We start from the raw sequence: 115343 nt of genomic DNA, 5'->3' as shown, positions 1-115343 counted from the left end.
GAGAGAGCGCGTGGCAGGCGGCCGGCCGAAGCCACCGTAAACATCGAGCGATGAACCAGGGCCAGCCTCAAAGGCCAGGCGTCGCCACGGAGTTTCGGCTCCATACCCTGGGCCAGGTAGGGAACATTCGGATTCGAAAAGCGGGCGACGAGTGGAGGGCGGAGACGCCGGAAGTGGGGATCTCGTTGGACGCCGCGCGCGGCGCTCGCGTACACTTGAAACCGAATATGCACCCGTCACCCGGCCGGCGTGCCGCTGCTGTCCGCGGGGTCCGATCCCTGACGGAGCGGCCCTGTCGAGGGCGGGTCGAAGGTTCCCGATCGCAATCATATAGCTGCCGGCCCCAAGGGTCCGGTGGCATGGCTCTAGACCATCCGGAGGTCCCCCGTGTCCGCGCCTGCTCTGCTCGTCCTGGAAGATGGCACTGTGTTTCATGGTCAGGCGATTGGCGCCCTGGGCCAGACGGTTGGCGAGGTGGTCTTCAACACTGCGATGACCGGCTACCAGGAGATCCTGACGGATCCGTCCTATCATCGGCAGATGGTCACGCTGACCTATCCCCATATCGGCAACACCGGGACCACACCGGAAGATGACGAGTCCGCGCGAGCCTACGCCGCGGGGCTGATCATCCGCGATCTCCCGCCATTGGTGTCGAACTGGCGCTCGCGCGAGTCCTTGCCAGACTACCTCCTGCGCCACGGCATCGTGGCGATCTCCGCGATCGATACCCGCAAGCTGACCCGGATTTTGCGCGAGAAGGGCGCGCTGAACGGTTGCATCCAGGCCGGCGATGTCGACGAGGCATCGGCGCTCGCGGCTGCACGCGAGTTCCCCGGGATCAAGGGGATGGACCTGGCGCGCGAGGTGACCACGCGGAACCGCTACGAGTGGCTGGAAGGGACCTGGCAGCTCGGCGAGGAGCCGAAGCAAGTAGACCCGGATACTGCCGACTACCATGTGGTGGCCTACGACTTCGGCATGAAACAGAACATCCTGCGGATGCTAGCGGATCGTGGCTGTCGCGTGACCGTGGTCCCGGCCGAGACGACAGTCGACGAGGTGATGGAGCTCAAGCCAGACGGCATCTTCCTGTCCAATGGACCGGGCGATCCCGAACCTTGCACCTACGCGATCGAGACGATTCGCGATTTCTGCGAACGCAAGGTCCCGTTGTTCGGGATTTGCCTGGGGCACCAGTTGCTGGGGATCGCCAGTGGCGGCAAGAGCGTGAAGATGAAGTTCGGCCACCACGGGGCGAACCATCCGATCCGCCACGAGGCCAGCAAGCGGGTCATGATCTCGTCGCAGAACCACGGCTTTGCGGTTGACGAGGACAGCCTGCCCGAGACGCTGACACCGACTTACCGATCGCTGTTCGACGGCACGCTGCAGGGCATCGCCCGTACCGACTGCCCGGCGTTCAGCCTGCAGGGTCACCCCGAGGCCAGCCCGGGGCCACATGACGTGTCTCCGGCATTCGACGACTTCGTCGAGATGATGCGCACCGCGCGCGGCTAGGCCGTTCCCCGATTTTCCGATTTTGACAGCCTGCGAGAGCTGCTCCATGCCCAAGCGTAACGATATCCAGAGCATCCTGATCCTCGGGGCCGGCCCGATCGTGATTGGTCAGGCCTGCGAGTTCGACTACTCCGGCGCCCAGGCCTGCAAGGCCCTGCGCGAGGAGGGTTACCGGGTGATCCTGGTGAACTCCAATCCGGCGACCATCATGACGGACCCGGAGATGGCGGATGCCACCTATATCGAGCCGGTCGACTGGCAGACGGTCGCCAAGATCATCGAGAAGGAGAAGCCGGACGCGATCCTGCCGACCATGGGTGGCCAGACCGCACTGAATTGCGCGTTGGACCTGTCCCGGGAAGGCGTGCTCGAGAAGCACGGGGTGGAGATGATCGGCGCCAATGAGGCGGCGATCGATATGGCCGAGGACCGCGATCACTTCAAGGCCGCGATGGCCGACATCGGCCTGGATACACCGACCGCGATGCTCGCGCACTCCTGGGAGGAGGCGCAGGAGATCCAGCCGAAGATCGGCTTCCCGGTGATTATCCGGCCGTCGTTCACCCTCGGCGGTTCGGGTGGCGGGATCGCGTACAACCGCGAAGAGTTCGAGTACATCGTCAAGAACGGGATCGACCTCTCGCCGGTCAACCAGGTGCTGCTGGAAGAGTCGGCGCTTGGCTGGAAGGAGTTCGAGATGGAGGTGGTCCGCGACAAGGCGGACAACTGCATCATCATCTGCTCCATCGAGAACCTGGACCCGATGGGCATCCACACCGGGGACTCGATCACCGTGGCCCCGGCGCAGACGCTGACCGACAAGGAATACCAGATCATGCGTGACGCCTCGCTGGCGGTGCTGCGCAAGATCGGCGTGGAGACCGGTGGCTCCAACGTGCAGTTCGCGATCAACCCGGAGAACGGGCGCATGATCGTGATCGAGATGAACCCGCGGGTGTCGCGCTCCTCCGCGCTGGCCTCCAAGGCAACCGGTTTCCCGATCGCCAAGGTCGCAGCCAAACTGGCGGTCGGATATACCCTCGATGAGCTGAAGAACGACATTACCGGCGGACTAACCCCGGCCTCGTTCGAGCCGTCCATCGACTACGTGGTCACCAAGATCCCGCGCTTTACCTTCGAGAAATTTCCGCAGGCAGACGCGCGTCTGACCACACAGATGAAGGCGGTGGGTGAGGCGATGGCCATTGGCCGCACCTTCCAGGAGTCGTTCCAGAAGGCACTGCGCAGCATGGAGACCGGCATGGACGGGCTCGACGAGCGGATCGACCTGACCGCTGACGACGTCACCGACCAGTTGCGTACGAAGCTCGCGAACCCGACGCCCGAGCAGGTCCTGTATGTGGCCGATGCCTTCCGTGCTGGGTTCTCGATCAAGGACGTCTTTGATCTGACGGCCATCGACCCCTGGTTCTTGGCGCAGATCCAGGAATTGGTGGATATCGAAAAGGGCCTGCGCGATCGCATCCTGGGCGAGATTGGTGCCGAGGAGATGTTCCGCCTGAAGCAGCGCGGCTTCTCCGACCTTCGTTTGGCGAAGTTGCTGAACGAGACTGAGAAGGCCGTGCGCAAGCACCGCCACGGCTTGGGCGTACGCCCGGTCTACAAGCGGGTGGATACCTGTGCGGCCGAGTTTGCGACGACCACTGCCTACATGTACTCCTCGTACGAAGAGGAGAACGAGGCGGAGCCAACCGACAAGCAGAAGATTATGGTCCTGGGGGGCGGGCCCAACCGCATTGGCCAGGGGATCGAGTTCGACTACTGCTGCGTGCATGCCGCCCTCGCGATGCGCGAGGACGGGTACGAGACCATCATGGTCAACTGCAACCCGGAGACCGTCTCCACCGACTACGACACCTCGGATCGGCTGTACTTCGAGCCGCTGACCCTGGAGGACGTGCTTGAAGTCGTCGAGACCGAACAGCCGGCCGGCGTGATCGTACAGTACGGCGGGCAGACCCCGCTGAAGCTCGCGCGGGATCTCGAGGCGGCCGGCGTGCCGATCATCGGCACCAGCCCGGACTCCATCGACCTGGCCGAGGACCGCGAACGCTTCCAGGCCCTGCTGAACAAGCTGGGGCTCAAACAGCCGCCGAACCGCACCGCGCGCAGCGAGGAAGAGGCCGAGAAGCTGGCCGACGAGATCGGCTACCCGCTGGTGGTGCGCCCGTCCTACGTGCTCGGTGGCCGGGCGATGGAGATCGTGCGTGACCGTGAGGATCTGCGCAGTTACATGAAAAATGCGGTGTCCGTCTCCAATGACGCACCGGTGTTGCTGGACCGTTTCCTGGACGACGCCATCGAGGTCGACGTCGACGCGATCTCGGATGGCGAGAACGTGATCATCGGCGGGATCATGGAGCACATCGAGCAGGCCGGCGTGCACTCGGGCGACTCCGCCTGCTCGATGCCGCCGTTCTCGCTGTCGATGGAGCTACAGGACGAGATGGTCGAGCAGGTGCGCAAGATGGCGCTGGGGCTGAAGGTCGTGGGCCTGATGAACACCCAATTCGCGATCAAGGGCGACGATATCTACGTGCTGGAGGTGAACCCGCGCGCTTCGCGCACCGTTCCGTATGTCTCCAAGAGCGTCGGGCGGCCGCTGGCGAAGATCGCGGCGCGTTGCATGGCCGGTCAGACCCTGCCGGAACAGGGCGTGGGTGACGCGGTGTATCCGGACTACTATTCGGTGAAGGAGTCGGTCTTCCCGTTCGCCAAATTCCAGGGCGTGGACCCGATCTTGGGGCCGGAGATGAAGTCCACCGGCGAGGTGATGGGGGTCGGCCGCAGTTTCGCCGAGGCCTTCGCCAAGAGCCAGCTGGGGGCGGGCGTACTGTTGCCGTCCACCGGCAAGGCCTTCGTGTCGGTGCGCGAGATCGACAAGCCGCATGTGGCCGAGGTCGCCCGGCGTCTGGTCGAGCTGGGCTTCGAGGTCCTCGCGACCCGCGGTACGGCGAAGATTCTGGAGGAGGCCGACATCGCGGTGACGCGCGTGAACAAGGTGACCGAAGGCCGCCCGCATATTGTCGACATGATCAAGAACGACGAGATCAGCTTCATCATCAACACCGTGGAGGGCAAGCAGTCGACCTCCGACTCCTACACCATTCGCCGCGAGGCGTTGATGCACAAGGTGGGTTATACGACCACCATCGCCGGGGCCAAGGCCACCGTGCAGGCCCTGGATCATCTGGGGTCGAATGACGTCTTCCGGCTGCAGGACCTCCACCAGGAAAATCTCGGGGGGAAAAGCGCATGAACAAGACGCCCTTGACCGTGACCGGCGCGGAAAAGATGAAGGAAGAGCTGAAAAAGCTAAAGGGTGAGGATCGCCCGCGCGTTGTAAACGCGATCTCCGAGGCGCGCGAGCATGGTGACCTTAAGGAGAATGCGGAGTATCACGCTGCGCGCGAGCAGCAGAGCTTTATTGAAGGCCGTATCCGCGAGCTGGAGTCCAAGCTTTCCAACGCCCAGATCATCGACGTGACGACCCTGCCGCAGACCGGCAAGGTCGTGTTCGGCACGACCGTAGTGTTAGAGGCGACCGAGGACGGGCGTCAGGTGACCTACAAGATCGTGGGCGAGGACGAAGCCGACATCAAGAACAACATGATCTCGGTGTCTTCGCCCATCGCAAGGGCGCTGATCGGGAAGGAAGAGGGTGATGTCGTGACCGTCCAGGCCCCGGGCGGGGAGACGGAATACGAGATCCTGGAGGTTCGTTACGTCAACTGACGCAGCCTGGGCTCGCGTCAGGCCGGGGCCAGGGCGACCTTCGGGTCGTCCGGGTTGCGACGGAACAAGGTGGCGATGTACCCAATGCGTTGCACCCGCTCGGCGCCGGTGCGTTCGCACAGTTCGTGCACGGCCCCGTTGCGGGCATCGCGGTCGCCGATGTTCACCTTGATCTTTACCAGTTCGTGGTGGGTCAGCGCCTGATCCAGCTCCGCGAGCACGGCATCGGTCAGCCCATTGCGGCCGATGGTCACGATGGGCTTGCGCGGATGGGCGAGGCTGCGCAGATGGCGGCGTTGCGCGTCGGTCAGATTCACAGGAGGCCGTTTTTCGGTGTTGAAACGACGGAATGATAGCACGCCGCTAACCAGTGAAAGGAGCGGGCATGTCCAAGCGTAGCCGCTCCAGCCAACGCTGGTTGAAGGAGCATTTCGACGACCCCTATGTGCAGCGCGCGCAGCAAGAGGGGTACCGTGGGCGTGCGGTTTACAAGTTGCAGGAGATTGACGAACGCGATCGGCTGTTGAAGCCCAGGATGCGGGTGGTCGATCTCGGTGCTGCCCCTGGGGGGTGGAGCCAGTACGCCGCCCAGAAGATCGGGCGCAAGGGCGTGTTGGTGGCCACTGACATCCTGCCGATGGATCTGATCCCCGGTGCCGAGCTTGTGATCGGCGACTTTCGTGAGGATGCGGTGCTGCAGGAGATCCTGGCCCGGCTGGGTGATGAGCCGGCCGATCTTGTGCTTTCCGACATGGCCCCCAACCTTACAGGTACGGATGCCGTGGACCAGCCGCGGTCCATCCATCTTTGTGAACTGGCGCTGGAGTTGGCGACCGAGATTCTGAACCCCCGGGGGGCGTTTCTGGTCAAGCTGTTTCAGGGTGAAGGATCCGATGCCTACCTGGCCGCGGTCCGGGCAAGGTTCGGATCGGTCAAGGTGCGCAAGCCGAAGGCTTCGCGCCCACGGTCACGTGAAGTGTATGTATTGGCGCGCGAGCCCAGGGATGTGTAAAGCTCCCTGTAATTGACGATTGATGTTTTTCGAGGTGTCGTTTTGAACGGTCTGGCCAAGAATTTGATCATCTGGGCGGTGATTGCCGTCGTCCTGATGTCGGTTTTCAACAACTTCGGCCCGCAGCAGCAGACGCAGGATGTGCGGAGTATTACCTACTCCGAATTCATCCGCGACGTGCAGGGCGGTCGTGTCGACAACGTGACCATCAAGGGCGACAAGATCGAGGGTACCTCTCTGGAGGGGCAGAAGTTCACTACGGTGAACCCCAATGATCCGGGCCTGATCGGTGACCTGTTGCAGAACAATGTAGAGGTCAATGCCCACGAGGAGGCCGAGCGTTCTCTGCTCATGAGCATCCTCATCAGCTGGTTCCCGATCCTGCTGCTGATTGCCGTGTGGATTTACTTCATGCGTCAGATGCAAGGTGGCGGCGCCGGTGGCAAGGGCGCAATGTCTTTCGGCAAGTCCAAGGCCAAGCTGATGTCCGAGGACCAGGTCAAGGTCGGCTTTGGCGACGTGGCCGGCTGTGACGAGGCCAAGGAGGAGGTCACCGAACTGGTGGACTTCCTGCGCGACCCCTCAAAGTTCCAGAAACTCGGTGGTCAGATCCCTCGCGGGGTGCTGATGGTGGGGTCTCCAGGTACTGGTAAGACGCTGCTGGCCAAGGCGATCGCCGGCGAGGCCAAGGTGCCGTTCTTCAGTATTTCGGGTTCCGACTTCGTCGAGATGTTCGTCGGTGTGGGCGCCTCGCGCGTCCGCGACATGTTCTCCGAGGCCAAGAAGCATGCCCCCTGCATTATCTTCATTGACGAGATCGATGCGGTCGGTCGTCAGCGCGGCGCCGGTATGGGCGGTGGTCACGATGAACGAGAGCAGACCCTTAACCAGCTGCTGGTCGAGATGGACGGCTTCGAGGGCACCGAAGGGATCATCGTGATTGCCGCGACCAACCGTCCCGACGTGCTCGACCCGGCGTTGTTGCGTCCAGGCCGCTTCGACCGCCAGGTCGTGGTGCCGCCGCCGGATGTACGTGGCCGCGAGCAGATCCTCAAGGTCCATATGAAGAAGACGCCGATCGCCGACGACGTGCGCCCGGACTTGATTGCGCGTGGCACGCCCGGTTTTTCCGGTGCGGATTTGGCAAACTTGGTCAACGAAGCGGCGTTGTTCGCGGCGCGCTCCAACAAGCGCCTGGTGGACATGTCCGACTTCGAGCGCGCCAAGGACAAGATCATGATGGGCGCCGAGCGCAAGTCCATGGTGATGTCCGAGGACGAGAAGAAGCTGACCGCCTATCACGAGGCTGGGCACGCGATCGTCGGCCTGACCGTGCCCGAGCATGACCCGGTCTACAAGGTCAGCATCATCCCGCGTGGTCGTGCCTTGGGTGTGACCATGTTCCTGCCCGAGGAAGACCGGTACAGCCACTCCAGGACCCGTCTGGAAAGCCAGTTGGCGAGCCTGTTCGGTGGGCGCCTGGCCGAGGAGATTATCTTCGGTAGCGAGAAGGTGACCACCGGCGCCTCCAATGACATCGAGCGCGCGACCCAGATCGCTCGCAACATGGTCACCAAATGGGGCCTGTCGGAGAAGTTGGGTCCGCTGGATTATGGTGAGGAAGAGGGCCATCCGTTCCTCGGCGGGCAGATGGGCAAGTCCAAGCCGATGTCCGACGACACCGCGCGTCAGATCGACGCCGAGGTGCGGCAGGTCATTGACGTGAACTACCAGAACGCGAAGCAGATTCTTGTCGATAACATCGACAAGCTGCACGCGATGGCGCGGGCGTTGATGAAGTACGAGACTATCGACGACAAGCAGATCGAGGACATCATGGCCGGGCGCGAACCCCGCGAACCGGCCGACTGGGATAGCAATAGCGGTTCCGGTGGGTCGGCTCAGGCGTCGGATGATGCTGTGGACGGCGAAGGGGCCGACGACAGCCATAAGGGCCAGGATGACGACGACAAGGGCGTTGTTGGCGGCCCTGCGCCGCAGTCCTGATCGTTTGCTGACCGGATTGACCGGGGCTCCGGCCCCGGTCTTGGCCAAAGGCCGCCAGGCCCGGTTCCTGGCGGCTTTTTTGTTTTCATCTGGGGGATCCCGCCGTGCCCGTCGATTCGCTAGCGCTCCAATGTGGACGACATACCCTTGATCTAGGTCGTGTCCGGATCATGGGGATCCTCAATGTGACCCCCGACTCGTTCTCCGATGGCGGTCAGTACGACCGTGTCGAGGCCGCCCTGGTGCGTGCCCGCACCATGGTGGCGGAGGGTGCGGAGATCCTTGATATCGGAGGCGAATCCACCCGCCCAGGCGCCGAGGCGGTCCCGCTGGGGGAGGAACGCCGGCGGGTTCTCCCGGTGATTGAGGCCCTGCGCGCGGAGCTCGACGTACCGATCTCGGTGGATACGATGAAGCCGGAGTTGATGCGCGAGGCGGTCGCGGCGGGTGCCGGTTTGCTCAATGATGTGAATGGTTTCCGCGCGGACGGGGCGCTGGCGGTGGCAACGGAGGCGGCGTGTGAGCATGGAGTCGCGCTGTGCGCGATGCATATGCAGGGTGAGCCGCAGTCCATGCAGCACGCACCCCGGTATGCCGATGTGATCGCCGAGGTCCGTGACTTCCTCGACCGGCGTGTCGCCGAACTGACGCAGGCCGGCGTGCCCCGCGGGCAGATCCTGCTGGACCCCGGGTTTGGTTTTGGCAAGACGCTGGAACACAACATCACGCTGTTCCGGGGTCTGCCACAGCTGACGACGGCCGGCTTGCCGCTGCTGGTGGGGGTGTCGCGCAAGTCGATGATCGGTCAGTTGTTGGGCGATCGTCCGGTCGCTGAAAGGGGACCCGGAAGCGCCATCGCCGCCCTTTTGGCGACGCAGGCTGGGGCGCGTGTCCTGCGTGTGCACGACGTCGCGGCGACGCGCGATGCCCTGACGCTATACTCGGAGCTTGGAGCCGCCGTAGACGATCGCCAGGGAGCACGAGGGAGCTGATGGGCAAATATTTCGGAACCGACGGGATTCGCGGGCGTACCGGCGAGTGGCCGATGACCCCCGAGTTTGCATTGCGCCTGGGCTATGCCGTGGGCGAGGTATTGGGTGAAAACGGCCAGCGTCAGGGGCCGGTCCTGGTGGGCAAGGACACGCGCGTGTCAGGTTATATGTTCGAGTCGGCGCTAGAGGCCGGCCTGTCCGCCGCCGGTCTGGATGTCGCCCTGCTGGGGCCGATGCCGACCCCGGCCATTGCCTACCTCACGCATACCTTCCGCGCGACTGCGGGTGTGGTGATCAGTGCCTCGCATAACCCGTTTCACGACAACGGGTTCAAGTTTTTCACGCCCGAAGGCGACAAGCTCCCGGATGCCGCCGAGGCCGCCATCGAGGCCCGCTTGGACCAGCCGGCACAGGCAATCGATGGCGCCCGTCTTGGCAAGGCCGTGCGTATCGCCGATGCCGCCGGGCGCTACATCGAGTTCTGCAAGAGCGCGATCCCGTCCCGCTCCGAGCTGCGGGGCATGAAGATTGTGATTGATTGCGCCCACGGCGCGACCTATAACGTCTCGCCGCATGTGTTTGAGGAGCTGGGGGCGCGCGTCGAGATCCTTGGGGCGCGTCCGGATGGCTATAACATCAATGCTGGTGTGGGGGCGTTGCACCCGGAGAATGTTGCCGAGCAGGTGCGCGCCACGGGCGCGGATCTGGGGATTGCCCTCGACGGCGATGGTGATCGCGTCATTCTGGCCGATGCCGACGGAAACGTTGTCGACGGCGACCAGATTCTGGGCATCCTTGCGCTGGCGCACCAGGCGAATGGGGGCTTTGACGGTGGCGTGGTCGGAACCCTGATGACCAACCTCGGGCTCGAGCAGGCGCTGGCGGGTGTCGGCATCCCGTTTGTCCGCGCCAGGGTGGGGGATCGCTATGTGCTGGAAGAGCTCCGCCGCCGCGAGTGGACGCTGGGGGGGGAAGGTTCGGGCCATATCGTCTGCCTGGAGCACACCACGACTGGGGACGGCACCGTGGCCGCACTGCAGGTGGCCCATCTGATGCATCGCACCGGGCAACCCCTGTCGGCGCTCGCCGCGGCCATACCCAAACTACCGCAATGCCTCATCAACGTCCCCGTCACAGGGGGCGCCGCCGGTTGTCTGGAAGCCGATCCGGTGCGCGCCGAGGTCGCCGCGATCGAACGTCAGCTCGGCCGGCGGGGGCGTGTCCTGCTGCGGCCCTCCGGCACCGAGCCGCTGGTGCGGGTGATGGTCGAGGGCGAGGATGCTGACGAGACCCGTACGGCCGCCGAGCGCATTGCGGACAGTATCCGCGCCGCTATCTGACCTACCGTGTCGCGCTCAGCCGTCCGCCGCGGGTCGGCTTGGTTGATTTGCTCTCGGTGCGCCGGTAACATCCCGCCGCTCTAACCATCATGATCGGACCCCGTGTATCTGCGTCGGGTCCGACCGCTCGCAGGAGGAAGATCCGCATGCGCACGCCGCTGGTCGCCGGTAACTGGAAGATGAACGGTTCGCGAGACGCGAACCGCGCGCTCCTGTCCTCCCTGAAGGACCGTCTGGGTGCGATCCAGGGCGTGGACGTGGCGGTATGCCCGCCTGCGGTCTATCTGCCCGAGATTGCCGAGTCGCTTTCGGGTTCGGCGATTGCCGTGGGCGCGCAGGACTGCTCCGATGAGGCCTCCGGTGCCTTCACCGGTGAGCTTGCGGGCAGCATGCTGGCCGAGGTCGGCTGCCGCTACGTGATTGTCGGCCATTCCGAGCGCCGCGAGCGCCAGAACGAATCCAGCGCTTGGGTGGCCTCGAAGTTTGTCGCCGCCCAGGCCGCCGGCCTGACCCCGATCCTCTGTGTGGGTGAACAAAAGGCCGACCGCGAGTCCGGGCGCACCGAGTTGGTGGTGTCCGAGCAGCTGGACGCGGTGCTCGATGCGGCGGGTGTCGAGGCATTTGACCGCGCCGTGATCGCCTACGAACCGGTCTGGGCGATTGGTACCGGTTTGACCGCCACACCGGAGCAAGCCCAGGAAGTGCACGCCTTTATCCGTAATCGGGTCGCCGGGCGTGATCCGCGGGTGGCGGCCGAGCTCCGAATTCTGTACGGCGGCAGCATGAAGGCTGATAACGCGGCCGGGTTGCTGGCACTGGACGATATCGACGGCGGCCTGATCGGTGGAGCCTCGCTGGACGCCGAGGCCTTTACCGCAATCGTCCGCGCCGCGGGCGAGCGGGTCGGGGCATGATTTACGGCCTGCTATTGGTCGTCCAGGTGGCGGTGTCGATCGGCTTGATTGCACTGATCCTGATGCAGCACGGCAAGGGTGCCGATGCCGGTGCAGCCTTTGGTAGCGGTGCCTCGGCCACGGTCTTCGGGGCCGCCGGTTCGGCCAACTTCCTGAGCCGTTCGACGGCGTTCCTGGCCGTGGTGTTCTTCCTCAACAGCCTGACCCTGGCCTATCTGGCCGCCTCCAGCCCGGAGGCCGAAAGCCTGATGGATCAGATGGAAGAGGCGATGGAGGAAGAAGGCGATGGCCCGCCGGATCTCCCGGCCGAGGTGGTCCCGGGGCAGGAACCGGCGGACCAGGGTGCGCCGTCAGGTCGCCCGGACGATGTGCCTGACTGAGTACCGACATCCGTACGAATCGGCAGATGTGGTGGAATTGGTAGACACGCTATCTTGAGGGGGTAGTGGCGAAAGCCGTGTGGGTTCGAGTCCCACCATCTGCACCAAATTTCCGTAGGCACCGGTGTTAGGTATTCCTCTCCCATCGGGCCAAATAATAATAAAATCATTAAGTTACGAAATAACCAATACTTGACACCGTTTTTGGGCATCACCTAGACTCCGTGCCCGGTGTACGGTCCTGCCTCGCCTCGGCGAGATCGACCTGTACCCGCGCTTTCAACCAGCAACGCTGAACGGCTCGCCGGCGCGCTCGATCCACGCGACGCCTCGCGAACCTGCCCGCCCGAGGCGGCGTACGGGAGAGAGAAATGCTGGAAGGTTATCTACCCATCCTGCTGTTCATTGCAGTGGGCATCGTGATCGGCATCGTGCCGTTGGTCGTCGGTATGGCGGTGGGGCCGCGCAAGCCGGATGCCGCGAAGAATTCCCCGTACGAGTGCGGCTTCGAGGCCTTCGAGGATTCGCGCCTGAAGTTCGACGTGCGCTTCTACCTGGTCGCGATCCTGTTCATCATCTTCGATCTCGAGATTGCATTTCTCTTCCCGTGGGCGGTGTCGCTAGACACCATTGGCCTGTTCGGGCTTCTTGCGATGGCCCTGTTTCTTGTCATTCTGGTCGTCGGATTCATTTACGAGTGGAAGAAGGGGGCGCTGGAATGGGAATAGAAGGCGTTCTTGAGAAGGGCTTCGTCACCACCTCGGCGGACAAGCTCATCAACTGGGCCCGCACCGGCTCCCTGTGGCCGATGACCTTTGGTCTCGCCTGCTGCGCGGTCGAGATGATGCACGCGGGCGCGGCCCGCTATGACCTGGACCGTTTCGGGATCATCTTCCGACCCAGCCCGCGCCAGTCCGACGTGATGATTGTGGCCGGTACGCTGGTCAACAAGATGGCGCCGGCCCTGCGCAAGGTCTACGACCAGATGCCCGAGCCGCGCTGGGTGATCTCCATGGGCTCCTGCGCCAATGGCGGGGGCTACTACCACTACTCCTACGCCGTTGTACGAGGCTGTGACCGCATCGTGCCGGTCGATGTCTACGTGCCGGGCTGCCCGCCGACGGCGGAGGCGCTGCTCTACGGCATTATCCAGCTGCAGAACAAGATCCGGCGCACGAACACCATCGCGCGCTGACGCACCCGGGATTTCAGATGGCTGAACAAGACAACTGGATCGACGCCCTGCGGGCGGAACTGGGCGATGCCCTGGAGAGCCTGCACGAGGCGAACGACGAGATTACCGTCGATATCGTGCCTGGATCCTGGCGCGAGGCCGGCGAGAAGCTCCGGGATGCCCTCGGCTTCGAGATCCTGATCGACCTGTGCGGGGTGGACTACCTCGAGTACGGGCAGGATGAATGGGGCACAGACTCGGCGACGAATACCGGTTTCTCACGTGGTGTCGAGGCGGCGACGTCGGGCCGCTTCACGTTTGACGACGCACCGGGTGAGTCCAACTGGGACGGTCCGCGCTTCACTGTGGTGGCGCACCTGCTGTCGGTCGAGCACAACCGCCGAGTGCGCATGCGCGCCTGGTTGGATGACGAGGAATTTCCCGAGGTCGAATCGCTGGTGGAGGTCTGGGCCTCGGCCAACTGGTTCGAGCGCGAGGCATTCGACCTGTTCGGGATCCTGTTCTCTGGCCACCCTGACCTGCGCCGTATCCTGACCGACTACGGGTTTGTCGGGCACCCGTTCCGCAAGGACTTCCCGCTGATCGGCCACGTCGAGATGCGCTACGACGCCGAGCAGGCCCGCGTGGTGTACCAGCCGGTGTCCATCGAGCCGCGTGTGCTGGTGCCCAAGGTGATCCGCGAGGACCATCGCTACAGCGATGGCGAGAAGCCGGGCGAAGGAGCCGAGAATGCCTGAGATTCGCAACTTCACCCTGAACTTCGGGCCGCAGCATCCGGCCGCCCACGGCGTGCTGCGCCTGGTGCTGGAGATGGACGGCGAGGTCGTGCAGCGCGCCGACCCGCACATCGGATTGTTGCATCGCGGTACCGAGAAGCTCGCCGAGAGCAAGCCGTACAACCAGTCAATCGGCTACATGGACCGCCTCGACTACGTGTCGATGATGGCCAACGAGCACGGCTACGTGCTCGCCATGGAAAAGCTGCTGGGTATCGAGGCCCCGCTGCGCGCGCAGTACATCCGGGTGATGTTCGACGAGATCACACGGATCCTGAACCACCTGATGTGGCTAGGCGCGCATGCGCTGGATATCGGCGCGATGGCGGTGTTCCTGTACGCGTTCCGCGAACGCGAGGACCTGATGGACTGCTACGAGGCGGTCTCGGGTGCGCGCATGCATGCGACCTACTACCGCCCAGGTGGTGTGGCGCGCGATCTGCCGGGCACCATGCCCAAGTATCAGCCGTCCTCCTGGAAATCCCAGGAAGTGGTGGATGACCTGAATAAGATCCGCCAAGGCTCTCTGCTGGACTTCATCGAGGCCTTCACCGAGCGCTTCCCGGGGTGCGTGGGCGAATATGAGACCCTGCTGACCGACAACCGGATCTGGAAGCAGCGGACCGTCGGCATTGGCGTGGTCGATCCCGATCGGGCCAAGCAGCTGGGCTTTACCGGCCCGATGCTGCGCGGCTCCGGCATCGAGTGGGACCTGCGCAAGAAGCAGCCCTACGAGGTCTACGACCGCCTCGACTTCGATATCCCGGTCGGTGCCAACGGCGACTGCTATGACCGCTACCTGGTGCGTATCGAGGAGATGCGTCAGTCCAACCGCATCATTCGCCAGTGTGTGGACTGGCTGCGCCAGAATCCGGGCCCGGTGTTGCTGGAGGATCACAAGATCACCCCGCCCAAGCGCGAGGAGATGAAGGCGGACATGGAGTCGCTGATCCACCACTTCAAGCTGTTTACCGAGGGCATGTGTCTGCCGGAGGGCGAAGCGTATGCCGCCGTAGAGCATCCGAAGGGCGAGTTCGGGGTCTACCTGGTCTCGGATGGTTCCAACAAGCCCTATCGCCTGAAGGTCCGTCCGCCGGGCTTTGTGCACCTGTCCGCGCTGGACGAGATGGCGCGTGGCCACATGCTGGCCGACGTGGTTGCCATCATCGGGACCCAGGACATCGTATTCGGGGAGATCGACCGCTGATGGCTGCCGAACAGAAAACCGTCGCTTTCCACAAGCCCGCCGCGAAGAAGGTCGAACTGAGCGCTCATGAGCGTGAAGAGATCGACGCCTGGGTGGCACGCTACCCCGAAGACCAGAAGCGCTCTGCGGTGCTGGGCGCCCTGCGTGCGGTGCAGCACGAGGACGGGTATCTCTCTACCGCCAAGATGGACGCCGTGGCCGACTACCTCGGGCTGCCCGCGATTGCCGTGTACGAGGTTGGTTCGTTTTATTCGATGTACGAACTGGAGCCGGTCGGCAAACACACCATCATGGTTTGCGACAACATCTCCTGCATGCTGCGTGGCTCGGAGCCGATCATCGAGCATCTAGAGAACCGCCTGGGTATCAAGCGCGGCGAGAGCACTCCCGATGGCAAGTTCTACCTGAAGATGGAAGAGGAGTGTCTGGCGGCTTGCTGTGGCGCCCCGATGATGCAGGTGGATCACGTCTACTACGAGAATCTCACCCCCGAGAAGGTGGACGAGATTCTCGACGGTCTGGAGAAGTAGCATGGCCAACCAGATCTGCTTTGCGACCCGCTACCTGGACGATCCTGCCTCGCTCGAGACCTACAAGAGCGTCGGCGGCTACCAGGCGCTGGAGAAGGTCTACAAGGGCAAGATGGCCCCCGAGGACGTGATCGAGGAGGTCAAGACCTCGAATTTGCGCGGGCGCGGCGGGGCCGGTTTCCCGACTGGGCTCAAGTGGTCCTTCATGCCGCGCAACAGCCCCGGGCAGAAGTACATCGTGTGCAACTCGGACGAGTCCGAGCCGGGCACCTGCAAGGACCGCGAGATCCTGATGTACAACCCGCATGCGCTGATTGAGGGAATGGCCATCGCCGGCTACGCGATCGGTGCGACGGTGGGCTACAACTACATGCGCGGCGAGTTCATGGACGAGGTGAACACGCGTTTCACCACTGCGCTGCAGGAGGCCTACGACGCGGGCTACCTGGGCAAGGACATCTTTGGTTCCGGGGTGGATTTTGACCTGCACCCTTCGCTGGGGGCTGGTGCCTATATCTGTGGCGAAGAGACGGCTTTGCTGGAGTCGCTGGAGGGCAAGAAGGGCCAGCCGCGCTTCAAGCCGCCGTTCCCGGCGAACTATGGCCTGTACGGCAAGCCGACCACGATCAACAACACCGAGTCGCTGGCCTCGATCCCGACGATCATCCGCAATGGTGGCCAGTGGTTCGCGGATCTGGGTGTACCCAAGTCCGGTGGCGAAAAGCTGTTCTCGGTATCCGGGCACGTGAACAAGCCCGGCAACTTCGAAATCCCGCTGGGTACGCCGTTCAAGGATCTGCTGGACATGGCCGGTGGCGTGTTGAACGGCCGCAAGCTCAAGGCGGTGATCCCGGGTGGCTCCTCGGTGCCGGTGGTGCCGGGCGATGTCATGCTGAAGGCCAACATGGACTTCGACTCCATCGCCCACGCCGGGTCCATGCTGGGCTCCGGCGCGGTGATCGTGATGGACGAGACCGCCGACATGGTCAAGGCCCTGCAGCGCATCTCGCGGTTCTACTTCTCCGAGTCCTGCGGCCAGTGCACGCCCTGCCGCGAGGGGACCGGCTGGCTCTACCGCATGCTGACCCGCATCGTGGAAGGCCAGGGCCGTCCCGAGGACCTGGAACGCCTGGACGACGTGGCGAGCAAGATCGAGGGGCACACCATCTGCGCCCTGGGCGACGCTGCGGCCATGCCGGTGCGCAGCTTCGTGAAGCACTTCCGCCACGAATTCGAATACTACATCCAGCACGGCCGGAGCCCGGTGGCTAACGCCGCCTGACGCTTCGCCGCGCCATCGCATCAGGAATCGAGCATGAGTCAGGATCAGAAACAGGATCTGGTCAGCATCGAGATTGACGGCCGTACGGTGGAGGCGCCCAAGGGGGCGATGCTCATCGATGTTGCCGATGATGCCGATATCCGCATCCCGCGCTTTTGCTACCACAAGAAGCTGTCGGTGGCGGCGAACTGCCGTATGTGCCTGGTCGAGGTGGAGAAGGCGCCCAAGCCGCTCCCCGCCTGTGCGACCCCGGTCATGGACGGGATGAAGGTCTATACCCAGTCTCCGCTGGCGCTGCGCGCGCAGAAGGGGACCATGGAGTTCCTGCTGATCAACCACCCGCTGGACTGCCCGATCTGCGACCAGGGTGGCGAGTGCGAGCTGCAGGACGTGGCGATGGGGTACGGCGAGAGCGTGTCGGCCTACACCGAGGCCAAGCGCGTAGTGAAGGACAAGGATATCGGTCCGCTGATCGAGACCGAGATGACACGCTGCATCCACTGCACCCGCTGTGTGCGCTTTGGCGAGGAAATTGCCGGCGTGCGCGAGTTGGGTGCGACTGGACGTGGCGAGCATATGCGCATCGGGACCTACGTCGAGAAGACCGTGGCCCACGAGCTGTCTGGCAATGTAATCGACCTGTGCCCGGTGGGTGCGCTGACGGCGAAGCCCTCGCGTTATGGTGCCCGGGCCTGGGAATATGCCCAGGCGGCGACCATTGCCCCGCACGACGCGGTGGGTTCGAACCTGTTCCTGCACACCGACAATGGCCAGGCCATGCGCGTAGTCCCGCGCGAGAACGAGGCCGTCAACGAGACCTGGATCTCCGATCGCGATCGTTTCAGCTACACCGGGTTATATGCCGAAGATCGCCTGACCCGCCCGCGGATCAAGGTGGATGGTCAGTGGCAGGAGGTCTCCTGGGAGACGGCTCTCAGCTATGCCGTCGAAGGTCTGAAGGAGGTCGCTCCGGAGCGTGTGGGCGCGCTGCTGTCGCCCTCGCTTTCGCTGGAAGAGCACTACCTCGCGCAAAAGGTGCTGCGTGGCATGGGGGTGACCGACATTGATCACCGCGTGAACCAGCGTGATTTCCGTGACGAGGCGGCCGCTCCGTTGTTCCCCTATCTGGGGGCTGCCATCGGCGACCTGGAGAACGCGGACGCCGTACTGCTGGTTGGCAGTAATCCGCGCCGCGAACAGCCGCTACTGGCGCACCGCCTGCGCAAAGCCGCCTCGCGCGGTGCGCAGGTCTGCCTGATCAACGACATGCTGCTGGACCTGACCTACCCGGTGCAGGCGCAGCTGGTCGGGAGCGAGCGCGACCAGATCCTGGCGCTCGCCGGAATCGCAGGGAAGATCGTCGCGGCCGGCAAGGCACTGCCGAAAAAACTGGAAAAGGTCGTCAAGACGGCCGAGACCGATGACGCCGCTACTCAGGAAGCCTTTGAGCGCGCGGCGCGCGCCCTCCTGGACGGCAAGCAGCCGCACGTGCTGCTGGGTGCTGCGGCGATGAACGGGCCGGCGTTTGCCACCCTGCGGGCGCTGGCCGGCTGGATCGCCAAGCACACCGGCGCCAGCCTGGGCTATCTGCCGCAGGGGGCCAACGCCGCGGGTGCCTGGCTCGCCGGGACGCTGCCGCATCGTGGGCCGGGTGGCACCGACCTGGATACCAGCGGGGCGAATGCTGCCGAGATGATCGAGCAGGGGCGCGACGCCTTCGTGATTGCGGGGCTTGAGCCGGGGCGCGATGGTGCTGACCCTGTGGCCTTCCGCACGGCGCTGGAACGTGCCGGCCTTGTGGTCGCCCTGAGCAGTTTCGCCAACTCGGAGCTGGAGTCGGTGGCGGACGTTCTGCTGCCCATCACCACCAGCTTCGAGCATTCCGGGACCTTCGTTAATGCTGAAGGCCGGTGGCAGAGCTTCCGCGCCGCCGCCCGCGCGCCAGAGGATGCCCGTCCGGGCTGGAAGGTCTGGCGCGTGCTGGGCAATTTGCTGGAGCAGCGTGGATTCGACTACCTGGATTCGCCCGCTGTGCGGGACGAGCTGAAGGGGCAGCTGGCCGATGCCAGCTTTGATACCAGTGTGAACCTGAACAAGGTGCACGTGGATCTGCCCGAGGCCGATTCCGGTGACGACGGGCTTTATCGTGTGCAGGCCACAGCGCTGTATAGCGGTGACGCGCTCCTGCGCCGAGCCGAGCCGTTGCAGGTCAGCCCCGAAGGGCAGTTGGCCGAGAGTGTGCTGGTGCACCCCGAGTCCGCCGGCGGGTATTCCCACGGGAGCCGGGTGTGCCTGCGTCAGGGCAAGGCCGAGACGGAACTGACCCTGCTGCTGGATGACTCGGTGCCGCCGGGGTTGGCCGTGACCTTTGCGGGTTCTGCGGCCATGGGGCCCCTGGGGCTGCCGAACACGACGGTCGCGCTGGCGCGGGCCTGAGGGACTTAAGACATGTTCGACTGGATGATGAACCTGTACCAAGGCTTGCCGACGATCATGCAGATCCTGATCGGTATTCAGCTGATCGTGATTCCGCTGATGCTGGCCGTGGCCTATACCACCTTCGCGGAGCGCAAGGTCATCGGCTACGCCCACGTGCGTGTGGGGCCGAACCGCGTGGGACCGCGTGGCTGGCTGCAGCCGATCGCGGATGCGCTCAAGCTGTTGACCAAGGAGGTCATCCTCCCGACCAATGCCAACCGCTTCCTGTTCCTGAGTGCCCCGGTGCTGACGATCGCCCCGGCGCTGGCGGCCTGGGCGGTGGTGCCGTTTTTCGACGGTGGTGCGCTGGCGGACGTGAATGCTGGGCTGCTGTATCTGCTCGCCCTGACGTCCCTTGGGGTATACGGCATCATCATCGCCGGCTGGGCGTCGAACTCGAAGTACGCGCTGCTGGGCTCACTGCGCTCGGCCGCGCAGCTGGTGTCCTACGAGATCGCGATGGGCTTTGCCCTGGTGGGTGTGCTGATGGCCGCTGGCACCCTGAATGTGGGCGGCATCATTGAGGCGCAGTCGGGCAGTATCTATCACTGGTTCCTGCTGCCGCTGCTGCCGCTGTTCTTTGTCTATTTCATCTCCGGGATCGCGGAGACCAACCGCGCCCCGTTCGACGTCGCTGAGGGCGAGTCCGAGATCGTCGCGGGGTTCCATGTGGAATACTCGGGCATGGCGTTCGCGGTGTTCTTCCTCGCGGAATACGCCAACATGATCCTGATCTCGGCGCTGACCGCGATCCTGTTCCTCGGCGGCTGGCTGTCGCCGTTCCAGGGGATCCTGCCGGCCGGTGCCTTCGAGCTGCCTGTGATCGGTGCGCTGCTGGATCACGGCATCCACTGGTTCCTGTTCAAGACCGCCATCTTCCTGTTCGCCTTCCTGTGGTTCCGCGCCACCTTCCCCCGTTATCGCTATGACCAGATCATGCGCCTGGGCTGGAAGGTCCTGATCCCGGTGACCATCGTCTGGTTGTTCGTCGAGGGCGTGCTGGTCGCCTTCAACGTTGGCCCGTGGTTCGCGTGAGGAGTTCGAGATGAAAGCCGTGCGCCGTTTCTTCAAGAGTTTCCTGTTCTTCGAGTTGCTGCTGGGGCTGCGCCTGACCGGGCGCTACCTGCTGAGCCGCAAGTTCACGGTCCAGTACCCGGACGAGAAGACCCCGATGTCGCCGCGCTTCCGCGGGCTGCATGCACTGCGCCGTTACCCCAACGGCGAAGAGCGCTGCATTGCCTGCAAGCTGTGCGAGGCGGTCTGCCCGGCGCTGGCGATCACCATTGATTCCGAAGAACGCGCCGATGGCACGCGTCGAACCACGCGCTACGACATCGACTTGTTCAAGTGTATCTTTTGCGGCTTCTGTGAGGAGGCCTGTCCGGTGGACTCCATCGTCGAGACGCACATCTTCGAGTACCACTTCGAGAACCGGGGTGAGCAGATCATGACCAAGGACAAACTCCTGGCCATTGGTGACCGCTTCGAGAAAGAGATCGCGCAGGCACGTGCGGTCGACGCCCCCTACCGGTAACGCAGGGAACGCCTCATGACCTTCGAGCTTGTCCTTTTCTACCTGTTCGGCGCGATCCTGCTGGGAGGTGCGCTGGCCATGATCAGCGTGCGCAACCCGGTGCACGCTGCATTGTTCCTGGTCTTGTGCTTCGTCGCAGCCGCGGCATTGTGGTTGCTGGCCGAGGCCGAATTCCTGGGCATCGTGTTGGTGCTGGTCTACGTCGGCGCGGTCATGGTCCTGTTCCTGTTCGTGGTGATGATGCTGGACATCAACCTGGCCACGTTGCGCGAGGGCTTCACCGAATATCTGCCGGTAGGCATCGTGGTCGCGCTGGCCATGGCGACGGTCCTGGTGCTGGTCATCACCCGCTACATCACGATGGATGTCCCCGAGCGCGCCGGACCCGAGTACGCGAATACCGAGGCGCTGGGTGCGATCCTCTACACCGAATACGTCTATCCGTTCGAGATTGCCGCGGTGATTCTGCTGGTCGCGATCATCGCCGCGATCTCGCTGACCATGCGCAAGCGTCCGGACAACAAGTCGATTGACCCAGGCAAGCAGATGGCGGTGTCCCGCGAAGGCCGGGTCCGTATGGTCTCCATGCCATCGGAAAAGAAAAAGGCCCCCCGTCGGGGTGAGGGGTCCGGTACGCGGTCTCCGGACGGCGACGACGAATCCAAGTAAACGAACCGAGTAACTAGGCATCCCGGCGGCTCGTCGGGACCCGGACACCGGGGGCGGACAACGCCCCCGAATGAACTCAGGGCTAGAACATGATTACGCTAGAGCACTACCTGGTGCTGGCCGCGCTGCTGTTTTCCATCAGCGTGGCCGGGATCTTCCTGAATCGGAAAAACGTGATCGTGCTGTTGATGTGCATCGAACTGATGATGCTCGCGGTCAACATCAACTTCATTGCCTTCTCGTTCTTCCTGCAGGACCTCGCGGGCCAGGTATTCGTGTTCTTCATCCTGACCGTCGCCGCGGCCGAGGCGGCCATCGGCCTCGCCATCCTGGTGTTGCTGTTCCGTAATCGCGGAACCATCAACGTCCAGGACATGGATGCAATGAAGGGATAACGGGCCATGGATACGATTTATCTACTCATCGTTCTGGCGCCACTGTTCGGCGCGATCGCCGCCGGCCTGTTCGGCCGCCAGATCGGCCGAACCGGGGCGCATACGGTCACCATCCTTGGGGTGGCGGTGTCCTTCATCCTGTCCGTGGTGGTGTTCTGGGCCCACGTCTTCGGTGATGCCGGGGTCTACAACGAGACCGTCTACACGTGGATGGTCTCCGACGGCATCCATTTCGAAGTCGGGTTCCTGGTCGACAACCTGACCGCGATGATGATGCTGGTGGTCACCTTCGTCTCGCTGATGGTGCACATCTACACCATCGGCTACATGAAGGATGATCCGGGCTACCAGCGCTTCTTCGCCTACATCTCGCTGTTCACCTTCTCCATGCTGATGCTGGTGATGGCGAACAACTTCATGCAGCTGTTCTTCGGCTGGGAGGCCGTGGGTCTGGTCTCCTATCTGCTGATCGGTTTCTGGTACAAGCGCCCGACCGCGACCTACGCCAACATGAAGGCGTTCATCGTCAACCGCGTGGGGGACTTCGGGTTCCTGATCGGGATCGCCGCGCTGGTGTTCTACGCCGGAAGCCTGAACTACACCGAGGTCTTCGCCGAAGCGGAGTCCATGCGTGATGCGACCATCACCATCTGGCCGGGCTGGACCTTCGGCCTGCTGGACCTGGCGCTGATCTTCCTGTTCATCGGTGCGATGGGTAAGTCCGCCCAGGTGCCGCTGCACGTCTGGCTGCCGGATTCCATGGAGGGCCCGACGCCGATCTCCGCACTGATCCACGCGGCCACCATGGTGACCGCGGGCATCTTCATGGTCGCCCGCATGTCCCCGCTGTACGAGTTCTCGGTCGCGGCCCTGTCGTTCATCCTGATCATTGGGGCGATCACGGCCTTCTTCATGGGCCTGATCGGCCTGGTGCAGAACGACATCAAGCGCGTGGTGGCCTATTCGACGCTGTCGCAGCTGGGTTACATGACCGTGGCGCTGGGTGCGTCCGCCTACGCCGCGGGTCTGTTCCATCTGATGACCCACGCCTTCTTCAAGGCGCTGCTGTTCCTGGCCGCCGGCTCGGTGATCATCGCCATGCATCACCTGCAGGACATGCGCGCGATGGGCGGGCTGCGCCGCCATATGCCGATCACCTATGTGACCGCACTGATCGGCTCGCTGGCGCTGATCGGGTTCCCGTTCTTCTCCGGGTTCTTCTCCAAGGACGCGATCATCGAGGCGGTGGGCTACTCCCAGATCCCGGGGGCGACGTTTGCCTACTGGCTGGTGCTGGCCGGGGTGTTCGTCACCGCGCTGTACACCTTCCGCATGTTCTTCATGGTGTTCCACGGCGAAGAGCGCTATGACCAGGCGCACAAGTACATGCCGGATCATGGGGATGATCATGACCACGATGACGACCATCATGATCATGGTCCGCTGCAGCCGAAGGAATCCCCCTGGGTGGTCACCGTGCCGCTGATTCTGCTGGCGATCCCGTCGGTGGTGGCCGGCTACTTTATCGGCCCGATGCTGTTTGGTGACTTCTTCGCCAACAGCCTGTTCGTGTTGCCGGAGCAGGATGTGCTGGCGACCAAGGGCGAGACCTACACCGGGGTCATCGGCTTCGTGCTGCACGGCCTGATGCTGCCAGCGTTCTGGCTGGCCATGGCCGGTCTTGCGACGGCCTGGTACCTGTACATGAAGCGCCCGGAATTGCCGGCGGTGATCGCGGAGCGTCTGAAGCTGGGCGTGCGCATCCTCGAGGACAAGTACGGTTTCGACCGCTTCAACGACTGGTTCTTCGCCGGTGGCACCGTGCGTCTGGGCCGTGCGCTGTGGCGCTATGGCGATGCGCTGATCATCGACGGGCTGTTGGTCAACGGGACCGCGCGTTCGATCGGCTGGATCTCGACGCGCATCCGCCACATGCAGTCCGGTTTCCTCTACCACTACGCGTTCGTGATGATCATCGGCCTGCTGGTCCTGATGTTCGCCTTCGTGATCTGAGCGGCTTCGACACCCATGCGCTCGAAGCCCACCGCTGTTTCAAGGAACGACCATGTTTGCTGACTGGCCTATCTTGAGTCTGTTGATCTGGCTGCCCATTCTCGGCGGCTTCCTGGTGCTCGCGGCCGGGCGCGACGCGCCCCACGTGGCACGGCGCCTCGGACTCGCGGTGGCTGTGGCGACCTTCGTGGCCAGCCTGCCGCTGTGGTTCACCTTCGAACGCGGCACGGCGGACATGCAATTCCAGGAGCTGGCGTCCTGGATCCCTGCGTTCAACGTGAACTACCACCTGGGCGTGGACGGCATCTCCATGCCGCTGATCCTGTTGACGACGCTGATTACGGTCGTCGTGATAGTGGCCGCCTGGGAGTCGGTGAAGGACCGCATCGCCTACTACATGGCCGCGATGCTGGTGATGGAAGGCCTGATGATCGGCATGTTCGCGGCGATGGACGCGGTGCTGTTCTACGTGTTCTTCGAGGCGATGCTGATCCCGATGTTCCTGGTGATCGGGATCTGGGGTGGGCCGCGGCGCGTCTACGCGACGCTGAAGTTCTTCCTCTATACCTTCCTCGGCTCGGTGTTCATGCTGGTGGCGCTGATCTGGATGTACATCCAGTCCGGGAGCTTCCTGATCCAGGACTTCCACGCCCTGCAGATCGGGCTCACCGCCCAGATACTGATCTTCCTCGCGTTCTTCATGGCGTTTGCGGTGAAGATCCCGATGTTCCCGGTGCATACCTGGTTGCCGGATGCCCACGTGGAGGCGCCCACCGGTGGTTCGGTGATCCTGGCGGCGATCATGTTGAAGATCGGGGGCTACGGCTTCCTGCGTTTTTCGCTCCCGATCACCCCGGATGCCTCGGCGGTGCTGGATACGATGATGATCGTCCTGTCGCTGATCGCGATCGTGTACATCGGGGTGGTCGCGCTGATCCAGAGCGACATGAAGAAGCTGATCGCCTACTCGTCCATCGCCCACATGGGCTTTGTGACCCTGGGCTTCTTCCTCGCTTTCTACATCTACCGCAACACCGGTGACTGGGAAGGCGCGTCGCTCGGTATCTCCGGCGGTATGGTGCAGATGATCTCGCACGGCTTTATCTCTGCGGCGATGTTCCTCGCGGTGGGCGTGCTCTATGACCGCCTGCACAGTCGCCAGATCGCGGACTACGGTGGCGTGGTCAACACCATGCCCTGGTTTGCTGCGTTCTTTGTCCTGTTCGCGATGGCGAATACCGGTCTGCCGGGCACCTCAGGGTTCGTCGGTGAGTTCATGGTCATCCTGGCTGCGTTCAAGGCGGACTTCTGGATTGCCTTCCTGGCCGCGACCACCCTGATCCTGGCGGCGGGCTACACCCTGTGGCTGGTCAAGCGGGTGATCTTCGGGGCGGTGGCCAACGAGAATGTGGCCGGCCTGTCCGACATGAACCGCCGCGAGTTCTTCCTGATGGGCGTGCTGGCCTTCTTCACGCTGCTGCTGGGCGTGTGGCCGGCCCCGCTGCTGGATGTGATGAACGCGACCATTGATCACCTCGTGGCGCATATCGCGCAGTCGAAGCTCTGAAGGGACGCCTGACATGAATTTCGAGATCCCCAATTTCCTCCCCGCCGTGCCCGAGATGTTCGTGCTCGGGATGGCGTGTCTGATCCTGGTGATCGACGCGTTCCTGCCGGATTCGCGGCGCGATGTCACCTATGGCCTGGTGCAGGCGACCCTGGTCGGCGCCGCCGGCCTGACCCTTTGGTTGATGGGCCCGGAGACCATCCTCACCTTCAGCGATACCTTCGTGAAGGACCCGATGGCGGACATCCTGAAGCTGGCGGTCTACGTGACCAGCTTCCTGGTGTTCCTGTATTCCCGGCCGTACCTGATGGAGCGCGGCATCCACAAGGGCGAGTTCTATATCCTGGGTCTGTTTGCCGTGCTCGGGATGATGATCATGATCTCCGGGCACAACCTGCTGACCCTGTACCTGGGCCTCGAGCTGTTGTCGCTGTCGTCCTATGCCCTGGTCGCGTTCTGGCGCGACAACAGCCGGGCGACCGAGGCCGCGATGAAGTACTTCGTGCTGGGTGCGCTGGCATCGGGCCTGCTGCTGTACGGCATGTCCATGATCTATGGCATGACCGGCTCGCTGGATATCGCCGTGATCGCCGCCGAGCTCGTGGCCGCGGACGAGAGCCTGAATATCCCGCTGGTCTTCGGGCTGGTGTTCCTGGTGGTTGCCGTCGCCTTCAAACTAGGTGCGGTGCCCTTCCATATGTGGGTCCCGGATGTATACGACGGGGCCCCCACGGCGGTCACGCTGTTCATTGCCACCGCCCCGAAGATTGCTGCGTTCGCCTTCCTGATGCGGTTGCTCGTGGAGGGCATGGGCCCGATGCATGCGGACTGGCAGGGTATGTTGATCATCCTGGCCGTTCTGTCGCTGGCGGTCGGCAACGTGATCGCGATCGCCCAGACCAGCATCAAGCGCATGCTGGCCTACTCGACCATCGCCCATATCGGTTTCCTGTTCATGGGCATCCTGGCGGGCACCGACAGTGGCTACGCCTCGGCGATGTTCTACGTGATCGTCTACGCGATTACCGCGGCCGGTGGCTTCGGCATGATCGTGTTCTTGTCGCGCAAGGGCTTTGAGGCCGATCAGATCGACGACTTCAAGGGCCTTGCCAAGCGCAACCCCTGGTTCGCCTTTATCATGCTCCTGCTGCTGTTCTCGATGGCCGGCGTGCCGCCGACCGTTGGGTTCTACGCCAAGCTGGCGGTGATCCAGGCGGCCGTGGGTGCGGATCTGGTGTGGCTGGCGATTGTTGCGGTGATCTTCTCGATCATCGGCGCTTTCTACTACCTGCGCGTGGTCAAGATGATGTTCTTTGATGACCCGCAGGAAGGGGCCGAGGAGCCGGTGCAGCCGAGCGGCGCCCTGGCCACGGCACTCAGCATCAATGGGCTTGCGGTACTGCTGTTGGGAATTTTCCCGGGGCTGCTGCTGTCTCTCACCCACTACGCAATTATCGGGTAACTCGTGACACAGTGGATTCCATTTGAAGTATTGGTATGGGGCTTTGTGGTGGTCGCTTTCATCAGCGCAAATCTGCCCTGGCTCAGCGAACGCATCGGCCTGATGGTCCTGCCGGAAGAGACCAAGGGCCCGTGGACCCGCATCGGCGAATGGCTGGTGCTGTATTTCCTGATCGGTCTGATCGGCAAGGGTCTGGAGTATCAGGCCACGGGTGGCATTCACACCCAGGGTTGGGAGTTCTACGTGATCACCCTGTCGCTGTTCGCGATGTTTGCCCTGCCGGGTTACATCTGGCGCTATGACCTGCGCCCGCATCTGCGCTCCGGCCAGCGCCGGACCCGGTAAAATATCGACAATAATCCTTGCGGGGGCGGTGCCCGCTTTGCTATAGTTCTGCGTCTCGGATGCGGGGTGGAGCAGTCTGGCAGCTCGTCGGGCTCATAACCCGAAGGTCGCAGGTTCAAATCCTGCCCCCGCTACCAATTGTCAGAGAGGCCCCATACGGGGCCTTTTTGTTAAGGACCGACAGGGTCTTTGGCTGCAACTGCTCGCGGCTGGCTCGCAGTCCTTAAGGCCGCGCTCCCGCGCGCCTCGCAGTGGAAGGTTCACTGCTGTCATCGTGAGAGGTGTACGAGGGGCGTTCGGCGCCCTTTTTTTGTTTCCGGGTCCCGGCCAATCGGGACGGAGTCGATCGAGACGCCCTTGTCGCAAAAGGCTGAACAACTGAAAACGCTGTTAACCCCCGTGGTTGAGGGGGAGGGCATGCAACTGTGGGGGCTGGAGTATCACGCCGGTTCCAAGCCGCCCGTTGTGCGTATCTATATCGATGGCCCGAATGGCGTCACGGTGGACGATTGCGCGCGGGTCAGTGATCAGGTCGGCGCCGTCATCGAGGTCGAGCAGACCCTGAAAGGCAATTACACCCTGGAAGTATCCAGCCCGGGGGTGGAACGTCCCCTGTTTACCCCCGAGCAATTCCGGCAGTACATCGGGCATGCGGTGAAGGTGCGCCTGACCTGGCCGGAGCACGACCGGCGCAATTTCCGGGGTGTGCTGCTTACGGTGGACGAATCCATGATCGAGGTGGAAGTGGACGGCATGGCCTACGAGCTGCCGCTGGCTGCGATCCACAACGCGCGTGTCCTTGAACAACTGTAGACCTGGTTGTCGTCAAGGGCGCGGCTACGCTTTTGTTGAATCGGCAGGCGACTGTCGAGTGCGGAGAGGCAAGACATGAACAAGGAGATCCTGCTGGTCGCGGATGCCGTGGCGAACGAGAAGGGCGTTGAGAAGGACATTATCTTCGACGCCCTGGAATCGGCCCTGGCAATGGCGACCCGCAAGTACCACGGCGGCAAGATGGACGTCCGCGTAAGCATCGATCGCGAGGAGGGTGACTACGAAGCCTTCCGTCGCTGGACCGTGGTGGACGACGAGGACCCGGAGTTCGAGTCCCCGGAGTACCAGATCCTGCTGTCCTATGCCCAGCAGAAGAATCCGGATGCCCAGATCGGCGACGTGATCGAAGAATCGGTCGAGGCCGTGGACTTCGGTCGCATCGCGGCGCAGACCGCGAAGCAGGTCATCGTGCAAAAGGTGCGCGAGGCCGAGCGCGCGAAGGTGGTCGCGGAATACCAGGATCGCGTGGGTACGCTGGTGATGGGAATCGTCAAGCGCACCGACCGTAATGGCACCTACGTGGATCTCGGGAGCAACGCCGAGGCCTTGATTCCACGGGAACACATGATCCCGCGCGAGACCGTGCGCACCAATGACCGCCTGCGTGGCTTCCTGAAGGAGATCCGCCCTGAGGCCCGTGGCCCGCAGCTGATCCTCAGCCGGACCGCTCCGGAGTTCCTGATGGAGCTGTTCAAGCTCGAGGTGCCGGAGGTCGGACAGAATATCATCGACATCATGGGTGCGGCCCGCGACCCGGGCATGCGCGCCAAGATCGCGGTGCGGTCCAACGATCCGCGCCTGGACCCGGTGGGCGCCTGTGTCGGCATGCGTGGTTCCCGCGTGCAGTCAGTCTCCAACGAATTGGCTGGTGAGCGTATCGACATCATCGTCTGGGACGAGAACCCGGCTCAGTTTGTGATCAACGCGATGTCGCCTGCGGAAGTCCTGTCGATCGTGGTCGATGAGGACAAGCAGTCGATGGACATCGCGGTCGAGGAAGACAAGCTCTCCCTGGCCATCGGTCGTGGTGGTCAGAACATCCGTCTCGCCTCCCAGTTGACTGGGTGGGAGCTGAACGTGATGACCGAGGAACAGGCGGCCGAGAAGAGCGAGGCCGAGGCCCAGCAGTTGGTCACGTTCTTCATGGGGGCCCTGGACGTCGACGAGGAAGTCGCGAGCATCCTGGTGCAGGAAGGCTTTACCACCCTGGATGAGGTGGCCTACGTAGAAGAGGCCGAGCTGCTGGCGATTGAAGAATTCGACGAGGATATGGTCGCGGAGTTGCGTAACCGCGCGAGCGACGCACTCCTGACCAAGGCGATCGCGGCCGAGGATGGTCGCGAGGGTTTCGAGCCCGCCGAGGATCTTCTGGGCATGGATGGCATGACCGAGGCGCTGGCGAACACGCTGGCGTCGCATGGTGTTTGCACCATGGAAGACTTGGCGGAGCAGGCATCCGACGATGTGGTCGAGATGACCGGGCTGGATACGGAGCAGGCGTCGGCGCTGATCATGACGGCACGCGCCCCGTGGTTCGAGACCGGGGACTGATCCCCGGACGTTCGAAGCACGATCCCGTATTACAGGCTGTCGGTTGGCCTGAAAAGAATCTGGAATGGAGGTAGGCGCCATGGCGCAAATGACAGTGCAGCAATTCGCGGAATCGGTGGGGACGCCGGTTGACCGCCTCATGGTTCAGCTCAAGGAGGCGGGTGTCGACGTCGATGGCCCGGAGGCCGCGATCACCGATGCCGAAAAGCGCAAGCTGCTCGATCACCTCCGTCAGTCGCATGGCGAGGGGGGCGACGCCGGGCGCGTCACCCTGAAACGCCGCACGCAAGCGCAGACCCTCAAGGTCAGCTCCGGGCAGGGACGCTCGAAGACGGTCAATGTCGAGGTGCGCAAGAAGCGTACCGTGAAGCGCAAGCCTGCCGAGGCCCCGCCCGAGGCGCCGGTAGAGGAGGCCCCAGCTACCGAGGAACAGACTCCGGCCGTCGCGGAAGAGCCGCGCGCCGCCACTCCGGAACCGGTGGCAGAGCCAACCCCCGAGACCCCGGTCGAGGACACCCCGGTGGCCGAAGAGGCCCCCGTGGAGGAGCCGGCCGCCGAGACTCCGGCGGAGCCGGAAGTCGAGGAAGTCGCGGCCGAGGCCGAGGAACCAGCGCCCGAGCCTGAGCCCGAGCCGGCGAAGCCGAAACGCCCGCTTAGCCGCACGGAACAGCTCGCCCTGCAGGTCGAGGCCGAACGCGAGGCCCAGCGCAAGGCCTCGGAGGCGCGCAAGCAGGAAGCCAGCGAGCGCGAGGAGCGCCAGAAGAAGCGCCAGAAGGAACTGGAGGCCCAGGAGGCCAAGCGCGAGAAGGAAGAACAGGCGCGCCTGGAGCGCGAGGCCGCTGCACGCCAGGCCGCCCCGGCGGCTCCGGCCGCCGATGCCAAGGCCGGCAAGGGCGCCCGCAAGGGCGGCGCGCGCAAGGACGAGCGTAAGGAACTGCACGTGGCGGGTGATCGCCGTGGGCGCCGCAAGAAGGGCGAAAGCCGCAAGGCCCAGACCGCAGCCGCTCAGGCAGTTACCAGCAAGCACGGCTTCGCCAAGCCGACCGCACCGGTTGTGCGCGAGGTCGAGGTGCCGGAGACCATCACCGTCGCCGATCTGGCGCAGGCGATGGCCATCAAGGCCCCGCAGCTGATCAAGTCCCTGATGGGCATGGGTGTGATGGCCACCATCAACCAGTCCATCGATCAGGACACCGCGATGCTCGTGGTCGAGGAGATGGGGCACACGCCGATCGCCGCGAAGGAGACCTCGGTCGAGGACGAGATCGACACCGGTCTGGAGCAGACCGCCGAGGCCAAGCCGCGTCCGCCGGTGGTGACCGTGATGGGGCATGTCGACCACGGCAAGACCTCGCTGCTGGACTACATCCGCAAGGAGAAGGTCGCCTCTGGCGAGGCCGGCGGGATTACCCAGCACATCGGCGCCTACCACGTGAAGAACAATCACGACGGTGTGACCTTCCTAGATACCCCGGGGCACGCCGCGTTTACCGCGATGCGTGCGCGTGGCGCCCAGTCCACCGACATCGTCATTCTGGTGGTGGCGGCGGACGATGGCGTGATGCCGCAGACCATGGAGGCCATCCAGCACGCGAAGGCGGCGGGTGTACCGATGGTTGTCGCCGTGAACAAGGTCGACAAGCCGGAAGCCGAGCCGGATCGGGTCATGAACGACCTGGCCCAGCACGAGGTCATCCCCGAGGCCTGGGGTGGTGACACCCAGTTCATTCATGTCTCCGCCCATACCGGGCAGGGCATTGACGAGCTGCTGGAGGCCCTGGGCCTCCAGGCCGAAGTGATGGAATTGAAGGCCCCGGACGAAGGTCCGGCCCGTGGCGTAGTGATCGAGTCGCGCCTGGAGAAGGGGCGTGGTCCCGTGGCCACCATTCTGGTGCAGTCCGGCCAGTTGAAGCACGGCGATATCCTGCTTTCGGGCAAGGAATACGGTCGTGTGCGGGCGATGTTCGACGATACCGGTGCGCCCGTGAAGGCCGCTGGTCCGTCCATGCCGGTCGAGGTCCTGGGCCTGTCCGGTGTCCCGGAGGCTGGCGACGAAGTACTGGTGGTTGCGGACGACAAGACCGCCCGCGAGGTCGCCGAGCACCGTGATACCAAGCAGCGTGAGCGCAAGTTGGCCGCGCAGCAGGCCGCCAAGCTGGAAAACATCTTCAACCAGATGCAGGACGGCGAGATCGCCACCGTGAACATCCTGATCAAGGCGGATGTCCAGGGTTCGGCCGAGGCCCTGCGCGAGTCGCTGATCAAGCTTTCGACCGACGAGGTCCGTGTGAAGGTGGTCTCCGCCGGTGTGGGTGGGATCTCCGAGTCCGATATGAACCTGGCGATGGCCTCCGAGGCGATTGTCATTGCGTTCAACGTGCGTGCGGATGCGGGGGCCAAGCGCCTGGCCGCGGAAAACGAGATCGACGTGCGCTACTACTCGGTGATCTACGAGGCCATCGACGATGTCAAACAGGCGCTGTCCGGTCTGCTGTCCGCCGAGATTCGCGAAGAGATCATCGGTCTCGCGCAGGTGCGTGACGTCTTCAAGGCCTCCGGTTTTGGTCAGGTCGCCGGCTGCCTGGTAATGGAGGGCGCGGTCAAGCGGGGCAACCCGATCCGCGTGCTGCGCGACAATGTCGTGATCTACGAGGGCGAGCTGGAAAGCCTGCGTCGCTTCAAGGACGACGTGAACGAGGTCAAGGCCGGTACCGAATGCGGTATCGCGGTGAAGAACTACAACGACGTCAAGGCCGGTGACCAGATCGAGGTCTTCCAGCGCGTCGAGGTGGCCCGGACGCTCTGATGCCCGGCAACCGTGACTTCCACCGCTCGGACCGAGTGGGCGAGCAGATCCAGCGCGAGCTGGCCGAGTTGATCCGCGTAGAACTCAAGGACCCGCGTGTGGGGATGATCACCCTGGCCGGGGTCGAGGTGTCCCGCGACCTGGCTTATGCCAAGGTGTTCTTCACCCAGCTCGGTGGCGAAGAGAATGGCCGCGAGGCGCAAAAGGGGCTCAACAGCGCCGCAGGTTTCCTGCGCCGCGCCCTGGGCCAGCGCATGCGCCTGCGCAGCGTGCCGCAACTGCGCTTTGTCTACGACGACACCCCGGAGCGTGGGGCACATCTGTCGTCCCTGATTGACCAGGCCCTGGCCGAGGATCGCGCCCACCACGTGGACGACGACCCCGAGGCCACCGATGAGGACGCGGGCGACGACGGCCGCAACCCGGACTCGGGGCCGGAACGCGGGGCCTGAGCCCAGGCGGGTCGTTCTCCCCATGGCGAGCAGCAAGCGGCGCGAGGTCGACGGCATTCTGTTGCTGGACAAGCCTCGTGGGCGCAGCTCCAACCAGGCCCTGGGGCGGGTCAAATATCTGTTGCAGGCGAAAAAGGCCGGTCACACCGGGGCATTGGACCCGCGGGCGACTGGCCTTTTGCCGCTGTGCTTCGGGCAGGCCACCAAGGTGTCCGGCTGGTTGCTGGATGCCGACAAGCGCTACATCGCCGAGGCGCAACTGGGAGTCGAGACCGACAGTGCGGATCTCGATGGTGCGGTGATTCGCGAGGCGCCGATCCCGACGATCGACGACGCCATGCTGCGCGACCTGGAGCGTCGGTTTAGCGGGGCACAGAAACAGGTTCCACCCATGGTGTCGGCGCTCAAGCATCAGGGCAAGCGTCTGTACGAGTTGGCGCGTCAGGGCGTCGAGGTCGACCGCCCGCCGCGTCCGGTCCAGATTCATTCCCTGAAGATCGAGGCCGTGGGCCCGGATCGGCTGCGTCTGGAGGTCCACTGTTCCAAGGGGACCTATATCCGTTCGCTGGTCGCAGATATCGGGCATGCCTTCGGTTGTGGTGCGGCAGTGGATACCCTGCACCGGGTCGGCCATGGGCATTTCGATGCGGATGCGATGGTCTCGCTGGATGCCATCGAAGCGGCCTTCGAGGCGGGTGGGGCGGCGGCGATCGAGGCCATGCTGCAGCCGGCAGAGGCGGCTTTGGCTCACTGGCCGTCGGTCACGCTGGATGCGGCTGCCAGCGCCGCCATGCGGCATGGCAATCCCGCGTCGGGTACCGCCGTGATCGCCGCGGCGCCGGGCGCTGCCGATGCCCCGGCCGAAGAGGATACCGGGTGGCCCCTGGTATGTGTGTTCGCGGCCGATGGCGGGTTTCTCGCGGTGGGCGTTCAGGATGGCGAGGGTCAGGTGCTGGCCCGGCGGCTGTTTGTGCCCGCAGCATAGGCGACGCTCGTTGGCGCGCCTGCGCGCCTGGGGTCATGATGCCCAGCGAAGACTCTGATTCGCACCGTTGGTTCCTGTTCACTCGCTCCCGCCTCGTGATACCATTGCCCGCCTATCGCCAGCGCCACTGGTCGGTTAACGGTTCAGAAATTTCAGGAGTCAGGTTTTAATGTCGCTCACTACCGAAGAAAAATCGGCCATTGTCGAGAAGCACAAGCGGGATCCCAACGACACCGGTTCGCCGGAAGTCCAGGTCGCGTTGCTGACGGCCCGCATCCAGCATCTGATGGGCCATTTCGAAAAGCACAAGCAGGATCATCACTCGCGTCGCGGGTTGCTGAAAATGGTGAGCCAGCGCCGCAAGCTGCTGACCTACCTCAAGCGCCATGACCAGGACCGCTATCAGGCCCTGGTTAAGGAACTTGGCCTGCGCCGCTAAGGCCGGCATAACGGGCCCGCGCCATTGGTGCGGGCCCGTTCAGTTTCGGGGCCGGGCACACAGGGGTGTTGCCGGACCCATCGCACGTAAGACAGACGCACGCACTACGGGAAACGGGATATAACGTGGCATATAAGAAGTCGTTCCAGTACGGAAACCATACCGTCACCTTCGAGACCGGTGACATCGCTCGCCAGGCCAGTGGCGCCGTCCTCGTCAACATGGCCGAGACCGTGGTCCTGGTCACCGTGGTGGCCCGCAAGGAGGCCGAACCGGGCCGCGACTTCTTCCCGCTGACCGTGAACTATCAGGAACGCACCTACGCCGCGGGCAAGATTCCGGGCGGGTTTTTCAAGCGCGAAGGACGGCCGAGCGAGAAGGAAACTCTGACTTCGCGCCTGATTGATCGCCCCATCCGTCCGCTGTTCCCCGAAGGCTTCAAAAACGAGACGCAGGTGGTTGCGACCGTCATGTCGATCAACCCCGATGTGGATCCCGACATCCCCGCGATGCTCGGTACCTCGGCCGCGTTGGCCCTGTCCGGTGTCCCGTTTGCCGGCCCCATTGGTGCCGCGCGAGTCGGCTATCGTGCCGGTGAGTATCTGCTGAACCCGACCTATAGTGCCCTGGAGGAATCCGACCTCGACCTCGTGGTTGCGGGTACCGAGAACGCTGTGCTGATGGTGGAATCCGAGGCCAAGCAGCTCTCCGAAGAGGCGATGCTGGGTGCGGTGATGTTCGGGCACGAACAGATGCAGGCCGCCATCCAGGCGATCAAGGAACTAGCCGCCGAGGCCGGCAAGCCGGCCTGGGAGTGGGAAGCTCCGGCCACCATCGAATCGCTGGAAGACCAGGTGAAGGGCGTAGTGGGCGACGACCTGGTCGCGGCCTACCAGATTGCCGAGAAACAGGCGCGTACCCAGCGTATCAGTGAGCTGCGTTCGAAGTCGGTCGAGGCGCTTGCCCGCGACGATGAGTCGGGTCCGAGCGCCGATGACGTGAAGACGGCGTTCCACGATCTCGAATACCGCCTGGTGCGTGATCGCATTCTGGATGGCAATCCGCGTATCGACGGCCGCGACACGAAGACCGTGCGCCCGATCACCATTACTACCGGGGTGCTGCCGCGCGCCCACGGGACCGCCGTGTTCACCCGCGGCGAGACGCAGGCACTGGTGGTCACGACCCTCGGGACCGACCGTGACGCCCAGGTGATTGATGCGATCGAGGGCGAACGCCGCGATCGCTTCATGCTGCATTACAACTTCCCGCCCTACTGCACCGGTGAAACCGGTTTCGTCGGTTCGCCCAAGCGCCGCGAAATCGGCCACGGGCGCCTCGCCAAGCGGGGTGTCGCAGCCGTGATGCCGAATGACGAGGACTTTCCCTACGTGATCCGCGTGGTCTCCGAGATCACCGAATCCAACGGCTCCAGCTCCATGGCCTCGGTCTGCGGGACCTCCCTGGCGCTGATGGACGCCGGGGTGCCACTGAAGGCGCCGGTGGCCGGGATCGCGATGGGCCTGATCAAGGAAGGCGACCGCTTTGCCGTGCTCTCCGATATCCTCGGTGACGAGGACCATCTGGGCGACATGGACTTCAAGGTGGCGGGGACCACGAACGGCGTCACCGCGCTGCAGATGGACATTAAGATCGACGGGATCACCCGCGAGATCATGGAGCGGGCGCTGGCCCAGGCGCGCGAAGGCCGCATGCACATCCTCGGTTGCATGAACGAGGTGCTGCCAAGCCATCGCGAAGAGATGTCCTCGCATGCGCCGCGCTTTATCACCATGAAGATCAACCCGGACAAGATCCGCGATGTGATCGGCAAGGGCGGCGCCACCATCCGTGCCCTGACCGAAGAAACCGGTGCGAACATCGACATCCAGGACGATGGCACGGTGAAGGTATCCTCAACCGATCAGGCCGCCGGCCTCGAAGCCAAGCGCCGTATCGAAGAGCTGACCGCCGACATCGAAGTGGGTCGTCAGTACACCGGCAAGGTCGCCAAGATCATGGACTTTGGCGCCTTCGTCTCGATCCTGCCCGGGCGCGATGGTCTGGTGCATATCTCGCAGATTTCCGACGAGCGCGTCGAAAACGTGAGTGATTTCCTCTCCGAGGGTGATTCCGTCACCGTGCGCGTCCTGGAAGTGGACAAGCAGGGGCGCATTCGCCTGAGCATGAAGGCGGTCGAACCCGAGTCCTGATCGGACTCGGTTCGCTTGCGGTCGCCGGAATCCCGGCGTCCGGCCATTCAGATTCAGGACGCTTCGGCATGGATCTCGTCAGTATTCGTAAGAGCTACCGGCGCTACGCCCGGCATTACGACTCGACCTTTGGGCGGGTCTTTGCTACCGGGCGGGCGAGTGCGCAGGAGACATTGGCGCCGCTGTCCGGCAAGCGCATCCTCGAGGTTGGGGTGGGCACGGGGATCTCGTTGCCGGACTACCCGGATGACTGTGAGGTGGTCGGTATCGATGTCTCGCGGGAGATGCTGGAAGTGGCCCGTGGGCGCCTGAACGGGGGGCTTCCGGCGGTGTCCGGTCTATGCGAAATGGATGCCGAGCGCCTCGGTTTTGCCGATGACAGCTTCGATGCGGTGGTGGCGATGTATGTCGCCACCGTTGTGCCCAATCCGGATGCCCTGTTCTCCGAGATGTGGCGCGTCTGCCGTCCCGGTGGGCGGCTCCTCGTGGTTAATCACTTTGCCTCACAGCAATGGCTGTTGCGCGGCTTCGAGCGCTGCCTGCGTCCGTTGTCGAAGGCCGTCGGCTTCCGCCCGGACATGGAATTCGAAGACTTCGTGCGGGTGACCGGCCAGGAGCCCTGCATGGTCGCCCCGGCGAGCCTGTTCGGCTACTGGAAGCAGGTCGAATTCCGCAAGCCGGCCTGAGGCCGGCGCCGGGGTTGGCCCCGGAGATCGCCCCGGAGATCACCCCTTCACTTCGCTCCTCGCGATAACAGTGCTTCTTCCTGCCCCCCGTCATTGCGGGGCCCCGCACGGGCCGTGGCACAAAAGTGCGAAGCGCGTTGAACGGCCGCAGGCCGGCCCAAAGGGCGAGCGCAGCGAGTAACCTCCGGCCGAAACGCCCGACGTTCGTCCCGGCCGGCGCCGGGGGTTCCCACGGAGGTCGCCACGTCGCTGCGCTCCTCGCGATGACGTTGCTCCGGGTCATCGCGCCGGCAGTCAGCGGCGGGTAAACAACGGTAACTCGTGGCGGCGTGCGTTGGCCGCGATGAAGCGACCTCTCCCTTCCTGTTCCTGGTCCAGCGCCGCCTGTTCGGTGGAGGGCTCGCCGATAATGGTCGCCAGGAACACCTCCAGCTCACGTCCGTCCACCCGCAGCGGGCCGAACGCGCTGCCGTCCGCGGCCGGATGCCAAAAAAGCCTCGGTTGCCAGTTGCAGCCCTGAATGCGGGGATGCTGGAAGAGTTCGATCAGGCGTTGGTCGAGTGTCGACGACATCGGGAACCTCGGACGGATGGCAGGGGACGAAAGTACGAGCGCCAGGCGCTCTCCGACGGTTGCACCAGCAGGGTGCGCGGTAAAGGCGTTACTGTAGAGCAACACCATCTCCACGTCAGAGGATCCGACGAATGGCCATCGACTGGAAGCGTTACGACCCCGCCCCGTTCTATGACGAACTGATCGAGAAGCCCGGTAAGCCACGTGCCCCAGGAAAGGCCCTGGCAGAGTACCTGGCCTCGCTGGATGAGGGCGAGATTCAAAGTCGCAAGCAGGCCGCTGACAGCGCCATTCTGGAAATGGGGATCAGTTTTACGGTGTACACCGAAGGCGAGAACATCGACCGCGCATGGCCGTTCGACATCATTCCCCGCGTAATTGCCCGCAAGGAATGGGATCAGGTCTCGGCCGGTCTCGAGCAGCGTCTGAATGCGCTGAATCTGTTCATCGACGACATCTACAACGAGCAGCGGATCTTCAAGGACAAGGTAATCCCGCGCTACGTGCTGAACCAGTCCAAGAATTTCCGCGAGCAGTGCGTCGGTATCAAGCCTCCCCAGGGCGTCTGGGCGCACATCTGCGGCTCGGACCTGGTGCGTGACGGCAAGGGCCAGTTCTACGTGCTGGAGGACAACCTGCGCGTACCGTCCGGGGTCTCCTACATGCTGGAGAACCGGCAGGTCACCAAGAGGGTGTTCCCGGAATTGTTCGAAAACTCCAGCATCCTCCCGGTGGATGAGTACCCCACACAGCTCTTCGACATGCTGGCGTCGCTCTCGCCACGGCCGCAGGATTACCCCGAGATTGCGGTACTGACCCCGGGGATCTACAACTCGGCGTATTTTGAACACTCCTTCCTTGCCCAGCGCATGGGTGCCGAGCTGGTCGAGGGTGCGGATTTGGTGGTCGGAGACGATGACTGCGTCTACATGCGCACCATCGATGGTCTGGAACGGGTGGATGTCATCTATCGGCGTATTGATGACGAATTCCTCGACCCCGAGGTCTTCAATCCGGATTCCATGCTCGGTGTGCCCGGGCTGATGCGCGCCTGGCGCCAGGGCAACGTGGGGCTGGCGAATGCGCCGGGTGCGGGGGTCGCGGACGACAAGGTGATGTACGCCTTTGTGCCGGACATTATCCGCTACTACCTGGATCAGGAGCCGATCATCCCCAACGTGCCGACCTATCTCTGCGTGAACGAGAAAGACCGGGCGTATGTACTGGATCACCTCGACGAACTGGTCGTGAAGCCGGCCAACGAATCCGGGGGCTACGGCATGTTGGTCGGTCCGCACGCGACCAAGAAGCAGCGCGCCGAGTTTGCCCAGCTGATCAAGAAGGACCCGCGCAACTACATTGCCCAGCCGACCCTGGATCTTTCGGTTGCACCGACCCTTTGCGGCGACGACATCGAGCCACGCCACCTGGACCTGCGGCCCTTCATCCTGCAGGGCGTGCGCACGGACGTGACGGCGGGTGGCCTGACCCGCGTGGCGATGCGCAAAGGTTCCCTGGTGGTGAATTCCTCCCAGGGTGGCGGTAGCAAGGACACCTGGATCGTGGACGAGGAGAACTGAGATGCTCTCGAGAGTCGCAGAACGTGTGTACTGGATGGCGCGCTACGTCGAGCGCGCCGAGAATACGGCGCGCATGGTCATGGCCTTCAATCTACTGGCACTGGACATGCCGAAATCGGTACAGCTGTCCTGGAAGGGACTGGTCGACGTGACCGGGAACGAAGATCTGTTCGATAACCACTACCAGCGGGATGATGAACGCAACTGTGTGAAGTTCCTGCTGGCGGATTCCGACAACCCGAGTTCGGTGCTCAATTCGTTGCGCGCGGCGCGCGAGAATGTGCGGACCACGCGCGATCTGGTGCCTTCCGAGGCGTGGGAGGTGATGAACGAGCTCTATCTCTTTGCCCGCGACCATATCGATCAGGGCATCGGTAAGCGCGGCCGTTTCGAGTTCCTCTCCGCGGTGGTGCAGCGTTGCCAGACCCTGACTGGGCTGCTGGCCGGCACCATGAGCCATGACGCTGCCTACGACTTCATCCGTCTGGGCCGCAACCTGGAACGTGCCGACATGTCCACGCGGCATGTCGACGTCGGTGCGCTCAAGCTACTTAAGAAGGATGGCGAGGATCCCGAGCCTTATGAGGGGCTGCTGTGGACCAGCATCCTGCGTTCGGGGAGTGGCTTCCAGATGTACCGCCAGCACGTGAAGCGCCGGATCAACGGCGTGGACGTGGTGCGGTTCCTGCTGCAGGACACGGCCTTCCCGCGCTCGGTGACCCACGCGCTGACCCAGGTGCAGGACGCGCTGGAGAAACTGCCCAATAACGAACTGCCCCTGCGTCTGGTGATTCAGGCACGCCGCCACGCCGCCAGCGCGCATGTGGACGAGCTGATCAACGAAGACGGTCTACACGCCTTTATGGATGTGTTGCAGCGCGATATCGGGGATATTCACGGCGCCAACGTCGAGACCTGGTTCCGGATCGCGCCAGCGCAGACGCAGACCCAGGCCGCATAGACCGGCATTGAAAGGCTTGCAGGCGGACCTGCGAGCCTTTCAGCGGCGGGTCTTCTTTTCCTTGCCCGCAGTGGCTGCGGACTTGCCGGAGCCGCGGCTGACCCGCGTTCCGCGCTGCTTGCGCGTGTGAGCGGACTCCCAGTCGAAGCGCGGCAGGTCGGTAAAGGCCTTCTTGATGTTCGCGTCCCAGGCCTGGGTAAGCGAGCGCAGATAGTCGTCGTCCGTCTCCAGGCACAGGTAATGGTCGAAGGTCAGGGTGCCGCGTTCGTACACCATGACCTCGATCGGCGGGCCCACGGTCAGGTTGGAACGAATGGTCGAGTCGATCGAGACCAGGGCGCAGCGAGCCGCGTCTCCCAGTGGGGTGGCCGGCTCGATGATGCGATCGAGGATCGGCTTGCCGTATTTGCTTTCGCCAATCTGCAGGAACCGCGTCTGCTGCGAGGTGGTGATGTAGTTGCCCTGCGGGTAGACCATATAGATGGCTGGCGTGTCGTCCCCGATCTGGCCACCGATAATCAGGGTGGCCTCGGCCTTGATACCGGAACGGGAGAGCGCCTCGGAGTGTTTCTCGGCCTCTACGCGATTGAGTCGCCCCAGGTAGTCCGCCGCATCCGACATGCGCTCCACGGTCGCCAGGCTTTCCTCCGCCCCTTCCTCCATATCGCGCTTGAGCTGCTGCACCACCGATTGCGTGGTCGCCAGGTTGCCGGCGGCCAGAACCACGAAGACCCGCTGACCCTCGATCTCGAAGGTGTGCATCTTGCTGTACGTACTGACCTGGTCGACTCCCGCATTGGTACGGGAGTCGGAGGCGAAGACGAGGCCGTCGTCCAGATCAATGGCGACACAATAGGTCATGAGGGCTCGGGGTTCCGGGCAAGGCAGTGACGGCATACTAGGGCTGGTCTCGGGGGGCGTCAACGCGAGCTCCGCTGAACCGGGGCGGCTAGGCGGCGGTCCATTACCCTGCTCGATACCACTTTTTCGGAGGTTCCCATGCTGCGTCGCGGTTTGCTGTGCCTGATCCTGCTGGTCTTCCCGTTGGCGATCGTGTCCGCTGATTCCCTTGAACCAGAGGCGTTGCTGGAACGCATGCAGGAAGGTGGTTTGGTGATCTATTGGCGCCATGCCGCCACGGATCGGAGTCAGCGTGACACCGACCTGTCCGACATCAGTCGCTGCGAGGTGCAACGCAATCTGAATGACCACGGGCGGGATCAGGCGCGCAAGGTAGGTAAAGGCTTCGACGATCACGCCATCCCGGTCGAGCGCATCCTGACTTCGCCATTCTGCCGCAATATCGATAGCGCAAGGATCGCCTTCGGCGAAGAGTCCTGGGAGGTTCGCGAAGACCTCTTCAACGTGCCGCCGGTGCGTGATCGCCAGCGCCAGCAGGACCTGGTCACGGCGTTGCAGCGCTATCTGGTGACTGCCCCGGAGGATGCCGAGAAGAACGTGGTCATCGTTGGGCACAACATCAATCTGCAACGCGCCGCCCGCGTCCAGATTGACGAGGGCGAGATCGCCGTCTTCGAGCCGGGCGGTGACACACCCCGTGTGATCGGAATCCTGACGCCGGACGATTTCCGCTGAGGTCGGAGTGGACAGTCACTACGCGGATCGTCTACTCATTGGGATATGCAATGCGGGAAGATCCGAAGGAGTAGGCCGGTGCGACGATTGATGACTGCCAGTATGACCGGGCTGTTCATGATGCTGGCTAGTGCCGCCAGTGCCGAATCCCTGGAACCCCCGGTGTTGATCGAGCGCCTCCAGGCCGGAGGATTGGTGGTGTTCTGGCGCCACGCGGCCACGGATCGTTCGCATGACGACTACGACCTTTCGGATATGGACGACTGCGCGGGACAACGTAACCTGAGTACCCAGGGTCGCGAACAGGCGCGGCAGGTGGGCGAGGGCTTCGAGCGCCACTCTATTGCGGTTGAACAGATCCTGAGCAGTGAGTTTTGTCGTAACTGGGAGACGGCCCACTACGCCTTTGGCGAGTACGACATCCGCTTCGAGCTTTACAACTTGCCGATCATTCGGGACGAGGAACGCCGCGACGACCTTATCGAGGGCCTGCGGCGGCATCTAAATACACCGCCCGAGGATCTCCAAAAAAACATCGTGGTGGTGGGGCATGACCTGAACCTGCGTCACGCGGTGGATGTGGAGATTGAGGAGGCGGAGATGGCCATATTCGAGCCGCATGCCGATGGGCCGCGGTTGCTGGGCACCTTAAAGCCGGACGATCTCGGAGATTGATGGACTAACTGGACGGGCCGCTCCATGGCCCGGCCCGTCCGGGTTCGCTAGTACAGGAAGTCGGGCAGGTGTTTGCGCAGGGTCGCCGCGTCCGTGGACTTGGTGACGTTCTTCGCCACCTCGGCGGTTACGCTCTGGGCGACGGTCGGGTCGAGCATGTCGCGCAGGGCCCCAAGGAACGAGGGCGCGGCGACAATCACGAGGCGTTTGAAGGTGCCGTCGTGGTAGGCGGCCTTGAGCCGCTCGGCGACCTCGCGGGCAAAGCGGTTGCGTTCGTTGGCGGCGGGGTCGGTGCTGTCCTGCATGGCGTGGCGGGCATCCCCGCTGGCACTGCTCCAGCTGCGCCCGGGGCGATCCGAGACCAGATCCTGATTATGGGCGCGGGACTCGCTGTGCGAGAGCGTTTCGCTCTCGTGCATTCCCTGGCAGGCGCGACCCTCGCAAGCGAAGATGCGGGCGCGGGCGGCGTCGGCGACAACGATCCAGACAGTATCCATGCAGATCCTCCTGTAGCAAAGACGGTGGCCCCTGCGGCCGATCGCCATACTGGCGTTGCCAACTGGTGGGGCCGCTACGGGGTCGGCCCGGTTGGTGCCGGCCCCGTCTCCGAGTGTAGATGTTCTTCCGGATGTCGAGAGAGGGTTTGGGGGTGGTCGATTCGGAGTTCCGTGCGGATGCGCACAATGCGGTACGCGCTACCCTGAGCCTGTAAACCCTGTATCCATCATCTGCGCTGAGAGTGAAACCATGAGCCTCCTGACATGGCTGGGCATCCTCGTCTGCCTGTCCCAATCGGCCATCCTGTCCGGGTTGAATCTGGGGCTGTTCTCGCGCAGCAAGCTGGAGCTGGAGGTCGAGGCGCAGAAGGGGGATGCGCGCGCCGAGCGTCTGTTGGCCCTGCGGGGTGATGCTAACTTTGCGCTGGTGACCATCCTTTGGGGCAATGTGGCGGTCAACGTGATGCTGGCGCTGCTCTCGGGGTCGGTGATGGGTGGCGTGGCGGCCTTCCTGTTCTCCACCGTGGTGATCACGATCTTTGCCGAGATTCTTCCGCAGTCGTATTTCTCGCGGCATGCCCTGCGGGTAGCGGGCGCCTTGTATCCGGTGCTGCGCTTCTATCAAGTCTTGATGTATCCCGTTGCGCGACCGACGGCATGGGTGCTGGATCGCTGGCTGGGGGGCGAGGAAGTCCGCTTCTTTCCCGAGCGCGATCTGCACCACCTGATCGACCTGCATATCCAGGCGCGCGACAGCGAGATCACGCGGGTCGAGGGCCGTGGCGCCCGCAATTTTCTGGAGCTGGACGACATCCTGGTCCAGCATGAGGGCGAGGCCCTGGACCCTGACAGTGTATTGGAGCTGGAGTTTAAGGGGAATCGCCCGGTGTTCCCGGCGATCCAGCCGCGTATCGACGATCCGTTCCTGCACCGGATCAATCGTGCGGGGCGGGGTTGGGTCGTCATTACCGATCGCGAGGGCGAGCCACGGGTGGTGTTACGCGCCGCGGACCTGACCCGCGAGGCCCTTTTTGCGCTGGAGGGGTTCGATCCGCAAGATCATTGTCATCGACCGCTGGTAGTGCGTGACGCCAGTCGCCGTCTGGGCAGCCTGGTGCCCTATTTTCAGGTGCGGCCGGCCAGCAGCGGCGACACCATGGTGGGCAATGATGTGATTCTGCTCTGGACTGAGGGTCAGCGCCGCCTGATCAGCGGGGCGGATATCCTCGGGCGGCTGCTGCGTGGGGTAGGGCGGCTGGCCCCCGAGGCCCAACCGGGGGGTTGAACGTATGGGAACTCTCGCATGAGAGCGAGCGCATGAGCCGAGGGGGTTCGATGCAGTTCAGGACCGTAGGAGGGGCCGGGATCGCGGCCTATCTGGAAGACGTGGCGCGCCTGCGCATTGCGGTGTTCCGCGAGTGGCCCTATCTCTACGAGGGCACGCCGGAGTACGAAGAGGCCTATCTACAGGAGTATGTCGACTGCCCCGACAGCACATTGGTGCTGGCGCTGGACGGGGAGCGCGTCGTTGGGGCCTCCACAGCGCTTCCGCTGGCTGCGGCCGAGGCGGAGTTCCAGGCCCCTTTCGTCGAGCGTGGACTGGAACCTGCGGCGTATTACTATCTGGCGGAATCGGTGCTGGAGCCAGCCTTTCGTGGCCAGGGGGCTGGGCATCGTTTTTTCGACGAGCGCGAGGCGGCCGCCCGCAGGCTGGGTTTTGCCCATGCCGCCTTCTGTTCGGTGATTCGTCCGGACGATCACCCACGGCGCCCGGCGGACTACCGGCCGCTGGACGGCTTCTGGGCCAAACGCGGTTACGAGAAGGCCGGGGGCCTGGTCTGTGACTTCCCCTGGCCGGACATCGGCACGACCGAGGAAACCTCCAAGCCGCTGCAGTTCTGGTGGCGCCGGTTGTGAACTGAATGCGGTGGGTACGCTATTTTGAGTGGTCGTCTCGATTCAGCAGATCGGCTAGCCCGGCAAACGGGTTGTGCGTGGCCGAAGGACCTGCGGCACTGCCCCCGGTACCGGGGGTGGCATCGGTATAGCGCTGGTGCTCATTGTCGTGACAGTACAGGCACAGCAGTTCCCAGTTGCTGCCGTCCGACGGGTTGTTGTCATGGTTGTGGTCGCGATGGTGCACCGTCAGTTCACGCAGGTTCGCGCGGGTGAACTCGCGGCCGCAGCGCCCGCACACCCAGGGGTACATCTTCAGTGCCTGTTCGCGATAGCCGCGTTCGCGCTCGGCTTGGTCCTGACGGCTGCGTGCGACCAGGTCATCAAGGCGGCTGGATTTCGAATCGGTCATTGCATCGGCTCGTCCGGGGTTGCGTCTCAACCGTAACGCCGATGGCGGTCGGCGGCCAGTGTCGCGCGGCCCCTATTGCTCGCGGAGGGACTCTGCCAGGCCGGTCGGGGTGCGTTCGTGCCCGGATGGGATACGGCCCTCCGGGTCCTTGAGCCATGCGGTGATGTCCTCGAACGTGGTCTCGGCACGGGTGTAGCGGGTGAGCATGTGGTAGCCCTCGGGATACAGGACTGCGCGATGGCCCTCGACCCCTTGCCCGGTCAGCGCATCCAGCAGGCGCGCCAGGGGTTCTGGTGGCACCAGGTCATCGCGGGCCCCGTAGAGCGTCAGGCTGGGCGGGGGCAGGTCGGGTCCCGCCTCCAGGGCCTGGGTCATCAGGGTGGTCAGGCCGTCCAGGGCGTCGATGCGGGCATCGCGCAGCACCAGGGGATCGTCGCGCATCTGTTCCAGCACGGCGGGGTCATCCGTGGGGTGGATGTCCAGGTCGGCCGCCATTTCGCCATCCAGGCGCCAGCCGGGCGCCAGACGTGCCCCCAGCCAGAGCCCGAAGCGCTGGTACCAGGGCATGTCGCCGCGACTCCAGACCGCAGGGGCAATCAGCACCGTACCCGCGATGGCGGGTGGTGACCCGACGCTGTCGGTACTCGTCGCCGCCAGGAGGGCCACACCACCGCCCATGCTCTTGCCGATCAGGTAGGGCGGCTGGTCGGGATAGCGTTCGTGCAGGAGATCAAGGACGGTGCGCGCGTCCTCGGCCATTAGACGGTGGCCGGACCAGTAGCCGGCGTTGCGCGTGGCACCAAAGCCGCGCTGGTCATAGGCGTAGACCGCAATACCGTGTTCGGCCAGGGCCTCGCCCAGGGGCTGCATGCTGCCACCGTGGTCGTTGAACCCGTGCAGGGCGAGCACGATCTGCTCGGGCTGTTCCGGTCCCCAGCGGTGCAGCGGCAGACGGTCGCCGTCGGCCGCGTAGACCGCATCGGGAGCCATCGATGGTGTCCGGAACTCGCTTCCGCCGGCACTGGGGACCGTCCCGGCGCAGCCGGTGAGCGTCAGGATCAGACACCCGGCAAGGAGGGACGTGCTAGCGCGCATCGGTCTCGTCGTCCGGTCCCCCGTCAGAGGTGGACGCCCTTCGGGGTGGGAACAGGAACTCGCGAGGGCGCTCCCGCAGATGACGACCGTAGGCACGGAAGACCCGACCGAAGGCGCCCATGCGCACCCCACGCGCACGCAGTGCAACATACAGCGCAAGACCGAAGCTGACCCACAGGTTGACCGCCCCAATCAGTAGCACGAACACCAGGAACAGCCCGAACAGGAGCAGTCCCGGGGCCTCGCTGGCGGTGACATAGCCGAGGTTGGCCGAGGCGAAGGCGACGTGCTGGATATCCAGCGGCAGGTTTAGCAGGTAGCCGACGAAGCCGGTCACCCCCAGCAGGACGCCGAACAGGAAGTTGCCGATCAGCGCGCCGTAATTGTAGCCAATCCAGTCGGCCAGGCGATGGCGGCTGGCTTCCGGCAGCAGCCGTCGCAGCAGCGGGTGCTCGCGTAGACGTCCGGGCAGGTCGAGATAGGCGCAGCGGTTGTCGAAAAAGCCGGCAATCAGCCCGGAGACGAACAGCCAGACACCCGCAATGGCGGCGAAGAACAATGCCAGTCCCATGATCGGGCGCAGGCTGTCCATCAGATAGTCGATCTCCTGGCTGGACAAGACCGGGGTACTGAACAGGCTGGATGCGAACAGCCCGATCAGGATGGCGGTCGGCAACGCCACGCCGACGTTGCCCAGTACAGCGGCGAACTGCGAGCGCCCCACCCGCATGAGCAGGTCGGCCAGCTTGGAAGGGTCCGCGGTTCCGCGCTCGGTTTCCTCGATGGCGGCGGCCAGGCGGGCCGCAGTCATCGCCGGCTGCTTGGTGGCCACGGTGAAGTGCAGGATATGGATCAGCACGAAGCCAAGGCCATAGTTCAGGCTGACCCATAGGGTGTTCCAGCCTTCGGACAGCCCCAGGGCCTCGACCTGAATCTTGATCAACGCCATCACGGCGATGATCAGGCCGGCCCCGGCCCCGGAGCGCAGCATCTGGAAGTATTCGCTGCGGTCGCGAGTGATGTAGTGCTCGCCGGTGTCGCTGACATGCTGGGTCACGCTGCGCGAGACCAGGCGGATGTTGTCCTGCCATAGGGCGCGAACGCCGTGGCTGCGGGCGCTGATCGTCACCAGGTCGCGGAAGACGCCGACTGCCGCCTGGCGCGGTTCGTCACCGCTGTTCGGCTCGAGCAGGTCCAGCAGTTTGTGGATACGGGCCAGGGTCTGATCCAGACGTTCCATCAGGTGGGTCAGCGACAGGCTGTTGCCATGGGTGATCGCGCGTCGTCGCAGGCGGTCGATCTGTTCTTTGCACTGCTCCAGCAGGACACGCGCATGGCGATCGTCTACCCGTTCGTAGTCAGGGTCTTCCAGCCAGAGCCGGTAGTCGCGTACGTAGGCGGAGATTTCGCGTTCCTGAGCCACAAACGCGGAGTTGCGTTCGGCGATGGAAGGGTCGAGACGCAGCAGCTCCGGTTCCAGCTCCTCCGCCGCGATCCAGATCGAGAGCATCTCCAGCGCGTACAGGGCCTCTTCGCGGGCCCGCTGCAGGACCCCGGGGTGCTCACCGGACAGGCATCCCAGCGCCTGCAGCAGCCGCGACCAGGCATCGTCCGGCAGTCGTGCCACCCAGATCGCGTCTTTCGGATCGTGGAATACGTGGTAGAGCACGTCACGCAGGTCCGCGCGGTCCATCGGCCGCGGATTGATCCGCTCGTACAACAGCTCCGCCGCCTCGCGGAAAAAGCCCTTGCGTGAGAACAGCCCGATCCCGGTATACAGGGTCAGATGGCGGGCATCTTCCAGCCCCTGCTCCAGGCGGTCGCGGAGGTGTTCGCGCAGCCCTGGCCGGTCGCCCAGGGCCAGGACCAGATCCTCGATCCGCGCGATGACTAGCGCGATATTGTCAGGGTCCGGCGGACGCAACCAGCCAATGATGGCGCGCAGGGTCTCGGCGAGATCGTATTGTGGATCGTTCGCCAGCCGGTCGAGCAGCTGAGTGGCATCCTCTTGGCGGGGCATGGCCGTCCCTTGCGTTTACGTGCGTCCATTATACGGGCCTTGCCCAGGCCTGAATCAGCGTTGGCGCAGGTGGTCCAGGCGGCGGATGAGGTCCTCCAGGATGCGCTGGTAAAGCCGCTCGCCCAGTACGGCATCCTCAATCCCGGCATCCAGATTCGGGTTGTCGTTTACTTCGATGACCACCACCCCATGTGCGGTCTGTTTCAGGTCCACGCCGTACAGGCCGTCGCCGATCCGGTTAGCGGCGCGCAGCGCGGTCTTGATCACGGTGGGCGGGGCCTCCTCGATGGGCAGGGTACGAAAGCCGCCTTCACGGGCACTGCCCTTGGCCGCGTGGTTCACGATCTGCCAATGCTTGCGCGACATGAAGTACTGGCAGGCGTACAGCGGCTGGCGGTTCAGGATGCCGATGCGCCAGTCGAACTCGGTGTAGGTGAATTCCTGCGCCAGGATCAGGTCGGATTCGCGGAACAGGCCCCGTGCGGTGGATTCCAGCTCGTCACGATTTTCGACCTTGAACACCCCGCGCGAGAACGAGCCGTCCGGGATCTTCAGGACGATCGGGTAGCCGATCGTCTCCTCGGCGGCGAGCAGGTTGTCGCGACTGACGATCAAGGTTCGTGGCGTGGCAATCCGGTGCGCGGTCAGCAGCTCCGCCAGGTAGACCTTGTTGGTGCAGCGCAGGATGGAGTCGGGATCGTCGATCACCACCATGCCTTCGGCCTCGGCCTTGCGGGCGAAACGGTAGGTGTAGTGATCGATGCGCGTGGTTTCGCGGATGAACAGGGCGTCGTACTCCGCCAGCCGCGTGAGGTCGCGGCGTTGGATCAGTTCCACCTCCAGGCCGAGGGCGCGGCCGTGGCGAATGAACTGCTTGAGCGCGCCACGGTTGGACGGCGGCAGTGCTTCCTCCGGGTTTTGCAGGATCGCCAGGTCATAGCGCGCGCCGCGCGCTCCGCGACGCTTGCGCCAGCGGCGCGCCAGATACCCGTCCAGGGCGGCGAAGAAGGCCTCCTCCTGTTCGCTGGTCAGGTCTTGCAGGGACAGCGGGCGCAGGGCCTCGATCCGCCATTGCCCGGCCAGCCGGAACTCGACCCGGAACATCGGGGCGGGAAAGATGGCGAACAACTGCTGGGCGATCTCCTGCATCGCTTCGGGGATGCAGTGACCGAAGAACACGATCATCTCGAAGGCGGTCGCCTGCAGGCTGGCGCGCCGGCCGAGCACTCGGGCCACCTTGCGGTCGATATCGCCGGTGTCCAGGCTGTAGATCGATTTGCGCGACAGGTCCTGCAGGGTGCGTACCGTGGGCACCACCCGGTGATGACGGGCCTCGGCCAGCAGCGAGCAGTAGTATCCGACACTCAGGTAACGGTGCCCGCGGCACAGGTTGATGACCCGCAGGGGCGGCCCCTCGGTGACCGGCGAGTGGGCCAGGTAGTCGCGTGCGAGCATGACCGGGTAGTCCGGAAAATGCGGCTTCCAGTCCTCGGGTTGTTCGATCAGCAGCAGGTGGTTGGCCATGTTCAGGGCAGCGTGTCGGGTCGCGGGTAGAGGATCAGGACGGCCCTGAGGCCGGCCTTGCCGTAACGCGCCATGCGGTTAAAGTCCCGGCGTGGAATCGGCATGTTGATGGAGTCCAGGGGGATTTCGTCGTTGTTGTGGTCCACATACGGGTCGTGCATGTAGACGTAGTGCTCGTCGAAGCCGGTGATTACAACCCAGTGTGGAAATTTCTCGCCATAGATACGCCAGGAGCTGATCAGCACCACGGGCACGCCGCCATCGTCGAAGCGGGCCTTCAGGTTGTCTACCGACAAGGTCCCGTAGGTCAGGGGCAGGCCCAGAGTCTGGATCTCCTCCAGCATGTCCTCCTGCACCAGGCGCATCACCTCTTTCTTCTCGGGGCTGCGCACGGAATCCAGCAAAGGCATACGCTCGTCGTTGATGACCAGCTCCACGCCGAAGCCACGGTGGGCGGCGGCCAGCGCCAGTCCGTACGGGCCGCAGCCGCCATGGCCGGAGGTCATGTAGATGGTGGTGGCCTCGCGCCACAGGCGCAGTTCCAGCTTCCGGTCCAGCTCCAGATTGGGGGCCAGGGCCTTCATCGCCATCATGATTGCAGCCGGCCCACAGGTGAAGTCCTGGGTCTGCTCGTAGAACGGCACGCGGACCATTTCCTGATCCAGATGCGGCGCGAGCGATTTCTCGTAGCGCCAGGCATCCATGTGGTCCGCGTAGTAGTCGCCGTACTCCCCGATACGGCGGTAGCCGAGTGCCTCGAAGAGGCCATTGGAAGCGGGGTTGTCCTTGCGCACCTCCAGTCGCAACCAGGCGCACTCGTGTTCGCGCGCGGCCTCCTCCGCCGCGGCAACAAGCGCCCTGGCCAGGCCTTGTCCGCGTGCCTCGGGGCGTACGGCGATCGAGTACAGCCGTGCCATCGAGGTGCCGCGGCTGAACAGCAGCAGGACATAACCCACCAGGGTCGCGTTCTGTTCGGCCACCAGGAGCCGGGCGTTGGCCCGTGTCAGCATGTAGCGAAACTGGCGCCGCGAGAGCCGGTCGCTGGCAAAGGCTTGCTCCTCCAGCGCCACCAGGGCGGGCAGGTCATCAAGCAGGGCGGTGCGGATCATAGTCGAAGTATGGCAGTCGGGCGGGGGTATACAAGTGATTTCGTGGGGGGTGCCTAACGGGCCCGGGGCGCTCGTTTCTGAAGGTCGCAGCATGGTGGGCGTGGCCTGTCAACGTTGAGCTTCGGGGCTGGGGCGTCCACAATAGCGCCCGTTGTCACGGCCGGGCCGCATCCCGCGGGTGCTGCTCCTGGCCGTTTTCGTTTGCGCCCGGTACGGGCTGCCCTCCCGCTGGCGGGGGCGGCCTGATTCGACGGGCCCGAGGAAGCGCCGAGCCATCGGTGCCTCCCCATTGGCGGATTCATGATCAAGCTGCGCACCTACGTCTACATGGATTCCCTCCAGCCACAGCTGGCGGAATACATGGCTACGGTCTCCCAGGGCTTTCTGCCCGTGCCGGGGGACTCGTGCCTGTGGGTGGAGGTGTCGCCGGGGATGGCGGTCCACCGCCTGACCGACGTGGCGCTGAAGGCGACCAATGTGCACCTTGCGCAGCAGGTGGTGGAACGCGAGTTCGGCTCCATGGTGATCCATCACCGCGACCAGAGTGAAGTACAGGAAGCGGGGCGGGTGTTGTTGCAACGCCTGGGTGCGAGCCAGGAGGACCGTCAGCCCTGCCGCATCCCCTGGCAGGAGACCATCCGGGGGATGACCCCTGATCACACGGTGCTGATCAACCGCCAGAACCGCCGCGGCAACATGATTCTGCCGGAACAGAGCATGTTCATCCTTGAGGCGGAGCCGGCCGGGTACATCATCTACGCCGCGAACCAGGCGCTCAAGGCCGCCCATGTCTCGCTCATCGATGTGCGCGCGGTCGGGGCCTTTGGCCGTCTGACGCTGGCTGGCACCGAGGGCAACGTGGACGAGGCCGCGCGCGCGGCGATCCACGCGCTGCACAACCCCGCGGGTACCTGAGATGCATCGCGCCCAGCTACTGGATCTGCTCGCGCGTCACCAGACGCGGTTCATTGAGGAGACCGGCTTCGTGCGTCGGGCGCTGGAGTTCGTCAGCGAGCAACCGGACTGCTTTCATTGCGATCTGCTACCGGCCCATGTGACCGGATCGGCGTGGGTGGTCAGCCCGGATCGCGAACAGGCGCTGCTCCTGCTGCATGGCAAGCATCACCGCTGGTTCCAGCCAGGTGGTCATGCCGATGGCCAGGCGGACATCCTGCAGGTGGCCCTGCGCGAGACTCACGAGGAGACTGGCCTGGCCCCCGAGCAGATTCGGCTGGTGGCGGAGGACATCTTCGATCTCGATATCCACACCATCCCGGCCCGCCCGGATTTTCCGATGCACGAGCACATCGACGTGCGCTTCCTGCTGGAGATCGATAACCACCTGCCGGTGCCCGGCAGCCACGAGTCGCACGACATCCTGTGGGTCCCGTTGCAGCACGTATCGCGCTACAACAACAGCCGTTCGCTGTGGCGCATGGTGGAGAAGACCCGCCAGCTACGAACCTGGCAGCATATCCATCCGAGCCGGCGCTAACCCGGCATTCCGGACGGGCGCTGTCACGCGCTATAGTCGGGTTCCCCTCCCCGAGCTGCTGGTCTCTACCGCATGAAAACCGCCTTGTCCCTGGCCCTTGGGCTGTGGTTGCTCCTGAGCGCCGGGCTGCCGGCTGCCGCGGTCGAGCCGCGCACCCAAAGTTTCACCGACCCGGAAGGGGTCGAACTGGAGGTCACGGTGTTCCCCGCATCGGGCGAACGCCTGTATCTATGGCTATTGCCGCAGGCCGGCGAGCACCCCAATCATCGGGTCCTGGGCCAGACCCTGGCGGCGGCCGGCGTCGAGGTGTGGCAGGTGGACCTGCTGGATGCGCACTTTCTCCCGCGTACGAACGAGAGCATGCGCAGCCTGGACGGTGTCTCCGTGGCCGCGTTGTTGCGCGAGGCACACGCCCAGACTGGTAAGGAAGTGATGCTGGTGGCGTCCGGGCGGCCTGCCCTGATCGCGCTTCGGGGCATGCGCCAATGGCAGGAGGACGCGCCAGAGGGTGATTACGTACTGGGCGCTGCGCTGGCGTTTCCCAATCTGATAACCGATACCCCGGTGGCGGGCGCGCCAGCGGTGCGCGAGGACGTGGTGCGAGCCACTAGCCTGCCGGTCTTCTTGCTGCAACCCACGCAGGGCGTGTACCGATGGCACCTGAACGACATCCTGGCCGACCTGCGCCAGGGCGGGAGCCCGGTGTTCGTGCAGATGGTGCCTCAGGTGCGGGATTTCTATTATCTGCGCCGTTCCGATCCCGCGCCCGAGGAACAGGTGGCGACCGACCAGCTACCCTCGCAGTTGCTGCAGGCCGGGCGCCTCCTGGCGAGTGTTCCGCGTGCCCGGACTGCGGCGCCTTTGCCGGAGGATACGCCTCGGGTCGAGGCCGGACGTGGCCTGGTGGAGCGCGATCGCGCGGCGCCCATGGCGGACTTCACGCTGACCGACCACCTGGGCGATGAGCAGTCGCTGTCCGATTACGCCGGGGACGTTGTGCTGTTGAACTTCTGGGCAAGCTGGTGCCCGCCCTGTGTCCACGAGATCCCGTCGATGAACCGCATGGCCGAGACCCTGGGCGCGGGGTTCTCGATTGTCTCGGTCAACTATCAGGAGAGCGCGGAACACATCGCGACGTTCATGGACGAGGTACAGGTGGATTTCCCGGTGTTGATGGATTTCGATGGCCGCGTGGCGGCGGGCTGGCGAGTATTCGCCTTCCCCAGCTCGTTCATCCTCGACCGTGGAGGGCGCATCCGGTATTCGGTCAATAGCGCGATCGAATGGGATGAACCGGGCGTGTTGGCCGATATCCAGGAGCTGATGGACGAGTAGGCCTAAGCCAGGGGTCCGGCGCGCGTTGCGAGCGCCCGTTTTTGATCAACAACGGGCGGCCGAGCCCGCTCTTTCAATCACGTGTCGGGTTGGTGCCCCCTGTTCCCTGATCCTGCGTTGCGCCCCAATCCATCAAAAACGGGCGGGTAGAACCACCACCCGCTGCACGACGCGCCTTGTCTCGGAACGCTTTGTCTCGAAAAACTGGGGGGCGCCAACGCGGACGTGCGATTCAATCAGCATCTCCCTAGTCATCCGTCACGCCCTCTACCGTGGTCAGGCCAAAGGCATGCCATAGCTGCATGCCACCGCGGTACCACTTGATGCGCTCGGCGGGGTAGCCAAGGTTGGTCAGGGTGCGGATGTTGGTGGGGGACTGGCCGCACCAGGGTCCGTTGCAGAACAGCACCAGTGTCTTGGCCTGGCTGAAGTCGTAGAAGTCGCCATCGAAGACCACGCCAAAATCGTCGGTCAGCACGTTTCGTACATCCTCCGGATTGGCGCCCGACGCGAAGTGCAGCCGGTCCCAGGGGATGTTGATGGCGCCGGGGATCGTACCGCGGCGGTATTCGCGCGGGGTGCGCGAATCGATGATCAGAAGATCGTCGCGCTCCGTGGTTTGCTGGAGATAGTCGATGAACTCCAGTTCGCCCAGGGTCTCGACCCCGCGCCCGAGGCTCATCGGTTGGATGCAGAAGGGCGGGCAGGGGCGCGCGATCTGCGCATAGTCGAGGTCGATGGTCGCGAAGGTGTCCTGATCGCGGGTGACCGTCATGCGCTCATCGCCGTGGCGTACTTCGAACTCGGCCATGTCGGAGGTGATACCCACCTCGGGTTCGGCCGGCGCTGGGCCTGCGAGCCCCAGCGCAGCGGCGAGCAACAGACACTGGGCGGCATGTCGGATCGTGATGGGCGAGTTCATGGTGTACTCCCGGGCAAGCGTGCCTTCTTCAAGCGTAGTCGGGCCGGGCCGCTTGCGTGTAATAGTCCGGTATTCGGGTAGGGATCGATTGGCTGCCGGGATGGAGCGGCCGGGTGCTATTGAGGATCGTTTCCGGGGATGTAACCCGGGCCACGGGGCCATGCCAGGCGGGCCCACAGCTCGTCGCCAGGCATCGCGCGGCCATAGTGGTAGCCCTGGCCGTAGGTGCAGCCAAGCGCGGCGATCAGGCGCGCGATCTCGGGGGTCTCGATGCCTTCGGCCGTTACTGCTAGTTCCAGCGCCTCGGCAATCCCGATGATGGAGCGCACCAGGTTCAGGTGATGCTTTTGGTCGGCGACGCCGAAGACAAAGCTCTTGTCGATCTTGAGGGTGTCCAGCGACAGCCACTGCAAGTAGCCCAGCGAGCTGTAGCCGGTACCGAAGTCATCCAGTGCAATCGCAATGCCACGTGCGCGCAGTGCGGCCATGCGCGTGCGGATGTGTTCGTCGCCTTCCAGATAGACATTCTCGGTGATTTCGAGACAGACCCGGTCGGCGGGCAGGCCGGTTTCCGCCAGGATCTGATCGAGCGTGCCGAGGATGCGGTCATCCTGTAGCTGGACGGGGGACACGTTGACCGAGATCCGTTGCAGGTCACGGCCTTCATTCAACCACTGGGAGGCATGTTGCAGGGCGGTGCGTAGTACCTGGGTCCCCACCTCGTGCATCAGCCCCAGGCGTTCAAGGATGGGAATGAAGACATCGGGCCCCGGCGCGTCCGGCATCTGCCAGCGTAGCAGGGCCTCGGCTCCGATTACGCGCTCGGAAGGCAGCTCCACCAGGGGTTGGTAATACGAGGCAAATGCGCCTTGTTCCGCAGCGGCACGCACCTGTTGTTCCAGTTGCCGGCGCTGTTCGTTGCGCTGCGCGAGCGCCGGGTCGTAGGCCACCAGGCGGTCGCCACCCTCGGCCTTGGCCCGCTGCATGGCCGTCTCCGCGCAATGGGCAAGACCCTCGGCGTCGCGGGCATCGTCCGGGTAGATCGCGACACCGGCGCTTTGCGTCGGCGTCTGCGTGGCCCTCTTCGGGTTCAGCGCCTCCGGGGTGAGATTGCGCAACAGGCGCTGGCCCAGCGTGGTGATGTCTTCGGAATCGCCCAGGCCATCGAACACGATCATGAATTCGTCGCCCCCCAGCCGGGCGACGGTGTCGATATCGCGTATGGACGACTGGATGCGTTGTGCCAGTTCCACCAGAAAGGCGTCACCGGCGCGTGTACCCGCACTGTCGTTGATGTCACGGAAGCGGTCGACGTTGATCGCCATGACGGCGACCTTGTGCTGCTCGCGCCGTGCGCGGCGGATCGCCAGATCCAAGTGGTCGAATAGCTGGGCACGGTTGCCGAGCCCCGTCAGGGGGTCGTGATAGGCCATGTGTTCGATCATGCGGCGATCGTGTTCGCGCTTGTATACATAGCCCAAGGTCTGGGCGATGCCTTCGAAGAATTCGCGGCTGAGTGCCTGATCGCGATCCGGGACGTTGGAGAAGGCCTCGATAAGCCCGAAACAGCGACCGTGCACGCTGATGCTGCAGATGCAGCAATGCTGGAGGCCGTGGCCGCTGGCCGAGGCGTCAGCGGCAAAAGGAGGTTCCTCGAAGAATTCGCAGCGCACACCGTTGGCCTGATTCAGGAGTTCCTGGCCGCAGGTCGTCCAAGGGGCTTCACGGGATGCATCCGAGCCGGTCAGATGATCCACCCATGCTACGGCCGACAGCCGGTCTGATGGGTCGCGATAGAAGATGTGGGCGCACTTCCACACCGTATGCTCGGTGAGGCTGGCCAGCCCCTGGCGGGTGGTCTCTTCGATATCGTTACTTTCATTCGCGCGTGTGGCGACCTGGAGTATGCCCTCCAGCTTGATCTGTTCGCGGTAGAGCCGGCGGGTGGCGTCTTCGGCGATCGTTTCGGCTTCGCTGCGGGCCGTGCGTTCACGCGCGAAGCGCCGCTCCAGGCGACGCCAGGCGAGGGAATCGCCGGGGGTGGCCGGATCAGCCAATGGACCCCTCGGCGCGTATATCGAACAGGCAGCGGGCATCGCCCCGGTGCACGCATTCGTGGTGTTCGACGCGCAGCGTCTGGCCGTAGCGATCCCCGGCACCCAGCATCAGTCCGTGCGCCAGGGAACACAGTTGGCGCTGGGAGTCGTATTCCATGATCAGTTGGTCTTCGGCGACCCTGTGATAATGGAATATGGGCACGATGGCCCCCGGATACAGCTTGGTCACCTCTGGATGGATCACGTCGTTCAGGGCACGTAACAGGGCGATGGTGTCCGGGTAGTCCTCGAATACGCCGGGGTAGATGCTTTCGAAGCGCGGCAGCATCTCGCGGCCGATCCAGCGCAGGCAGGTGGCTTCGTCCATGCCGGTTGTGGCACTGGCGGCCTCTACTAGCTTGAGCATGTCGGTGTCGTCGTAGTTGCCAAGCGAGGTGTAGGCCCCGCTGAGCTTGGCATGATCGAGCAGGTCCTCCCAGGTGTCCGTGCCGTAGTGCTCGGTCACGATCTCCTCCAGGACATTAAACACAACTCCCTTCATGCGTGGGCTTCCCTGTGGTTTGGCAGCGTAATGCTGTGTGCAGAGTAAAGCATTGACCCGGTGGGCAAACAGGTGCGAATCGCAGGGGCTTTGCGCGGTATGGGTCAGGCCTCCTCGTCTAGCAGTTCGCGGATTTGTTCGATGACGCCGGTCTCCATCCACTCGATGGCGCCAAACAGGTAGTAGCGCAGCCGGCCCTGGCGGTCGATCACGTAGCTGGTGGGGAAGGCCATTGCACGCCATTCGTCGAGCGAGTTTTGTTCCGGGTCGAGCAGGATCGTGAAATCGGTTTGAACTTCGTCTTCGATGAAACGCTGGATGGTGTCCTCGTCCTCGCCCAGGTTGACGGCGAGGATGCGGAATCCGACTTCCCGCAGTTCATCTTCGAGGCGTTGCATGGACGGCATCTCGTGTACGCAGGGCGGGCACCAGCTGGCCCAGAAGTTCACCAGAATCACCTCGCCGCGGTAGTCCTCCAGACGTTGGAGGTCGCCCGCCAGATCGGGGTGCTCCAGTGGCGGGGCATCCACCGGTTCGTCCAGCGTATTCAGCTGTGCATCACTGCCGCTGGGTGTCCGCACGGTCAGGTCGGTGCCCGCCGCGGCCACGGCGGGAACGCGCTGGTGGGGCAGGCGGGTGAGCAGGTCCATGCCGAACACGATTTCTCGGTGAAAGGTCTCGCTGGCGAGCCGCTCCTCGGCAGTGGCGTCGGGCCGGAAAAAGAAGCGGTCGCGGATCTCGGGCAGCAGTCGTGCGCCTACGCTGCTGCCGCCAGCGGACAGTCCCACCTGGATGCGTCCAAGATGCTGGCGTTGGGGCGACAGGGCAGGCTGCAGGATATACACGGGCAGGTTGGTGAGCTCGACGATGGCCTGCAGTTCGGCTGCGTCGGTGTCCGCCCCGGTGTGCAGATAGGGGCTGGCCATTAGGAGCCCGGCGAGGTGTCCGGCTTCCGGATGGGCTTGTTGCCATTGGTAGAGGCCGGTCAGCAGCCAGGGCATGGCGCGGTCGTGGCCAAAGACGAAAAGGGGTCGGTCGGTGTCGTCGTGGGCCGCCTCGATCAGGTCGGGGACGGTGGCCAGCGGCATCTCGTTGAAGCTGGATGCCGCCTCCGGCAGGAAGTGCCCGGTGAACGGGTCGACCAGCCAGACCTCGATCCCGGCAGCCTGCAAGGCCAAGGCCTGATCGCGGTGACCGTCCTGCACGCCGTGTTCGGACGGGAACCAGAGCAGCACTGCATCGCCGTCCGTGCGGTAACGTTCAACCGGGATATCGCCATCCCCCGCCGCGATGGTGGTGGCCGACTCGACGGCGCCGGTGGGGGTGTCGGCATCCTGCGCCGTGGCGAAAGGGGCGATCGCGAGAAAGGGGAGCGCTAGCAGGAGCGGGGTGGTCATCCAACGGGGCATTCAACCGGCCTTTTGGTCGTCAGGTCTCCGGAGTAGACGCGCGAATTCCGGGATTTGCTCCCTGGGGCATGTAATCAATTCTCCGAGTTCGACGAAGGCGCGGCGTGGTCGTCGGCGATCACGTTACGGGCACGTCCGCTGCTCTTCGCCGCATAAAGCGCCCGGTCGGCTCGACCCAGCAGGTCATCCGGCGTATCGCCTGCGTGGAAGCTGGCGATACCGGCGGAAAAGGTCTGACCATAGGGGACGACTGCCCGCAAGCGTTGCAGCAGTTGGTCGCACTGCTGGGTGTCGATGTGGGGAGAGATCAGTACAGACTCTTCGCCCCCAAAGCGGGTCAGCACATCGGTGGGGCGCAGGTTCGGACGCCAGGCATGCACTATCTCCTGCAGCAGGGCATCCCCGGCGGAATGGCCGTGGGTGTCGTTGAAACGTTTGAAACGGTCGAGATCGAGCAGCGCCACATTGAGTGAGCCCTGGGTGCGCTCGGCGCGGGCGATCTCTCGACTCAGTTGCTCTTCCAGCTGGCGGCGATTGCCGGCTCCGGTCAGTGGATCGGTGCGCGAGAGGTGCTCCAGGCGGTGGGCCTGCCGATGGCTCTCGCGGAGCATCCCGGCCATGCGGTACAGGACCAGCACGAACATCAGGATGGAGGCAATCGCGGCGACGCGGATGGTCTCCATATCGTCACCAGCCGTGAACAGGATGATCATCGGCACCAGGACCACGGCGGCACCCAGCACAAGTAGCCGCCGGCCGGAGACATCGGCCGCCGATGTACGCACCTGGGGTTCGATCTGCGCCGAGGGATGCCATACGGCCGCCACGATCAGGGTGTAGGCGATCAGCCAGCCGGCGTCCGTCAACCCGCCCGGGGCGTACCAGCCGGTGGCGTTGCCATGGGCATACAGCAGATCGGCGGTCAGGTAGGCGAGCATGCCCAGGAGCAAGAAAACGTGGGCGGTGAGGTGGGCGCGGTGCAGGAACAGCAGACGCAAGACCAGGGGTAGCAGGATCAGGTCCGCCACCGGGTAACCGGCGGATACCAGGAGTTGCAGCCAGCTCAGACTTGGGTCGTAAGCGTACGGGGCGATCAGTAAGGCCCATGCTAGTACCGCCGCTGAGATTCCGATTATCAGGGCATCCACAAAGGCCCCGTCCGCCCGAACGTTCCGGTCGCCCAGGCGCCAGAGAGCGACGACGAACAGTGGATAGACCAGCAGGTAGAAGATGTCTGCGGCCGAAGGGAACGGTTCCAGGCCCTGCAGGTCCAGCCAGTACCAGATGCCGTGGCCGATGGCGGCCAGGGCCAGGGCAATGGCGATCAGGCCCCAGCCACCTGCGGCGAAGGGGCGCGGACGGTGCAGTGCGGCGAGGCCCGCCGCCAAGGCGGCCCCGGCCGTCAAGAGTACGTAGAGGGTGCTGGTTAACAGCCCGTGGGGTAGCACGACGTAGCTGGCCGTCAGGATCAGACCGATGGGCAGCAGCAATCGCCAGGCTAGTGCCCTTGCGAAAAGTTCGCTACCCCAGGATGCCGTGCTTGTCGAGCGCGCAGGGCCGTGATCCACGCCAGCCTGTTTCTCCATTCCGAATAATGGTGACAGACCGGGACAGCATTGTCCCGCCCAGCGGCGGGAATGCTGGGTGCGGGCGCGCTACAAGCCGATCAGTTCGGCATGCACGCCGGAGGCGGTGACCTTGTCCAGCAGCTTTCGGCTGTTAATCCGTTCCGGGTCGTACTCCACCACCATCAGGTGCGGACGTTCATCGTGACTGGACGCGGCCATTACGCCCGGGAGCTCGCGCAGGGCGTCCTGGATGCGCTCACGCGCGGAGTGATCGGTGTCTTCGTCGATATGGATGGTGACATCCGCCATGTGGTTGCTCATTGGGGGCTCCTTCGACCGACGGGCCGTGTGCCTTTCCCTGAATATAGACCTTGCAAGCGGCGGCTCAACCAGTGGGCTATGGTGAGGAGATAGAAAAAGTACCGAAGGAGAGAGAGGATGCGAGCGATCTGGCTGGGGCTGGTCCTGGTCGCGGTGACAGGCACCGCGCAGGCCGAAGAATTGACCGGGGAGCGGCTGATCGAGGCGGCCAATGCCGAGATCACCAACATCGACAAGGAGGGGCTCCAGGACCTGATCGCCAACGAGCCCGATCACGTGGTGATCGACGTGCGGACGCGTACCGAGATCGAGCACACCGGTGGCCAGATCCGCTCCAGCGAGACGCTGAACATTCCGCGCGGCTGGATCGAGTTCGAGGTCCGCGGCGAGATCCCGGACAAGGACACCCCAATCGTCGTCTACTGCGGCCAGAACCTGCGCAGCGTCGCCGCCGCGCAGACCCTGCAGCAGATGGGCTACACCAACGTGCACAACTACCCCGGCGGCTTCTTCGAGTGGAAGGACGCTGGCCTGCCCCTGTACGTGCTGGACAAGGCACGGGACTCGTTCCTCTACGACCGGCCGCGGAAGGTCACCGAAGGGGTCTGGTCCGCGATCGGCGCCACCCAGCCCTCCACCTACGAGAACTCCGGCCATAACAACAACCTGTCATTCATCATCACCGATGATGGCGTGGTGGTGATGAATGCCGGCGACAACTACCTGCTGGCCAAGTCGCTGCACCACGAGATCAAGCAAATCACCGATCAGCCGGTGAAATACGTGGTGCTGGAGAATGCCCAGGGCCACGCTATGCTGGGCATGACCTACTGGCAGGAGCAGGGCGTCCGGGTGATCGCCCACAATGATGCCTGGCGCGAGATCGAGGCTAATGGCCAGGCCAGTCTGGAAGGGGCGGCCAATCGCACCCGCGAGAAGGCCTTCATGACCGAACTGGGAATCCCGGACATCACCTTTGCCTCGCGTCTGGATCTGGAGATGGGTGGTGAGACCATTCAGATCCTGTACCTGGGTCCAGGCCACGCGCCGGGCGATATCGCCGTCTTCGTACCCGATCGCAGCACGCTGATCACTGGGGACCTCGCCTTCCATCAGCGCATGCTGCCGATCTTCGACTACACCGATACCGCCGGCTGGGTCGAGACCTGGCACAAGCTCGAGGCCCTGGACGCGGACTACATCATCCCCGGCCACGGCGAGCCGGTGAACGATTTCGAGGCCCTGCGCCGCTACACCCATGACTACCTGGTGTATCTGCGCGAAGAGGTCCAGCGCATCCTCGATGAGGGCGGCACGCTGAACGATGCCTACAACATCGACCAGACCGCCTATCGACACCTGGACACCTACGGCGAACTGCACCGCCAGAACGCCGGCCGCGTGTTCCGCGCCATGGAGTTCGAGGACTTCTGATCGCAATCCGGCAATGCCTCGTCCTGGCGACTACACCCCGTCATTGCGAGCGCAGCGAAGCAATCTACATCCGAAACCCAGGCCGCCAATCCCGGGCCTGGCCCTTCTCCCGCGTATCGGTCGGGCCTCCGTAACGCGCAGGCTAGGCTGTTTCTCTGCCATGCCACGCGGCCAACGTATGGCATTTCCCATATCGTCGCGCTAAATTAGAACGAACGTTCGGTTCGGTATTGACGATGACGGAAAACCCCAAGCCCTCGGTACGCGGTGCAGCCCTGCGCAAGCTGGTGTTGGACACCGCGTTAGAGCGCTTCAGCCGTGATGGCTATTTCAACACCTCGATCCACGACATCCGTCGCCAGGCCGATGTCTCTATTGGCTCGATCTACCACCACTTCGGCAACAAGGAGGCGCTGGCCAAGGCCCTGTACGACGATCTGCTGCAGCGCATGGACGCCGGTCTGGCCGATGTCATGCAACGCGAGAGCGACTGCCGTGCGCGCTGTGACGGGATCATTGCCTTCATGTTCGATGCCTCCACCGAGGCCCCTCAGACCATGCGCTTCGTGCTGGAGGCGCGGCACCGCGAGTTTCTTCCCAACGAGCCGCCGGTGTGCTCCTCGCAGCCCTTTCTGCGCATGCGCGAATGCATCGAGCAGGGCATCGAGAACGGCGAGGTGCGCCCGATGGAAGTGCCGGTGGCGGCCACCGCTGCGTTCGGAGGTGCGATTCGCCTGCTGCACCTTCACCTGGACGGCGCTCTGGAACGCCCGCTGGAACACTACCTGCGCGAGACGCAGGAAGCCGCCTGGCGTGCGATCGCCATGACCCCGGCAGACCCACTGTAAGTCCACTTATCCCCTGGAGAATCCCTGATGAAGATCGTTAGTTCGCTGTTCCTGCTGCTCGCCCTGTCGTTGACCACGCTGAGTGTTCAGGCCGATGCCCCCACCGATGCCCGAGCCCTGGAGGGCGTGGATCAGGCTCGTGTGGTCTTTGATCTCAACAACGATGACCCGGAGGTCATGGCGCTGTACCTGATGGTGATCCGCGAGACGTTCGAAGACCTGACCGATCAGGGCGTGGAGCCGGACATGATCCTTACCTTCCGTGGTCGGGCCGTGACCATGGTCAGCGAGGATCGCGAGCGCTTCGAATTGACCGAGTTCGACCACCTGGACGCCATCGAGGACCACATCGCGGCGTTGCAGGAGAAGGGTGTGCACCTGGAGTCCTGCTCCGTCGCCACGCGGTTGTTCGGAGTGGATCACGGCGAGCTACTGCCCGGCATCGAGCCGGTGCGCAATACCTTCGTCTCGCTGACTGGGTATCAGGCCCAGGGCTATGCCGTGATCCCGATCTACTGAGCGTCCCGGTCCGATAACAAAACAAACGGACCACCACCCCAATAGGAGGAGTCTCACCATGCGAAAACCAATACTGATCCTGTTACTGGCCGTGCTCCTGCCGTTCGGGCTGGTCTCGAAGGCGAGCGCCGAAGGCCTGGATAACCGCGAGGCTACGCAGGGCATCGAGACCATGCGCGCCGTCTACGACATGCGCAAATCCGATCCGAACGTGATGCTCGCCTACCTGCGCGGCATCGCCACCAACCACGAGAACCTGGTCAAGGAAGGCGTGGAGCCCGACCTGCGCATGGTGTTCATCGCCGAGGCGGTCAAGTTCATTACCACCGATCCGGAGCCCGAGATCGCGATTGATCACGGTGACACCCTGGAAGAGATCGCCAAGGCGGTTGAGCGACTGGATGAGCTGGGCGTGAAGATGGAGGTCTGTGCCGCCGCGACCCGCGCCTACGGGGTCGAGAACGATAAGGTTCTGGACTCGATCAAGCCGGTGCGCAGCGGTTTCATCGCCATCATGGGCTACCAGAATCAGGGCTATGCCCTGGTACCGGTCTACTAAGTACGACCGGTTAGTACGACCGGACCCCGCACACGGGGTGTGTCTTGTCGTCGCAGGGACGCGGCGACTCTTTTGCCTGCAACGCTTCGCTGAAGGGTTCGCCAACCCGCGTGAGATTCCACACCTGGGGCTTGGGGCAGGGCTTCCCTGTGGCGCTCGCATGCCGTAGCGGTTCGTATGGCACGACGTCCCCCGACTTGGCGCTCTACTTTTGCGGTAGCATATTGCGCGAAAGGTGGTTCCGGCCCGCAATGACCTTGACGGGTTGTGCCACCACCCATGCGCAATGCCAAACGGTTTCGTGCACCCAATTGATTTCGCACCGTTGGCGCGGCGAATGATCGATTCTGGACGCCGGCGGTATCCTCCGACCCGACGAGATCAGCGCCATGACCAGCGGTCGCGATTTGCTTGAGGGCCTGGCCCATCTTACGGGCATCCGCAATGCCCAGCGTCTGGAATGCAGTCTTCTCAAGACGTTGGACGGCATCTACGAGTCTGCCCATATCTGGGCGATTGCGCTGGATGCCGAGGGCCGACCCAAGAGCTTGCACTCCTTTGACCGCAAGCACGATGCCGTCACCACGATCCCGTTCGATCGGACACATCAGCCCCTGCCCGATGGGCTGCTGGAGCAGGCGTTGCAGACCGGGGAGGCGGTTGCGGATATCGACGACGCGGGCCGCCGCGTGTCGGTCTTTCCAATGTCCGGGCTCAACGAGTTCAGTATCTGTTTGGCATTTGCGTTCGAGGGCGAGGAAGCCAGCGAGTCGCTCGATGGTTTGCTGGTGAGAGCTTCCTCTCCGTGTATCGCAATTTCGTGCGCCTGATTGATGATGCCCAGACGGATGATCTGACCGGCCTGCTCAACCGCAAGACCTTCGACGACAATTTCCGCGAACTGGCCACGCTGGAGCGCAGTGTCCATCGGCCGGGTCTGGTCGAAGATCGCCGCCAGGAGCCCAACCCCGACGAGACTCAGATCTGGCTCGGCGTGATCGACATCGACGACTTCAAGAAGATCAATGACAGCTTCGGCCATGTGTACGGTGACGAGGTATTGATTCTGCTGGCGCGGCTGTTGCAGCAGAGATGCCGCGAGCATGACTTGATCTACCGCTTTGGCGGGGAGGAGTTCGTGGTGCTGGCCGAAATGGCGGGTGCCGACATGGCCGCCGCGACTTTCGAGCGTTTGCAGCGCGCCGTCGCCGACTACACGTTGCCGCGCGTCGGCTGGGTCGCGACCAGCATCGGGGTCACTCAACTGCGCCCTTACAAGACCGCCAGTGCTGTGCTGGACGAGGCGGATCAGGCCCTGTACTACGCCAAGGCCAACGGCAAGAACCAGGTCTGGCTGTACGACCGCCTGGTCGCCGCCGGCGCGATCCAGCGATCCACGATCCAGACGGGTGACATTGAGCTGTTTTGAGCAGGCCGCGGCGGGGAGCAGCAGGCCATGGTCGGGGGATGAATTGTACTACCCGCGCGCCAGACGGCGGTTCAGGGCATAGACCGACAGGGGTGCGAAGACCAGTGCGATCCCCAATGCCCAGGCCAACGACCAAAGGGCGGGCTCCAGCGCGGGGCCGTCGGCGTTCATCAGGCCGCGGGCGGCATCGGCCAGTAGAGACACCGGGTTCGCCTGCACAAAGCCCTGCAACCATCCGGGCATCGTATCCACCGGCACGAAGGCGGAACTGACAAAGGTGATCGGGAACAGCGCGGTAAAGCCGAACAGCTGCACATGCTCAGGGTCGCGTGCGAGCACGCCGACCAGCACCATCACCCAGGAAAACGCCACCGCGAAGCTCAAGACCAGCGCGACCATCGCCAGCAGATGGGCCCAGGATGTCTCCAGACGAAAGCCCAGCAAGAAGCCGACGATCAATAGCAGCGCGATACACAGTACTTGCTTGACCACGTCGGCGAGGATGCGTCCGGCCAATGGTGCCCAGCGCGGGATGGGCAGGGCGCGAAAGCGATCGAACACGCCGCGGGTCAGGTCCGTATTCAGGCCGTGGCCGACATAAACCGTCACGAACAGCATGTTCATCACGATAACGCCCGGTAGCACGAACGCCAGGTAGTTCTCCGGCGAGCCGGCGATGGCCCCACCGAACACGAACAGGAATAGCACCAGAAACAGGATCGGCTGGATGCTGTAGTCGCCCAGTTCCCACGGATTGCGGCGCACCTGAACCAGGCTGCGCCAGGCGAGCGCCAGGGTCTGATCGATCGCCTTCATGCCGCGTCCTCCGCACCCTGGGGCTGTTCGCGGCTGGCGCCGCTGCGTCCGGTCAGGGACAGGAATACATCATCCAGGCTGGCGCCGCGCAGACCCAGCTCCGCCACCTCGATATTCTGGGTATCCAGGTCGCGCAGGACGGCGGGCAGCAGGCCCGGATCCGACACGGGGACGCTGATCGTTTCGCCCTCCACGACCGGCATGCTGCCCGTGACCGCGGCCACTCGTTCGGCGGCCATCGCCGCCTGCTCCGGGTGGGCCACCATCAGGAACAGCGTGCGCCCGTCAACCCGCGCCTTCAGCTCGGCGGCCGTGCCCTTGGCGATGACGCGGCCGTGGTCTAGCACCACGATGGAGTCGGCCAGGGCATCGGCCTCCTCCAGATACTGGGTGGTCAAAAGCACCGTGGTGCCGTCGCTCTGAAGCTGGCGGACGCGATCCCAGAGGTCGCGCCGGGCCCGAGGGTCCAGGCCGGTGGAAGGCTCATCCAGAAACAGGATGCGCGGGTGCCCGACCAGGCTTGCGGCCAGGTCGAGCCGCCGCCGCATCCCGCCGGAATAGGTTTGCGCAGGGCGCTGCCCCGCCTCGCGGAGGTCGAAATCGGCTAGCAGCTCATCGGCGCGGGCCCGCGCATCGCGGCGCTTCAGGCCCAGCAGGCGTCCGATCAGGATCAGGTTCTCGCGCCCGGTCAGCTTTTCGTCCACCGAAGCGTACTGGCCGGTCAGGCCGATGATCTCGCGCACCCGTGTGCCCTCGCGGGCCACGTCGAAGCCGCCCACCCGAGCCGCCCCGGCGGTGGGCGTCAGCAGGGTGGCGAGCATCCGCACCACGGTCGTCTTGCCGGCCCCGTTGGGGCCCAGAAGGCCCAGCACGCGCCCCGTTGGCACCCGCAGCTCGACACCGTCTACGGCCCTTGTGCCGCCAAAATCGCGCACCAGACCTTCTACTTCGATGGCATTGCCCAAACGTTCCTCCAGAGCCGTTATTGCATTGGGATCCATCTGGCCGCCCGGACGCCTGCCGCGTTACCGCGTCTTTAGCAGGTCACGGATCTCGGCCAGTAGTCTTTCCTCGTTACTGGGAGCGTCGGGTTCAGCGGCCTTCGGTTCTTCACTTGTGCTGCAATCGGGCGATCATCTTAATGGCCGCAAACTCTACGGCCGCGATGATCAGGAAATCCACCACGCGCTTGATGAAGATCCCGTAAATGACGGTCACCGCGGCCATACCGTTCTCCGCCTCACGCAGCACGAACGCCAGCTCCGAGAAATCGACCCCGCCGATCAGCAGGCCGATCGGTGGCATCAGTACATCCCCCACCAGTGAAGCCACGACCTGACCGAAGGCGATACCCACGATCACGCCCACGGCCATATCCATCACATTGCCGCGCGCTACAAACTGCTTGAACTCGTTCGCTATGCCCATCTCCCTCGCATCATCAAAGCAAAAGCTATAGTCCAGCGCAGGGGGCGGTGCGCAGGGCGACGGTCGCAGGGGTTAGGCACCGTGGGCGTTGCGTGAGTCGCCCGGCGCCTGCTCGCGGTCGTACAGGCCGTAATCACGCACGACCTCGGCCACGCGCAGGCGATAGTTGGCGAAGATTCCGCTGCGCCCGGCCGCCTGTACCTGACGATGCTCTTCCAGATTGCGCCACTGGCTTACGGCATCCTCGTCGCGCCAGAACGACAGCGACAGGACCTTTCCGGGCTGGCTCAGGCTTTCGAAGCGCTCGATGGAAATGAAGCCCTCCACGTCCTTCAGATGCTCGCGTAGCTGGGCGGCTGCATCGAGGTAGTCCTGCTTGCGCTCGGCGTGCGGTTCCACTTCAAAGATCACGGCAATCATGGCGGTTTCGCTTTCAGAAAGACGAGGAGCCGATTAAACCACGCGCGCAGGCGCAAGGTGTGGCCACGCCCGCCTGCGGATGCTCGGGCGCAAAGCCTCTCATCGATCAGTGTTTCCTAGGTCTCCTTGAGTGAGGGTGCGTCGAGGGTGTGCGGGTCCGGCCGGGTGCGGGTGCCAGCGCTGCACGGCCTCTGGCCGTGATCTATGTCGGGACACCCGGCAGAAACCTGCTAATTCCCTTGTGGTCGTAGGGAGTTCAAAATATCTTCAAATCCATATATAGGAAGAGCCACATGAAAAAATCACTGATGGCCCTTGCGGTCGCCGCCGCCTGCCCGGCTCTGGCACTGGCCGAACCCCGTCTCGTGGACACCGATCGCAATGTCTTTATTTCCGCCGAAGAGGATGCCCGCGCGGTCCTGCGGGTTGCCGCGGTCTATAACGACGAAGACTTCCGCATCCACTACGAGTATGAGACCGATACCCCCAGCTGGTATCACCAGGTCTGGCGCTACGAGGATGGCGAGTGGGTGCGCTACGGATCCGGCGGCCCAGGGCCGGACGAGCACGGCCTGTACGAGGACCGGATCTCCATGATGCTGGACGACGGCAAGGTGGAAGGTTTCGACCGCATGGGCGGGTGGATGACCGCGCATGACGGTATGCGCAGCCTGACCTCCGAGGTGGACGCGGATGCCGTTCGCGAGCATCCCAAACTGGGTGGCGACCTCGGGCGCAGCGACGTGCGCAAGTACCTCCCGCAGACTCGCGTCACGGACGATCCGGAAGAGACCTCCTGGGATCAGGTTGCCGATGATGACGCCTTGGATCAGTTGCAGTCCGATGGCGTGTTCCTCGATCTGTGGCAGTGGCGGTCGCACCGCAGCCATCCGATGGGCCATGCGGACAACAACTACGTGCTGCACTACCGCCTGTCGTCCGAGGGCACCAGCATGTTCACGACCAACTGGGACGACGACGCCGATCAACCCGCCTGGATGTTCGATCCGGAGAAGGTCGGAGCCCCCGCCCTGGAGTGGGAGGCCCTGATCGCCCGCGAGTACGGGCAGGACGACGCCTATTACATCCACGAGGGCAACGCGGTCGCCTTTGATCCGGACCACGACTGGCAGGAAGGCGACGTGATCCCGCAGCGGTTCCTGCAAGAACCGAGCGGCAGCCGCGGTGCGATCCGTGCCGATGGGGGCTACGAAGACGGCGCCTGGCGGATTGCGCTGACCCGTTCGCTGAAGGCCCCCAACGACCATGACAGCAAGACTCTGGAACCTGGCGAGTCCTACAACGTCGCCTTTGCGGTTCACAGTGCCGCGGGCGCGCGCTGGCACCTGGTTTCGCTGCCGATGACCCTGGGGCTGGAAGACGGGGAGGCCGACATCGTGGCCCGGCGCGTCGACGGGGATCTGGATGAAGCCGACCTGGAATGGACCGAGGTCGAGGTGTTCTACCCCGGGCAGATCACCTATCAGTTCCTGCACAGCGACAACCATCCTGGCCGCGAGTTGGTGCGTGAGGGCGAGCGGGGTGTGCGTGATCAGCACGATCTCGACACCCTGCCGGACTTCATTGTCGATATGGAGCAGCAGCTCCTGCACGACGCGGACTGAGCCGAGCCGGCGCGGATCGGCGCCGTGTGTGCTCAGAACAGGCGCGCTCAGAACAGGGGCGCGTCCGACGCCCTTGCGCCACCCGGCGCGCAGGGTAAGGCACACGGTCTGACGTCGGGTCTCCCGTCCTTCGGCGTCCCGGACACCGCGCAGCGGTGATCCGGGGTCTCGGCCGCAGGGATAGGCCTGGTCGCCGGGCAATGCCGGCGCGGGAGGTCCCGGCTCTGCGCTTTGCTGCGGCCGGGGTGATGACGGGTGTCAGGCTGTTTCGGCCTTGCCGCTGGGGGCGGTTTCGCGCCGGATCAGGTAGTCCACGTAGAGAAAGCCGAAGGGCACCACGCCGAGGAACAGCACCAGCAGCCATTTCCAAACCGGCCAGCCGCTCAGGTGGCTGGCCATCACCGACGCCGCGCCGTAGACGATGAACAGGATGCCGTGGACCCAGCCGACATAGGTCACGGCCAGAGGCATGTCCGCGTAGGTGCGCAGCGGCATCGCGATAAACAGCAGGGTAATGAGCGACAAACCCTCGAGAACGCTGATCAGGCGGAAGAATTTCATGGGCGGGACCGGTGGATCGGGAAACGCGGCGGAGGGTAGCACGAAGTGCGAAAGGCGCCACGAAATGGACCCGGCAGTGTGGTTGGGTTAGTCCTTGCGCTGGTTGCGCGCGGATTGTGCGTAGCCCTTGGCCCGGGTGCGGATCTCCTCGAAGAACAGCGCCTCCCAGCGGGTGTTGCGCTCGTCCGGGGATAGCGAGCCGTCGGCCTGCTCGTCTTTCAGGCGGGTATCGGCCGCCGCCTCCGCATCGTCCAGGATCTGGCGAAAGGCCTCCTTGGCAGCCGCCGCCCTGGGATCGACACCGTTACGCTTGAGCACGTCGGCCAGTAGCGTGCCGCCCTTTTTCCACTTCGACCAGAGTCTCATGCGACCTCCCGGGTAAACGCCGGACGACTATACCGCCATGGTCGTTGTGCCCGGAAGCCCGGTCCGATGGCCGCCGCGGCGCGGGCCGGGCCTGGGCCGCCTGCGTGGGGATCAGGCGATGCGGTAGGCGGAGGCCAGGTCGCGCACGCGCGACGCGATATCCGCGACCTCCTGGCTGGCAGTCGCGGTCTGGCGCGAGCCATTGGCGGTGTCGCCGGTGATGTCGTTGATCGCGTAGATGTTGTGGTTGATCTCCTCGGCCACGGCGTTCTGTTCTTCCGCGGCGCTGGCGATCTGGGTGGTCATGTCGCTGATTCGGCCGATGGCCTGGACGATGGATTCCAGCGCCTGGCCGGCGCGCTCGGCATCGTTGCTGGTGGCCTCGGCCATCTCGCGTCCCCGACCCATCGCGGTGACCGCGTTGCGGGTGCCCGCCTGCAGGGCCTCGATCATCGCCTGGATGTCGGCGGTGGAGTCCTGGGTGCGCGAGGCAAGGGTGCGGACCTCGTCGGCGACCATGGCAAAGCCACGACCCTGTTCGCCGGCCCGGGCGGCCTCGATCGCCGCGTTCAGGGCGAGCAGGTTGGTTTGTTCGGCAATGCCGCGAATGACGTCCAGCACCGAGCCGATCTGGTGGCCCTTCTCGTCCAGGTTGCGCACGGTCTCTTCGATGGTGGCGACTTCACCGGACAGGCGACCGATGTCGCTGACCACCGTGCGCACGACCTCGCCGCCGGTGCGGGACTCCTGGTCGGCCCCTTGGCTGGAGGAGGCGGCATCGGAGGCGTTGCGCGCGACCTCCTGAACCGTCGCCGCCATCTCGTTCATTGGGGTCGAGACCTGTTCGGTCTGCGAACGCTGCTGGTCGATGTTGCCGTCGGTCTGCGCGCCGACCGCGGACAAGGTTCTCCCCTGTGGATGGGTCACGTCAGGTCTTCTTGCTCAGCAAGTCGGCGAAGCCGTGATTGACGTCCCGATGGCCGGCCTCGTCGTTGCGCACGGCGCGGATGACGTCGGACAAGCGGGCGTCTTCCGCAAGCTGCCAGTACTGGATGGCGCGGTCCGGCGCGGGGAGGTCCTCGATCGCGCCGGATTCCACCTCCTCCAGGTACTCGGTGTAACTGACGACGGCTTCCTCTTCGAAGTAACCGACGATCCTGTGGGCTGTGCGTGAGGAGACCACGTAAATCATAAAGTACAACGTATAGAAGAAGCCCTGAGCCAGGATGATCAGGAGGCGTTCTAGCCAGTTGGGTGAGGCGATTTCGACGAAGGTCAGCAGGTGCATGCGCTCGTTCTCGGCCTCGTCCATCAATTTGGCAATCCAGCCATGGTCGTCTTCCATGCGTCGCAGTGAACGCAGATGCTGTAGCGTCGCACCCACCATGCCGGGGACGCCGGCCACCGTCTCCAGCACCACGGCGCGGTGTCCGTAGCGACCGGCAAAGAACGTATCGGCGAAGAATCGCATGAGCGAGGTGAAACCCCTGGCGACGCGATCGGAGAAATCGCGGGGTTCGTGGTGACGGCTTAGATCGATGTCTTGGTCGTTCATCAGGATGCCCCTCGGGCCGTGCATCGTTACTGGTGGCGGTTATCCAACGAGCGTAGAACCCGCAATCTGGAATGTCGTGGGGCCGCTTCACAAAGTACAAAGTATGAGCGCCCTGTGTGTCCGCGACTCATAGGGAATCGCAGCCGCGAGAGTGGCCTTGGCGCAATACGCAACGTAAAGGAGAAGGCATGGTAGACGAGACAGATAAGCCGCACCTGGAGATTAGTGCGGCGGCGTCGCGCGAACTGGTCGATATTGGGCTGGCTGTCCTGTTGGACATTCGCCAGCCGTTCGAACTGGAACTGGAGGGCGCCGTGGACGGCGCGGTTCCGGTCCCCCTGTTCCGGTTGAAACAGCTGTTGGGGAGGGAGATCACGGAGGAAGAGCAGGAACTGCTCGACGCGGACGAGCCGGACGATCGGGATTTTCAGCACTTCATCGCGTTGATCAACAAGTACCACGTGACTCAGGACCAGATCCTGCTGTGCCTGTGCAACAGCGGGCGACGCAGCCTGAGGGCCGCGGAACTGCTGCGGGATCTGGGGTACGCCCGCAGTTTGTCGGTGCGGGAGGGTTTTCGCGGCTGGCAGGACTAGCAGGCCTTTATCCAGGCGCGTTGACCGGGCCTGTCGAGTATCCACTCGGGGAACCCACGGACCGGCGTGACTGTCGCTGCTGCAGACATATCGGGAGGGAAGGCATGCAGCTCACGGGGAACGGTTCGGCGGACGATTCGGAGCAACGGGGCCGGCTCCGCCATGCGGCGGTCGGGTGGATGGGTCTGCCCCTCGCGGTAGCGCTGGGGTCGCTGGTCGTCGGCGTCCCCGCCGCGAGTTCGACGGAACGCGGTGTCGAGGCCAAGGCCGTGGAGGTCGATCAGGGCCCATGGGCTCGTGGCGAGGCGCCGCCGCTGCTCGAGCTGGAGCAATTCTTTCGTGATCCGCAGCATGCCGCCGGCCGTATTTCGCCGGACGGCGACTACGTGGCACTGCTCAGTGCCCACGAGGGTGCGATGAACCTGCACCTGATGGAGCGCGGCGCGCCATTGGAGTCGGCACGCCCGCTGACATCCGAGGAGCGTTCCATCATGGGATTTTTCTGGTCACGCGATGGGCGCTACCTGATCTTTGCGCGCGATCGCGATGGCGACGAGAACCTGGAATTGCGTGCGATTGCACTGGAGGACGCGACCGACGCTGAAGACCTGCCCGAGTCGCGCAAGCTGGCTGGAGGTGACGGCGTGCAGGCGCGGGTGCTTCACGTGCCGCGTGCCACCCCGGACACCATCTTCGTCGGCCTGAACGAACGCGACCCGCGTCTGCACGATGTCTATCGCGTCTCGCTGGAAACCGGCGACAAGACCCGGGTTGCGAAGAATACCCACGAGATCGAGGGCTGGCGGTTCCACGAGGGCGAGCTGCGCAAGGCCGTGCGCACCACCGACGCGGCCGGCACCGCGATCCTGCGTGTGAAGTCGCAGGATGAATTCGAGCCTGTGTACACCTGCGCCTTTGGCGAGACCTGTTCGGTGGCGAATTTCCATGCCGACGGAGCGCGTTTCTACCTGCGTACCAATGCAGGTGACGAGCGCGATCGGGTGGAACTGGTGTTGTTCGACCCCGCGACTGGCGAAGAGGAATTCATCCACCGCGACCCCGAAGGAGAAGTGGATCTGGGGAGTGCGATGTTCTCGGAGCGGGATCATCGCCTGCTGGCCACCATGTACACCGGGGATCGCCAGCGTATCTACGCGCATGACGAGGCATTCGAGGCGCATCTGGACTGGCTGCGCGAAGAACTGGGCGAGGGCGAGTTGGAGCTCACCTCGCGCACCCGTGACGAGTCCCTGTGGACCGTCGCGGCCATCCGCGATACCGATCCGGGCAGTGTGTACCTCGCGAACGTCGAGGCCCGCGAGATCGAGCGACTGTACGAGGGGCGCCCGGATCTGCCGCGTGAGCACCTCGCGCCGATGGAACCCATCCGCTATACCGCACGAGATGGCTAGGAGATTCCCGGTTATCTCACGCTTCCGCACGGTGTGGAGGCCGAAGGTCTGCCGCTCGTAGTGATGCCGCATGGTGGCCCTTGGATCCGCGATACCTGGGGTTACAGCGGGACGGTCCAGTTCCTCGCCAACCGAGGCTACGCCGTGTTTCAGCCCAACTTCCGCGGCTCCTCGGGGTTCGGGAAGGCCTTTCTCAACGCCGGCAATCAGGAATGGGGCACTGGCGTGATGCAGCACGACGTGACTGACGGCGTGCAGTATCTGATCGATAAGGGCATTGCCGATCCGGATCGGGTCGCGATCTTCGGCGCCTCCTATGGCGGCTACGCGACCCTGGCCGGTCTCACCTGGACGCCGGATCTTTACGCGGCCGGCGTCTCCATGGTCGGCCCCTCCAGCCTGATCACACTGATGGAATCCATCCCGCCGTACTGGGAGGCGGGCATCCGTCGCATGCACGGCCGGGTAGGGGATCCGGAGGACCCGGAAGATCGCGAACGGCTCAAGGCCCAGTCGCCGCTGTTCCATGTCGAGAAGATCGAGGCGCCGCTAATGGTCGTGCAGGGCGCCAACGACCCACGCGTCAAGCAGGCCGAGTCCGATCAGATCGTCTCGGCCCTGCATGCGGCGGGCCACCGGGTCGAATACCTGCTGGCCCCGGACGAGGGCCATGGCTTCGTTGGTCAGACCAATCGTCTCGCCTTCTTCGCCGGGCTGGAGGCCTTCTTCGCCGAACATCTGGGCGGACGCCAACAGGCCGACTACCCCGAGCCCATCCAAGAGCGCCTGGACTTTCTGCGCCAGGACGTCGAGACGGTAGAGGTGCCCTGATCGTCGGGGGGCCATTGGAAGGGATCTTCACCCGTTCGCCAGAACGTATTCCAGATCCGGGACTCGGCGATACCCCCTACGGTGGCCACACCCAAAGGATGAGTGGCACGGCGGTCACGATCACCAGCAGCGACAGCGGCAGACCCATACGCCAGTCGTCGCGGAACTCGTAGCCACCCGGCGCCATGACGGGACAGGGAGGGAGGGAGTTGTCTGGCCTCTGCTTGCTGCGCTTCGGCTGCCCGCGCTGCCGGACTAGCGGGAGCTCTCGGTCTTGCGCGCCTCGGCCTCGCTACGTTGCTCCGGGGTAAGCTGCTGGTGGACGTAGTCGCGGGCCTCCGCGGCCGGCTTGTGGCCCTGATCGGCGGCGCGCACGAACCAGACCCAGGCGCCAGGCAGATCGGCCTCCACGCCACGGCCCTCGGCGAGCACGATGCCCATGTTGTACTGCGCCGGGGCCAGCCCCTGCCGCGCCGAGGCCAGGTACCAGGCGGCCGCGGCCGACTCGTTCTGAGTCACCCCAAGCCCCCGTTCCAGGAGAACGCCCAGATTCGCCTGAGCCTGGGGGTGGCCGGCTTCGGCCGCGGCGCGATACCAGTGGGCCGCCGCCGTCAGGTCTTCCTGCGTGCCGTTGCCGTCGCGGCAGAGGTTCCCCAGGCGGGCGGCGGCGTCGGGGTCCCCGGCCTCGGCGGCTTGCCGATACCAGTGGGCGGCCCCGGCCATGTCCGTTGCCACGCCGTCACCCTGTTCCAGGGCCAGGGCGAGGTTGAAGGCCGCGTCGCGGTGTCCCGCTTCGGCGGCCCGGGCGTAGTACTCGGTTGCTGCGGCCCGATCGCGCGCGCACCCGCTGCCTTGCTGGTGCGCGACACCGAGACTGTTCAGGGCGTCGGGGTCGCCGTGTTCTGCGGCGCGTTTCCACCACTGGACGGCCTCGGTGGCGGCGGCCTCGTCGCCTGCTTTCTGCAGCAGAACGGCCAGGTTGTTCTGCGCCACGACGTGACCCGCCTCGGCCGCGTGGCCATACCAGTGTCGTGCCGCCTCGGTATCGGCGGGGTTGGCCTTCTCCGCCATCACCCCCAGGTTGAAGCTGGCATCGCTCAGTCCTTGCGCCGCAGCTTGTTCCCAGTATCCGCGCGCACGCTCGGCATCGGCTTCGAGGCCCAGACCGTCGGCATGCAGAATCCCCATACCCAACTGGGCCCAGGCGGAGCCCGCCTCGGCGCTGGCCGCCCAGAGGTTCCCGGCGGCCCGATAGTCGCCGCGTTCGAACGCGGCAAAGCCGTCCTGATCGGCTTGGCTCGGGCCTTCGGGCGGTTTGTGGTCCGGGGAGTTGGCAGGCGTAACCATGGCGGTGTTTCTCGCTGGCAGTGTTTGCGGAGCGCCCGAGCATACAGTCTGGGCATTCAGCCGCAAGCAACCCCGGGCCCTGACCGCCACGTCGCGGAACGGAAACGATGGGTGTCCTCGCCTTCGTCGCCCCTGCGAGGCTTCATCACGACGGAGAAGCAAACACCGTCATCGCGAGGCGCGCAGCGCCGTGGCGATCTCTGGGGATGTCCCCGGCGCTGACAGAGGCGGACGTTTGGGGTCGCGTTCGGAGATGGCCACGGCCCCTGCGGGGCCTCGCCATGACGGGGCGGAGAACGTGGGTGTCTTCGTCTTCGTCACTCCATGCCACGCCTTGACCCGCAGGGGCCTATTCGGAACGCGCGAGCCTCGGCGCGTTACTGATGGTTCTCCACCGCCCGGAGCAGCATCCCCGAGAAATCGGGCAGACCGAGATCGGGCATCCAGCCGCCGGCCTCGGCCCAGGTCCACAGCCCTACCAGCAGGAACAGGCCGGAGGCCACGAAGCGTAGGGGGGCGGCCGGGATGCTGTTGGCAAAGCGCTTGCCCAGGATCAGCGCCGGGGTCGTGATCAGCAGAATCCCGACCGTGGCGCCGAGCACCACCGGAAGTAGCGCACCGGAGGCCCCGGCCAGGGTGACCACCGCGAGCTGGGTCTTGTCCAGCATCTCGAACACGAAGAAAGCCACCGCCGCGGCAAAAAAGGCGCTGCGGGCGCGGGTGTCCTTGTCGAAATCCTCGTCGTCCTCCGGGATCAGCACCCAGACCGCCATCGCCAGGAACGCGGCCCCGACCACCCACAGATGCCAGTCGGTCGCGATCACCGCGAACAGCCAGATCCCGGCCACCGCGGACAGCAGTTGATTGAGAAAAAGACCCGTGGCCATGCCCCAGAACACCGCCCAGGCGCTGCGACAGCGCATCCCGAACAGGGCGGCGAGGAACATCGAGCGGTCGCCGATCTCCGCGATCGCAACAGCCACAATGGAAAGCAGGAAGAGTTCCATGAAGATCATCCGGGGCGAGCGGCACGACAAAACCGGTGACACCGACATCGCCGCCCGCCCACGGGCCGGGCCTGCCACAAGGCAGGCCGGATATCGGTGCCACAGGTCTTGTCAGGCCCGGTGCGGAACCGGCGCCATAGCGCCTTCGCACGGGCTGCACACGCCACGGCCATGCGGCCAAGTATGTTGACGTGTGCCTCCGGCCAGGGTGGCCGGAGCGACTACTCCCCTGAGGGTGCGCGCATCTTAGCGAAGCCTTCCGGCCCCGTCCACACGTAGGTCGGTCAGGAGCTGATTTCGGATTCAGCAGGCCGGCATCAAGAGGGTGAGTGTCCTCGTCTTCGCGGCTGCGCTGGTGCGGGCAGCAGGGAGCAGGTCCCGGAGAAAGGAGGCAAGGCATCCGCCACTCATGCGCGGCAATCGTAATGGCGTTCAGCGAGAAGAGCTTGTGTTGTTTGGTGCCTGGATCCCAGTTTTCTGGTCCGTACTACACCGTTTCTGCTCCCCTTCGATGCAATGGCGCGCCTAATGAGTGCGCCTCTCCGGGCTTTGGCCCTGTATAGGTGCGTGCCGCATCAAAACAGTGCAAAAAGACGAGAAAAAGTGATCTGAGGGGCGTGCTGTCCGTTAAGTAGTCTTGGCATGCCTGTATGGCCCGTTAGGTCATTAGGGCTGAGCGCGAGGCGCATTACCACGCTCCGCTCGTGCTCACATGATGGAGTTGGTGCCAAATTTGCTTCGGTGGTGGGTATGGTGATTGTCCGCACTGAATTCAGGCCGGCTGCATGCAATTGACGCAAGTCGATGTCGTCTGGCTGTTGGTCAGCGCGACACTCGTGTTGTTGATGCAGTTGGGTTTCCTCTCCCTTGAGGCGGGCGTGACTCGAAGCAAAAACGCGATCAACGTCGCGATGAAGAATGCGACGGATCTCGTGCTGACCCTGCTGGCTTTCTGGGCCGTGGGCTTTGGCCTGATGTTCGGGCCCAGCTCCATGGGCCTGATCGGCAGTGGATTCTGGCTGCCGGACCTGGGCGAACTGGGCGTTGAGAAGACCGCGTTCTTCATCTTCCAGGCGATGTTTGCGGCAACCGCCGCGACTATCGTATCCGGGGCGGTCTCGGAGCGGATGTCCTATGTCAGTTACGGCCTGGTGACGCTGGTCGTGGTTGTATTGATCTATCCACTCAGTGGCCATTGGGCTTGGGGCGGCGTCATCGCCCCAGGCGATGGTTGGCTGGCCGCAATGGGTTTCGTCGACTTTGCCGGCTCGACGGTGGTACACAGCGTGGGCGGCTGGGTCGCGCTAGCCGCCGTGATCGTGATCGGCCCGCGCATCGGGCGCTTCACCGAGGACGGCGTACAGCGAATTCCCGCTAGCAACCTGCCTCTGGCCGCGCTCGGTGGACTGTTCTTTATGCTCGGCTGGGTCGGATTCAATGGTGGCAGCGAGCTGGGCCTCACTGAGCGGGTGCCGGCGATCATCGGCAATACCCTTCTGGCTGCGGCGGCAGGGGCGGTCACGGCCTTTTTTCTGAGCCGGCGCATTGGGGGTGGGCATTCCGACAATCTGCTGGTGCCGCTGAATGGCCTGATTGCCGGTCTGGTGGCCATTACGGCCGGGGCGCACGCTGTTTCCACCAGTATGGCGGTGCTCATCGGTGCGATCGGCGGAGCGGTCATGCTGGCCGCCGACCTTTGGATGATCCGGCGCCGTTTGGACGACAGTGTCGGGGCGATACCGGTTCATCTGGCAGCCGGCATCTGGGGCACGCTGGCGGTAGGTCTCTTCGGGCAGCCGGAGCATCTGGCCACGGGTCTGGGGCGTCTGGAACAGGTGGGCGTGCAGGTGCTGGGCATCGTTGCAATTGGCACGACTACCTTTGTCCTGGCCTGGTTGATCTTGCGCGGGATCGACCGTTGGCGCCCGCTGCGTGTCAGCGCGGAAGATGAAAGGGTTGGTCTCAACGTTAGCGAGCACGGTGCTCGCACCGACCTGATCGATCTCCTGAGCGCGATGGAGCGGCAGGCCAGCGATACAGATCTCGCCCGGCGCGTGCCGGTCGAGCCATTTACGGAGGTCGGACTGATCGCACGCCGGTATAACGAAGTGATGGCTGCACTGGAAAGCGCAGTAAACCGGACGCGAACGATGTTTCGCGACATGAGCGAGGGCATCGTGACGTTCGATCCAGCCGGTCAGGTGATCAGCCTGAATCCCGGCGCGGAAAAACTGCTGGCAATCGACGAGAAGGGTGTCAGTGGCCGTCCTTTGGACGAGTTGCTGCAGCCCCTACTTGGCACGCGTTTCGCTCAAGGGATCCAGCAGCGTCTCCAGTCCGGTGGTGTCGAGGAAGTCCAGGGTCAGATCGGCGATCGGAAACGCTATCTTGAGCTGCACGCCTCGCCAAGCACTGATGCGGGACAGTCTTTCTACACGGCGGTAATTCGGGACGTCACCGAGCGGCGGATGGTGCAGAACCAGCTGGATCGCGAGCGGGAGCTGGCTCAGGTAACCCTCGAGTCGATTGTGGATGCGGTTGTCGCCACGGACGAAAAGGGTCGGGTTCGATTCATCAATGCCAGCGCCGCAAGCCTCAGTTGCCAGCCCGCTGACAAGGCAGAAGGGCTCCCACTGTGCCGATTGTTCCGTTTCGAGGATCAGTCCATGTTGGCAGATTGCGACAACGTGATCGCCTCACTGCTGCGCGAGAGGAACGTTCAGAACAGTTCCACGACCTGGAGTCTGGTCGATGCATCCGGTGAGAAGCGGGTGGTGCGATATACCGCCGCGCCAATTCTGGACCGGGAGGACAGCGTAGCGGGCGGCATTCTGGTTTTGCACGATGTGACCGAAGCGCAGGCGATGGAGCGCCAGTTGTCCTGGGAGGCCACGCACGACGCCCTGACCGGCCTGTTCAACCGTAGGGAGTTCGAGGCGCGACTGGGCGAGTTGCTGGCGGGGGCCCGCGACCCGCACCGGCGCCATGTGCTTTGCTATATCGACCTGGATCAGTTCAAGGTCGTCAACGATACCTGCGGCCACCTTGCAGGAGACGAACTGCTCCGCCAGATCAGCCGTGTGATTGGAGACTGCCTGCGCGAGAGCGATATCTTTGCCCGCCTTGGTGGGGACGAGTTCGGCGTGATCCTGCGCGACTGTCCGGTTAGCGGAGGGCAGAGTGTCGCCGAAAAAATCCGCGAAAGAGTTCACCGATTCCGGTTTCCCTGGAAGGGCCGTCAGTTTGCGCTCGGTAGCAGTATCGGTCTGGTCGCCCTGGAAGCGGGCGGCAGTGATCTGGCTGAAGTGCTCGGACAGGCCGATGCTGCCTGCTATGTGGCCAAGGAGCACGGGCGCAACCGCGTGCACCTGTTCGAACCCGACGACAAGGACCTCGCCGAACGGCAGGGCCAGATGCAGTGGGCCGCCCGCATTCGCAGCGCGCTCGACCGCGACCGGCTGCGGTTGTACTTCCAACCCATCGTTCCGGCGGCGGACCCGGACGCCGCGGCGGTCCACTACGAGATCCTCGTTCGCCTGCTTGATGACGAGGACAATCTGGTTCCGCCCAGCGCCTTCATACCGGCCGCGGAGCGTTACGGGATGATGCCCGAGGTCGATCGCTGGGTGCTGCGCAATACGCTCGCATGGATGGGAGACCTGCAACGTTCGGACCCCGGACATTCCATCATCTGCGCAATCAATCTCTCCGGTGCGAGCCTTGGGGATTCGGCCCTGCTCGCCGAGATACAAGCGCTGCTGGAGCAGCATGAGGTATCTGGCGAGTCCGTCTGTTTCGAAATCACCGAGACCAGTGCCATTGGGAGCTTTGATGCCGCACAGCAATTCATTGAGGCGCTGTCCACCAACGGTTGCCGGTTTTCGCTAGACGACTTTGGCTCGGGGTTGTCCTCTTTTGGGTATCTGCGCAACCTGCCGGTGCATTACGTGAAGATCGACGGCGTGTTCGTGCGCGAGATCGCGAACAACCCGACCGACGAGGCCATGGTCCGATCGATCCACGCCATCGCCCACACCATGGGCCTGCAGACCATTGCCGAATTTGTCGAGGACGCGGCATCCGTCGACTGCCTGGCCGCCATCGGCATCGACTACGTGCAGGGCTACTACATCGACCGCCCGCGACCACTGGAGCAATTGGGCGGGGTGAAATGTATGCCGCGGTAACGCCTGCAACAGGCCCATGGCATCAGCGGCGTGGTCCCAGGGAAACACTGATCAATATACACACTCGCGCTCGTGTCGCTTTCGCGTGCGAACAGGGCGCGGTGACTGCCGCGCAGTCATTCTGCAAAAGGGAACTGCACCGCCGTTCCCACGCCCGTTCTTGATCAACAACTGGCGGCCGAGCTCCTGCATTCAATGGCTTGTGGGGTTGGCACCCCAGGTTCCCCGATCCTGCGTTGCGGCCCTTGGCGGTGGAACGACTACCGGCTGCGCACCGCGCCTTGTCGCGGAAAACCTGGGGGTGCCAACGCGAGTGTGTATATTGATCAGGGTTTTCCTAGCGGTTAATGGCTCGGTTTGCCACCTTGGCGAGGACTGCCGAGTTCGAGTAATTCCAGGCGGTGATTGCCGGTCGGGTTGGGGCCCGAGGGGCCCTGGACCAGGAGGGCGAGGCCGTCGTTGATGTTGTTCTCGGCGAGCCACGCCCGGGCGAAGTCGTTCCAGTCGCTGCGGTCCCCGGGAAAGACAGCGAGGGGGCGTGTGATGTTCGCAGGCGCACGGCGGGGCGCCGGTGCGGGGAGGTCTGATCTAAAGAACAGTGGGCACAAAACAACAGGGCCCTCCGAAGAGGGCCCTGCCGTGATACTGGGTTGGGGGATCAGTTGGAGAAGAAGCGCACGCTTGGGTCGGCCATGTAGGCGCCGACCTCTTCCGGATCGGCAGAGGTGATGCCGTCCAGCAGGTCCGCCTCGGTGTAGTCGGTGTTGGGCAGGAAGATCGCGCAGGTTTCCACTGTCGCACCGTTGTTGATCAGGTTCATCAGCAGCTGCTGGGCGTTGCGACCGGCGGGCTCCATAGTCGGGCCGTCGAAGTCTTCGGTGGCCATGGTAGCGGCCGGACCGCACAACAACACGCGGATCTCCTGACCCTGACGCATGGTCTGGTTCGCCAGCACCATGGACATGAATTGAGTGTGGTCGTCAGCCGAGGTCACGCTCACGAACAGCTTGTTGGGTTCCGCGGCCTGGGCTGCGCCACTGGCACCGGCAATGGCGAGAACGGCGGAAGCGGCGAGCGTCTTCAGGGTTCGCATAGAATCTCCTTCTGGTCATACGGTAAGAAAATAAGAATATACCGATATACATATGTAGTAGGCAAGGGCTGCTCGCAAGAAAAGGCAGACTAGGCATGCGCGTAAGAAGGTGGGTGTCCCTGCGAGGTTTCATCACGACGGAGAGGCAAACACCGTCATCGCGAGGCGCGCAGCGCCGTGGCGATCGCTGTGGCTGTCCCCGGCGCTGACAGAGGTGGGCGTTTGGGGTCGCGTACGGAGATGGCCACGGCCCCTGCGGGGCCTCGCCATGACGGGGCAGGGAAGAAGGGTGTGTTCTTGTTGACCGGTTCTCAGGTATGCCCTGGTGCGTCCCCCTGGCGGGGGCTGTCGAGTTCGAGTAATTCCAGGCGGTGATTGCTGGTCGGGTTGGGGCCCGAGGGACCCTGGACCAGGAGGGCGAGGCCGTCGTGGATGTTGTTCTCGGCGAGCCACGCCCGGGCGAAGTCGTTCCAGTCGCTGCGGTCCTCGGTGACCTCCACTGGCTTGACCCCGTAGGAGAACTGCAGGCCCTGCGCGGTCGCGGCGTTTGGGGTGAAAGCGACCGTCCAGCAGGGCAGTCGCAGGCAGGCGATGCGCCGCGCGGTGGTGCCGCTGAGCGTGGGCGCCAGGGTCACGCGTGGCGGGCGGCGCTGCGCGGTGTGGAATACGCTGCGCACGATCAGGTCGACGGCGCGGTCGCACCCGGCTTCGTCGTGGTCGTTCGGGCCATCGGGGATCATGCCTCGGTCACGCTCCGGTTCGATGGAGCGGGCAATGGCTGCAAGCATCGCTACGGATTCCACCGGATAGCGTCCCATTGCGGATTCGCCGGAGAGCATCACGCAGTCGGTACCGCCCAGGATGGCATTCGCCACGTCGGTCGCCTCGGCACGGGTCGGGCGGCGCGAGGTGACCATGGACTCCAGCATCTGGGTGGCGGTGATCACCGGGCGGTGGTACTGGTTGGCGCGCCGGGTGATGCGACGCTGGGCGAGGGCGATACTCGCGATCGGGATCTCCACCCCCAGATCGCCGCGCGCCACCATGATGCCGTCCGCCGCCTCCAGGATGCTGTCGAGCTGCTCCAGCGCCGCGGCCCGCTCGATCTTGGCAACGATGAAGGGGCTGTAGCCCAGCGCCTCCGCCGCCTTGCGCACGGCCAGGATGTCGTCGCCGTCGACCACGAAGCTCTGGCTCACGGCATCCACGCCGTGTTCCGCCGCAAACCGCAGCCAATCGTGGTCGTCCAGGGTAAAGGCGCGGATGCCGAGATCGATGCCCGGCAGGTTCAGGCCCTTGCGCGAGCGCAGTTCCCCGCCAGTCTGCACGCGGCAGATGACGGCGTGGCCCTCGACCGACACCACCTCCAGCTCGATGTAGCCATCGTTCAGAAATAGCGCATCACCGGGCTGCACCGCCTCCGGCAGACCGGAGAACGACACGCTCACGCGCGATGCATCGCCGCTGCAGTCCTCCGTAGTGAGCGTAATGCTCTCGCCGGGTTCCAGCTCGATTGGCTCCTCGCCCAGCTCGCCAATACGCATCTTCGGACCCGGCAGGTCGCCGAGAATCGCCACGCGCGTGCCGGTATCCTGCGCCGCCTCTCGGATACGCCCGATCACCTCGGCGTGGTAGGCCGGGTCACCATGCGAGAAATTCAGCCGCACCACGTTGAGCCCGGCTTGCATCATTCGGCGCAGCGTGTCCGGGGAGTCGGACGCCGGCCCGATCGTGGCCGCGATCTTCGTCTTTTGCGCGGGAAACGGCATTGGAAAGCCCTTATGCTATCAATGCCCCGAGGGTAAACCGTCCGCGTCAGCCTGTCGCCGCCGGCCCGCGCATGCGCCCTCATGCGGAACAAGCCGAGTGTCCTCTTCCTCCGTTCCTGTCGGCTATGATCGGCGAAATGGGGGTGTCAGATGGCAAAGCACAAGGAAGTCGGCGCGGCTACTGGTCATCACAGGGGGCATCGGCATCATCTTGGCGCCCGTGTTAGTGGTCTGGGCGTACTCACACTCAGCCAGCTGATCCGCCGTTTTGGAGCTGGCCCGCAGCGGTCATAGGCGTATGAGGCGCGATCTACTCTTCCGCCCTGAAGACCACCGCCCGCGAACGCAAGGCCGACCGCGACTGATCACTACGCGGCTGGCTGCCCGTTTTCTGTGTGCCCGTCGAACCGCATCAGCTGTACGGCGTCCAGCTTCACGCTCTTACGTGCACACCAGAGGTCGTGCTGATCCTGCATGGCCAGCCAGCTTTCCGGCGAACGGCCAAGCGTTTTGGAAAGCCGCAGTGCCATCTCGGGGCTGACCCCGCTGCGCTCCTGCAGGATACGCCCCAGGGTGGAAGGCGAGACATCGAGCTTGCTGGCCAGCTGGCGGGCACTCAGCCCAAACGGTTCCAGGTAGATCTCGCGAATGAACTCGCCCGGGTGCGGAGGGTTGTGCATGGTCATCGGTGATCATCCTCGAAGCCTACGGCAATCGTCGTAACCGGAAAGGAAGATGGTGGCCCCCTTCTGCAGCCGTCGCACGGTAAGGGCAAAAGGCAAGGTCTGAACCCCATGCGTCTAATGTGACCGCAACACCCATGCCCAACGCTGCCCAAGCATGGATCAAAGCACCAACTAGGGCGCCGAGGATTCCAAAGAACCCGACAATCCACCATCGTGAATCCGTCTTCTGCTCGAGCGCTCTAGCATGCAGATTGATCGCCGTCTGCACCAGCGTTCCGATTTCAGATGACGTAAGCGGTATCCTGCTTACTCTGGCCTTCTCTTCATCAGACAGCTCATGGAAGCCGTCTTTCGATAGTGTTTTTTCAGCATCAACATGGAACCGTTTTTGATGCTGTCGCCTCCACACCAAGGATGCCTTTTCTCTATCAGCATCTAGCCTGAAGAATTCAGGATGTTCTGATAGGACTCCCTTCCAGTACTCTGCGAGCCTACTATCTCCGCTTATGCGATCTGCCCAACCGGCAAAATCCAGCTTGTAGAACTTGTATGTCCCCATGACCTGAATCGTGGCGATGACGTCCGCAAGTCGGTTATTTGTACCGAGATATGGAGAGTCACATCGCCTCATTATTTTTCACTCCAGACTCCAAGCCACGTATCAGCCATGCCCCTTTTTTGGCACGGTCTGATCTCATTATTTCCGTAATACAGTGAGCTTCCAACCACTCCGATCGGTGCCTGCAGGTCCCGAGTGTGTTTCTGGGTGGGGATCGGTGCACCAAAGGGGTCAGGTCTCGCCTTTGCCGAAGGGGGCTGATCCACATAACCCACATTTGCCCGTTACCAACCGGTCTCGCGCCATGCGCTCGGATCAGGTGCAACGGGCGTCCCTCGTTTGTCCTGTGCGGACAAAGCGGCCAAACCGGGCGCTTTGTCCGACAAAGTGCTGATTTTCGGGTTGCTACCGCGACGGTTCGGGCGTCTATTTAGCGAAAACGGCTGTAGCAAAGGGCGGCGGGGCTCTTGGCGCGCTTTCTGCAGTGGGGTTGAGTGGGCCGGCTGAATGCCGGGGAACCATAAACCCCAACCGTCAGGAGTTCGCTCGCATGAAGCACTCACGCTTGTTCGCAGCGGGGCTTGTCGCCTCGCTGGCGATGGCCGGCACCGCATCCCAGGCTATCGCCGACAATGACGAAATCACCCGTGGCCAGTTGATGGCCGCTTCCTGCAAAGCCTGCCATAACGCGGCCGCGGCCGAAAAAGGTGTTCCGGATCTCAGCCGTGTCTCGGCGGGAGTCATCCAGAGCCAGATGCGCGCATTCCGCGATGGCGAGCGTGAGGCGACCATCATGGATCGTCACGCCAAGGGCTACACCGACGAGGAGATCGAAGCCATGTCGGTCTACTTCGCGCGCTTCTGATCACGGGGGATAACAACAATGCATAACTTTACGCGACGTCACTTCCTCAAGGCCTTCGGGATCACCAGCGCGGCCGCCCTGACCGGCATCGGTTTAACGCCTCTTGCTGCGCATAGCGCTGGCAAGGCCCATGTAGTCGTGGTCGGGGGCGGCACCGGCGGTGCCACCGCGGCGCGTTACCTGAAGCAACTCTCGCCGGACATGGCCGTCACGCTGATCGAGCCCAACGCCACCTACGTCACCTGCTATGGCAGTAACTGGGTGCTTGGCGGCTTCGAGAGCATCGAGGCGATCACGCACGGCTACGACAACCTGCGCGACCGCGACGGTGTCGATGTCATACAGGACAAGGTCATTGGCGTAGACGCCGACAGCCGCACCGTGCGCCTGGAAAGCGGCGACAGCCTGCAGTACGACAAGCTGGTCATGTCCCCGGGGATCGACTTCAAGTACGACGACATGCCCGGCATCGAAGAGGCCGATGCGGAGACGATCCCGCACGCCTGGAAGGCCGGCTCGCAGACCGAGCTGCTGCGTGCGCAGCTACAGGCCATGCCTAACGGCGGCGTCTACGTCATGGTCGCCCCGCCCAACCCATATCGCTGCCCGCCGGGGCCGTACGAGCGCGTCTCGATGGTGGCGTACTACCTCAAGACCCACAAACCACGCTCCAAGGTCATCGTCCTCGATCCCAAGGAGGGCTTTGCCAAACAGGGCCTGTTCGAGGAGGGATGGGCCGAGCACTACGGCGACGTGATCGAATGGCGTGGCGGCTCCAACGGTGGGCGCGTCGAGGAGATCGACGTCAGCGGGAAGACCGCCCATGCGGACGGTGGCCAGGAGCGTGTCCGCGCGGACGTGATGAACTTTGTCCCTGCACAGCGCGCCGGCCAGATTGCCCACGATGCAGGCCTCACCAACGAACAAGGCTGGGCTTCGGTCGATCAGCGGACCTTCAAGTCCGTCATGGACGACAACATCTATGTGATCGGCGATGCCAGCGTGGCGGGTGCGATGCCCAAGTCCGGCCACGCGGCCAACAACCAGGGCAAGATCGTCGCGGCGGCCATCCTGCGCGAGCTATCGGGCCAGGAGCCCCTGGACCCCTCTTCGGCCAGCACCTGCTACGGCCTGATAACCCCGGACTACGGCGTCAGCATCGCCGCCGTGTACCAGTACCAAAACGGTGCCCAGGCGGCAGTAGAGGGCTCCGGTGGCGTCAGCCCGCTCGGCCAGTCTTCAACCTTCCGCCGCCAGGAGGCCGAACACACCCGCGCCTGGTACGCCGGGATCACCCAAGACATCTGGGGCTAGCCCGCGGCACTCATTCAACCACTTCTATCGGCGCCTTTGGGCGCCGAGTTCGTTGCCGGCCGGTCCCGAAATGACGGGTGTCCTGTTCTTCCCGGCGGTTTACAGACCTGATGGCTATTCGGCTCCGTAATGCATGTCGCCCTTGCGTCGGAGGTCAGAGAATAAACCGGTCCCCATTTTTCCCACGCTGGGTTGACCTCGTGGGCGAATCGTCCGAGCAAGGCTGATCGGGCAAGTCTTCCCTGGCTGGCGTGGTCTATGATCTTCAAATTGCCTGTAAGCTTTAGCCTACATTGGGATACGCGCTGATCGAAGCCCGTCTCCTATTTATGCATTGCCTGGATGATTTTGGCGCGCGGGTTGCTCCATGTTCCGACCGCACACAGTGCAGCCAGGGACCCAACACACCGGGGGGGATGTGATGCTCTACTGGATTCGCACGTTGTTGGCTGTTGGGGGTGTTCGCGACCAACGGGATACGGTAGCGGATGCACTCATCAAGGAGTTGGAGGCGATCCGGTCATCACGGACGCCCGTGATCGAGTTTTCAGCCGAGGGGAACGTGCTCTGGGCGAATGATGCGTTTTCTGACTTTTTCGGGTACGACCAGAGCAATCTGATCGGCAGGCACCATCGGATTTTTTGCGATCAGGCCTTTGCCAATTCCGCGGAGTATCGAGAGTTCTGGAGTCGACTCAGGAAAGGAGAATCACAAAGCGGCACCTTTCAACGGTATCGTAAAGATGGTGCTGAGGTCTGGATTGAGGCGACCTACTACCCAGTACGCGAGCCGGATGGCTCGGTATCGAAAATCGTGAAGCTCGCCAGCGACGTGACGGAACGCATCCGGCAATCGGCTGCGGAATCCTCGATTCTGAACGCGTTGGACCGGACCCTGGCCATCATCGAGTTCCAGCCGGATGGCACGATCATCAGGGCGAACAAGAACTTCCTTCAAACGGTGGGGTATGAACTCGATCAGATTCGCGGTTGCCACCATCGAATGTTTTGTCAGCCTGACTTTTACCGTGACAACCCTGCATTCTGGGAGGACCTAGCGAATGGCACGCCGTGCTCGGGGCGGTTTGAACGCGTCCGCTCTGATGGAACGCCAGTCTGGCTGGAGGCCACCTATAACCCGATATTCAATGCCGAGGGGGAGGTCGTTCGGGTCATCAAGTTTGCTTCCGACATCACGGAGCGGGTGCTTGCATCTAAGCAGACCGAGGACACTCTGGACCTCTCCCAAGCCACCGCTGAGACAGCCTTGACTGTGGTCAGCGAAGGATCCGCAGCGCTGGGTCGGGCAGGAGAGGCCAACCAGAAGGTTCGAGAGGCCATCAACCACACCACGAATGAAGTAGCGTCGCTCCGCCAAATGGCAAACGAAATTTCCAAAGTCACTCAGACGATCCGGGCTGTTGCGGACAAGACCAACCTGCTTGCCTTGAATGCTGCCATCGAGGCGGCTCGGGCTGGCGAATCGGGGCGTGGTTTCAGTGTCGTGGCAGAGGAAATCCGAGACCTTGCACAGCAGACATCCGGCGCCACGGACGAGATCGCAGATGTGATCGAGAACAATTCGCAGATGACCGAGTCGCTGTCACGTATCGCTGAACAGGCGAAGCAACGATCCGAATCGGGCATGTCGCAAATCGAAGAAGCGCTGCGCCTGATGGGCGAGATCGAGAAGGCAGCCGACGACTTGTCATCAAACCTGGAGCGGGGCAACAAAGCGGCCGAAAATTACACGGGAGGTCTAGGCTAACAGCTAACCAGCGGAAACAATGGTCACCGAAACACCGAAGGGGTCAGGTCTGGCCTTTTGCCCTGGTCGCGGTACAGAGACAAAAGGCAAGGACTGAAATCCAAAGGTAGACCCCATGGCTCAGCATCCCCGTTAAGTGCTAAAGTCCCGCCCTTCGGACTCGAAAAACCTTTACTGTCATAGAGTTGTCGAGGTCCGACCCCGCGTTCGGTCAGACGAGGCACCTACTCCTTGTGTTCAGAGGCTTGTCGAGATTCGACCACGTTCTGTCGCTCTCCGTGATCCGTGTGGTCCCACGAGATGGCGCTCTTCTTTATGCGATACAGCAGTGTGTTACGGGTAAGCCCAAGCAGGCGTGCGGCACGGGAACGGTTGCCACCGGTGCGTTCCAGGGCCTGACGAATCAGGTCGATCTCAAGACGCTCCAGACACAGGCCATCGGGTGGGATGACCCACGACCCCTGTCTTTCGTCGCGCGGGGACTGGAGCCAGGCATCGGGTAGATCCTGCGGCCGGACCGTCTGGGCAGACATGAATATCACGCAGCGCTCGACGAGATTCTTCAGCTCGCGCACGTTACCGGGCCATGGCCAGCGTTCGAGCCAGCGCACGAGCTCCAGTGAGAAGTGCGGCGGCTCGAGCCCGTGGGCCGAGGCGAGCTCCTTGCGGAAATGTTCCACTAGACGGCGCACATCGCCTTGCCGCTGTCGCAGGGGCGGCATTTCCAGCGGTACCACGAACAGCCGGTAGAAGAGGTCCGCGCGGAAGCGACGCGCGGCAACATGCTGGTTCAGGTCTTGGTGGGTCGCGGCGATCACTCGGACATCAACTTTTTCGGGTCGGGCCGCGCCCAGCGGCTGGCATTCGCCGCTTTCCAGAAAGCGAAGCAGTTTGGCCTGTGCCCCGGGCGGCAGTTCGGCGATCTCATCCAGCAGCAGGGTGCCGCCATCGGCCTGACGAATCAGTCCCTGCTGGGCCTCGTGCGCCCCGGTGAACGCCCCGCGCCGGTGACCGAAGAGCTCCGACTCGATCAGATCAGCCGGCAGGGCCGCACAGTTCACGGTGATCAGAGGTGCCGCATTACGGCGGCTGTGCGCATGGATCCTGCGTGCCAGTCGTTCCTTGCCGGTACCGCTTTCGCCCTGGATTAGAACCGTCGCGTCGGTACGTGCCACAAGGTTGGCCTGCCGCAGCAGGGCCTGCAACTCCGGGGAATCACCAATCAGTTCGCGAGAGGCGTCCATGAAACTACTCAGCGCCTGGGTTGTGGCCGAGAAGCCTGCCCGGATCCAGCCCGTTTGACAAGGTGCGCAGTCCCTTCGAGGGGAGCGCAGTGAGCCATTTGCCGTATTGGGTGTGTCATTTCACGCACTCTGGCTCAGGCTCCGAGCCGCTCCCTGCGCCCAGGCCGCGTCGGAGCGCGAATTGTCGTGACAGAGGGGTTGGCCCCCAGCTTGCTTACATTCGGGCACCCAACGGACCAACGGAGAAAATTACCATGAATACCCGACTCGCCCAGCCATCGATCCGCTTGACGGTCGCGTGCCTTGTGCTCGCCGGTTTGTTTGCCGTGACGACCAGTACGCATGCCCATCATGTGGACGGCCACGATGAGCCGGGATTCTGTGATTGCATGGAGGGCGTCGAGATCGACGATCGGCCCTGGGTACGCCTGATGCCTTCGGGCATGCCCAGCACTGCGGCCTACATGACCCTGCGCAACACGACGGACGAAGATATCGAGATCGTATCCGGTTCGTCGCCGGTCGCAGCGGTGACCGAGTTGCACGATCACGAAGAAGACGAAGCGGGGGTGATGCGCATGCGCGAGGTGGAGGCCATCATCATTCCTGCCAAGCGATCGGTGTCGCTTGAGCCTGGCGGTCTCCACGTGATGTTGATCGATCTTAAAGAACCTCTCGCAGAAGGGCAGGAAGTCCGAGTGAAGCTGCACACGCGCACGGGTGAACTGTTCACTGTAAAAGCCGAGGTGAAGCGTTCGGATGAGCATCAACCGGGCGGACATCACCACCACGAAGGAGATCATCACCAACACTGACTCTCGGTGAAACTCTGATAATGGCCTTGGATCGTGCCCCACTTCCCCTCGATTTGCGCACCCAATAGCCGTCCGGCCCCGAAATGTACGCCGCCCTGGGGTCGGACGTCAGATAATAAATCTGTCCCCCTTCATTTTTCGAAGAACCATTTTCCTAAATGCAGAGACTTTTGAGCGAATTTGTCTAACAAAGTCTTCAAGATGATCATCTACCGTTCCCAAAAGAATTGCTTTAGACTTAGAAACAAAAGCGAAGTGCATCTCTGCACGGGCTGATAGAATTGTTACATGCGAACCCTCAACATCAGTCAGTATTAACCGCTTGATCTCTATTGCTCGCATGCACGATCCGTACGTCTCGTCCGTATGAACAACTAGAATGTCAATATCTCGATATGGCTTTCGTAAATCGAAATAAGAACCAAACCCATATACCTTAATTGGAGATTTCAAAACCAACCATTGTTTTCGAGCATTTTCTTCTCGTCTTTTGTAAGATAGTTCCAGAACTCTTTTTTGTTTATCGCAGCCATAAAACCACGAATATCGTATACACCCACTCGTCGGTCCATACAGTGTCGCTTCACACCCGGAGAGTATCCGCACCAATTAGAGCTTATAACGACGGCATCTATTTCGCCAAGCTCCCGGCATACCTCCACGTATTCCGCAACATCAAAAGAGTAGCATTCGCAAATAAATGTTTTTAAAACTTGTCCGTCAGTCAAGATAATCTCATAGAGGCTGGGTGTGACTCTCCTGAATTCATAAACCTTGCTGTGGTCAAGCATTCGTTGTTCAAAAAAATCGTAGTTTCCATAGTAGCTCATCCAGGGAAAAGAGTCTTGATGCGCCGTCATATCACTCTCCAAATACTAACATTTCAAATTCCTTCGGGAACCGCAAAACGGCTTGGTATGGAATTTCATCGCGTACCCATTTTTCGTAGCTTTCGGCATGGGTCAAAAACTTGCTTACGATTTTCTGATTTCTCCTGGGGAGCAAGTTTCTATTTTCTACTAAGAGCTCTTTTGCGTTGCGATTGTTGGGCACTATTATCGATAGTCTTGCGGAGGTCCAAAGCGCATAGACCTGATCGCTATTTGGATATTGTTTCGCATTATTTGATAGAGGGCCGTATTGTTCCCAAGCCTGATGGTTTTCTGATAAAAGGACAGAGAGCTTATCCATGAGTTGTTCAAGGTCGTCGATTCCTTGCGTATTCAACCGATTTAATATGCTTGCTTCATGATTGGTTTTCATCTTGTGGAGAGTTTCCACTGTGTAGTACGATTCATTCTCAGGCTTATCAACTAGAGTATGATGGGTTGGACAGAGGAGGATCAAATTCTCGTAACTGTCCCGTTCTTTGGTAGGCTGTTTTTCATCGTAACGGTTTGATCCAGGGTTGCGCCCTTTAATGTGTGCCATTTCGCCTAGAGTATGTGGAGCAAATTCAGAAGCTTGTTCAACAGTTAACCTCTTACTGCAACCGTCAAACGAACACCTACCAGCGGCATTGGACCACAGTAACTTGATCGATTTATCGGTGATTGCCAAAGGACCTCCTGTTTACAGGGAAAATTCTCTTTAGTTGGATATAACGCGGGGGCTCAAGTGTGGGTGCGGAGCAGGCGTCGCTTGCAGCTGTTTGTTGGGAAAATATCGCCATACTACGCATCTGTGCCATCAATCGGGATCTTGCGCCGAGCCGTCTTGATAAAGTCGTCGAACTTCTCGACAAAACGATCAGCTGCATCGTTGATCTCTTGGGCATCACGCATAATCCAGTCGGGTCGCTCCTCACCTTGAAAACGTTCGGAAACAACTGATTGCCCATCCCGGCCGATCGGTGATGTTTTGGTGGCAATAAGTCCAGAAAGATTCTTTGCCGCCTTTACCAACTCTTTATGTCTATCCTCAACTTCTTTGTCTTGAAACTCTTTATCTGCTCCAACCCACGTATCACCGAATCGTAAAAGGGGCTTTGTGGATGAGCGCATGAATGTACCGCCGAAGTCATGCTCTCTCAGAAATGCCACGACGCCGTCGGGATCCAACTCTCTTAAAAGTCGCCTTAGGAGAGCCTGATCGTTGGGGTGTACATTCCAGCCTTTCTTTTTGGCTGAATAACCTACATAGCCCTCTGTTCCGAGAAAAGCCGAAAGCGCCAGGGTAAAGGTTATAATCCTCTCCCATTGGACTGAGACCTCGAAGCCATCCTCTGGGCGTACAACCCATAGTAAAGATGCGAGGACAGCTATAAAAGCAACGGATCTACCCGCAATCAACACATCCTACTCCTTGATTCCCGAGGAGAGCTGTCAGCGGCGCGCGGGATGAGCGTCGGCCTGATGGCATGGTTAGAGCCGTTATGTCCTGTAAATCTAAAGTTCATCTTCAGAAATGCAGCGTTTCCCGTCAGTTTTATGGGGGTCTGGTCGACCCGAAATGAATCCACGTACTCGGTGTTCCCCGGCGGCTTATATTTAAAGATTAGCGCTGCTTCGTAACGGTCCCAATCAGAAGCACCAACGCCGCCGAAATTACAGCAAAGCTCTTCTCCGGATTTCTCCGACATCCCGCCATTATTCTGACCGCGCCAGTACCCCTAAAGGTCCATGTTGTATTTTCTGGCTGCCATAAGTCGTCCCTCCTTCTCGCCTTATTGATCTAACAGCTCGGCTCAGGCGACCGCAAAAGCGGCGCACTGAAGCCCAATAGAACCAGAAAACTCGCGGCGCTTTTGCGGGTCGCCTAGAGGCGATTGTTAGAGGCTTTCAACGGCCGACTTTCGTTGAACCGGCTCTTCAATAACGTTGCAGAACGCAGGGGGACGGAGACTTTTGATTTCCATTCGATAGCCCGCAATTTCGACAGCGATTTCCACTGTTGGGTCGTCGAAACCGTGCTCACTTTCTTGGTAGTGCCATCGATGCTTGACCAGCTCCGCATCTGGGTTAGCGACCTTTAACAAACCGACTTGCCTGTATACCCAGTCAATTGCGGCGCGACCATGCGAAAAACTGTCTCCGGCTTCCCCGAAGGGACCGACGTAATACTCTCCACCCTCGGGTTCATTAACTTCCACATAGTAGTGCGTCTTGGAATCTTCCATCTCTCTCCCCATTTGTGGTGACCGCTAACAGTGATTAGATAGCGCGCACGGATGTTGGTTGAATGCGCTCGCTATATATCCCGGATCAGGCGGCGGCAGGAAAGGGCGTGTATTCAGCGGGTTATTGTGCATTGGTGACGATAGATCCTAGATGGGTTGCGGCGTAGACAGGCTGCGGGAGGCGGCAGGCTGGGTCTGCGCCGTCTTGCATGGCAGTTAGCTGGATTCTGGCACGAGCGTTGTGGGTTTGCGAGCCGGTCCGTGGATGGTCCGATTCGAGGCGTACGTGGAAGCCGCTCAGTCGAGAAAGGCAACAGCCTTGACGAGAGCGTGAACGCGGGCGCCGCGGTGGAGGCCCAGCCGTGCGGTGGACAGCCGCGTCAACTCCGCCATTAACGTCTGCCCGTCGTCCTGTCGGCACACGGCGAGGACGCGCGCGGGCCCGTGGTGTCCAGGCGCCTCGTCGAGGGACTCGATGGTGACGGGGATGATGTTGAGGATAGAGACGTCCTGGGGCGGCGTCAGGGCGATGGAGACGTCGCGGGCGTCGATGCGCAGGCGGGCCGGGCGGCCGGCGCCGTTGGTGGCGCCGGGGCTGGATGGTACACGGTAGCGGGCCTCGGGCGGGCCGAAGGGGTGCAGGCCGTGGGCGTCGGCCGGGCCCAGTTCGCCTTGCAGGACGGAGACGGCGCCTTCGTCGCGGAATAGGGGGGAGTCGGCGCGGGCCAGCGCCTCGCGCAGGGGTTCCAGGCGTTCGAGCTGGCCGTCGTGCATGAAGGCGACGCGGGTGGCGAGGCGTTCGACCTCGTCCGGGGCGTGGGTGACGAGCAGGCTGGGGATGCCGGTCTCCTCGGCGAGGCGGGCGAGGAAGGGCATGATCTCGCGCTTGGTCTGGGTGTCCAGGGCGTTCAGCGGTTCGTCGAGCAGCAGCAGGTCGGGGCTGGTGAGCAGGGCGCGGCCGAGGGCGACGCGCTGGCGCTGGCCGCCGGAGAGCTGGTCGGCGCGGCGTTCCAGCAGGTCGTCGATGCCGAGCAGGCGGGCGACCTCGTCCAGGTGCAGGCGGCGCAGGGGCTCCGGCGTGCGCTTGTAGCCGTAGAGCAGGTTGCCGCTTACGGACAGGTGCGGGAGCAGGGTGGATTCCTGGAACACGAGGCCGACGCGGCGGCGGTGCAGCGGGACGAAGGTCTTGCCGGACTGCCAGGCGGTATCGCGAAAGTGCACCTCGCCGCCGGGCGGGTGTTCCAGCCCGGCGATGATGCGCAGCAGCGTGGTCTTGCCGCAGCCGGAGCGGCCGAACAGGGCGGTGACGCCCTCCAGTGGGAAGGCGGTGTCCACGTCCAGCGCAAAGCCGGGGCGTTCCAGCCGGGCCTTTATGCGCAGCGTGTCGGGCGCGGGCCGGGTCACAGGCGCACCGTGTCGAAGCGGCGGTTGATCGCGTAGACGATGAACAGCACGGCGAAGGCGAAGATCAGCAGCCCGAAGGACAGGCGGTGGGCGGAGTCGAAGTCCATCGCCTCGGCGTGGTCGTAGATCAGGATGGACAGCACCTGGGTCTCGCCGGGGATTGCGCCGCCCAGCATCAGAATCACGCCGAACTCGCCGAGGGTGTGGGCGAAGGCGAGCGTGGCGGCGACGATGAAGCCGCCGCGGGTCATCGGCAGGATCACGGTGACGAAGCGGTCGATGCGCCCGGCGCCCAGCGAGCCGGCGATCTCCACCGGGCGGCGGCCGAGGTTGGCGAAGGCCTGTTGCAGCGGCTGCACCGCGAACGGCAGGGAGTAGATTACCGAGCCGATGAGGATGCCCTGAAAGGTAAAGGCCAGGTGGTTCAGGCCCCAGCTCTCCAGCGTGCTGCCGACCGGCCCGGCCGGGCCGAGCAGCACCAGCAGGTAGAAGCCGAGCACGGTGGGCGGCAGCACCAGCGGCAGGGCGACGAGGGCCTGCACCGCGGTGCGCACGCCGGGCGAGCCGCGCCCGTTGGCCAGCCACCAGGCGATCGGCGTGGCGATCACCAGCAGGATCAGCGTGGTGTAGAGCGCGAGCTTTAGGGTGACCTCGATCGCCATCCAGTCCGTGGGGCTCAGGTCGAACATACAGCTCTACATAGCCTCGCGGTCGGCGCCTTTGGAGGCGTTCTCGGCGGCTTCATCGTCGGGCATGACAAAGCCGTAGCGGCGCATGATGTCCCGTGCGGTGTCGCGATTCATGTACTCGGCGAAGCGGTGGGCCGAGTCCTTGTCCTTGCCGCGGCGGGTAATCACGAAACCCTGGGTCAGTGGTTCGTGCAGGGCGTCGTCTATCAGGTGGTGCGGGTGCTCGGCCAGATCGGGGAACTTGGCGAGCGACAAGGCGATGATCCCGATGTCCGCGCCGCCGGCCTGCACCATGCGCGCGGTCTGGGCGATGTTGTCGCCATTGACGATCTTCGGCTGCAGGTCGTCCCAGACGCCAACGGACTTGAGTGCCTCCATCGCGCGCACGCCGTAGGGCGCGTGGCTGGGCGATGCGATCGCCACGCGGCGGATGTCGTCGCCTAGCAGGTCTTCCAGCATCATCTCTGAGGTTTCCATGCGGTTACTCCACAGCACGATGCGGCCGATCGCATAGACGGACGGCTCGGTGACGGCGGCACCCTCCGCGTAGAGCCGCTGCGGGTAGGCGATATCGGCGGAGAAGAAGAGGTCGTAGGGCGCGCCGTTCAGGATCTGCGTCGTCATGCGCCCGGAGGAGCCGTAGGTGACGCGTACCGCGTCTTCCGGATGGGCCTCGCGGTAGGCGTCCAGGATCTCGTCCAGGGCGAAGCGCAGGTCGGAGGCGGCGGCGATGGTCAGCGGCCCGTTGGCGCTGGAAAGGCCCGGTAGCAGGAGGAGCAGCGTCAGGAGGAGGGCGCGCAGGTGCATGCTGTGGGTTTGTTCCCTGTGGGTGCGGGTTGTAGAGGGTTTGGGTGGTTCCGTTGGGAGACTGCTTCGTCGCGTGGCTCCTCGCAGTGACGGACTTCTTGTCAGGATGGGTGCCCGGTTCGTTATATTTTAGTTTGCATATCGATTGGCGCAATCATGCGGCGCTGGGGGAGACCCGTCAAGGTTACGGCTTGTGGTCGTCGGCGAGGAAGTCGGCGAAGGCGTGCAGCTCGTCGCGCAGGGCCTCGCAGGCTTGGCGTTCCATGTCGCGATAGCGCCCAAGCACCGTCTCGCCAAAGTCGGTGACCTGAGCCCCGCCACCCCCAGCGCCGCCCTTGGCGGTGGCCACGACGGGTTCCCGGAAGCTCTGGTTCATGGTCTCGACCAGGTCCCAGGCGCGGCGATACGACATCCCTACACTGCGGGCAGCCGCCGAGATCGAACCCTTATCGCGGATCGCCTCCAGCAGCATGGCCTTGCCTGGGCCCATTGCCGTGACCTCGCCCAGCAGCACACGCAGGCGCGGGGCTTGGGGTTGGTCCTTGTGGTCGTCGGAGTGGTGGGTGCTCATGCGGGGACTGGCCTGGGGTTTGCCGATACGGGTACGGGAAGGGCGTGTTTACAAATGATACCCCTCCTTCCTGTCATTGCGAGGAGGCGGAGCCCTCCTCCCCGTCATTGCGAGGAGCGCAGCGACGAAGCAACCTCTGAACGCTGGCACGGCGGCATTTTCACCCCCGGTGGTTCTGGATGGAGATTGCCACGTCGGCTTCGCCTCCTCGCAATGACGGGGAGGGGGTGGTTGCCGTGTCGCTGCGCTCCCCGCAATGACGGGGAGGGGGCTCATGGGTAAGGGCGGCCTGGGGTGTGTCGATATGGGTAAGGGCTTGTGGTGACGAATGATACCCCGGAATGGTAGGAGGCCAGCCCCCTGGCCGATGAGGGCCGATCCGGCGCCCTATCGGCCAGGGGGCTGACCTCCTACGGGAACAACAGGGCCGGGGCGTGGGCCCTCGGCCCGGGGCTCAGGCCTTGCCCTGGAGCTGCGGGATCACGGCCTCGTTCTCCAGTGTGGAGGTGTCGGAGGTGATTTCCTCGCCCTTGGCGATGGAGCGCAGCAGGCGGCGCATGATCTTGCCGGAGCGGGTCTTGGGCAGGCCGTCGGCAAAACGGATGTCGTCCGGCTTGGCGATCGGGCCGATCTGGTCGGAAACCCAGTTGCGCAGTTCCTTGACCATCTCCTCGGCCTCGTTACCAGTCAGGCGGTCGCCCTGCAGGATCACGAAGGCGACGATGGCCTCGCCCTTCACGTCGTGCGGGCGGCCGACCACGGCGGCCTCGGCGACCTCCTTGTGCGCGACCAGGGCGGATTCGACCTCCATGGTGCCCATGCGGTGGCCGGAGACGTTCAGCACGTCGTCGATGCGGCCCATGATCCAGAAGTTGCCTTCCGCGTCGCGGCGGGCGGAGTCGCCGGCCAGGTAGTACTTGCCGTCGAACTTCGGGTAGTAGGTGTCCTTGTAGCGCTGGTCGTCGCCCCAGATGGTACGCAGCATGTGCGGCCACGGCTTCTTGATTACGAGGTAGCCGCCCTGGTCCGCCGGCAGGCTGTTGCCGTTCTCGTCAACCACGTCGGCCTCGACACCCGGCAGTGGCTGGGTGCAGGAGCCGGGGACCAGCGTGGTCGCGCCGGGGATCGGGGCGATCATGTTGGCGCCGGTTTCGGTCTGCCACCAGGTATCGACGATCGGGCAGCGTTCCTGGCCGACAGCGGTGTAGTACCACATCCAGGCCTCGGGGTTGATCGGCTCGCCGACCGTGCCCAGCAGGCGCAGCTTGGACAGGTCGTACTGTTTCGGCAGGTCCGGGCCGGCCTTCATCAGCGCGCGGATCGCGGTGGGGGCGGTGTAGAACACGGTTACGCCGTGGTCCTGGCACATCTTCCACCAGCGCCCGGCGTCGGGGACGGTCGGGGTGCCTTCGTAGATGACCTGGGTGGCACCGACGGCCAGCGGACCATAGGCGACGTACGTGTGGCCGGTGATCCAGCCGACATCCGCGGTGCACCAGTAGACATCGTCGCCCTGCAGGTCGAATACCCACTGGTTGGTGATGATGGCCCCCAGCAGGTAGCCGGCGCTGGAGTGCTGAATACCCTTGGGCTTGCCGGTGGAGCCGGAGGTGTAGAGCAGGAACAGCGGGTGTTCGGATTCCACCCACTCCGGCTCGCAGTCGACGGACTCGCCGTCCACCGCATCCTCCCACCAGACGTCACGCTCGTCCCGCATGGAGACGTCGTTGCCGGCGCGCTTGCAGACCACGACCTTCTCCACATCGCCAGGGTTGGAGTCCAGGGCCTTGTCGACGTTGGCTTTGAGCCCCACGACCTTGCCGCCGCGCTCGCCGCCGTCGGCGGTGATCACCAGCTTGGCACCGGAGTCCACAATCCGGTCGCGCAGCGCATCGGCGGAGAAGCCACCGAACACCACCGAGTGGATCGCACCGATGCGGGCGCAGGCCTGCATCGCGATCACCGCCTCGGCGTTCATCGGCATGTAGATGACGACCCGGTCGCCTTTCTCCATGCCCATAGTCTTGAGTGCGTTGGCGAGCTTGCCGACCTCGTTGTAGAGGTCGCGGTAGGTCAGTTTGCGGGTCTGGCCGTTCTCCGCCTCGAAGATGATCGCGGTCTTGTCTCCGCGTACCTCCAGGTGGCGGTCGATGCAGTTGTAGGACACGTTCATGCGCCCGTCGGCGAACCACTTGTAACGCGGCGCGTTTGACTCGTCGAGGCCCTCGGTAAACTCCGTCTGCCAGTCGATCTTCTCGCGCGCGAGGTCGCACCAGAAGCCCTCGTAGTCGGCGGCGGCCTTTTTGTGCAGGGCTTCGAGGTCCTCCGGCTTCAGGCGGGCGTTTTCGGTGAACTCCGCCGGCGGCGCAAAGTGGCGCGTCTCGGTGAGGGTGGACTCGATGTTGTCACTCATCAGGGCCTCCAGAACGGTTTTTTGTATTCGTTGGCGGGATGCCGGATGGGCACCTCCGTTGGTGGGTGCGAGGATAGCATGCGAGCGGGCGATTGGCCGCGCTCACCAGAGCCACGCAGGACGGAACAGGACGCGCCCGAGTGGCAGGTCTCCGTCCGGTGATTGGCGACTCAGCAGCGCGGCGAATAGCTCGCCCGCAGCGATCGCGTCGAACAGCGCGTCGTGGGCCCGGTAGGCCGGAAGGTTGTAGCGTGCCCGCAGGGTGTGCAGCCGCAGCCCGTGCGCCGGGATGGGCTGTCCGGCGCGACGCAGGGCCGTCTCTGCCAGGCGCAGCGTATCCACGATGGCGAGCGGCGGGCGCACGCCGTACAGCCGCTGGCAGGCCTGTTCCAGGAAACCGATTTCCAGGGCCGCGTGATGCGCCACCATGATGTGGCCCGCGAGCGCCTGGAACAGGGCCTCCAGGGCCTCGTCCAGTGCCACGCCCCCGGCCGCCTGTTGATCAGTGATGCGGTGGATGACTGCGCTGGCCTCGGGTACCAGGCCCTCGGCGCGCACCAGCCGCTGGTCGGCGGTCGCCAGATCAATGCGTGGGCCCTCCAGCGCCACCCAGCCGAGGCTGAGTATGCGGTCGCGTTCTGGATCCAGGCCGGTCGTTTCCAGGTCCACTGCCAGGAAGCGCGCCGTCCCGACCGGCTGCCGGGCATTGGGCAGCGGGGTCTCCATGCAATCGCGCAGTGCGCCGGGTGGTGCCTGGTGGGCTGCTTGGCGGCGCTTGTGGCAGAAGCGCCAGTGACCGGGTGGACGCAGCCAGTCGTTGTTGTGCAGGTGGCATTCCATCAGATGGGCGGATGCATTAGCCGTGAACCCGTTCGGCGTTGGCCAGCGTCGTCTTGCGCGCATCGCTCACCAGACGGAAGGCGGTCTTCAAGTGGCTGCGTTCCAGGGTGGACAGTTGTGTCGGGTCCAGCGCGTTGTCCGGTGCCACGCCGCTGCGGATCTGGGCGGCCTGGTGGCGCGCCCGCAGCCCGGCGATGTAGTGCCAGGCATCGATGAGGTTGTCGGCAGTGGCCTCGCCGATGACCCCGGCGCGGGTCGCTGCGCGCAGGCGATCCACCGTGCCGTGCGCCCGGCTGCCGGCGTTCAGGGCAAATACCCGGGCCATGGCGACGATCGGCAGCAGGCCGCGCATCTTCAGGTCCAGGGTGTCGGCGTGTTCGCCGCTGTCTTCCAATACGAACTGGCGGAAGAAGCCAAGTGGGGTGGGGAGGTCGCGGGCCTGATCGGCCAGGGCGGTCAGCAGGGCTTCGTGACGTTGACCCGCCTCCAGGGCGCGCCGACGCAGGGGTTCGTACAGGTCCGTCTCGCCGTGGATTACGCGCATATCAAGGTAATGGGTCGCGAGCATGGCGTCGCGTGGAGCCGGGTGGTGCAGGACGCGCTCAATCTCCCGCGCCCAGTCGGCGGCCGGGCGGCGCCAGTCCGGGTGGGTCGGGTCGACATCACCGGGGCAGGCCCGAATGCCGCAGGCGTCCAGACCCGAGGTGACGTGCCCGGCGAGCTGGGCGAACCAGTCGTCGGCCCCAGGCGGCGCATCGTCGGCGATGATGAGAGCGGTGTCCTGGTCGGTGAATACCGTCTGTTCCAGGCGCCCCTGGCTGCCGCTGGCGAGCCAGGCGTAGCCGCAGGGGGCGGAGCCATGATCACGCTCAAACAGCTCAATCAGGCGCTGAGTCAGGGTGTCGATCACCGTGGTGATGGTCTGGGTGATCTGGGTGGCATCCGCACCGGCCTCTACGAGCTGGACTTGAAGCTGGGGCAGGGCCTGCATGACGTTCTTGAGGGCGGCAAGGTCATCGGCCCGACGCAGGTCGCGGACCAGGTAGACGGCACTGGTGCCCTGGTGGCGGATCAGGTCCGTACTGGAGAGGATGCCGGCCAGTGCCGAGCCCTGATCGTCGACCACGGGTAGGTGGTGGATGTCATGCCGGGCCATCAGCAGCAAGGCCTCGAACGCCGGGGTGCCGCGAGTCACGGTGGTTAGCGGAGAGGCCATGCATTCGCCCGCGGGCCGTTGCGGATCCTCGCCTCGGGCGAGTGCGCGGCGCAGGTCGGTGTCCGTGAGGATGCCGCAAGGCTCGCGCGGGCGGTCCGGGGTGTGCAGCAGCAGGGCCGAGATGTCGGCGCGGTCCATCAGGCGCGCGGCGTCGCGCAGGCTAAGGGTGGTGACACCCAGTACCGGATCCGCGCTCATCAGCGCCCGCACTGGAGTGGTGAGCAGGCTGCGGTCGCCGCCGGTCCCTGCCGTATCGCGGCGCGCGTTGAGGGGGCGTGGCGCATCGTCGGCGAGATACTCGGCGATGGCACCATCCTGCGCGGCCAGTTCACGAGCGCGATCACGCGGCAGGTGATAGATCAGTGCGTCCTCGGTGACCGTGCCCACGGCGTTGTTCGGGGCATCGGGGATGTGGGCGGCATCGCCCTCGCCGAGGCGGTCGCGCAGGGTGTCGCGCTCGTCACGGATCTCCACTGTGCCGGTGCGTACGATCCACAGCCCCGGCTCGGCCTCCGGCGGAAAGTCGCTGCCTTGGCGCAGGTAGCGCAGGACGAGCCGACGCACCAGTGCGCCTCGGCTGGCCTCCGGCAAGGTGGCCAGGTCCGGGCAGCGATCGAGAAACTCGCGGATCTCTTCGAGTTCACCGTTCATGCGAGGTCCGTATGGGAGGGTTGAGGGTCGGGACAACCGGCAACCGACCATAGCGTGATCGATTGCCGGTTGTCCCCGAGACGGTTAGAAGCCTCGGAGACAGAAAGGGTCGGCTAGGAAATCCCGAGCCGACCCCGTCGTTGGTACAACTGAATGTCCATCCAGTCATGGTGGTGGGGACCCCTTCATGCCGTTGAAGCCTGGCATGAAGGGGTCGTCCATCAGCTCTCGGTACGCGGTACGCGCACGCTTTCCACCAGATCCTGGATGTCCTGCGGCGGCTCCTTGGTCATCTTCATCACAATGTAGGCCGTGACGAAGTTAAACACCGCGCCGATGGCGCCGAAGCCGGTCGGGTTTACACCCAGCAGCCAGCCGTCCGGGTTATCCGGGAGCATGGCGGTGCCGGAGAAGAAGAACCAACCCTTGTACGTGAAGATGTACAGCAGGGTGGTACCCAGACCGACCAGCATGCCGGCGATTGCGCCTTCCTTGTTCATCTTCTTCATGAAGATGCCCATCATCAGGGTCGGGAAGAGCGACGCCGCGGCGAGACCGAAGGCGAGTGCGACCACCTCGGCTGCGAAGCCTGGTGGATTTAACCCCAGGTAGCCAGCGAACAGGATGGCACCTGCCATGGCGATACGTCCCGCCAGCAACTCGTTTTTCTCACTGATTCGGGGCATGAAGACCCCCTTCAGCAAGTCATGCGAGATGGATGACGAGATCGCCAACAACAACCCGGCCGCGGTCGACAGGGCCGCCGCGATACCACCGGCTGCAACCAGCGCGATCACCCAGCCCGGAAGCCCGGCGATCTCGGGGTTGGCCAGCACCATGATGTCGCGGTCGAGGGTCACGATCTCGGAACCGGCCCAGCCGTATTCCTCTTCCGCCATCGCGGCGAACTCTTCGTTGTCCTCGTTGTAGTACTGGATGACACCGTCTTCGTTCTTGTCCTCGAACGCGAGCAGACCGGTCTGTTCCCAGCGCTCCATCCAGGCCGGCTTGTCCTCGTAGGCCAGGTGGCCTTCCTCGGTGCCGATCTCGCCCGGATGCACGGTGTTGACCAGGTTCCAGATTGCCATCGCACCGACCGCCGGGGCGGTGGTGTAGAGGATGCCGATGAAGACCAGCGCCCAGCCGGCGGACTTACGCGCATCGCGCACACGCGGCACGGTAAAGAACCGGATGATCACGTGCGGCAGACCGGCGGTACCGATCATCAGCGCCATCGTCAGCAGGAACATGTTGAGCATGCTCATGCCGCCCTCGGTGGCCGAGTACATGGTGAAGCCAAGATCCACCATGGTCTGGTCCAGGGCCTCCAGCAGGTAGGTGTCCTGACCCTGCAGGGTGGAACCCAGGCCGATCTGCGGGAACACCTGGCCGGTGAGCGTCAGCGAGATGAAGACCGCCGGCACCGTGTAGGCGAAGATCATGATCACGTACTGCGCGATCTGGGTGTAGGTAATCCCCTTCATCCCGCCGAGCACCGCGTAGATGAACACCACCGCCATACCCGACATCAGACCGATGGCCAGCGGCACTTCGAGGATGTTGGAGAACGCGATCCCCACACCGCGCATCTGCCCGATCACGTACGTGATGGACATGGCCAGCAGCGAGATCACCGCGACCACACGCGCGACCTTCGAGTAGAACCGATCACCGATAAACTCCGGCACCGTGAACTTCCCGAACTTGCGCAGGTACGGCGCCAGCAGCAGGGCCATCAGCACGTAGCCGCCGGTCCAGCCCATCAGGTAGGCACCCCCGGTGAAACCGAGGAAGGCGATCAGGCCGGCCATGGAAATGAACGAAGCAGCGGACATCCAGTCCGCGGCCGTGGCCATGCCGTTGGCGACTGGGTTGATGCCGCGTCCGGCAACGTAGAACTCGCTGGTCGAACCGGCCCGCGCCCAGATGGCGATGCCGATGTACAGGGCGAATGTCGCCCCGACCACGAGCAGACTTAGAAGCTGTTGATCCATGACAGTCTTACTCCTCGTGGACGTTGAACTTGCGATCCAGGACGTTCATGCGCCAGGCATAAACGAAGATCACGGCGATGAAGGTGTAGATCGCGCCCTGCTGAGCAAACCAGAAGCCCAGTGGGTAGCCGCCGATTGAGAATGCGTTCAGCGGCGCGGCCAGAATGATCCCCAGCCCAAAGGACACGAGAAACCAGACGGCGAGGCAGATTGCCAACAGGCGCAGGTGCGCGCGCCAGTAGGCCTGCCGGCTCAGGTCTTCTTGTGACATAACGTTGCTCCTCTCATAGGTTTTATTGTTCGCCGTGACTCGTCTATGCGATTCGTCACAGCTGGTACTGCACTTCAAGCTGGCCTTGCAGCTTGCGAGCCTGCCGGAAGGACTCCTTGAGGATGCGTCCCTCAAGAGTGCCCAGTTCCTCCGGCCGGATTCGGTTGTCGTCGTCGCGCCCTTCGCGCATGGCCTTCTGCTGGGCCCGCAGGCGCAACATCTGCAGATAGCGCAGGGCGGCGTGGTAATCGCGTGCGTCGCCCTCGCGCATGACTTCGGCGGTGACCGCCTGGTCCAGGCGGTCGTGGGTGCGGGTGGCCGGTAGCTCGGCGGCCAGTGCGATGACCCGCGCGCCATCCACGAACGGCGTCAGGCCCTGTTTCTTGATGTCGATACCCTTGGCGCCGCTCTTGATCTCTCCGAACAGGCCCAGGGGTGGGCGGAACATCTGTTGATTGGCGGCCATCTGGCGGCGGAAGCGACTGTTGAAGGCAGTCTTTTGCAGCAGGCGGGTGCGCAGGGCCTCGACCGGCCCCGTGTTGCCGTCTACCGCACGAAGATCGAAGAAGATGCTGCTCTTCAGCAGATGCTCCGGGGTACCTTGCTCGATCCAGCGGGTGAAACGCTGATCCCACTCCTCGCCGCTCAGGCAGCATTCCGGGTTGCCCGCCATGATGTTGCCTGGGCATAGCGTGAAACCGCATTCGGCCAGCGCCTGATTCACCGCCTTGGCGTAGGGCAGCAGCCGCTCGCGGATGGCGTCGGCGTCATCGGCTTCCGCGTCGAACAGGATGCCGTTGTCCTGGTCGGTCACCAGGGCCTGTTCCTCACGGGCCTGAGAGCCGAACGCCAGCCAGGTGAACTCGATGCCCTCGATGGCCTCATGCTCGGGACGCAGCAGGGCCAGCACGCGGCGAGTCGCGTGCTCGTTCAGACGCGTGATCAGACGCAGGACCTGATCGGCCTCGGCCCCCTGCCCGACGATGGATTCGATCAGCCGTGGCACTTGGCGCAGGCGTTCGGCAATCGCGGCGACGCTGTCCGCTCGGCGGATCTCGCGCACCAGCCCGTCCAGCGTCAGTGGTTGGCTGGTCAACAGGTCGCGTTCGCCCAGCACGCCGACCAACCGCCCGTCGCGCACTACGCACAGGTGCGTCATCCCGTGTTCGGTCATCGCCTCGATACCTTCGAAGCCGGGCGTGCTTTCCTCCAGCGCCACCGGGTCGGGGGTCATGACCGCCTGCACGGGCGTATCCAGGTCGACATCGGCCAGTGCGACCCGAGAGAGCAGGTCGTGCAGGGTGAAGATGCCGACCGGACGTTGCTGGTCGTCGGTTGCGACCACGGAGCCGACGCGCTCGTCGCGCATCTGCGTCAGAACATCCCGCAGATGGGTGTCCGGGCGGCAGACCACGGGGCCTCGCGCAATGCGCAACGCGAGCGGTGTGTTCAGCTGGCCGGCACCGCTGTCGCGAGCAGACAGGGTGTCCATGCCCTGTTGCAGGCGGTCCAGCAGGTTCGCGAGGCGTCGGGTGCAGAAGTCATTGAACACCCGGGAACGCCCGCGCAGACGGTCGAAATCCTCCAGGCTCAGCTCCAGGCAGACGGTGTCTTCCGCCGCCCGATGAACGGTGTGTACCGCCCGGCGGCCCAGCAGAGCGCCGATCGGGAAGCACTCGCCAGGGATCAACTCCCAGGCCTTGCCGGAAAGCTGTTCGTCCTCACTGGGCGATTCGCCCCGGATGCGGCCCTGGCGAATGATATGGAAGCGTTGGGCCGGACCGCCCTCGGGATCGGTAATACGTGCGCCGCGCGCGTAAAAGCGGCTCTCCAGGCGTGGGAGCAGGAACTCCAGCGCGTCCGCTTCGAGCTGGTCGAACGGAGCATGAGCGCCGAGGAATTCCCGGGTGCTGTCGAGCGCGTCGGCCATGGCGGTGCGGCATCCCAAGGTGAACGGGTTCAAGAAACTTGTTCGCCCGATGCAAAAAGCACGCCATCAATCTTCAAGTTTGGGAATCAGTCGCTTGCCTGAGAGACCTTCCTGATAGACGTTACGCATCGTAACACCCAGTGTTTCGATGCGTGACACGTCTCCCTAGCGTAACCCGAACTCAAGGAGATCCTGGTACCAACACCGGACCGTTGCATCCTCGTGCGGGTTGATCAATGCGCTCGCCTGGCGCACTTCCTCCTCGAGATCCGGGCGCGGTTGCAGCATCCATCCGATGAGCTGCATTTCCCTACGAATCAACCTGTGCTTGGGGTGCACTCCGGATCTCCGCCGTGCGTGTGAGCCGTTCCTTCAGTCCATAGCGCACGCGGGCCTGGCCCATTGGAAAGATGGAACGATCCAGATCGAAGACATGGATCGTTTGATTGTTTGATGTTGGGCACGGTTTTAGGCGTGCAGCGTGTTTCAGTTCTCAGTTCTGTCCTTTTTATCGGCACATTGAGTCCCGGCTGAAGTCTATCTTCAGTAGGCCGCAGGATGGAAATTTATAAATTCTTTAATGCATTTGAATACGAAAGGAATGAAAAATGAACAAAGATCAGATCAAGGGTCGGAGCCAGCGTCTCCAGGCCAGGCTGAAGCAGGAATGGGCGCGTCTGAATGATGACGAGTTGATGGAGGCCGAAGGGAATCTCGACGAGTTGGCAGCCCGAATTCGCGAGAAGTACGGGGAAAGCCGAGAGAAGGTTGCATCCAGGATCAACGAACTAATGGAAGAGGTTCGCCATGAAGAAAAGTCCTAAGACCTACGGAGCGCGAGCGGTGGTGGCGTGTGTTGCCGCAGTAGGTCTCGTGGTGATGGTGGGTTGTTCCGATACGGATACGGGCGAACAGGCGGATGATGCGTTCGAAGAGGCTGTCGATGCAGTGGACGAGTCAGGCGATGAGGCGCGCGGATGGATCGAGGATCTCCGTGAGGAGGACGAGATCGAACGCGAAGAGGAAGAGAACGAGGAGCAGTACGAGGAGGAAGCTTACGACGAGTATCGGGATGGAAACCCGGTTCGTATGGATTAATCGGTAGTCAGGGTTTGCCTGAGGGCTGAAGGACAAGGCTGGGGCGCGGGTGGCCATGAGCGGATGGTGACTTGCGCCTCAGCCTTTTTGTTTTAGCGAAATACTGATCGATGTGTTGAGCTACCTCTATGGGCGGGGGTCTCCAGAACAACTTAGGTTAAGGGCGATGTGCGCCTGATCAACAATTGAAATTCATGTCGTCAGGGCCATTAAGTTTTATGATTCGGTTCAATAATTAGGTCTTCCCCATTATGGGTTATTCGTGAAGAATAACCGTGCGCGTGGTTGCTCCATTCATTTTATTAAACCGCCCGTTTTTCAGGAGACATAAATGAAGCGAAATATGTTTGCCAGTGTTGCGGTGTCGACACTTTTTCTTTTCGGATCTCAGGCTGTTCTGGCTCAGCAGGATCGGGATCGAGCTCAGCAAGATCGGGATCGGACGTCCGGTTTTTATATGGGCTTGGGTACAGGTTTTGGATCGTTGGAGAATGACCGTGACGAGGTGTCTGATTTTATTGGCTCAGGCGCGTCGGACTTCAGTATTGATGATGACGACAATGTCTGGCGTGGTTTTGTGGGCTACAACTTCAATCAGTACTTGGCGGTCGAGGGGTTCTATTCGGATCTAGGTGAGGTGACGCTGCGAGGGAGTGAAGATGGAGCGAACTCGAGTATTCGTTCCAGCGCCTATGGTGCCAGTGTGCTGGGTAAGTTGCCGATCGGGCCTTACGTAGAGGCCTTCGCGAAGGTCGGGGCCGCGAAATGGGACGCGGACGTACGTGGGAACCTTGGAGATGAGGGGCGTACATTGCGTAGCCAGGACGGCTTCGATCCGGTCTACGGGGTTGGGATGCAGGTGAACTTGAATGCGTTCCTGATCCGTGCCGAATACGAACGCTACGATTTCGACAGTGACTACAAGATCGATGCCTTCACGGCGTCAGTCGGCTGGAGATTCTAGCGATCCATGATGCCGAAGGGGGAAACCTGCGTGTTGCCCCCAGGCTCATCGGGTGCGTCGCCCCGGCACTTTGCTTGGGCGGCGTGTTTTTTGTGTTCAAGTTTGGGCCTTCACAGTGGGCGCAGATCAATCGGTCGGGCTGCGTTGGTATTCCCGATTGCTCCGAAACCAGTACGTAATTGGGGGTAGGTCTACGGGCAAGGCCGCAACGCGGGATCAGAGACGATGGGGAGCGAAGCTCCGAGCGGTGGGATGCAGGGGCGGTGGTGCTCCTGCATATAGTGAGCGGCCGCCCGCATGGGGCGGTTCCGTAGTGCAACGTCCATGTTCGGCGGTTGGCGCGCGCAAAAGCACATTGAGCAAGAGCGTGCGATTGCGTGCGCGGTCGCCTGGCCTGCCTGGGGGTCGGCTACAGCGGGGGGCGCCTGCCGGTGATGAAGAAGACGACCGCCAGGATCAGCCCTACGATGAACAGGATCCACGCGATTTGCGTCGCGGCCCCGGCAATACCGCTCAGTCCGAGGGCGCCTGCGACAATCGCGATAATCAGAAATAGTAGTGCCCATCCCAGCATGTTTTCTCTCCTTGCGGATTGTTTGAATCTGCAAGTGTAGGCCAGATTTAAGGGTGAGAACCTGATCGGCTGCACAAAACGACGCCGCCCCGGTCGTTGCACCGGGGCGGCATTTTCTTTCAGGGAGTGGTGGTGTGGGCTTCAGGCGGCCTTAGAAAGCCCTTTCTGGCGGCCTGGACGGCCTTCCTTGAGGGTGACCAGTTCCTCGGCGCTGGTGGGGTGTAGCGGGATGGTCAGGTCCAGGTCGCGCTTGGTGGCGCCCATGCGGACCGCCACCGCAAAGCCCTGCAACATCTCGTCGACGTTCGCGCCGATCATGTGGATGCCGACCACCTTTTCGTCGTCTCCGGCGCATACCAGCTTCATCGCGACCGGCGGTACCTCGCCCTCCGCGAAGGCGCGGTTGAGGCCGCCGAACTGCGTTTCGTAGATGCGGACGGTGTCCCCGTGCTTGTCCACGGCCTGCGGTTCGGTCAGTCCGACCATGCCCGCGGTCGGGTGGGTAAAGGTGACCGTCGGGATCTGGTCGTAGTCGACTGGCACCGGGTTGGACTCCGGCGCGTACCAGTGGTCGGCCAGACGGCGGCCGGCCGCGATTGCCACCGGCGTTAGCGGGCCCTTGCCGATGATGTCGCCAAGGGCATAGATGCCCTCGACATTGGTCGCCTGCCACTCGTCGACTGGGATGATGCCCCCGCGGGCGATCTCGACGCTGACCTCTTCCAGGCCCATGTTGGCGGTGGCCGGCTTGCGGCCGACGGCCCACAGGACCTTTTCATAGGGGCCCAGCTCTTGGCCGCCTTCGAGTTTGACGGTCACTGCGCCAGGCTTGCCGCTCAGGCCGGCGACCTTCACGCCCAGGTGGCGGTCGATGCCCTGGTGCTCCATGTGCTGGTCCAGCACCTGCGAGATCATCGGATCGAACATCTCCAGCACGCGGTCCTCCATGGCGACCACGTCGGTGTTCACGCCCATGGAGCGCAGCATGCCGGCCATCTCCAGGCCGATGTAGCCGGCGCCGATCACGGCGATGGATTCCGGCAGCTTGGTCCATTCGAAGAAGTCGTCGGAGGTCGCGCCCAGTTCGGCGCCCTCCAGTGGTGGCACGATCGGCGCGCCGCCCATCGCCAGCACGATGCGCTTGGCGGTGTATTCGGTGCCGCTGTCGCTGACCACCTGGTTCTTGCCGGTCAGGCGGGCGCGCTCCGGGATGTGGGTCACGCCCAGTTTTTCCAGGTGCCCGGACCAGAACTGGTTCAGATCCTTCAGCATGGACTGGCGCTTGTTGGCCAGCTCGGCGTAGCGGATGCCCTTGATCTCGACATCCACGCCGAATTCGCCGGCCTCGCGGGCATGCGACATGTGCTCTGCGGCGTACCAGGTGAGTTTCTTGGGCACGCAGCCCTCGTTCACGCAGGTGCCGCCCAGCGGCTTGGGATCGAACACGGCGACGCGGGCGCCGTGCGGGGCGGCACGTTCCGCCACGGCCAGGCCGCCGCTGCCGCCGCCAATCACGATGATGTCGTAGTGTTCCATGTCGGTTCCTCGAAGGGTTCGGTGAAAATGGTACATAACGACCGCATTCCGTGCGGTCGTCAGGGTCTGTCATCCGTGTCCGGACGTCCGGGTGTGACGGCATCCGGACACGGATGGCCACCCAGTGATCGGGTGACCACCCGGGGCGGGACAGAACCCGCCCCGAGGGGCAGACGACTTACGCCGCCTTCTTCTCGCGGGAGATCCACTCCTGCAGATCGTCCGAGCCGCCGATGCGGTGGCCGCCCACGAACACCTGTGGGACGGTCATCGCGCCGGTGGCGGCGCGCAGGCTGCGCAGGCTGGCGTCGCGGCCCAGGATGATCTCTTCGTAATCCAGACCGGCGTTCTCCAGCATCTCCTTGGCGCTGGCGCAGTAGGGGCAGCCCGGCTTGGTGAAGACGACCACGTCTTCGGGGCAGGCTGCATCCGGTGCGACATGAGCGAGCATGGTGTCGGCGTCGGAGACCACGAAGGGGTCGCCCGGCTCGTCTGGTTCGATGAACTGCTTCTCGATCACGCCGTCGCGCACCAGCATGGAGTAGCGCCAGGAGCGGTGGCCGAAGCCGAGGTCGCTCTTGTCGACCAGCATGCCCATCTGCTCGGTGAACTCGCCGTTACCGTCGGCGATGAAGGTCACACGCTCGGCCTGCTGGTCGGCCTGCCAGGCCTCCATCACGAAGCCGTCATTGACCGAGATGCAGACGATCTCGTCGATGCCGTGCTTCTTGAGCACCGGGGCCAGCTCGTTATAGCGCGGCACGTGGGCCGAGGAGCAGGTCGGGGTGAACGCGCCCGGCAGGGCGAACACGATTACATTGCGACCCTTGAACAGGTCGTTGCTGTGAACGTCGTTCCAGTCGTTGTCCTTGCGGCAGCGGAAGGTGACGTCCGGGATGCGCTGGCCTTCGCGGTTTTCGAGTTCCATTTGTTGTACTCCTTATGTCGAGTGTTGATTGCAGTAAATCAGAGAGAAGATTGTTGTTCAGCCAGGCCGATGCCCGACTACGAGACTCAAGATAAGGGTTGGCTTATTATTGATCCAGTTTTTGTTTTCTATTCTCTTGTTAGGCTACGGCTATCACGGTGGTGGCCGCCTTCATCGTCGCGATTGTCCTTCAATGCAGGCCTCCAAGGTTGACGCGTTCGCCGGAAATGCGGAAGCTTGCCGCCCGGATTCGGAAACCCCGAATCGCGGACCGCGTTATGGTGGTCCGTATCAGTCCCCTCGCGACGACAGGCTGTGAACCCCGCCAGGCCCGGAAGGGAGCAACGGTAGCAGCTGCGTCGGGCGCCGGGGTGTGGCGGGTGCGGGCCACCACCTTATTCCTAGCGGATCGGATTCCTGCGGTGATGGCCCCGCTTCCCGGTTCGCGACAGACTCCACTGACGGGGGAGGCATGAGTCACCAGGTTCTGGCCCGCAAGTGGCGTCCCTCGCGCTTCGAGGACCTGGTCGGGCAGCCGCACGTGGTGCGCGCCCTGGCCAATGCCCTGAGCGGCGATCGCCTGCATCACGCCTACCTGTTTGCCGGTACTCGTGGCGTGGGCAAGACCACTATTGCCCGTATCCTTGCCCGCTGCCTCAACTGCGAGACGGGTGTGACCGCTACACCCTGCGGGGAGTGCCGTTCCTGCATCGAGATTGCCGAGGGTCGCCACCTGGATCTGATCGAGGTGGATGCCGCCTCGCGCACCCGGGTGGATGACACCCGCGAACTCCTGGACAATGTCTCCTACGCCCCGACGACCGGGCGCTTCAAGGTGTACCTGATCGACGAGGTGCACATGTTGTCGGAGAAGAGCTTCAACGCCTTGTTGAAGACGCTGGAGGAGCCGCCGGAACACGTGAAGTTCCTGCTGGCGACTACCGACCCGCAAAAGCTGCCGGTCACCGTCTTGTCGCGCTGTCTGCAGTTCAACCTGAAGCCGATGCCGCCGGCGATGATCGCCGAACACCTGACCCAGATCCTCGCCGCCGAAGGCGTAGAGGCGGAGCCGGGTGCACTGCTGCGTCTGGGCGAGGCGGCCGAGGGCTCGATGCGTGATGCGCTGAGCCTGACTGACCAGGCCATTGCCTACGGCGGCGATCGCCTGAGCGAGTCCGACGCCTGCGACATGCTCGGGTTACTACCGCGCACGCGCCTGGCGGGGCTACTCGATGCGGTGTTTGCTGGGGATGGATCGTCGCTGCTGGCGGGGCTAGCCGAGTTGGATACGCTGGGACCCGACTGGTCGCGTCTACTGGACGAGTTGGCCGCGCTGGCGCATCAGGTCGCAGTGCAGCAGGTTGCAGGAGCCCCACCAGCGGCGGGCGAGGAGGCGCAGGTCTGGGCGCATGAGGCCGCCGGCCGGGTGGATCCGGAGACGATTCAGCTGGCCTATCAGATCCTGATCCACGGCGTCCGCGATCTGCCCTATGCGCCGGATGCGCGCATGGGTGTTGAGATGACGCTGCTGCGCTTGCTGGCGTTCCGCCCGGAGCCTGCCCCGGCCGCAGGGGAAGGCGGCCACCAGACGGGTCGGGATCCGGCGGCGGCTGGTAGGGCCGCATCGAGCCCGAGTCATGCCGCGTCCTCGGCTGCACCCTCGAATGAGGCTGCCGCGCCGCCACCCCGTGAGCAGGTCAGAGAGCCCGAGCCAGAGACTTCTCCATCGAAGCCGCGCCCCAACGCGACCCGGCCCGAGGATGGCGCTCAGGCCCAAGCGGCGCCGGTCGCTCCTGTGGCGAAAGCGCCCGATGCACCGGCGCCGGAAATGGCGGCGGACGGCATGTTCGACTGGCATCGGTTTGCCGAGGCTCTGCCCATGGGCACGGTGCGCGAACTCGCCCTGCACGCCGAGCTCCGCAAGCATGACAACGAGCGTGTCGTGATCGCGGTGGCTCCGGGCACGCTCTGTACGGACCGTGCCAAGACGCGGCTGAAGGATGCACTGGAAAAGGCCCTGGGCCAGTCCCTGCGCCTGGAGATTGTCAGTCAGTCCGAGCCCCTGGATACGACCCCGGCGGCGCGGCTTGCGGCCGCCTCGGCAGAACGTCAGGCTAGCGCCGAGACGACGATGCGCGAGGACCCAGTGGTGCAGGCCTTGGGTCAGGAGTTCGGTGCGGAACTGGGCACCGTTCGTATTCGCGATCACCATTCGGGAACCACGGTGGACGACGCATCGTCGACACCGCGTTAAGGAAACACTGATTAATGTACACACTCGCGTTGGTACCCCAGGTTTTCCGAGACAAGGCGCGTCGCGTAGCGGGTAGTGGTTCTACCCGCCCGTTTCTGATGGATT

101 protein-coding genes, 2 tRNA genes, 1 other RNA gene, 5 pseudogenes and 1 riboswitch are annotated in these 115343 nt (G+C 63.6%); of the genes and pseudogenes, 61 read left to right on the top strand and 48 right to left on the bottom strand.

Annotated features, from left to right (window positions below; translation table 11 throughout):
• Window positions 1–387: 387 nt before the first annotated feature.
• From carA to greA, 3 genes are read left to right on the top strand one after another with little or no spacing between them, the layout of a single operon-like run.
• Window positions 388–1521, top strand: a complete 1134-nt coding sequence (gene carA, locus F462_RS02905) for a glutamine-hydrolyzing carbamoyl-phosphate synthase small subunit (protein ID WP_038051421.1) — start codon at window positions 388–390, stop codon at window positions 1519–1521.
• Window positions 1522–1567: 46 nt separating this feature from the next.
• Window positions 1568–4801: a carbamoyl-phosphate synthase large subunit gene (carB, locus tag F462_RS02900; protein WP_038051420.1), complete on the top strand. Its 3234-nt coding sequence runs from the start codon at window positions 1568–1570 to the stop codon at window positions 4799–4801.
• A complete protein-coding gene (gene greA / locus F462_RS02895; protein WP_018141830.1) occupies window positions 4798–5277 on the top strand; it encodes a transcription elongation factor GreA in 480 nt (159 codons plus the stop codon). Before carB ends, greA begins: the two co-directional genes overlap by 4 nt.
• Window positions 5278–5294: 17 nt before the next feature.
• Here greA and yhbY read toward each other — a convergent pair whose 3' ends face one another.
• Entirely contained in the window at window positions 5295–5594 is a 300-nt protein-coding gene (yhbY, locus tag F462_RS02890; RefSeq protein ID WP_038051419.1) for a ribosome assembly RNA-binding protein YhbY, read from the bottom strand.
• 68 nt (window positions 5595–5662) lie between these two features.
• On the opposite strand from yhbY, the gene rlmE reads away from it, so the two are divergent.
• The 31 genes from rlmE to F462_RS02735 all read left to right on the top strand — a co-directional run bounded on the left by rlmE (window position 5663) and on the right by F462_RS02735 (window position 37341).
• Window positions 5663–6289 (top strand): 23S rRNA (uridine(2552)-2'-O)-methyltransferase RlmE, encoded by a 627-nt coding sequence (rlmE, locus tag F462_RS02885; protein WP_038051418.1) that lies wholly within the window; start codon window positions 5663–5665, stop codon window positions 6287–6289.
• Between the two features lie 42 nt (window positions 6290–6331).
• Window positions 6332–8296 (top strand): ATP-dependent zinc metalloprotease FtsH, encoded by a 1965-nt coding sequence (ftsH, locus tag F462_RS02880; protein WP_038051416.1) that lies wholly within the window; start codon window positions 6332–6334, stop codon window positions 8294–8296.
• Window positions 8297–8466: 170 nt separating this feature from the next.
• Entirely contained in the window at window positions 8467–9288 is an 822-nt protein-coding gene (gene folP, locus F462_RS02875) for a dihydropteroate synthase (RefSeq protein WP_371180487.1), read from the top strand.
• Entirely contained in the window at window positions 9288–10628 is a 1341-nt protein-coding gene (gene glmM, locus F462_RS02870) for a phosphoglucosamine mutase (protein ID WP_038051413.1), read from the top strand. Before folP ends, glmM begins: the two co-directional genes overlap by 1 nt.
• A 146-nt stretch (window positions 10629–10774) precedes the next feature.
• Window positions 10775–11542 carry a triose-phosphate isomerase gene (tpiA, locus tag F462_RS02865; protein ID WP_038051412.1) on the top strand — a complete coding sequence of 256 codons (768 nt, stop codon included), beginning with the start codon at window positions 10775–10777 and terminating at the stop codon, window positions 11540–11542.
• A complete protein-coding gene (secG, locus tag F462_RS02860) occupies window positions 11539–11922 on the top strand; it encodes a preprotein translocase subunit SecG (RefSeq protein WP_038051410.1) in 384 nt (127 codons plus the stop codon). The genes tpiA and secG overlap by 4 nt, the downstream gene beginning before the upstream one ends.
• A gap of 22 nt (window positions 11923–11944) precedes the next feature.
• Window positions 11945–12029 (top strand) — tRNA-Leu (locus tag F462_RS02855).
• Between the two features lie 264 nt (window positions 12030–12293).
• On the top strand, window positions 12294–12650 hold the full coding sequence (locus F462_RS02850; RefSeq protein ID WP_018141822.1) for an NADH-quinone oxidoreductase subunit A: 357 nt from the start codon (window positions 12294–12296) through the stop codon (window positions 12648–12650).
• Window positions 12641–13117 carry a NuoB/complex I 20 kDa subunit family protein gene (locus F462_RS02845; RefSeq protein ID WP_012982122.1) on the top strand — a complete coding sequence of 159 codons (477 nt, stop codon included), beginning with the start codon at window positions 12641–12643 and terminating at the stop codon, window positions 13115–13117. The genes F462_RS02850 and F462_RS02845 overlap by 10 nt, the downstream gene beginning before the upstream one ends.
• A gap of 17 nt (window positions 13118–13134) precedes the next feature.
• A complete protein-coding gene (locus tag F462_RS02840) occupies window positions 13135–13854 on the top strand; it encodes an NADH-quinone oxidoreductase subunit C (RefSeq protein ID WP_038051409.1) in 720 nt (239 codons plus the stop codon).
• Complete coding sequence (locus F462_RS02835) at window positions 13847–15100, top strand: NADH-quinone oxidoreductase subunit D (RefSeq protein WP_038051408.1); 1254 nt, start codon at window positions 13847–13849, stop codon at window positions 15098–15100. Before F462_RS02840 ends, F462_RS02835 begins: the two co-directional genes overlap by 8 nt.
• Window positions 15100–15630 carry an NADH-quinone oxidoreductase subunit NuoE family protein gene (nuoE, locus tag F462_RS02830; protein WP_038051406.1) on the top strand — a complete coding sequence of 177 codons (531 nt, stop codon included), beginning with the start codon at window positions 15100–15102 and terminating at the stop codon, window positions 15628–15630. The genes F462_RS02835 and nuoE overlap by 1 nt, the downstream gene beginning before the upstream one ends.
• Window position 15631: 1 nt before the next feature.
• Window positions 15632–16912, top strand: a complete 1281-nt coding sequence (gene nuoF, locus F462_RS02825) for an NADH-quinone oxidoreductase subunit NuoF (RefSeq protein WP_018875178.1) — start codon at window positions 15632–15634, stop codon at window positions 16910–16912.
• Window positions 16913–16945: 33 nt separating this feature from the next.
• Window positions 16946–19348 carry an NADH-quinone oxidoreductase subunit NuoG gene (gene nuoG, locus F462_RS02820; RefSeq protein WP_038051405.1) on the top strand — a complete coding sequence of 801 codons (2403 nt, stop codon included), beginning with the start codon at window positions 16946–16948 and terminating at the stop codon, window positions 19346–19348.
• 12 nt (window positions 19349–19360) lie between these two features.
• Window positions 19361–20425 (top strand): NADH-quinone oxidoreductase subunit NuoH, encoded by a 1065-nt coding sequence (gene nuoH / locus F462_RS02815; RefSeq protein ID WP_018141816.1) that lies wholly within the window; start codon window positions 19361–19363, stop codon window positions 20423–20425.
• 10 nt (window positions 20426–20435) lie between these two features.
• Window positions 20436–20924 carry an NADH-quinone oxidoreductase subunit NuoI gene (gene nuoI / locus F462_RS02810; RefSeq protein ID WP_018141815.1) on the top strand — a complete coding sequence of 163 codons (489 nt, stop codon included), beginning with the start codon at window positions 20436–20438 and terminating at the stop codon, window positions 20922–20924.
• 15 nt (window positions 20925–20939) lie between these two features.
• Window positions 20940–21593, top strand: a complete 654-nt coding sequence (locus F462_RS02805) for an NADH-quinone oxidoreductase subunit J (protein WP_018141814.1) — start codon at window positions 20940–20942, stop codon at window positions 21591–21593.
• 89 nt (window positions 21594–21682) lie between these two features.
• Window positions 21683–21988 carry an NADH-quinone oxidoreductase subunit NuoK gene (gene nuoK / locus F462_RS02800; RefSeq protein ID WP_018141813.1) on the top strand — a complete coding sequence of 102 codons (306 nt, stop codon included), beginning with the start codon at window positions 21683–21685 and terminating at the stop codon, window positions 21986–21988.
• Between the two features lie 6 nt (window positions 21989–21994).
• Window positions 21995–24001, top strand: a complete 2007-nt coding sequence (nuoL, locus tag F462_RS02795; RefSeq protein ID WP_038051404.1) for an NADH-quinone oxidoreductase subunit L — start codon at window positions 21995–21997, stop codon at window positions 23999–24001.
• Between the two features lie 52 nt (window positions 24002–24053).
• The gene (locus tag F462_RS02790) at window positions 24054–25568 is read left to right on the top strand and encodes an NADH-quinone oxidoreductase subunit M (protein WP_038051403.1); all 1515 of its coding nucleotides are present in this window, start codon (window positions 24054–24056) and stop codon (window positions 25566–25568) included.
• A 13-nt stretch (window positions 25569–25581) separates the two neighbouring features.
• On the top strand, window positions 25582–27030 hold the full coding sequence (gene nuoN, locus F462_RS02785; protein ID WP_018141810.1) for an NADH-quinone oxidoreductase subunit NuoN: 1449 nt from the start codon (window positions 25582–25584) through the stop codon (window positions 27028–27030).
• A 3-nt stretch (window positions 27031–27033) separates the two neighbouring features.
• A complete protein-coding gene (locus F462_RS02780) occupies window positions 27034–27375 on the top strand; it encodes a DUF2818 family protein (RefSeq protein WP_018875182.1) in 342 nt (113 codons plus the stop codon).
• 60 nt (window positions 27376–27435) lie between these two features.
• Window positions 27436–27512 (top strand) — tRNA-Met (locus F462_RS02775).
• Between the two features lie 220 nt (window positions 27513–27732).
• Window positions 27733–28188 (top strand): ribosome maturation factor RimP, encoded by a 456-nt coding sequence (gene rimP / locus F462_RS02770; protein WP_038051402.1) that lies wholly within the window; start codon window positions 27733–27735, stop codon window positions 28186–28188.
• A 75-nt stretch (window positions 28189–28263) separates the two neighbouring features.
• Window positions 28264–29760, top strand: coding sequence for a transcription termination factor NusA (gene nusA, locus F462_RS02765; protein WP_018141807.1), 1497 nt, complete (start codon window positions 28264–28266; stop codon window positions 29758–29760).
• A gap of 88 nt (window positions 29761–29848) precedes the next feature.
• A complete protein-coding gene (infB, locus tag F462_RS02760; RefSeq protein WP_231362950.1) occupies window positions 29849–32566 on the top strand; it encodes a translation initiation factor IF-2 in 2718 nt (905 codons plus the stop codon).
• Window positions 32566–33018, top strand: a complete 453-nt coding sequence (gene rbfA / locus F462_RS02755) for a 30S ribosome-binding factor RbfA (RefSeq protein WP_018141805.1) — start codon at window positions 32566–32568, stop codon at window positions 33016–33018. Before infB ends, rbfA begins: the two co-directional genes overlap by 1 nt.
• 22 nt (window positions 33019–33040) lie before the next feature.
• On the top strand, window positions 33041–34003 hold the full coding sequence (gene truB, locus F462_RS02750; RefSeq protein ID WP_038051401.1) for a tRNA pseudouridine(55) synthase TruB: 963 nt from the start codon (window positions 33041–33043) through the stop codon (window positions 34001–34003).
• Window positions 34004–34172: 169 nt separating this feature from the next.
• The gene (rpsO, locus tag F462_RS02745) at window positions 34173–34442 is read left to right on the top strand and encodes a 30S ribosomal protein S15 (RefSeq protein WP_018141803.1); all 270 of its coding nucleotides are present in this window, start codon (window positions 34173–34175) and stop codon (window positions 34440–34442) included.
• Window positions 34443–34567: 125 nt separating this feature from the next.
• Window positions 34568–36655 (top strand): polyribonucleotide nucleotidyltransferase, encoded by a 2088-nt coding sequence (gene pnp, locus F462_RS02740; protein ID WP_038051400.1) that lies wholly within the window; start codon window positions 34568–34570, stop codon window positions 36653–36655.
• 68 nt (window positions 36656–36723) lie between these two features.
• Entirely contained in the window at window positions 36724–37341 is a 618-nt protein-coding gene (locus F462_RS02735) for a class I SAM-dependent methyltransferase (protein WP_038051399.1), read from the top strand.
• A 294-nt stretch (window positions 37342–37635) separates the two neighbouring features.
• Here F462_RS02735 and F462_RS02730 read toward each other — a convergent pair whose 3' ends face one another.
• On the bottom strand, window positions 37636–37914 hold the full coding sequence (locus F462_RS02730) for a hypothetical protein (protein ID WP_038051398.1): 279 nt from the start codon (window positions 37912–37914) through the stop codon (window positions 37636–37638).
• 131 nt (window positions 37915–38045) lie between these two features.
• On the opposite strand from F462_RS02730, the gene F462_RS02725 reads away from it, so the two are divergent.
• Window positions 38046–39494, top strand: a complete 1449-nt coding sequence (locus F462_RS02725) for a circularly permuted type 2 ATP-grasp protein (RefSeq protein ID WP_038051397.1) — start codon at window positions 38046–38048, stop codon at window positions 39492–39494.
• A gap of 1 nt (window position 39495) precedes the next feature.
• A complete protein-coding gene (locus F462_RS02720) occupies window positions 39496–40455 on the top strand; it encodes an alpha-E domain-containing protein (RefSeq protein ID WP_026181657.1) in 960 nt (319 codons plus the stop codon).
• A gap of 39 nt (window positions 40456–40494) precedes the next feature.
• Here F462_RS02720 and F462_RS02715 read toward each other — a convergent pair whose 3' ends face one another.
• The gene (locus F462_RS02715; protein ID WP_038051396.1) at window positions 40495–41316 is read right to left on the bottom strand and encodes a proteasome-type protease; all 822 of its coding nucleotides are present in this window, start codon (window positions 41314–41316) and stop codon (window positions 40495–40497) included.
• A gap of 138 nt (window positions 41317–41454) precedes the next feature.
• On the opposite strand from F462_RS02715, the gene F462_RS02710 reads away from it, so the two are divergent.
• Together F462_RS02710 and F462_RS02705 are read left to right on the top strand one after the other, a co-directional pair.
• Window positions 41455–42051, top strand: a complete 597-nt coding sequence (locus tag F462_RS02710) for a histidine phosphatase family protein (RefSeq protein WP_038051395.1) — start codon at window positions 41455–41457, stop codon at window positions 42049–42051.
• A 102-nt stretch (window positions 42052–42153) separates the two neighbouring features.
• Entirely contained in the window at window positions 42154–42726 is a 573-nt protein-coding gene (locus F462_RS02705; RefSeq protein WP_371180510.1) for a histidine phosphatase family protein, read from the top strand.
• Window positions 42727–42773: 47 nt separating this feature from the next.
• Here the strand turns inward: F462_RS02705 and F462_RS02700 are convergent, their stop codons facing one another.
• Complete coding sequence (locus F462_RS02700; RefSeq protein WP_038051393.1) at window positions 42774–43223, bottom strand: host attachment protein; 450 nt, start codon at window positions 43221–43223, stop codon at window positions 42774–42776.
• A gap of 250 nt (window positions 43224–43473) precedes the next feature.
• On the opposite strand from F462_RS02700, the gene F462_RS02695 reads away from it, so the two are divergent.
• Both F462_RS02695 and F462_RS02690 read left to right on the top strand, forming a co-directional pair.
• Window positions 43474–44508 (top strand): DUF21 domain-containing protein, encoded by a 1035-nt coding sequence (locus tag F462_RS02695; protein WP_038051392.1) that lies wholly within the window; start codon window positions 43474–43476, stop codon window positions 44506–44508.
• 50 nt (window positions 44509–44558) lie between these two features.
• Window positions 44559–45140 (top strand): GNAT family N-acetyltransferase, encoded by a 582-nt coding sequence (locus F462_RS02690; RefSeq protein ID WP_038051391.1) that lies wholly within the window; start codon window positions 44559–44561, stop codon window positions 45138–45140.
• 19 nt (window positions 45141–45159) lie between these two features.
• On the opposite strand, the gene F462_RS02685 is transcribed toward F462_RS02690, so the two are convergent.
• The 5 genes from F462_RS02685 to F462_RS02665 form a co-directional block, all read right to left on the bottom strand.
• Window positions 45160–45531, bottom strand: coding sequence for a YajD family HNH nuclease (locus F462_RS02685; RefSeq protein ID WP_038051390.1), 372 nt, complete (start codon window positions 45529–45531; stop codon window positions 45160–45162).
• Between the two features lie 72 nt (window positions 45532–45603).
• The gene (locus F462_RS02680; RefSeq protein WP_208854123.1) at window positions 45604–46626 is read right to left on the bottom strand and encodes an alpha/beta hydrolase; all 1023 of its coding nucleotides are present in this window, start codon (window positions 46624–46626) and stop codon (window positions 45604–45606) included.
• Entirely contained in the window at window positions 46616–48646 is a 2031-nt protein-coding gene (locus F462_RS02675) for a site-specific recombinase (protein WP_038051388.1), read from the bottom strand. Before F462_RS02675 ends, F462_RS02680 begins: the two co-directional genes overlap by 11 nt.
• Before the next feature lie 54 nt (window positions 48647–48700).
• A complete protein-coding gene (locus F462_RS02670) occupies window positions 48701–50170 on the bottom strand; it encodes a RimK family protein (RefSeq protein WP_038051387.1) in 1470 nt (489 codons plus the stop codon).
• 2 nt (window positions 50171–50172) lie between these two features.
• The gene (locus F462_RS02665) at window positions 50173–51279 is read right to left on the bottom strand and encodes a peptidase C39 family protein (RefSeq protein WP_038051386.1); all 1107 of its coding nucleotides are present in this window, start codon (window positions 51277–51279) and stop codon (window positions 50173–50175) included.
• A 300-nt stretch (window positions 51280–51579) separates the two neighbouring features.
• Here F462_RS02665 and F462_RS02660 point away from each other — a divergent pair, with 300 nt between their 5' ends.
• The 3 genes from F462_RS02660 (at window position 51580) to F462_RS02650 (ending at window position 54109) form a co-directional block, all read left to right on the top strand.
• Complete coding sequence (locus tag F462_RS02660) at window positions 51580–52194, top strand: BMC domain-containing protein (RefSeq protein ID WP_018141786.1); 615 nt, start codon at window positions 51580–51582, stop codon at window positions 52192–52194.
• 1 nt (window position 52195) lies between these two features.
• A complete protein-coding gene (locus F462_RS02655) occupies window positions 52196–52774 on the top strand; it encodes an NUDIX hydrolase (protein ID WP_018141785.1) in 579 nt (192 codons plus the stop codon).
• A 72-nt stretch (window positions 52775–52846) separates the two neighbouring features.
• Window positions 52847–54109 (top strand): TlpA family protein disulfide reductase, encoded by a 1263-nt coding sequence (locus F462_RS02650; RefSeq protein ID WP_018875192.1) that lies wholly within the window; start codon window positions 52847–52849, stop codon window positions 54107–54109.
• A gap of 247 nt (window positions 54110–54356) precedes the next feature.
• Here the strand turns inward: F462_RS02650 and F462_RS02645 are convergent, their stop codons facing one another.
• From F462_RS02645 to F462_RS02620, 6 genes are all read right to left on the bottom strand, one after another.
• Window positions 54357–55031 carry a rhodanese-like domain-containing protein gene (locus tag F462_RS02645; protein WP_018875193.1) on the bottom strand — a complete coding sequence of 225 codons (675 nt, stop codon included), beginning with the start codon at window positions 55029–55031 and terminating at the stop codon, window positions 54357–54359.
• A gap of 116 nt (window positions 55032–55147) precedes the next feature.
• Window positions 55148–57088, bottom strand: a complete 1941-nt coding sequence (locus F462_RS02640; RefSeq protein ID WP_038051385.1) for a putative bifunctional diguanylate cyclase/phosphodiesterase — start codon at window positions 57086–57088, stop codon at window positions 55148–55150.
• Complete coding sequence (locus tag F462_RS02635; protein WP_038051384.1) at window positions 57081–57629, bottom strand: heme NO-binding domain-containing protein; 549 nt, start codon at window positions 57627–57629, stop codon at window positions 57081–57083. The genes F462_RS02640 and F462_RS02635 overlap by 8 nt, the downstream gene beginning before the upstream one ends.
• A 104-nt stretch (window positions 57630–57733) precedes the next feature.
• Window positions 57734–59026 carry a TlpA family protein disulfide reductase gene (locus F462_RS02630; protein WP_208854122.1) on the bottom strand — a complete coding sequence of 431 codons (1293 nt, stop codon included), beginning with the start codon at window positions 59024–59026 and terminating at the stop codon, window positions 57734–57736.
• An 86-nt stretch (window positions 59027–59112) separates the two neighbouring features.
• A complete protein-coding gene (locus tag F462_RS02625; protein WP_051918104.1) occupies window positions 59113–60624 on the bottom strand; it encodes a GGDEF domain-containing protein in 1512 nt (503 codons plus the stop codon).
• Window positions 60625–60693: 69 nt separating this feature from the next.
• Window positions 60694–60927, bottom strand: a complete 234-nt coding sequence (locus F462_RS02620) for an ATP-binding protein (RefSeq protein ID WP_038051382.1) — start codon at window positions 60925–60927, stop codon at window positions 60694–60696.
• Window positions 60928–61044: 117 nt separating this feature from the next.
• Here F462_RS02620 and F462_RS02615 point away from each other — a divergent pair, with 117 nt between their 5' ends.
• From F462_RS02615 to F462_RS02595, 5 genes and pseudogenes are all read left to right on the top strand, one after another.
• Window positions 61045–62361 (top strand): MBL fold metallo-hydrolase, encoded by a 1317-nt coding sequence (locus tag F462_RS02615; RefSeq protein WP_038051381.1) that lies wholly within the window; start codon window positions 61045–61047, stop codon window positions 62359–62361.
• A gap of 236 nt (window positions 62362–62597) precedes the next feature.
• Complete coding sequence (locus F462_RS02610; RefSeq protein WP_038051380.1) at window positions 62598–63209, top strand: TetR/AcrR family transcriptional regulator; 612 nt, start codon at window positions 62598–62600, stop codon at window positions 63207–63209.
• 27 nt (window positions 63210–63236) lie between these two features.
• Complete coding sequence (locus tag F462_RS02605; protein WP_038051379.1) at window positions 63237–63728, top strand: DsrE family protein; 492 nt, start codon at window positions 63237–63239, stop codon at window positions 63726–63728.
• A 58-nt stretch (window positions 63729–63786) separates the two neighbouring features.
• Window positions 63787–64287 (top strand): DsrE family protein, encoded by a 501-nt coding sequence (locus F462_RS02600; protein WP_038051378.1) that lies wholly within the window; start codon window positions 63787–63789, stop codon window positions 64285–64287.
• 389 nt (window positions 64288–64676) lie between these two features.
• Window positions 64677–65716 (top strand): annotated as a pseudogene (locus tag F462_RS02595) (GGDEF domain-containing protein).
• 48 nt (window positions 65717–65764) lie between these two features.
• On the opposite strand, the gene F462_RS02590 reads toward F462_RS02595, so the two are convergent.
• The 4 genes and pseudogenes from F462_RS02590 to F462_RS02575 all read right to left on the bottom strand — a co-directional run bounded on the left by F462_RS02590 (window position 65765) and on the right by F462_RS02575 (window position 68380).
• On the bottom strand, window positions 65765–66532 hold the full coding sequence (locus tag F462_RS02590; RefSeq protein ID WP_038051377.1) for an ABC transporter permease: 768 nt from the start codon (window positions 66530–66532) through the stop codon (window positions 65765–65767).
• Window positions 66529–67497 (bottom strand): daunorubicin resistance protein DrrA family ABC transporter ATP-binding protein, encoded by a 969-nt coding sequence (locus tag F462_RS02585; RefSeq protein ID WP_038054784.1) that lies wholly within the window; start codon window positions 67495–67497, stop codon window positions 66529–66531. Before F462_RS02585 ends, F462_RS02590 begins: the two co-directional genes overlap by 4 nt.
• Window positions 67498–67557: 60 nt before the next feature.
• A pseudogene (mscL, locus tag F462_RS02580) lies at window positions 67558–67960 on the bottom strand (large-conductance mechanosensitive channel protein MscL).
• A gap of 72 nt (window positions 67961–68032) precedes the next feature.
• Window positions 68033–68380 (bottom strand): antibiotic biosynthesis monooxygenase family protein, encoded by a 348-nt coding sequence (locus tag F462_RS02575; protein ID WP_038051376.1) that lies wholly within the window; start codon window positions 68378–68380, stop codon window positions 68033–68035.
• Window positions 68381–68673: 293 nt separating this feature from the next.
• Between F462_RS02575 and F462_RS02570 the strand changes: the two genes are divergently transcribed.
• Window positions 68674–70005, top strand: a complete 1332-nt coding sequence (locus F462_RS02570) for an ethylbenzene dehydrogenase-related protein (RefSeq protein ID WP_038051375.1) — start codon at window positions 68674–68676, stop codon at window positions 70003–70005.
• 258 nt (window positions 70006–70263) lie between these two features.
• Here the strand turns inward: F462_RS02570 and F462_RS02565 are convergent, their stop codons facing one another.
• From F462_RS02565 to F462_RS02550, 4 genes and pseudogenes are all read right to left on the bottom strand, one after another.
• Entirely contained in the window at window positions 70264–70566 is a 303-nt protein-coding gene (locus F462_RS02565; protein WP_018141767.1) for a DUF3817 domain-containing protein, read from the bottom strand.
• 87 nt (window positions 70567–70653) lie between these two features.
• Window positions 70654–70932: a hypothetical protein gene (locus F462_RS02560; protein ID WP_018141766.1), complete on the bottom strand. Its 279-nt coding sequence runs from the start codon at window positions 70930–70932 to the stop codon at window positions 70654–70656.
• Window positions 70933–71043: 111 nt separating this feature from the next.
• Window positions 71044–71835, bottom strand: a pseudogene (locus F462_RS02555) (methyl-accepting chemotaxis protein); the annotation flags it as partial.
• 25 nt (window positions 71836–71860) lie between these two features.
• Complete coding sequence (locus tag F462_RS02550; protein ID WP_371180486.1) at window positions 71861–72487, bottom strand: alternative oxidase; 627 nt, start codon at window positions 72485–72487, stop codon at window positions 71861–71863.
• A gap of 188 nt (window positions 72488–72675) precedes the next feature.
• On the opposite strand from F462_RS02550, the gene F462_RS02545 reads away from it, so the two are divergent.
• Complete coding sequence (locus tag F462_RS02545) at window positions 72676–73083, top strand: rhodanese-like domain-containing protein (protein WP_018141763.1); 408 nt, start codon at window positions 72676–72678, stop codon at window positions 73081–73083.
• A 179-nt stretch (window positions 73084–73262) separates the two neighbouring features.
• Window positions 73263–75326 (top strand): annotated as a pseudogene (locus F462_RS02540) (alpha/beta fold hydrolase).
• A gap of 255 nt (window positions 75327–75581) precedes the next feature.
• On the opposite strand, the gene F462_RS02535 reads toward F462_RS02540, so the two are convergent.
• Together F462_RS02535 and F462_RS02530 are read right to left on the bottom strand one after the other, a co-directional pair.
• Window positions 75582–76673, bottom strand: coding sequence for a tetratricopeptide repeat protein (locus F462_RS02535; protein WP_038051373.1), 1092 nt, complete (start codon window positions 76671–76673; stop codon window positions 75582–75584).
• A gap of 377 nt (window positions 76674–77050) precedes the next feature.
• Window positions 77051–77680: a TMEM165/GDT1 family protein gene (locus F462_RS02530; RefSeq protein WP_038051372.1), complete on the bottom strand. Its 630-nt coding sequence runs from the start codon at window positions 77678–77680 to the stop codon at window positions 77051–77053.
• 114 nt (window positions 77681–77794) lie between these two features.
• A riboswitch (yybP-ykoY riboswitch) is annotated at window positions 77795–77915 on the bottom strand.
• Between the two features lie 550 nt (window positions 77916–78465).
• Here F462_RS02530 and amt point away from each other — a divergent pair.
• Window positions 78466–81867: an ammonium transporter gene (gene amt / locus F462_RS02525; protein WP_038051370.1), complete on the top strand. Its 3402-nt coding sequence runs from the start codon at window positions 78466–78468 to the stop codon at window positions 81865–81867.
• 344 nt (window positions 81868–82211) lie between these two features.
• On the opposite strand, the pseudogene F462_RS13140 reads toward amt, so the two are convergent.
• The 5 genes and pseudogenes from F462_RS13140 to F462_RS13135 all read right to left on the bottom strand — a co-directional run.
• Window positions 82212–82406 (bottom strand): annotated as a pseudogene (locus F462_RS13140) (pyruvate kinase); the annotation flags it as partial.
• A 119-nt stretch (window positions 82407–82525) separates the two neighbouring features.
• Window positions 82526–82960 (bottom strand): DsrE family protein, encoded by a 435-nt coding sequence (locus tag F462_RS02520; protein WP_018875214.1) that lies wholly within the window; start codon window positions 82958–82960, stop codon window positions 82526–82528.
• Window positions 82961–83271: 311 nt separating this feature from the next.
• Entirely contained in the window at window positions 83272–84729 is a 1458-nt protein-coding gene (gene pyk, locus F462_RS02515) for a pyruvate kinase (RefSeq protein WP_038051368.1), read from the bottom strand.
• Between the two features lie 368 nt (window positions 84730–85097).
• Complete coding sequence (locus tag F462_RS02510; RefSeq protein WP_038051366.1) at window positions 85098–85415, bottom strand: HigA family addiction module antitoxin; 318 nt, start codon at window positions 85413–85415, stop codon at window positions 85098–85100.
• Window positions 85416–85434: 19 nt separating this feature from the next.
• Entirely contained in the window at window positions 85435–85974 is a 540-nt protein-coding gene (locus F462_RS13135; RefSeq protein WP_208854121.1) for a hypothetical protein, read from the bottom strand.
• A 550-nt stretch (window positions 85975–86524) separates the two neighbouring features.
• Between F462_RS13135 and F462_RS02505 the strand changes: the two genes are divergently transcribed.
• The 3 genes from F462_RS02505 (at window position 86525) to F462_RS02495 (ending at window position 89921) form a co-directional block, all read left to right on the top strand.
• Complete coding sequence (locus F462_RS02505) at window positions 86525–86839, top strand: c-type cytochrome (RefSeq protein WP_019025084.1); 315 nt, start codon at window positions 86525–86527, stop codon at window positions 86837–86839.
• Between the two features lie 18 nt (window positions 86840–86857).
• A complete protein-coding gene (locus F462_RS02500; protein WP_038051365.1) occupies window positions 86858–88153 on the top strand; it encodes an NAD(P)/FAD-dependent oxidoreductase in 1296 nt (431 codons plus the stop codon).
• A 421-nt stretch (window positions 88154–88574) separates the two neighbouring features.
• On the top strand, window positions 88575–89921 hold the full coding sequence (locus F462_RS02495) for a methyl-accepting chemotaxis protein (RefSeq protein ID WP_167549479.1): 1347 nt from the start codon (window positions 88575–88577) through the stop codon (window positions 89919–89921).
• Between the two features lie 224 nt (window positions 89922–90145).
• Here the strand turns inward: F462_RS02495 and F462_RS02490 are convergent, their stop codons facing one another.
• A complete protein-coding gene (locus F462_RS02490) occupies window positions 90146–91165 on the bottom strand; it encodes a sigma-54 interaction domain-containing protein (RefSeq protein WP_038051363.1) in 1020 nt (339 codons plus the stop codon).
• Window positions 91166–91419: 254 nt separating this feature from the next.
• On the opposite strand from F462_RS02490, the gene F462_RS02485 reads away from it, so the two are divergent.
• The gene (locus F462_RS02485) at window positions 91420–91980 is read left to right on the top strand and encodes a copper chaperone PCu(A)C (protein WP_038051361.1); all 561 of its coding nucleotides are present in this window, start codon (window positions 91420–91422) and stop codon (window positions 91978–91980) included.
• A 449-nt stretch (window positions 91981–92429) separates the two neighbouring features.
• Here F462_RS02485 and F462_RS02480 read toward each other — a convergent pair whose 3' ends face one another.
• The 14 genes from F462_RS02480 to F462_RS02425 form a co-directional block, all read right to left on the bottom strand.
• The gene (locus F462_RS02480; RefSeq protein ID WP_038051360.1) at window positions 92430–92840 is read right to left on the bottom strand and encodes a hypothetical protein; all 411 of its coding nucleotides are present in this window, start codon (window positions 92838–92840) and stop codon (window positions 92430–92432) included.
• Between the two features lies 1 nt (window position 92841).
• Window positions 92842–93540, bottom strand: coding sequence for an HNH endonuclease (locus F462_RS13125; RefSeq protein ID WP_081911350.1), 699 nt, complete (start codon window positions 93538–93540; stop codon window positions 92842–92844).
• Window positions 93541–93653: 113 nt separating this feature from the next.
• Window positions 93654–94274, bottom strand: coding sequence for a hypothetical protein (locus tag F462_RS13590; RefSeq protein WP_156100387.1), 621 nt, complete (start codon window positions 94272–94274; stop codon window positions 93654–93656).
• Between the two features lie 476 nt (window positions 94275–94750).
• Window positions 94751–95098, bottom strand: coding sequence for a hypothetical protein (locus tag F462_RS02475; RefSeq protein ID WP_038051358.1), 348 nt, complete (start codon window positions 95096–95098; stop codon window positions 94751–94753).
• Window positions 95099–95395: 297 nt separating this feature from the next.
• The gene (gene modC, locus F462_RS02470; protein ID WP_038051356.1) at window positions 95396–96502 is read right to left on the bottom strand and encodes a molybdenum ABC transporter ATP-binding protein; all 1107 of its coding nucleotides are present in this window, start codon (window positions 96500–96502) and stop codon (window positions 95396–95398) included.
• Window positions 96499–97191, bottom strand: coding sequence for a molybdate ABC transporter permease subunit (gene modB / locus F462_RS02465; RefSeq protein WP_018174002.1), 693 nt, complete (start codon window positions 97189–97191; stop codon window positions 96499–96501). Before modB ends, modC begins: the two co-directional genes overlap by 4 nt.
• Window positions 97192–97197: 6 nt before the next feature.
• The gene (modA, locus tag F462_RS02460) at window positions 97198–97998 is read right to left on the bottom strand and encodes a molybdate ABC transporter substrate-binding protein (RefSeq protein ID WP_038051354.1); all 801 of its coding nucleotides are present in this window, start codon (window positions 97996–97998) and stop codon (window positions 97198–97200) included.
• Window positions 97999–98182: 184 nt separating this feature from the next.
• On the bottom strand, window positions 98183–98569 hold the full coding sequence (locus tag F462_RS02455; RefSeq protein WP_038051352.1) for a winged helix-turn-helix domain-containing protein: 387 nt from the start codon (window positions 98567–98569) through the stop codon (window positions 98183–98185).
• A gap of 454 nt (window positions 98570–99023) precedes the next feature.
• Window positions 99024–100982, bottom strand: coding sequence for an acetate--CoA ligase (acs, locus tag F462_RS02450; protein WP_038051350.1), 1959 nt, complete (start codon window positions 100980–100982; stop codon window positions 99024–99026).
• A 102-nt stretch (window positions 100983–101084) separates the two neighbouring features.
• Window positions 101085–101696 (bottom strand): 3'-5' exonuclease, encoded by a 612-nt coding sequence (locus tag F462_RS02445; protein WP_208854150.1) that lies wholly within the window; start codon window positions 101694–101696, stop codon window positions 101085–101087.
• 142 nt (window positions 101697–101838) lie between these two features.
• Window positions 101839–103689, bottom strand: a complete 1851-nt coding sequence (locus F462_RS02440) for a putative nucleotidyltransferase substrate binding domain-containing protein (RefSeq protein WP_038051346.1) — start codon at window positions 103687–103689, stop codon at window positions 101839–101841.
• Between the two features lie 221 nt (window positions 103690–103910).
• Window positions 103911–105683, bottom strand: coding sequence for a sodium:solute symporter family protein (locus F462_RS02435; protein ID WP_038051343.1), 1773 nt, complete (start codon window positions 105681–105683; stop codon window positions 103911–103913).
• Window positions 105684–105690: 7 nt separating this feature from the next.
• Window positions 105691–105954, bottom strand: coding sequence for a DUF4212 domain-containing protein (locus F462_RS02430; RefSeq protein WP_018141740.1), 264 nt, complete (start codon window positions 105952–105954; stop codon window positions 105691–105693).
• A gap of 55 nt (window positions 105955–106009) precedes the next feature.
• Window positions 106010–107884, bottom strand: coding sequence for a DUF294 nucleotidyltransferase-like domain-containing protein (locus F462_RS02425; protein ID WP_038051341.1), 1875 nt, complete (start codon window positions 107882–107884; stop codon window positions 106010–106012).
• A gap of 608 nt (window positions 107885–108492) precedes the next feature.
• Here F462_RS02425 and F462_RS02420 point away from each other — a divergent pair.
• From F462_RS02420 to F462_RS02410, 3 genes are all read left to right on the top strand, one after another.
• Window positions 108493–108708, top strand: coding sequence for a CsbD family protein (locus F462_RS02420; RefSeq protein ID WP_038051339.1), 216 nt, complete (start codon window positions 108493–108495; stop codon window positions 108706–108708).
• Window positions 108692–108982, top strand: coding sequence for a hypothetical protein (locus tag F462_RS02415; protein ID WP_081911349.1), 291 nt, complete (start codon window positions 108692–108694; stop codon window positions 108980–108982). Before F462_RS02420 ends, F462_RS02415 begins: the two co-directional genes overlap by 17 nt.
• Window positions 108983–109313: 331 nt before the next feature.
• Window positions 109314–109946, top strand: coding sequence for a porin family protein (locus tag F462_RS02410; protein ID WP_038051338.1), 633 nt, complete (start codon window positions 109314–109316; stop codon window positions 109944–109946).
• A 409-nt stretch (window positions 109947–110355) separates the two neighbouring features.
• Here the strand turns inward: F462_RS02410 and F462_RS13120 are convergent, their stop codons facing one another.
• The 3 genes from F462_RS13120 to F462_RS02395 all read right to left on the bottom strand — a co-directional run bounded on the left by F462_RS13120 (window position 110356) and on the right by F462_RS02395 (window position 112984).
• Window positions 110356–110520, bottom strand: coding sequence for a DUF1328 domain-containing protein (locus tag F462_RS13120; protein ID WP_038051336.1), 165 nt, complete (start codon window positions 110518–110520; stop codon window positions 110356–110358).
• A 141-nt stretch (window positions 110521–110661) separates the two neighbouring features.
• On the bottom strand, window positions 110662–112056 hold the full coding sequence (gorA, locus tag F462_RS02400) for a glutathione-disulfide reductase (protein ID WP_038051334.1): 1395 nt from the start codon (window positions 112054–112056) through the stop codon (window positions 110662–110664).
• Window positions 112057–112234: 178 nt separating this feature from the next.
• The gene (locus F462_RS02395) at window positions 112235–112984 is read right to left on the bottom strand and encodes a glutathione peroxidase (protein ID WP_038051330.1); all 750 of its coding nucleotides are present in this window, start codon (window positions 112982–112984) and stop codon (window positions 112235–112237) included.
• 289 nt (window positions 112985–113273) lie between these two features.
• On the opposite strand from F462_RS02395, the gene ffs reads away from it, so the two are divergent.
• Window positions 113274–113370, top strand: an RNA gene (ffs, locus tag F462_RS13115) — signal recognition particle sRNA small type.
• Between the two features lie 86 nt (window positions 113371–113456).
• Window positions 113457–115238 (top strand): DNA polymerase III subunit gamma/tau, encoded by a 1782-nt coding sequence (dnaX, locus tag F462_RS02390; RefSeq protein ID WP_038051328.1) that lies wholly within the window; start codon window positions 113457–113459, stop codon window positions 115236–115238.
• Window positions 115239–115343 lie beyond the last annotated feature (105 nt).

Origin of the sequence: Thioalkalivibrio sp. ALJ1 (assembly GCF_000745395.1) — a bacterium.
Classification (GTDB): domain Bacteria; phylum Pseudomonadota; class Gammaproteobacteria; order Ectothiorhodospirales; family Ectothiorhodospiraceae; genus Thioalkalivibrio.
Note: the sequence above shows the minus strand (reverse complement) of the source record. Positions and strands in the feature narration are given on the sequence as shown.

Bases quoted from the DNA above. Each gene is read 5' to 3' on its own strand.
- carB (WP_038051420.1), top strand. From the start codon at position 1,568: ATGCCCAAGCGTAACGATATCCAGAGCATCCTGATCCTCGGGGCCGGC.
- greA (WP_018141830.1), top strand. From the start codon at position 4,798: ATGAACAAGACGCCCTTGACCGTGACCGGCGCGGAAAAGATGAAGGAA.
- rlmE (WP_038051418.1), top strand. From the start codon at position 5,663: ATGTCCAAGCGTAGCCGCTCCAGCCAACGCTGGTTGAAGGAGCATTTC.
- folP (WP_371180487.1), top strand. From the start codon at position 8,467: ATGGGGATCCTCAATGTGACCCCCGACTCGTTCTCCGATGGCGGTCAG.
- glmM (WP_038051413.1), top strand. From the start codon at position 9,288: ATGGGCAAATATTTCGGAACCGACGGGATTCGCGGGCGTACCGGCGAG.
- tpiA (WP_038051412.1), top strand. From the start codon at position 10,775: ATGCGCACGCCGCTGGTCGCCGGTAACTGGAAGATGAACGGTTCGCGA.
- secG (WP_038051410.1), top strand. From the start codon at position 11,539: ATGATTTACGGCCTGCTATTGGTCGTCCAGGTGGCGGTGTCGATCGGC.
- F462_RS02850 (WP_018141822.1), top strand. From the start codon at position 12,294: ATGCTGGAAGGTTATCTACCCATCCTGCTGTTCATTGCAGTGGGCATC.
- F462_RS02845 (WP_012982122.1), top strand. From the start codon at position 12,641: ATGGGAATAGAAGGCGTTCTTGAGAAGGGCTTCGTCACCACCTCGGCG.
- F462_RS02840 (WP_038051409.1), top strand. From the start codon at position 13,135: ATGGCTGAACAAGACAACTGGATCGACGCCCTGCGGGCGGAACTGGGC.
- F462_RS02835 (WP_038051408.1), top strand. From the start codon at position 13,847: ATGCCTGAGATTCGCAACTTCACCCTGAACTTCGGGCCGCAGCATCCG.
- nuoE (WP_038051406.1), top strand. From the start codon at position 15,100: ATGGCTGCCGAACAGAAAACCGTCGCTTTCCACAAGCCCGCCGCGAAG.
- nuoF (WP_018875178.1), top strand. From the start codon at position 15,632: ATGGCCAACCAGATCTGCTTTGCGACCCGCTACCTGGACGATCCTGCC.
- nuoG (WP_038051405.1), top strand. From the start codon at position 16,946: ATGAGTCAGGATCAGAAACAGGATCTGGTCAGCATCGAGATTGACGGC.
- nuoH (WP_018141816.1), top strand. From the start codon at position 19,361: ATGTTCGACTGGATGATGAACCTGTACCAAGGCTTGCCGACGATCATG.
- nuoI (WP_018141815.1), top strand. From the start codon at position 20,436: ATGAAAGCCGTGCGCCGTTTCTTCAAGAGTTTCCTGTTCTTCGAGTTG.
- F462_RS02805 (WP_018141814.1), top strand. From the start codon at position 20,940: ATGACCTTCGAGCTTGTCCTTTTCTACCTGTTCGGCGCGATCCTGCTG.
- nuoK (WP_018141813.1), top strand. From the start codon at position 21,683: ATGATTACGCTAGAGCACTACCTGGTGCTGGCCGCGCTGCTGTTTTCC.
- nuoL (WP_038051404.1), top strand. From the start codon at position 21,995: ATGGATACGATTTATCTACTCATCGTTCTGGCGCCACTGTTCGGCGCG.
- F462_RS02790 (WP_038051403.1), top strand. From the start codon at position 24,054: ATGTTTGCTGACTGGCCTATCTTGAGTCTGTTGATCTGGCTGCCCATT.
- nuoN (WP_018141810.1), top strand. From the start codon at position 25,582: ATGAATTTCGAGATCCCCAATTTCCTCCCCGCCGTGCCCGAGATGTTC.
- nusA (WP_018141807.1), top strand. From the start codon at position 28,264: ATGAACAAGGAGATCCTGCTGGTCGCGGATGCCGTGGCGAACGAGAAG.
- infB (WP_231362950.1), top strand. From the start codon at position 29,849: ATGACAGTGCAGCAATTCGCGGAATCGGTGGGGACGCCGGTTGACCGC.
- rbfA (WP_018141805.1), top strand. From the start codon at position 32,566: ATGCCCGGCAACCGTGACTTCCACCGCTCGGACCGAGTGGGCGAGCAG.
- truB (WP_038051401.1), top strand. From the start codon at position 33,041: ATGGCGAGCAGCAAGCGGCGCGAGGTCGACGGCATTCTGTTGCTGGAC.
- rpsO (WP_018141803.1), top strand. From the start codon at position 34,173: ATGTCGCTCACTACCGAAGAAAAATCGGCCATTGTCGAGAAGCACAAG.
- F462_RS02735 (WP_038051399.1), top strand. From the start codon at position 36,724: ATGGATCTCGTCAGTATTCGTAAGAGCTACCGGCGCTACGCCCGGCAT.
- F462_RS02730 (WP_038051398.1), bottom strand. From the start codon at position 37,914: ATGTCGTCGACACTCGACCAACGCCTGATCGAACTCTTCCAGCATCCC.
- F462_RS02725 (WP_038051397.1), top strand. From the start codon at position 38,046: ATGGCCATCGACTGGAAGCGTTACGACCCCGCCCCGTTCTATGACGAA.
- F462_RS02720 (WP_026181657.1), top strand. From the start codon at position 39,496: ATGCTCTCGAGAGTCGCAGAACGTGTGTACTGGATGGCGCGCTACGTC.
- F462_RS02715 (WP_038051396.1), bottom strand. From the start codon at position 41,316: ATGACCTATTGTGTCGCCATTGATCTGGACGACGGCCTCGTCTTCGCC.
- F462_RS02710 (WP_038051395.1), top strand. From the start codon at position 41,455: ATGCTGCGTCGCGGTTTGCTGTGCCTGATCCTGCTGGTCTTCCCGTTG.
- F462_RS02705 (WP_371180510.1), top strand. From the start codon at position 42,154: ATGACCGGGCTGTTCATGATGCTGGCTAGTGCCGCCAGTGCCGAATCC.
- F462_RS02700 (WP_038051393.1), bottom strand. From the start codon at position 43,223: ATGGATACTGTCTGGATCGTTGTCGCCGACGCCGCCCGCGCCCGCATC.
- F462_RS02695 (WP_038051392.1), top strand. From the start codon at position 43,474: ATGAGCCTCCTGACATGGCTGGGCATCCTCGTCTGCCTGTCCCAATCG.
- F462_RS02690 (WP_038051391.1), top strand. From the start codon at position 44,559: ATGCAGTTCAGGACCGTAGGAGGGGCCGGGATCGCGGCCTATCTGGAA.
- F462_RS02685 (WP_038051390.1), bottom strand. From the start codon at position 45,531: ATGACCGATTCGAAATCCAGCCGCCTTGATGACCTGGTCGCACGCAGC.
- F462_RS02680 (WP_208854123.1), bottom strand. From the start codon at position 46,626: ATGCGCGCTAGCACGTCCCTCCTTGCCGGGTGTCTGATCCTGACGCTC.
- F462_RS02675 (WP_038051388.1), bottom strand. From the start codon at position 48,646: ATGCCCCGCCAAGAGGATGCCACTCAGCTGCTCGACCGGCTGGCGAAC.
- F462_RS02670 (WP_038051387.1), bottom strand. From the start codon at position 50,170: ATGGCCAACCACCTGCTGCTGATCGAACAACCCGAGGACTGGAAGCCG.
- F462_RS02665 (WP_038051386.1), bottom strand. From the start codon at position 51,279: ATGATCCGCACCGCCCTGCTTGATGACCTGCCCGCCCTGGTGGCGCTG.
- F462_RS02660 (WP_018141786.1), top strand. From the start codon at position 51,580: ATGATCAAGCTGCGCACCTACGTCTACATGGATTCCCTCCAGCCACAG.
- F462_RS02655 (WP_018141785.1), top strand. From the start codon at position 52,196: ATGCATCGCGCCCAGCTACTGGATCTGCTCGCGCGTCACCAGACGCGG.
- F462_RS02650 (WP_018875192.1), top strand. From the start codon at position 52,847: ATGAAAACCGCCTTGTCCCTGGCCCTTGGGCTGTGGTTGCTCCTGAGC.
- F462_RS02645 (WP_018875193.1), bottom strand. From the start codon at position 55,031: ATGAACTCGCCCATCACGATCCGACATGCCGCCCAGTGTCTGTTGCTC.
- F462_RS02635 (WP_038051384.1), bottom strand. From the start codon at position 57,629: ATGAAGGGAGTTGTGTTTAATGTCCTGGAGGAGATCGTGACCGAGCAC.
- F462_RS02630 (WP_208854122.1), bottom strand. From the start codon at position 59,026: ATGACCACCCCGCTCCTGCTAGCGCTCCCCTTTCTCGCGATCGCCCCT.
- F462_RS02625 (WP_051918104.1), bottom strand. From the start codon at position 60,624: ATGGAGAAACAGGCTGGCGTGGATCACGGCCCTGCGCGCTCGACAAGC.
- F462_RS02620 (WP_038051382.1), bottom strand. From the start codon at position 60,927: ATGAGCAACCACATGGCGGATGTCACCATCCATATCGACGAAGACACC.
- F462_RS02615 (WP_038051381.1), top strand. From the start codon at position 61,045: ATGCGAGCGATCTGGCTGGGGCTGGTCCTGGTCGCGGTGACAGGCACC.
- F462_RS02610 (WP_038051380.1), top strand. From the start codon at position 62,598: ATGACGGAAAACCCCAAGCCCTCGGTACGCGGTGCAGCCCTGCGCAAG.
- F462_RS02605 (WP_038051379.1), top strand. From the start codon at position 63,237: ATGAAGATCGTTAGTTCGCTGTTCCTGCTGCTCGCCCTGTCGTTGACC.
- F462_RS02600 (WP_038051378.1), top strand. From the start codon at position 63,787: ATGCGAAAACCAATACTGATCCTGTTACTGGCCGTGCTCCTGCCGTTC.
- F462_RS02590 (WP_038051377.1), bottom strand. From the start codon at position 66,532: ATGAAGGCGATCGATCAGACCCTGGCGCTCGCCTGGCGCAGCCTGGTT.
- F462_RS02575 (WP_038051376.1), bottom strand. From the start codon at position 68,380: ATGATTGCCGTGATCTTTGAAGTGGAACCGCACGCCGAGCGCAAGCAG.
- F462_RS02570 (WP_038051375.1), top strand. From the start codon at position 68,674: ATGAAAAAATCACTGATGGCCCTTGCGGTCGCCGCCGCCTGCCCGGCT.
- F462_RS02565 (WP_018141767.1), bottom strand. From the start codon at position 70,566: ATGAAATTCTTCCGCCTGATCAGCGTTCTCGAGGGTTTGTCGCTCATT.
- F462_RS02560 (WP_018141766.1), bottom strand. From the start codon at position 70,932: ATGAGACTCTGGTCGAAGTGGAAAAAGGGCGGCACGCTACTGGCCGAC.
- F462_RS02550 (WP_371180486.1), bottom strand. From the start codon at position 72,487: ATGAACGACCAAGACATCGATCTAAGCCGTCACCACGAACCCCGCGAT.
- F462_RS02545 (WP_018141763.1), top strand. From the start codon at position 72,676: ATGGTAGACGAGACAGATAAGCCGCACCTGGAGATTAGTGCGGCGGCG.
- F462_RS02535 (WP_038051373.1), bottom strand. From the start codon at position 76,673: ATGGTTACGCCTGCCAACTCCCCGGACCACAAACCGCCCGAAGGCCCG.
- F462_RS02530 (WP_038051372.1), bottom strand. From the start codon at position 77,680: ATGGAACTCTTCCTGCTTTCCATTGTGGCTGTTGCGATCGCGGAGATC.
- amt (WP_038051370.1), top strand. From the start codon at position 78,466: ATGCAATTGACGCAAGTCGATGTCGTCTGGCTGTTGGTCAGCGCGACA.
- F462_RS02520 (WP_018875214.1), bottom strand. From the start codon at position 82,960: ATGCGAACCCTGAAGACGCTCGCCGCTTCCGCCGTTCTCGCCATTGCC.
- pyk (WP_038051368.1), bottom strand. From the start codon at position 84,729: ATGCCGTTTCCCGCGCAAAAGACGAAGATCGCGGCCACGATCGGGCCG.
- F462_RS02510 (WP_038051366.1), bottom strand. From the start codon at position 85,415: ATGACCATGCACAACCCTCCGCACCCGGGCGAGTTCATTCGCGAGATC.
- F462_RS13135 (WP_208854121.1), bottom strand. From the start codon at position 85,974: ATGGGGACATACAAGTTCTACAAGCTGGATTTTGCCGGTTGGGCAGAT.
- F462_RS02505 (WP_019025084.1), top strand. From the start codon at position 86,525: ATGAAGCACTCACGCTTGTTCGCAGCGGGGCTTGTCGCCTCGCTGGCG.
- F462_RS02500 (WP_038051365.1), top strand. From the start codon at position 86,858: ATGCATAACTTTACGCGACGTCACTTCCTCAAGGCCTTCGGGATCACC.
- F462_RS02495 (WP_167549479.1), top strand. From the start codon at position 88,575: ATGCTCTACTGGATTCGCACGTTGTTGGCTGTTGGGGGTGTTCGCGAC.
- F462_RS02490 (WP_038051363.1), bottom strand. From the start codon at position 91,165: ATGGACGCCTCTCGCGAACTGATTGGTGATTCCCCGGAGTTGCAGGCC.
- F462_RS02485 (WP_038051361.1), top strand. From the start codon at position 91,420: ATGAATACCCGACTCGCCCAGCCATCGATCCGCTTGACGGTCGCGTGC.
- F462_RS02480 (WP_038051360.1), bottom strand. From the start codon at position 92,840: ATGACGGCGCATCAAGACTCTTTTCCCTGGATGAGCTACTATGGAAAC.
- F462_RS02475 (WP_038051358.1), bottom strand. From the start codon at position 95,098: ATGGAAGATTCCAAGACGCACTACTATGTGGAAGTTAATGAACCCGAG.
- modB (WP_018174002.1), bottom strand. From the start codon at position 97,191: ATGTTCGACCTGAGCCCCACGGACTGGATGGCGATCGAGGTCACCCTA.
- modA (WP_038051354.1), bottom strand. From the start codon at position 97,998: ATGCACCTGCGCGCCCTCCTCCTGACGCTGCTCCTCCTGCTACCGGGC.
- F462_RS02455 (WP_038051352.1), bottom strand. From the start codon at position 98,569: ATGAGCACCCACCACTCCGACGACCACAAGGACCAACCCCAAGCCCCG.
- acs (WP_038051350.1), bottom strand. From the start codon at position 100,982: ATGAGTGACAACATCGAGTCCACCCTCACCGAGACGCGCCACTTTGCG.
- F462_RS02440 (WP_038051346.1), bottom strand. From the start codon at position 103,689: ATGAACGGTGAACTCGAAGAGATCCGCGAGTTTCTCGATCGCTGCCCG.
- F462_RS02435 (WP_038051343.1), bottom strand. From the start codon at position 105,683: ATGGATCAACAGCTTCTAAGTCTGCTCGTGGTCGGGGCGACATTCGCC.
- F462_RS02430 (WP_018141740.1), bottom strand. From the start codon at position 105,954: ATGTCACAAGAAGACCTGAGCCGGCAGGCCTACTGGCGCGCGCACCTG.
- F462_RS02425 (WP_038051341.1), bottom strand. From the start codon at position 107,884: ATGGCCGACGCGCTCGACAGCACCCGGGAATTCCTCGGCGCTCATGCT.
- F462_RS02420 (WP_038051339.1), top strand. From the start codon at position 108,493: ATGAACAAAGATCAGATCAAGGGTCGGAGCCAGCGTCTCCAGGCCAGG.
- F462_RS02415 (WP_081911349.1), top strand. From the start codon at position 108,692: ATGAAGAAAAGTCCTAAGACCTACGGAGCGCGAGCGGTGGTGGCGTGT.
- F462_RS02410 (WP_038051338.1), top strand. From the start codon at position 109,314: ATGAAGCGAAATATGTTTGCCAGTGTTGCGGTGTCGACACTTTTTCTT.
- F462_RS13120 (WP_038051336.1), bottom strand. From the start codon at position 110,520: ATGCTGGGATGGGCACTACTATTTCTGATTATCGCGATTGTCGCAGGC.
- gorA (WP_038051334.1), bottom strand. From the start codon at position 112,056: ATGGAACACTACGACATCATCGTGATTGGCGGCGGCAGCGGCGGCCTG.
- F462_RS02395 (WP_038051330.1), bottom strand. From the start codon at position 112,984: ATGGAACTCGAAAACCGCGAAGGCCAGCGCATCCCGGACGTCACCTTC.
- dnaX (WP_038051328.1), top strand. From the start codon at position 113,457: ATGAGTCACCAGGTTCTGGCCCGCAAGTGGCGTCCCTCGCGCTTCGAG.